Here is a 115,343-nt window from a genome sequence, read left to right on the forward strand (position 1 = left end):
TCTAGTTTTGAGAGATGTCTGGTGACGATGGCGAAGTGGACACACCTGTTCCCATCCCGAACACAGAAGTTAAGCACTTCAGCGCCGAAAATAGTACAATGTGCGAAGATAGGTCGTTGCCAGGCAATTCTCAACCCCATTAGGGGGATTAGCTCAGTTGGGAGAGCATCTGCCTTACAAGCAGAGGGTCGGCGGTTCGAGCCCGTCATCCCCCACCATTAACTTACTTACTTGAAGATCTGCAAGTGACTAAGCCGAAATAGCTCAACTGGTAGAGCACCTGACTTGTAATCAGGGGGTTGCGGGTTCAAGTCCTGTTTTCGGCACCATTTGCAAAGTTGTCCCGTTAGCTCAGTCGGTAGAGCACTTGACTTTTAATCAAGGGGTCAGAAGTTCGAGCCTTCTACGGGACACCATTCTTAAGTTTTAAACACAAATGCCTGGATGGTGAAATAGGTAGACACGTGGGACTTAAAATCCCATGGACGATGAGTCCGTGTCGGTTCAAGTCCGACTCTAGGTACCAACTCAATTTATATTAAAGTGGGGCTTTAGCTCAGCTGGGAGAGCGCCTGTTTTGCACGCAGGAGGTCGACGGTTCGATCCCGTTAAGCTCCACCATTTTAATTATTAAAGTGTAGAAATACACTTTTGCTATATAAACATCTGATATTTTGGTTTACCCAACACAGGACATGGCGGTGTAGCTCAGCTGGTTTAGAGCGTACGGCTCATACCCGTAAGGTCGAGGGTTCAAGTCCCCCCGCCGCTACCAATTTGGACCCGTAGCTCAGTTGGTTAGAGCCACCGGCTCATAACCGGTTGGTCGTAGGTTCGAGTCCTACCGGGTCCACCAAACCCTTGTTTTACAAATTTAATCTATAAATAATTGGCAAAAGGAGAAATACCCAAGTCCGGCTGAAGGGATCGGTCTTGAAAACCGACAGGCTGTAAAAGGCGCGGGGGTTCGAATCCCTCTTTCTCCGCCATTATTAAATATCGCGGGATAGAGCAGTCTGGTAGCTCGTCGGGCTCATAACCCGGAGGTCGTTGGTTCAAATCCTTCTCCCGCAACCAAAATGGTCCGGTGGTGTAGTGGTTAACATGCCAGTCTGTCACACTGGAGATCGCGGGTTCAATTCCCGTCCGGACCGCCATTATTTGGCTTGGCTCTGTAGCTCAGTAGGTAGAGCAACGGACTGAAAATCCGTGTGTCGGCGGTTCGACTCCGCCCGGAGCCACCACTTAACACACATCAGCATAGCTGTATTTATAAATGCCATTTTGAATGGTTTTTTTATTTTTATAGCAATAATTAACGTAAATATGCGATTTATGTTGAAAAAAGCGACAGTTTTGTTATAATCATCATGGTCCTTATGGTTATCGACATTATACTTATTTATAAGTGATATGTATTGACTTAACTTATGGTTATGATAGAATATTGACATAAGTAGTTTGAATATCAAAATAATAAGGAGAACATATGTCTAAAATTGGTATTATGGTATGCGGTAACTCGGGTGTAGATTACCTGAAATTGAATTATCCGGTGAAGGTAATTCATTCCACTTTGAGTTTAGGTGGTAAAGAATATGAAGACTTTGTTGACATCACTGCGGATGATTTTTATACAACAGTAGTAAATAATCCGGACATCGCGATCTCGACTTCACAGACGCCAACAGGGAAGATTGCTGAAGTTTATGAAGCTTTTGTTGAAGAGGGCTATACGGATGTGATCGCAATCACGATTTCATCTAAGTTGTCTGGTACGTATCAAGGTGCAGTACTTGCTGCATCGATGGTAGAAGGTATCAACGTTCACGTTGTGGACTCTAGAAGTGTGTCACAAGGTGAAGTTTATCTTGTATTAGAAGCGATTGAAATGATCCGAGCAGGAAAAACTGCAAAACAAATCGCTGAAAGACTTGAGAAATTAAGAGAAAATATCAAGATTTATGTATTAGTAGATACACTGAAGTATCTTGTAAAAAATGGTCGTTTATCTGCAACTTCTGGATTTTTAGGCACACTATTGAAAATAAAACCCCTTCTCCATGTGTTACCTGAAGGTACATTAGTCCCACTTGAGAAAATTCGTACCACTTCTAAAGCAAGAGAACGCTTATTAGAAATCCTATTAAGTGATATAGAAAACAAGCAAGTGGACATTTTCATCGCCTATACCAATAATAAAGAAGATGCAGAAGGCATTAAACAATTGATTTTACAAAAGCGTAACGATGTCAAAGTCGAACTTGTACCACTCACACCGGTTGTCGGTGCGCATGCAGGTCCTGGAACTTTAGGTGTCGGATATATAGTGAGGTAAGTAGATGAGTCGTGCAAAAGATGTCATAAATGAGTTGTTAGTTGAAGTTTTTAACCATATTTTATCCATTGAAGGTCAAACCCTTCGTGAACGTGGTGTTAAACTATCGATGAGTGAAGTTCACGTATTAGAAGCTATTAAAAATTCAGAAACCAAAACGATGGGGGATGTTGCGAAAAGACTTAGGATTACACTAGGTACCTTAACGACTTCTGTCGATGTGTTAGTACGCAAGAAATATGTGACCAGAAGCAGAGCCAAAGACGATAAACGTAAAGTGATTCTACAACTGACTGACAGTGCACTTGAAGTTCTCAATATTCACGATGGCTTCCATGACGAAATGATTGAATCCGTCATGTTAGACTTGGAGTTAGAAAAAGATGAGGCATTAGTCAAATCTTTAGAAAACATCAGCCACTATTTCAAATCCAAATACTAAGCACAAGGAATACCGGTAAAGCGGTATTCTTTTTTTCGAATAATGACATTATAACGCCTTCATGTTATAATGGATGTGACTAAAAATACATCAAAAAAGGTGATCATATGAAATATGTATTTGGTATCGATGTCGGCGGGACATCCATTAAAATTGGATTACTAGATCAACAAGGTTCCTTAGTGGACTCTTTTAGCATCCCTACAAATCTTAAAGATCAAGGTAGTCATATTTTAAAAGAAGTTGCACAAGCGATTCATGCATTTAATGACCAAAAAGGCTTAAAAGACTCAGATATTTTAGGGTATGGTTTTGGTTTACCAGGACCTGTCGTTGACAATACCGCGATTCAATGTGTCAATTTAGGTTGGAAAAATGTCAATGTGGAAAAAGAATTCCAATACGCATTGGGTAAAAAAGTCCTAGTCAAAGCAGGTAATGACGCTACAGTTGCTGCAGCAGGAGAATACTGGAAACAAAACATTGAAGGCGATATCATCTTCATCACGCTCGGTACTGGCGTTGGTGGTGGGATCATTGCGAATGGTAAAGTCATCGATGGCGCGCATGGCGCAGGTGGTGAAATTGGCCATATTCGTGCTGAATTTAATGAACCACAAGCATGTACTTGTGGACTTGAAGGCTGTTTAGAAACTGAAACTTCAATCCGTAGTATCAATGCGAGAGCACGTAAACTAATGAAATTAAACACTTATAAAACAACCATCGTCGATGATGAAAACTTATCTCCAAAGCGCATTTTTAACGCTGCCAAAATGGGTGATGAACTCGGTTTAGCTGTAGCTGACAAGGTTGGAGAATACCTCGGTTTAACTTGCTCAATGCTCGCTGCAACTGTAGATCCAAAGGCTATTTTAATAGGTGGAGGTATATCTAACGCGGGTCAAGTACTCATCGATGCGATAAAAAAACATTACCGTAAATATGCGTTTTCAGCCATCAAAGATATGCAATTTGAATTAGCCAAATTAGGCAACGATGCGGGTATGTATGGGGCCGGTTATTTGATTATTGCTGGTTTACAAGCATGAGTTTAACTGTTTTATCGGCAGGCACAGGCTATGGAAAAGCATTTCAAGTTCATAAAAATAACCTCCACTATACAGAGACTGTAGATGCCAAGTATGAAATCACCCATTTTCTATCGATTAAACAACGGGTGTATCAAAAGCTTGAAAACCTTAAAAATCAATCCGCTATGGATGAAATTATCACTTTCCAACAAGCGATTCTAAATGATCAAATGTTTGAAAATGAAGTTAAAACAAAAATCAAAACCAAAGATATCACAGCCAAACAAGCATTAAAAGAAGCCATGGCTCACTATATTAAAACCTTTGAAGCAATGGAAGATGCGTATTTAAAAGAACGTGTAGATGACATTATCGATTTAAAAGAAAGATTATCGAATGGGCTCGATGAAGTGATTCAACCGGTGATTTCAGAACCGATTATTCTTGTTTGTGATATCTTATACCCTTCGTATCTATTCGAATATGAAGCCCACATTCAAGGCATCATCGTCCAATCAGGTAGTGCTTTATCTCACGGTGTAATTCTCGCTAAAGAACGCAATATCCCATGTGTAGAAGTCGATCAATTCGAATTTCACGAATCAGATTACATCTTTTTAGATACAGAACACCAGCAATTGTTACTAAATCCAGACAAACACGCTGTAATCGGATGGTTATCGGCTAAACAACAATCGGATAGCTCACTAGATATTCCACACTTTCCAAAACGTCTTTACTTGAACGTATCCGGTGAGACACCACTAGACCCACGTTATATTGAAGCTTCCGATGGTATTGGTTTATACCGTTCAGAATTCCTATACTTCCAACACAATCGGTTCCCATCCATTGACAAACAAGTTGAGATTTATGGACAGTTTTTAAAACAATGTAATCCTAAACCTGTAGTGATTAGAACCTATGATTTCGGGGATGATAAAAACCCACTTAATTTAGGACCCGTACAAAGAGGTGTATCGGATTATTTCATCACTTATGAAAAACCCTTCATCGAACAGCTCTCGGCCATATTGGTACTCAATGAAACCTATAGTAATTTAAAGGTTATGATTCCGATGGTTAAAAGAAGAAGCGATATTGATGCAGTGATTCAATTGATGAAGACCCTTCAGCACAAGTTTGGTTTCAGCAAGAACTTACCACCAGTGGGTGTGATGATTGAAACCGAAGAAGCTTTTATGCATCTTGAAGAGTTTTCCACAGTCGATTTCATCTCGATTGGATCGAACGATTTAGGTAAGAGCCTATTTCATATCGACAGGCATACAACCATTGATGAAGTAACCTATGCCAATCAAATAATCAAAGCTATTGAAGAAATCGATCAGTTCGCGAAGCATCACCAGATTTCCTGTACCGTCTGTGGGGATATCGCAAGTAGACCCTACGCTTTAAAGAAGATGCTCGAAAGCCAAATTAATAGTTTTAGTATTCCGATGCCATTTTTAAAAGAAGCAAAACAAATTATCAAACAGTATAAAAACAAGAATATGAAATCCTAAGTACACTTTTTATCAAAAAAAAGTACAAAAAGGGTTGCATATTCTTTTTGTTTATCATATAATAGATACGCTTACGCACAAGCAAAAGGCTGTGAAATGGAAGGTTGTCGGCACACGGATAGCCGTTGTCTATGTGAAGGGTTTTTCCATGGAGCAAGTCTATGACAAGATTATAGGCGAAAGGAGACATTTATAAAATGGCAAAAGAAGTTATCAAAATTCGTTTAAAGGCATATGATCACAGACTAATTGATCAATCCGCGAAGAAGATTATCGAAAGCGTAACCAAGACTGGTGCAAAGGTACATGGTCCAATTCCACTACCAACTGAAAAAGAAATTTTCACCATTCTACGTTCCCCACACGTTAACAAAGATTCACGTGAACAATTCGAACGTCGTACTCACAAGAGATTAATCGAGATCTTAGATCCAAATGCACAAACAATTGAAGCTTTAATGCATATCGACTTACCTTCAGGTGTTGATATCGTGTTAAAGAAGTAGTAAAAACAAAGACTAAAAAGGAGATAGAAACATGGCCAAAGGAATCTTAGGTAGAAAATTAGGTATGACTCAAATCTGGAATGCAGATGGTCAACTAGTCCCTGTAACCGTAATCGATGTTGCTCAAAACGTAGTGCTTCAACAAAAAACTGTTGAAACTGACGGATACGTTGCGACCCAAATTGGTTTCGAAGACAAAAGGGAAAAATTAAGCAACAAGCCAGAATTAGGGCACGTCGCAAAAGCTAACACAGCACCTAAGCGCTTCATTAAAGAAATTCGCTTTAACGAAACGCTTAATGAATTAGCGGGGTTAGCGGTTGGGTCTGTCGTTTCTGGAGATATGTTCAAAGCAGGCGAACTCATCGACGTAACTGGAACTTCTAAAGGTAAAGGTTATGCAGGTGCGATCAAACGCCACAATCAAAGCAGAGGACCAATGGGTCACGGATCGATGTATCACCGTGCGCCAGGTTCGATGGGTGCCATCAAAGGCAACATGAAAGGTAAAAATCTACCAGGGCATATGGGTGCTGAACAAGTTACAGTTCAAAACTTAGCTGTCGTAGCATTTGACACCGAAAGAGAAGTACTACTTGTTAGCGGTAGCGTACCTGGACCAAACAATGGTTTAGTCGTCGTTAAAACTGCAATCAAGAGTATTAAGTAAGGAGGAACCAAGATGCCTAAATTACAAGTATTAAATCTAGAAGGTTCAAAAGTAACTGACCTTACATTAAATGAATACGTATTTGGTATTGCCCCACATAACCAAGCATTATATGACGTTGTCAATGCTCAAAGAGCTGCAATGCGTCAAGGGACACACGATACTAAAACACGCTCTGAAGTTTCCGGTGGCGGTAAAAAACCTTGGAAACAAAAAGGAACAGGTAGAGCTCGTCAAGGTTCTACAAGAAGCCCACAATGGAGACATGGTGGTATTGCATTCGGTCCTAAACCAAGAAGCTATGATGTTAAAGTTAACCGCAAAGTTGCACAACTTGCAATGCGTTCCGCGTTATCAAACCATCAAGCAAACAACTCCCTAGTTGTTGTTGAAAACTTAGCTGTTTCTCAACCGAAGACTAAAGAGTTCGCAGCGTTATTAAGCAAGTTAAACATTACAGAAAAAGTATTGATCGTCGACACAGTATTCGCTGATGAAGTGTTCTTAGCAGCACGTAATTTACCGAATGTTATGCTCGTTCAAGCTTCCCATGCGAGCGTTTATGACTTACTAAACTGCAAGCAATTATTATTAACTCAAAATGCAGTTAAATACTTCGAGGAGGTGCTTGCATAATGACTAAATATTACGACATTATCAAAGCTCCAATCATCACTGAACAATCTTCTAAGTTAATTGAATCTCAAAATGCTTATACTTTCGAAGTTGATCGTAAAGCAAACAAAGTAGAAATCAAAAAAGCTGTAGAAGCCATCTTCAATGTTACAGTTGTAAGAGTAAACACCGTAAACGTATCCCCTAAATTCAAGAGAATGGGTAAATACGAAGGATACAAACAAGCATACAAAAAAGCAATCGTAAAACTAGCGGATGGTCAAAAGATCGACCAATTCACAGTTTAAGATTAGTGAAATGTTAAAGGAGAATTAACTATGGCGGTTAAAGTTTATAAGCCGACGTCCGCTGGACGCCGCAACATGAGCGTTTTAACGTTCGAAGAAATCACAACATCCACTCCTGAAAAATCACTACTCGAGCCAATTCACAAAAATGGTGGACGTAATAACTCAGGTAAAATTACAGTTCGTCATCAAGGTGGCGGCGCTAAACGCAAATATCGTGTAATTGATTTCAAGAGAAATAAAGATGGTATCGTAGGTAAGGTTGCTACAATCGAATACGATCCAAATAGAAGTGCAAATATCGCGCTCATCAACTATGTAGATGGTGAAAAGCGTTATATCATCGCGCCTAAAGGTTTAGAAGTTGGCATGTCCATCGAATCCGGTGAACACGCAGATATCAAAACTGGTAACGCGCTTCCAATCTTCAACATCCCAGTAGGTACTGTCATTCACAATATTGAATTACATCCTGGTAAAGGTGGCCAATTGGTTCGCTCCGCTGGTACATCTGCACAAATCTTAGGTAGAGAAGAACGTTATGTTCTTGTTCGCTTAAGTTCTGGTGAAGTAAGAAAGATTTTAGGCACATGCCGTGCAACCGTTGGTGAAGTAGGTAATGAAACTTACGAACTCGTTAGAATTGGTAAAGCAGGACGTACTAGACACATGGGTATCCGCCCAACTGTCCGTGGTGCTGTTATGAACCCTAACGACCACCCACATGGTGGTGGTGAAGGTAAGAACCCAATCGGTAGAAAATCACCAATGACACCTTGGGGTAAACCTGGTCGCGGTATTAAGACAAGAGATTCTAAGAAGGCATCGAACGATTTAATCGTAAGACGTCGTACAAAGTAGGAGGGTAAACATGGCACGTTCAATTAAAAAGGGTCCTTTTTGTGACGATTACCTATTAAATAAGGTAAGAACCGCTAAGAAGGCAAAAGATAACAAAGTAATCCAAACTTGGTCAAGACGTTCAACCGTATTCCCTGACTTTGTAGGATTAACGATTGCAGTATATAACGGTAGAGAACATGTACCTGTATATATCACAGAAGACATGGTAGGGCACAAACTAGGTGAATTCTCACCTACACGTACTTTCCGTGGACACGGCGCTGACAAGAAAGCAGCTAAGAAATAATGACGGAGGTTAATATGGAATCTAGAGCTATGGCAAACACGGTGCGTATTGCACCAAGAAAAGCAAGACTAGTTATTGATCTCATTAAGGGTCTAGAAATCAAAGAAGCGCAAGCGATTTTGAAGTATACCCCTAAAGCTGCCGCTCCAATTATTTTAAAGGTGCTTAACAGTGCAGTCGCTAACGCGGATCATAACTACAACATGAATGTAAACAACTTATACATTAAAGAGGCGTTCGTCAATGAAGGCGTACGCATGAAGAGAATGATGCCAAATTCCAAAGGACAAGGCAACATTATCGTTAAAAAGACTAGCCACATCACAATTGTAGTGGCAGAAAGAGTTTAGGAGGAATACGATGGGTCAAAAAGTTAGTCCAGTCGGCTTACGCATGGGGATAACCCGTAATTGGGATGCGAAATGGTATGCAGAAAAAAATCAAGTTCCGGCTCTTTTAAAAGAAGATATTGAAATCAGAAAGTACCTAAAAGACACTTTCAAGAAGGCATCTGTTTCCCAAATCGAAATCGAACGTTTAAAAGGTAAAGCTAAAGATAGAGTTAAAGTAACTTTATACACCGCTAAACCTGGTGTCGTCATCGGTAGAGATGCTGAATCCAAAAATAAAGCAGTAAAAACACTTGAACACATGACTAAAAAGGAAATCATCCTTAACGTCGTTGAAGTGAAACGTTCAGAACTCAATGCAGAACTCGTTGCGCAAAGCATTGCTGAACAATTAGAAAACCGTGCATCTTTCCGCCGCGTGCAAAAGATGGCTATGCAAAGAGCATTAAAAGCAGGAGCTAAAGGGGTTAAGACACTTGTGTCTGGTCGTCTTGGCGGTGCTGAAATCGCTCGTAGCGAAGGCTATTCTGAAGGCCGCGTGCCACTACATACTCTACGTGCTGATATCGATTATGCAACTGCAGAAGCGACAACCACTTATGGTAAATTAGGCGTAAAAGTATGGATTTTCAAAGGCGAAGTTCTACCTGGACAAAAAGTTAGATCTGAAGCTGCACCAAGAAGAGACAAGCGCAGTAAAGGAGGCAAGTAATTATGTTAATGCCAAAAAGAACTAAATTCCGCCGTCCTCATCGCGTAAGTTATGAAGGTAAGGCAAAAGGTAATCTTGAATTACAAAACGGCAACTGGGGCTTACAAGCTACAGAAGGTGCTTGGGTAACCAACCGCCAAATCGAAGCTGCCCGTATTGCGATTACAAGACACATGAAACGTACAGGTAATGTATGGATCAACATTTTCCCACATTTAGCAAAAACAAAAAAACCACTAGAAGTACGTATGGGTTCCGGTAAAGGTGCACCAGATTCATGGGTTGCTGTTGTTAAGACTGGCAAAATCATGTTTGAAGTTGCAGGCGTCAGCGATGAAATCGCTCGTGAAGCTTTAAGACTTGCCTCCCATAAACTTCCAGTTTCAACAAAGATTATTCGTAAGGTAGGTGACCAATAATATGAAAGCGATCGAAATTCGTAAAATCAGCACCGCTGATTTAAACAAACGCATCAACGAATTAAAAATTGAATTATTCAACTTACGTTTTCAACTTGCTGTTGGTCAACTAGAAAATACCGCACGCATAAGACAAGTAAGAAAATTAATTGCACAAATGAAGACAATCATTAGTGAACGTAACGAATAAGGAGGATACTATGGAAAGAAACAATAGAAAAGTGTTCACAGGAACTGTGGTATCAACCAAAATGCAAAAAACGATCACAGTGGTAGTTGACACATACAAAAAACACAGCTTATACGGGAAACGTGTTAAAGTTTCCAAAAAATATCATGCACACGACGAAAACAATCTTGCGAAAGTTGGCGATGTAGTTACCATTATGGAAACTAGACCACTTTCCGCTACTAAACGTTTCAGATTAGTAGAAGTTGTTACGAAGGCAGAATAAGGAGGGACTATCATGATTCAACAAGAAACTAGATTAAACGTCGCTGACAATAGCGGCGCACGTGAAGTCTTAGTCATTAAAGTTTTAGGTGGTACCCGCCGTCGTTATGCTAACATCGGCGATGTTGTAGTAGTTGCAGTTAAAAAAGCAACTCCAGGCGGCATCGTTAAAAAAGGTGACGTAGCAAAAGCGGTTATCGTCAGAACCGTGTCTGGCTTAAGACGCGCAGACGGCTCATACATCAAATTTGATGACAATGCAGCAGTCATTATTAAAGAGGACTTAAACCCACGTGGAACCCGTATTTTCGGACCAGTGGCAAGAGAGCTTAGAGATAAGAACTTCATGAAGATCGTATCCCTTGCTCCGGAAGTATTATAAGGAGGACATCATGAACATTAAAGCTGGAGATACAGTTGTTGTTATTGCTGGTAAAGACAAATTCTCTACCGACAAAAAAGGCAATAAAGTAAAAACAACTGGTAAAGTATTAAAAGCATTTCCTGGTGAAGACCGCGTCATCGTTGAAGGCGTCAATAAAGTTAAAAAACATGAAAGACCAACTCAACAAAACGAAAAGGGTCAAATCGTGGAAGTCGAAGCACCAATCCATGTATCTAACGTGATGATTCTCGATCCAAAGAAGAACGTTCCAACTCGCGTTGGTTACAAAGTCGTAGACGGTAAGAAAGTCCGTATTGCGAAAAAATCAGGCGCAAGCCTTGATAAATAAGAAGGAGTTTGACTATGAGTAGATTAAGAGAAAAATACGATAACCTCACCAAACCCGAATTAATGAAAGCATTCAACTATACTTCCGTCATGCAAGTACCAAAGATCGAAAAGATCGTTATTAACATGGGTATCGGCGATGCTGTAGCTAACCCTAAAGCACTCGACGATGCAGTTGAAGAATTAAGCGTAATCACTGGTCAAAAACCAGTTGTTACTAAAGCAAGAAAATCAATTGCGAACTTCAAACTACGTGAAGGTATGCCAATTGGTTGCAAAGTAACATTACGTGGCGAAAGAATGTACTATTTCTTGGACAAATTAGTTTCAGTTTCCTTACCACGTGTAAGAGACTTCCGCGGTATTTCTAAAAATGCATTCGACGGTCGTGGTAACTACACATTAGGTATCAAAGAACAACTCATTTTCCCTGAAATTAATTTCGATAAAGTGAAAAAAGTACGTGGCATGGACATTGTCATCGTAACAACGGCACAATCTGACGAAGAAGGTAAAGCTTTACTAACTTCCCTTGGATTACCGTTCAAGAAATAAGGAGAATAAACATGGCTAAAAAATCTATGATTGCGAAGCAACAACGCGTGGCTAAGTTTTCAACACAAGCTTACACAAGATGCACACGTTGTGGCCGTCCGCACGCAGTATACCAAAAATTTGGAATTTGCCGTATTTGTTTTCGCGAATTAGCCTATAAAGGCGAACTACCTGGCGTTAAAAAAGCTAGCTGGTAAGAAGGAGGAAATAATATGGTTATGACTGATCCAATCGCGGATTTACTAACACGTATCCGCAACGCGAATTCAATGCGTCATGAAACGGTAGAAATCCCTGCATCCAGACTTAAAGCAGACATCTTAGGTGTCTTAAAACAAGAAGGTTTCATCGTAGATTTCGTATCTAAGAATGAAGCAGTGGGTTCTACATTAGTAGTTACATTGAAATATGCCGCAAATAACGAACGCGTTATTAAAGGTTTAAAGAGGATATCGAAACCGGGCTTACGTGTCTACGCGCAAGCTAGCCAATTACCTAAAGTTCTTAATGGACTTGGTATTGCGATTATTTCGACATCAAAAGGTATTCTTACCGACAGAGAAGCAAGAAAACAACAAATTGGTGGCGAAGTGCTCGCCTACGTTTGGTAATAGGGAGGAAAACATATGTCACGTATAGGTAATAAAGTGATTATTGTTCCTGCTGGCGTTACCGTCACTGTAGGAGAAGGGAACTTAGTCACAGTTAAAGGCCCTAAAGGCACTTTATCATTTCAGTTTTCGGATCGTGTAACAATCCATCAAGAAAACACACACATTAACATTACAAGAGCATCCGATATCAACGAAGACCGTAAATTACACGGTACTACCAGAGCAGTACTTGCTAACATGGTAACTGGTGTTTCTACAGGATTCACAAGATCCCTAGAAATCATCGGTGTTGGTTATAGAGCTTCATTAGAAGGTAAAAAGTTAGTCATCAACGCTGGTTATTCCCACTTAGTAGAAATGGAAATTCCAGAAGGTGTGACCGTAGCCGTACCTAAAAATATAGAAGTCATCTTATCAGGTGCAGACAAGCAAGTCATTGGTGAATTTGCAGCAAACATTCGCGCTATTCGTAAACCAGAACCTTACAAAGGCAAAGGTATTCGTTATAAAGGTGAAAATGTTCGTCGCAAAGAAGGCAAGACTGCTAAGAAGTAGGAGGGCATATATATGATCAGTAAACAATCAAGCAATGTAACACGCCAAAAGAGACATTTACGTATTCGTCAAACTCTTTCTGGTACGGCAGCAAGACCTCGTTTAAGTGTATATCGCTCTAATACAGCATTCTATGCACAACTTATTGACGACGAGAACCAAACAACCCTATTCGCAGCAAGAAGCCAAGAATTGAACTTAAAAGGTTCTAACATTGCAACTGCTTCTGCAGTAGGTAAATTGATCGCAGAACGCGCTATCGCAGGTGGCGTTACTGAGGTCGTATTCGACAGAAGTGGTTACTTATACCACGGGCGCGTCAAAGCGTTAGCCGAAGCAGCTAGAGCAGCTGGATTGAAATTCTAAGGAGGGTAATCATGCGTAAAGTTAGAGAAAAAGAAGTCGAATTATTCGAAGACCGCGTGGTTGCTATCAACCGCGTAACTAAAGTAGTAAAAGGTGGTAGACGTTTCAGATTCGCAGCACTAGTCGTTATTGGTGACCATAATGGAACTGTTGGGTTTGGCTTAGGCAAAGCTCAAGAAGTACCAGATGCAATCAAAAAAGCGGTAGAAAACGCGAAAAAGAATTTAATTAAAGTTGCAGTTGTTAACAATACAATTCCACATGCTATCACTGGAGAATTCGGTGCTGGTAAAGTATTCTTAAAGCCTGCTTCTGAAGGTACTGGAGTTATCGCCGGTGGTGCTATTCGTACCGTTTGCGAACTTGCAGGTATCAACAATATTCTTTCAAAATCTTTAGGATCAAAAGCTCCAATCAACATGGTTAGAGCAGCATTTGCTGGACTTGAAACATTAAAGACTAAAGAAGATGTTGCTGCGCTTAGAGGCGTTGCAGTAGAAAGCTTGGTGTAAGACTATGACATTAGAAATTACATTAAAGAAATCTTTAATTGGACGTAATCCAAATCAAGTTAGAACCGCTCATGCATTAGGTTTAAAGAAATTGAACCAAACTGTAGTTAAAGAATCCAACGACGCGATCGTGGGTATGGTTAAAACCATTGCTCACCTTGTGGTTGTTAAAGAAATCGCGTAAGGAGGGACACACACATGCTAAATGAATTAAGACCAAATGCAGGCGCACGTAAGAATCGTAAAAGACTCGGACGTGGAACAGCTACTGGACAAGGTAAAACGGCTGGTAGAGGACAAAAAGGTCAAGGCTCCAGATCTGGTGGCGGTACTCGCCTAGGGTTTGAAGGTGGACAAATTCCTTTCTTCCAACGTCTTCCTAAACGTGGATTTTCCAACGTTAACCGTAAAGACTTCGCTATCATCAACTTAACACAACTTAATGTGTTCGAAGATGGTACAGTCGTTACTCCAGAATTACTATTAGAAACTAAACTCATTGGTAAATTACAATCAGGCGTTAAAGTGTTAGCGAATGGAGCTTTAGAAAAGAAATTAACCATCAAAGCGAACCACTTCTCAAAACAAGCCCTTGTTTTAATCGAACAAGCAGGCGGAACGGCTGAGGTAATCTAACATGTACCGTATCAAAGCGATATTTTCAAACGTACAACTTTTAAAAAGAATTGGTATTACTCTATTATTGTTATTCATCTTCCGTATCACAACCTGGATTCCAATCCCGCTAATTGATACGTCAAGCATCACTGAGTTCATCAGTGGTAATGACTTCTTAGCCATTTTAAATAACTTTACTGGTAATGCATTAGGACGTTTTTCCATCATGGCTATGGGTATATCGCCTTACATTACGGCGTCCATCGTAGTACAAATGCTACAAATGGATATCGTGCCTGTTCTTAAAGAATGGAGCGAACAAGGCGAGACTGGTAAACAAAAACTTAACAAACTAACCCGTGTTCTCGGTTTAGTGTTAGCCTTTGTTCAGTCACTTGTATTATTACTTGGTCTTGGGATCGCGGGTAGTGAATTCTTACCTGATATCTTAACACCATCCCCTATTTTATACATTTATATGTCGTTAGTAGTTACTGCCGGTGCTGCATTCGCAATGTACCTTGCAGATTTAATCACACGTAAAGGTATCGGAAATGGTACCAGCCTATTGATCGTAGCCGGTATTGTTACCTCCCTACCTTCAATGGCAACCATCCTTTGGAGCAAATACATCACCAATGGTAATGGTGGATGGGACATCGTTCTATTCATCACGGTCATCTTGATTTATGTAGCTGTACTTCTAGGGGTTACTTTCCTTGAAATTGCGAAGAGAAGAATTCCAATTCAATACGCAAACCGTCAATCCGGTCAAGGCAAGACAACTTCTGATTTACCAATTAAGCTTAATACTTCAGGGGTAATTCCGGTTATCTTCGCATCGACTATTCTAAGTATTCCATTATCTGTATCCGGTATGTTTGGGTTAGATACGACAACATCCCTTGGTTCCTGGTTGGATCAAATCTTCAACTATCAACAACCAATCGGGTTCGTCTTATACATTGGACTCATCGTTGTGTTCTCATTCTTCTACGCTTTCTTGATGTTAAATCCAGAAAAAGTAGCAGACAACCTATCGAAATCCAATGCCTACATCCCAGGCGTTAGACCAGGTCTAGATACGCAAAACTATATTGCGAAATTAATGTTTAAGGTTACTCTTTTAGGTACTGTTTACCTCGTGATTCTTGCTGCTATGCCAATCGTTACAAGTATCGTATTTGGTTTTAATGCAAACGAATCTCAAGCAGTCGTTTTAGGGGGAACATCCTTACTTATTATCGTAGGGGTTGCGATGGAAACCACAAACCAAATTGAAACTGAAGCAAATAATCAAGAATACAAAGGCATATTTTAGGCCTAACAAGAAAGAGGTATGAACCATGAGACTGATTATTATGGGCCCACCGGGCGTTGGTAAAGGCTCACTTGCTAGTGACCTTACAAAGCATTATCATATACCTCATATTTCAACGGGAGAAATGTTTCGAGCAGAAATCAAGAAAGGTTCTCCCGTTGGGAAACTTGTTCAAAATCAGATCAATGCGGGCAAGTTTGTCAACGATTCGTTAACGAACGACATTGTCCGTATTCGCTTACAGGCGCGCGACGTGAAGGAAGGCTTCCTTATGGATGGCTATCCTCGCAACTTGCGTCAAGCGGAAGACTTCGATCATATTTTGATGCAATATGGTTGGACTGTGGATTATGTCATCTACCTCGATTCACCAGAAGACGTTATTCTAGACCGTATTACCGGTCGACGCGTATGTCCAACATGCGGTAGCACGTATCATGTTAGAAATAACAAACCGAAAGTCGAAGGTATTTGTGATAAAGACCAAACACCGCTCGTGCAAAGACCCGATGATACCGTCGCAATCACAAAAGAACGTTTAGTTATCTATCACGATCAAACGCAACCAATCATTGAATACTATCGCTCCAAGGGCAATATCATTACAATTGATGGACGTGGATCGATTGAAGAAGTATCTAGACGCGTTATAGAAGAACTTGATGGTAAAAAATGATTACATTAAAATCACAACGAGAAATCGACATCATGCGTGAAGCTGGCCGAATGGTCGCACTCACCCGTGAAGAAGTAAAGAAACACATTAGACCAGGCATATCAACAAAGGCACTGGACGAAATTGCGGAAAACTTTATTGTTTCTTTAGGGGGCGTTCCTTCCTTTAAAGGGTATAATGGCTTTCCTGGTTCAGTTTGTCTATCGGTCAATGAAGTCGTCGTTCATGGCATTCCTTCCCCTAAGATGATTCTTAAAGAAGGCGATATCGTGTCACTCGACATTGGCGTTTACTATAAAGGCTATCATGCAGACAGTGCATGGACATATCCAGTAGGCACCATATCCCAAGCCGATCAACAACTTTTAGATGTAACGCTGGCTTCTTTATACGAGGGGCTAAAACAAGCGATTCCTGGCAATCGAGTATCGGATATCTCCGCGGCGATTGAAGCCTATGTCAAACCTTACGGTTACGGCATTGTGGAAGAATTCACAGGTCATGGCATTGGTAAAAAGTTGCACGAAGATCCGTTCATCCCAAATTTCGGTAAACCTGGAATGGGGGCCTTGTTAAAACCGGGCATGACATTCTGTGTTGAACCCATGGTTAATATTGGGACAAAGCGCGTCAAAATCTTACAAGACAATTGGACTACGGTCACAATGGACAAAAAGAAAAGCGCACACTTTGAGCACATGATCGCCATCACAGAGACTGGTTATCAAATATTGACCGAACTTTAAAGGAGGCTATTTATGGCAAGAGAAGATTTAATTGAAGTACAAGCAAAAGTAGTCGAAGTACTACCAAATACCAAATTTAAAGTGGAACTTGAAAATGGGCATGTAGTACTCGCACACGTATCCGGTAAAATCCGCATGAACAACATTCGCATTTTACCTGGTGATAGCGTTACAGTTGAGTTATCACCATATGATTTAACACGCGGCAGAATCACGTATCGCCGAAAGTAGGAGGAAATCAAATGAAAGTTAGAGCATCAGTAAAACCTATTTGCGACAAATGCAAGGTTGTAAAGCGCAAGGGTAGAGTAATGGTTATTTGTGAAAATCCAAAACACAAACAACGTCAAGGATAATAGGAGAATAATATGGCACGTATAGCAGGTATTGACATTCCACGCGACAAACGCGTAGTTATTAGCTTAACTTACGTTTTCGGGATTGGAAGAAGTCTTTCAGAACAAATTTTAAAAGATGCTCACGTATCTGAAGATACAAGAGTTAAGGATTTAACAGAAGATGAACTAAACCGCATTCGTACTGAGGTTGCAAAATACCAAGTCGAAGGTGATTTAAGAAGAGAAGTCACATTAAACATCAAACGTTTAATGGAAATCGGTTCATATCGTGGAATTCGTCATAGAAAAGGTTTACCAGTAAGAGGACAAAACACAAGAACAAATGCGCGTACTCGTAAAGGTAAAGCTAAGACTATCGCGAATAAGAAGAAATAAGGAGGGTCATCATGGCAGGTAAAAAAACAACTAAACGTCGTGTAAAGAAGAATATTCCGCTTGGAATGGCTCACATTCATACCACGTTTAATAATACAATCGTCACCATCACAGACCAAGGCGGTAACGCTATCGCTTGGAGCAGTGCAGGTGCACTAGGTTTCAAAGGTTCTCGTAAATCTACACCATTCGCGGCTCAAATGTCCACTGAAGCTGCTGCTAAAGCTGCAATCGAACATGGTGTAATTAAAGTTGAAGTATCCGTAAAAGGCCCAGGCCCAGGTAGAGAAGCAGCGATTCGTTCCATTCAAGCTGCAGGTCTTGAAATCACAGCGATTAAAGACGTCACTCCAGTTCCTCACAACGGATGCCGCCCACCTAAACGTCCTCGTGGATAATATCTATAACAAATAAAGGAGGTAATCATTTTGCAAGATCTTAAGTTTTCGAAACCAGAAGTAAAGGTTGAGTCTGTATCAGGCGATAGTACCAAAGCAATTTGCACCATCAGCCCGCTCGAAAGAGGTTATGGGATTACCATTGGTAACTCACTTCGTCGTGTACTGTTATCTTCATTACCAGGCGCAGCGATTGTCAATGTAAAGATTGAAGGAGCTGAACACGAATTCTCAACACTTGAAGGTGTTATGGAAGACGTGATGAGTATTGTTTTGAATCTTAAAAAAGTGGTCTTATCCGTTGATTCAACGGATCCAAATTTCGAAAAAGAAATTGAAATCCACCAAAACGGTGCAGGTGTCGTTACCGCTTCAGATATTATTCATGACAGTGATATAAAGATTATTAACCCTGACCAAGTCATCGCGACTGTGGTTGAAGGTGGTAAATTATCGATGTATATGACCGTCAGACGTGGCATTGGGTATGTCGGTTCTGTGAAGAACAAAGCATTCTCCAATTCAGTCGGCGTGATTGCGATCGATTCGATCTATACACCGATCAATCGTGTTGCTTACGAAGTTGAAAAGACTCGTGTCAACAATGATGCTGATTATGACAAATTGATTATGGAAGTGGAAACCAATGGCGCGATTAAAGCTCATGAAGCCTTATCGTTAGCTGCGAAAATGATGATTGATTACCTATCTGTCATCGTGGACTTGGACGCAACCACCCACGACATCAGTTTCATGTCTGAAAAAGTAAGCGAAACCAACACCCATAAACTTGAAAAGCCAATTGAAGAATTAGACCTATCGGTTCGTTCATTCAACTGCCTGAAGAGAGCGGGTATCAATACGCTAGCTGAATTAACTAAGAAGACAGAAGAAGAAATGATGCGCGTCCGTAACTTAGGACGTAAGTCATTAAAAGAAGTAAAAGAGAAGTTAGAAGATTTAGGTTTAAGTTTTGCTGCTGGTTATGCTAACGGTAGAAAACTAGACGTTGCTTCTGACGATGACAACGAATAAGGAGAACTACTATGGCAGGATATAGCAGATTAAGACGTAACAGCGCTCAAAGAAGAGCCCTTCTTAGAGATTTGGTTACTGACTTAATTATTCATGGACAAATTGAAACCACAGAAGCTAAAGCTAAAGAACTCAGCAAATTGGCTGACAAGATGGTCACCCTTGGTAAGAAAGGCACATTAGCTGCAAGACGCCAAGCCCTAACAATCGTTAGAGACGAACTTGTCAAAGAAGGTCAAACTGCAGTTCAAAAACTGTTTGGAGAAATTGCCCCTAAGTTTAAAGATCGTAACGGTGGTTATACCCGCGTGATCAAAACATTGCCACGTCTTGGTGACTCAGCCCCTATGGCGATCATCCAATTTGTGGAATAATTAACACCAAAATAAATACACAGAAGTCATTTGATTTCTGTGTTTTTTTCGCATTTTTGATAATATCCTTATCTATTTTTAAATAGATGGTGTTATACTATTCATAACATTACTGGAGGTAACCTAATGAAATTTAAAGACTTTCAATATCAAAGACCTGATGTAGAAGCTATTAAGGCTAAATATGTTCAAGTTATGGCTGATTTTAAAGCTGCATCATCCGCTCATATGCAAGCAGATATCATCAAACAAGTATTCAGTTTAGTAGATGAAGTCGATACTATGGCTCAACTCGTATCGATCCGTTATTCATTAAACACACAAGATCCATTTTACGAAGCTGAGATGGAGTTCATCGATGAGGTTTCACCTGAACTTCAAAACTTAGTCAACGAGTTCAATAAACTTGTTTACGGATCGAAGTTTAAAAATGAATTGATTAAAGTATTTGGAGAACATTACTTCAATCAAATCGAAGTATCATTAAAATCTTTTGACGAAAAGATTATTCCACTACTTCAAGAAGAAAATAAACTCAATAGCAAGTACTCGAAAGTAGTCGCGTCTGCTCAAATCGAATTTGATGGGGGGGTATATAACCTTTCTCAAATGAGTCCATTTACACAAAGTAAGGATCGTGAAACGAGACACCGTGCCCAACTTAAAATTTCTGAATTCTTCGCTTCAAAAGAAGCTGAGCTGGATGAAATCTACGACAATTTAGTCAAAGTTAGAAACGACGCTGCGAAAGCACTCGGTTATGAAAACTTTGTCGAATTAGGGTATAAACGTTTAGGTAGAACCGATTATGGTTCGAAGGAAGTGAAAGCTTACCGGGAACAAATCAAACGCGATGTGGTTCCGTTTGTTGAAAAACTAATTCAAAGAAAGGCTAAGCGTTTAGGTATTAAAGACCTTAAGAGTTATGATACCATTTCATTCTTATCAGGTAACCCAACCCCTAAAGGCGATTTAACTTGGCAAGTTGAACAAGCAACTAAGATGTATCGTGAACTCTCAAAAGAAACCGATGAATTCTTTACATTTATGAAAGACAGCGAACTGCTTGAACTAGACTCCAAAAAGGGAAAAGCTGGTGGTGGTTATTGTACATTTATTCCAGGGTATAAAGCCCCATTTATCTTCGCAAACTTTAATGGGACATCGCATGACGTCGACGTTTTAACCCACGAGGCAGGGCATGCTTTCCAAGTCTATCAAGCTAGAGAATTCATCAATCCGATGCAACGATTCCCTGGTTATGAAGCCTGTGAAATTCACTCGATGAGTATGGAATTCTTTGCGTGGCCTTGGGTACCGCTATTCTTTAAAGAAGATGCTGAAAAGTACTATTTCTCACACTTATCCGGTGCGATTTCCTTCTTACCTTATGGTGCGCTAGTAGATGAATTCCAACATGCAATTTATGAAAATCCGAACATGTCTAAAGAAGAACGTAAAGCTACTTGGAGAAAACTTGAAAAAGTATATCAACCATCCAAAGATTATGATGATGACCACTTCATGGAAAAAGGTACTTACTGGTTCAGACAAAGTCACATTTTCCAATCCCCGTTCTATTATATTGATTATACGCTCGCCCAAGTATGTGCGTTCCAATATTGGATTCGTAACCATGAGAACCATCAAGAAGCGTGGGCATCCTATGTTGAGCTATGTAAGTTAGGTGGATCTAAAGGATTTGTCGTATTGATGAAAGATGCGAAACTCAATAGTCCATTTGAGGATGGCACAATTCTTAAGACCATTAAGCCATTAGAAGCATTTTTAAATACCATTGACGATACAAAATTATAGAAATAATGCAAAACCTAGGACAAAACCTAGGTTTTTTTGTTATACTATGTATAGTATTTCGAATTTGGAATAATTACGATAAAGAAGGTGCCCTATCTCCTACGATTTAAAAACCATCACGGTCTTGTTCCGTGCAAAAAACAGCCTTGAAACTCTAATCAAGCAAGACGTCCAAAGCTATGGCGTGAATGTAAGCGAATTTGGTACCCTCGAAGCCCTTTATCATAAAGGCGCATTAACCGTCCAACAAATTATTGATAAAGTATTAATCGCGAATTCATCGATGACCTATGTTCTCGATAACCTTACCAAGAGAGGTTTGATCACAAGAACTAAAGACCCACTCGATAAACGCATTTTTAAAGTAGAATTGACACCAGAAGGCAAAGCATTCATGGATCAAATTTACCCACAACACGAAGCCAATATGAAAACTGTTCTTAGCATACTATCCAAAGAAGAACAACAATCCTTACAATCCTTATTGAAGATTTTAGGATTAAGCGCGAAAAATTTCAAATGTACAAAAGAAAACATCTAAGGGCAATTCAATTCACCCTTAGATGTTATTTTTTTAATAATAGTTTGGCAGCTTCTTTATCTAAGAAGATGTCAACATTGCTATGTTTTTGTAAGAAAGAGGCAGGGAGTGATTCTGTGATTTCACCTGTAATCATTTTGTAAATTGCGTCCGCTTTCGAAGCACCTGTAGCGATTAGTACGATGCGTTTCGCATCCAGGATATTTTGAATTCCCATTGTAATTGCGTGGGTTGGAACTTCATCGATATGATTGAAGAAACGAGCATTGTCTAAGCGGGTTTTTTCCGCAAGTAAGACTGTGTGTGTTTTGGAATCTGCTTTTGTTCCAGGCTCGTTAAAACCAATATGGCCATTCGCGCCGATACCTAGTAATTGGATATCTGGAACAAACTGATTTAGTAAGTCATTATAAGCTTTACAGGATTCCTCATAAGTACCTTGAATCGATGGTATGTGTACACGATTGAAATCGACATTGATGTGGTTAAAGAGATTTCTTTTCATAAATTCTTTATAAGATTCAGGATGTCCATCAGGTAAACCAATATATTCATCTAGGTTTACAGTTGTAACGTTATGATAGTCAGTATGGTTTTCTTTGTGATCTTTGGCTAATAAAGCATACACACCAAGCGGAGTTGACCCGGTAGCTAACCCAAGTACACTGTTAGGGTTTGCTTTGACTTGCTCTATGAATAAGTCTGCCACAGCACGATCAATTTCTGCTTTACTTCTTAAAATATGGATATTCATTGTTTATAATACGACCTTTCCATTTATAATGGTATGAACAACGTCATAATCTTGATTGAGGATGACGAGATTCGCGAGTTTTCCAACTTCGATAGAACCCATTAGGTGGTCTAGTTTAAGTTGTTTAGCGGGATTTAGTGAAGCAAGTACGGATGCCATGGAAGGGCTAAGTTGAAGTGTTTTAATCAAGTTTTTGACCCCATCATTCATTTTTAAAATGGATCCGGCTAAGGTACCATCTGCTAAACGAGCTTCATTGTTTTGAATGTGAACGGATTGTCCACCCAAATCATAAATACCTGGTGTCATGTATTTTGCACGCATACTATCTGTAATAAGTGATACACCTTCTACCCCTTTTGCTTTGATCAGGATTTTCGCTGCAGGCATTGAGACATGGATTAAGTCGTAGATGAGTTCGGCATTGAGCTCATCGTGAAGTAATGCCGCACCAACCACTCCAACATCACGGTGGTGCAACGGTGTCATTGCGTTATAGGTATGTGTTAGTGAGGTTGCACCAGCTTTAATGGCTTTGACAACCGTATCGTAATTCGCTTTTGTATGCGCAATCGATGCCACCACACCTGTTTCTTTTAAGTGTTCGATGAGGGACATAGCCCCTTCAATATCCGGTGCGATCGATACTTTTCTTATCTGATTACCGGATACTTTTTGGAAGTGATCAAATAGTGTGGTATTTGCCTCTATGATGCAATTTAGAGGTTGTGCACCGGCCGCCCCTTTATGAATAAAAGGACCTTCTAAATGAACACCTAAAACCACGGCTGCATTTGGGTTTTGATTGAGTACATAGTCTGCAATATTACTTAATGCGCGGTCAATATTTTCTTTGGTTTGAGTCATCGTTGTTGGTAAGAAAGCTGTCGTACCTTCTTTAACTAACGAAAGCGCCATTTTTTCAACAGCATCTGTTTCAGGATCCATCGCATCGAAGCCATTTGAACCATGAATATGTAAATCGATGAATCCCGGCATAACATACTCTACTGGTAAATCCTGTCGAGGTTCCTTTTTGTGGAGTTCTTTAATTCTTCCATTTTCTAGAATTAAATCTCCAAACACAACCTTATCTTCTAATACGATCCATTTGTTTTCTAGTATCACGTGTAATACACCTTCGATTTCTCATTGTAATGTGTCTATTAATATCTTATCATCAAAAAAATAAATTGCAATCTAGATTGTATAGATAAGTTGATTAGAAAAAATAAAGACTGCCTAAAGGCAGCCTAATTTATATTAGAAAACTTCACTTGTAAAGTCAAGATGAGCACGATATAATAGTACTATGATTTACTTAAAATTTGGATAACGGTTTAGGAAATGGTAGAACGCTCCAACCATGCCTGCGTCATTCTTATATTGTGCCGCTTTCAATGTTGTGTACTTGATAAGGTGATCGCTAAGTCTTGGTAGAACGTGTGATTTCAATTCTTCGATAAAGGATGGTCTAGCTGTAATACCACCACCAATGACAATGATTTCAGGGTTAAAAGCATAGGCAATATTCGCAATTCCAATGCTTAAATTCTGATAGAAACGATTGACCACTTCAATCGCACCAGGGTGGCCTTCATCAAAGAGTTTAAACACAGCGACACCATTATCAATGTCCGAACTAATTTGCTTTTTAGCAGCCCTAACCAAACTTGAAGTAGAAGCGATTTGTTCATAGACTTCACCTTCAATTTGCATCAATCCAAATTCACCAGCACTGAATCCGTTACCTTCAATGAGGTGACCGTTCAATACGATTGCACCACCTATACCGGTACCCACAGTTAAAGCAATCATCGAAGACGCATTTCTACCAGCACCCATGTGGTATTCACACAGTGCCATTGAGTTGACATCATTCATAACCGAAACAGGTAGATGAAGAGCAGATTGTAATTCTTCAATAATATTAAGACCAATGAAATCAAGAATAGCGTTGGTTGCGCTTAGTAGTTCACCCGTTTGTGAACTGATTACACCAGCTGATGAAACTGCGATACCTTCACCCTTGAACGAATCCTTCATTTGATTTACAGCTTGAATGATATCTTCAATAATGAATTTTCCACCTAAAGCGCCTCTAGAAGGCATCATCGCTTTATGAATGAGTTCACCATATTGAGTAATTACCCCATATTTAATATCGGTTCCCCCGATATCAAAAACAAAAAATTGACGCATAGAACACACCTCTTTCAATTCTATTAGATATTATAAGGGGTCAATCCACAAAAAACAATTGAAATCAAAGACAAATCAAAATAAGTTTAACTTATAAAAAAAAGAGGTAACCACATGATCACACCTATTTACAAAGTCATCGAAAATGACATCAAACTCAAAATTAATCAAGGAGAACTTAAAAGTGGGGACCTTGTACCCTCAGAAAATGAGCTCAAGGATCAATACAACGTATCCCGTATGACCGTTAGACAAGCTCTAAACAATCTGGTCAATGATGGGTATCTATTCCGTCATAAGGGTAAGGGTACTTTCATTTCACAGCGAAAGATTGAAAAGAATATCCACGGTGTACGTTCATTCACTGAAGAAATGGCGGCGACTGGTCGTAAAGTTTCTAATAAGATTCTATCCTTCGAACGGGTTCAAGCTTCGCCTGACATCGCAGACAAACTCTTCTTAAACGAAGGCGATGAAGTGATTCATGTTGAACGTGTTCGCTACGGTAACGACATTCCAGTACTATTTGAACAACTCTACATCCCGGGGAATCTTTTTAAAACCATCGGTAAAGAAAACTTGCAAGGCTCGTTTTACCAATACCTTGAACATGAACTTGGTATGCAAATCTCGTACTGCATTCAACAGATTGAAGCCATTTCTGCGGATTCAAAAGTGAGTGTTGCGTTAGAAGTCAATAAGAATGTCCCAACATTACTCATTGTTCGTAACACCTTCTTATCGAATGGGCGTCCATTTGAGTATGTGAAATCATTTTACCGAGCTGACCAATACAAATTCGTTCAACACGCCATTAAAGGCTAAAATAATTCAAATTAGACCAGATAAAAACTGGTCTTTTTTTAACGGCTTTTTGTATAGACAAGTAAAAAGATTATTGATATAATGACCATGAAAGCGGTGAACCTATGGATAATATCGCAGTAAAACCATTAGAAATCAAAATAGCCTTACAAAAACAAGCGTGTTTTGGTGGGGCTTGGTATCATAAAGTGATGAGCATCGAATACCCTTTTTATGGTATCGAAGGGACCGTCACGCTTCCTATACCATTTATTAGAAGATACGATCAAAACTATAAAGCAAAACATGTGGTTGATTTAAATCATAAAAACTTGGACGTTTCCTCCATTTATATGGGTGGACATGCGAGTGATGAATCTGATGTTGGTTTAGCCCTATTTAGAGGGTATTTAGACGATCAAATCTCGACTGGGGCGTTTGTTTATCGTCCGTTTTGGCGGTATATTACCGATGAATTTGAAGATATCGGGACCTATGATTTAGAAAAAGGTCGTAACTACGCAGCGACATTATTATCTGAACGAAACGGGATTAAGAATATTTATGCACAATACCATCCCTCTTTTACTGAATACTACTATTTACCAGGCGATACACTCAAACTATCTTTATTCAGCCCTAAACCCAACTTTATGCAACTACAGATTACTGTAATTGATGTATCTAGACTACCCTATTCTGCTAATCTAAGAAGACGTTATCAGATGAAAGTTCCACAAACATTCTTAAGTCCGATGTTTTCTTCTAAAGGTCATGGAACAGATATGCCGAAAACATATAAACGTGTCAATGCCATTGATCAAGTTCGAAATGAAGGTAAAGAAGCGATTTTAACTAAAACTGAAATTCTCAATGCCCAGTGGAAAAATTGTTTCTTATATTACAAAGAAAACAACACATTATTTAAAACCCTTTAAATGATGACATTTCTGTTACCATACAGTGTCCAAATCCAAAAGCTTTTTATGCGACTCCAATCGATTCAATAACTGGGGGTCAAATGATATCTATTCGTCCGAGTGAGGTTAACCGATGAAAAAACTCAGTGTATTACTTTTACTTCTGTTTTTATTACCCCTTCAACTACAAGCTGCTGAACTCGGCTATCAAGTCGATAACCAAACGACTGAAACCGTATCGGGTGTTACACAAACCAATATCACCGCGACAGTGACGAACGATGCCGGAACGACTTCAAAACAAAATGTCACTATACTTAAACCAGACGATTCTCTACAAATGACCACCTGGAGTTATTTCAACGAGAGTGGAAAACTTGTCAACAAAGACGTCTTATCGCTCGCTCGTGATTTTAATCTGAAAAATCCGGATTATGAAGTTATCGCAGGGGTAAATGGGGATTACTTTACGACTGGTTCCACGATCAGTGCGAATATGATATTCGGATCTAAACTCATCAAAGCTGATAACCACAGTAAATACTTATCTATTGAACTGAATTCAAATGGACAATTTGTAAAATCTCAAAAGACGATTTCTTATGGGAATTATAAACTCTATTTATACGACCGAGTCTCGCATGCTTTGCTTAAAGTAGTTGCTATTGAAAACATCAATGACTCTACCATTGAAGCTGGTCAAACAGGTGTATTTTACAACTATGACTCTGTGACTAAACCAAGTGGACTTCATTATAGTTATACCCTTAACATGCAATCGTTTACGAACAGTCAATCCTTCTATTACGCTACCAACCCTATCGAAAAGAATAGTGTCATCGAGACAAGTACTACTAAAGTTTCAGTCCTATCTAAAGACGAAAGCGTCAATGCATTATTACCGAATAGTGTCATCAAAATTCAAAAAGAAGCGGGTGGTGTCGGTGAATCCAATACCTTGCTTGGTGTTGGTTCACAAATACTCGATAACGATACGATTAAACCGTTCTCTGAGATTGGTGATCAAAACGAGGGAATTAGAGAGGACCGTCACCCAAGAACTGGTATTGGATTCGATAGCCAAAATCGTCCGGTCTTGATTACAGTAGATGGTCGTCAAACAGGCTTTTCTCAAGGTGTGAACTTAAGAGAATTCGCGAAGATTATGCAAGCGAATGGTTTGAAAAATGGTTTTAACTTAGATGGTGGTGGTTCGACACAAGCCATTATCAAATCAGGGGAAGACTTCAAAATCATAAATAGTCCCTCTGAAGGTGGTCCAACAACATACCGAGCAGTCTCAAATGCCGTATTCTTCATTAAACCAAAAGCGAAAGCACTTGTTCAATCCGAACTAACCGATGAAACCTTAATGTTGACTCTGCCAAGTACCAACTATAAAGTCTTATTAAATGGTATTCAACAAAACATATCTCAAACCACAGTAACTTTTGAACTGGATTCGAAAATCGATAACGCAGTTTCTGTTGTGGACCTAACTACCAATCAAGTCGTCTTCAATCAAGTCATCTATGCATTCTATGTCAAAGAGACAGTCTATCCAACCATTACAAAAACAGAGGGGATTCTAAAATCAAACACTTTCGAAATTGAAATCAGTTTTGATGACCCAGAACGTCTCATCGACCGAATGTATGTGATTTATACAGAAAAGAGCACCCAAAAGATAGCTCTAGTACAATATGCAGGGTTACGTAAAGCCACCTTCGATCTAATTGAACCTGGTACACATAATTTTGAAGTACACTACGAACTCAAAACAGGTGAGGAATTCTCCTATGAGTTCACTTATGAGTATGAACTCCCTACTGATCCAGAAACACCTTTAGAACCTGAAACGGATGAACCCTTGGGTACGGCTGTTATACTAGCCATCACATTACCTATAGGAGCTCTTGGTGTCATTTTAGTAGCAGTATTCCTACTTAGAAAGAAGAAAATCTAATGAAAGACTTATTAGAACAACTCAAAATCCAGCACAAGATTAAACACTTCATAGTATCTGATGAAACAAAACAAGAAAGTGATACACTTTACTATAAAAGTATTCCAAGTGCATTACTCTATCTAAAACACTTAGAAACCACTGGTATTTCTTTACCGGATGATGGCTTCTCGGTTAAAGGTACGATGGTTGATCTATCCAGAAATGCTGTATTCAAAATAGATTATTTTAAATCGGTAATTCGTAGACAAGCCCTTATGGGATTTAATCAGATTTGGCTTTACATGGAAGATGTGTATGAACTCAAAGATTACCCAAAGTTTGGCTACTTAAGAGGCAAATACACACAAAAAGAACTCAAAGACTTAGATGATTATGCCTTTCATCTAGGTGTTGAGCTCGTTCCTTGTATTCAAACCTTAGGTCATATGGGTCAGTTTTTAAGATGGCCGAGTTCATCGCCATTTAAAGACCAAGCGGATGTGCTTCGAATCGATACTGCGAAACCACTCATCGAAGCGATGATTGATTTTTGTCAAGATACCTTTAGAACCAATCAAATCCACATTGGTATGGATGAAACCTTTGGCTTTAGTTTAGGGACTTACTATAAAAAACACGGTTACCATAACCCAGAAGACTTATTCTTAGAACATCTCAACTGGGTTTATAGTCTTTGTAAGCAAAAAGGGTATGCTCACATCTTAATGTGGTCGGATATGTTTTTTAGACACCGTTCTCAAACCGAATATTATTATGATACAACCATTACTTTTGAAGAGGCGTTTTTAAGCAAGATTCCAAAAGACATTACCATGGTTTATTGGGACTACTATAATTTAAAACCAGAAGTCTATGAGAAAATGATTCAAATCCACCAAAAAATGGGACTCGATGTAGTTATGGCCAGTGGGACTTGGATTTGGACAAAGTTAATATACGATCAAGAACAAACACAAAAGACGGCTAAGCTCGCAATCGAAGCCGCTCAAAAATGCAATCTTAAGAAAATCATCTTCACCCATTGGCAAGACGATGGTGCTTACGTAGATTATGAATCTGTATTTCTAGGTCTCTTTGATGTCACTAAATGGATGACAAAGGGATTATTAAGTCCTGTATTTTATAATAATCTAGAAGAGATAACGCACGAAAACTGGTTAGTTCAAACTAAAATCAATCAATTAGGGTATTATCCAGTTAAATTATTATGGGATGATCTCCTTTTAGGCATTTATCTAAACGACTTAACCGGTTATGAACCGAAAGCTTTAAAACCATATATTCAAAAAACAAAACAGTATCTTAAAGAACTTAAGACGATTGATGCACCTCATGCTAAAGCACTCGCTGATGTTTTACGCCTTAAATTAGAAATTAGACAGGCTTGCTTAGAGGACTACTTTACAACGAAGACGTTTAGTCGTACAATAAGACTGGTCAAGCAATTCAAACTAAAGATGAAATCTTTAATTGAATCGTTTGAAGGATTGTGGCACGATAGATACCGTCCGTTTGGGTTAGAAGTATTGCAGACTAGACTCTTTGGACAAATCCGTAGAGCCGACGAACTTCTATATTGGATCGATCAGATCATATTAGATCCTAACCAAACCCTACCGTTTTTTGAAGAAGTGCTATCTAAAGAACCGTACATGAATTTCAAGTATTTAGATTACGGGTTCAGCTCTAAACAATAAAGGGTCCCTCGGGTCCTTTTATTTTTCAATAATTTTTAAAACGCTTTCAAAAACACTTGACTATACATTTGAACGATATTATAATGTGGTTAGATGTATATACAATTAAAGTGGAGGAAAACAAATGAAACAATTTAGAATTGCGAAAAGCTTCTTTGCACTTGTTCTGATGGTTGTTGCAGTATTTGGTTTAGCTGCATGCGTTCAAAAATCAGATCAAGCGTTCGTTGATGAAGCTTTTGATTCACTAAATGTTACGTTCCAATCTGGCGACAGTGCGACATCCGTAACAAAGAATTTAACATTACCTGGAACTGTTGGTGATGTGAAAGTGACTTGGAAATCCAGTCAAGCAAACATAATTTCAATCACAGGTGTGGTTACTAGAGGCAACTCTGACCAAACCGTTACTCTAACAGCAACACTATCCTATGGCGAAGCTAAAAAGGATAAAACTTTTGAAGTTAAAGTAATCGCTGCTTTAGATACAGTTGCTCCAGCATTCATGAATACGATCAACGGTAAGTTAGCTGCTGCAGAGCACTTAGAAACAGTTGAAATCGATTTAATGGAAGGTATTGTCGCAAGAGATAACCGCGATGGCTATGATGTCGTTATTACTTATGATGATTCCGCATATGACAAAGACGCTGCAGGCGAATATGTAATCGTTTATACTGCAGAAGATAAGAGTGGTAACAAAACCAATACAGAACGTATCATTCGCGTTATCGATGCCTTAGACGTTACTGTAGATGCAGCAGTCATCGGTAACAAATGGGTACCTTATATTTATAATGACGACAATGCATTCAAAAATAATGGTACTTATGGTGCTGCATTCAGAACACAAGACATTTTACATGTTATGAGCAAAGAATTCTTTGTGGCTCAAGTTGCTGAACATGGTTCTGAATACCCAACTAACAACAATTTACCATTATTGCCTTATGGTTCCCTCATCGTAACAGATAAAGATTTCAACATCATTCATGCTAGATTCCAAACAGGTGTCTACCTACAAATGGACGTTGTGGATGGCGTTACAACTACCACGCATACGACATTAAACTGGAACCGTGAAGGCGTAGCTGGTGGCGATTTATTCTATGAAGTAGCAGACTTAATTCCAGCAGATGGTTATATCATGTTCTTAAGTGCAGTAGCCCCACAATCAGCTCGTATCTTCTTAGTATCTAACCTATTCTACACAGGTTATACAGGTGGCGCAGTCACTAAAGACTTCCAAGATATTTTTGAATTAACTGATATTGAACTTGATTTAGTTGAAGATTTCCGTGTATTGATTAAGATGCCAGATCCAATCAATACCCCAGAAATTGAATTAAACCGTCATACTCTATCTTGGGACGCTATTCCAGGTGCATTAAACTATCAATTATTCGTCGATGGCGTAGCATTTGGTGATCCGATTACAGCAACCTCAGTTGATTTATCTAAACTTGCGTTAGAACTGTCAACAAATGATGGCTATGAGATTACAGTGGTTGCGAATACACAAGACCAATTCAAGTACAGTTCGTCACAACCTTCTAATGTGATTACCTACAAGAAAGTTGAAATTCAAAACTTATCAGCACCAGTGATTGCAGCAGATACAGAAAATGTTGAATTGTTGAAGTGGGAAGCAGTAGAAGGCACTGACTTCTATGAAATCTATGTACAAGTTACAGCAACAGTTAACGTATTGGTTGGCACATCCAAAACCAATTCATTTGATACATCAGTTGTGAGAGAACGTTTCAACGGTTACAATGGCTATATCGTTAAAGGTATTGGCTTAGCGACACACACAGACTCTTCATTCTCTAACAAAGTATTTATCAACCAAGTAACTACGACTCAAATTACCATTGGCAATGTGAAGACAACTGCGATGGTAATGACAGCCGAAGCCTATTTCTTAAAACGTAATGGTGGTTTCAACAACACCTATGAATCCTATGTATTTGTGATCACAGGTACATACGAATACACAGGTGCTATGACAGAGGCAACTTCCGTCATCGCGTTACTAGATAGTCAAGGCAAAGTGAAGTTTGTTCGTAACATTTTAGCAACCGCAACCCACGCCGCAACCTATACACCTGAAAAGGGTTGGTTCCATGACCCTGGGTATGCAAGCCAAACCGCACAATTAGCCAATATTAGAGAATATCTAGCTGCGGGTGATGTGATGATTATTGGTAAACAACTAGGCTCTACACTTCAAGTACAAGTGGGCGAAAATGCACCAGTTGTCGGTAACGCTAGAGAAATCGCAGCGTATGCATTCATCGTCGAATGGGCTACATTCCCAACTGCAGCTTCAGGTACAGCTGGTTGGAGAGGCGATATGTCTACATTTAAAGATGCTAAGACAATCACAGTTACCATCGGAACACCTGCAATAAAATAATAAAATTAAATAAAACATTGAACAAGCAACAATGCGTTGCTTGTTCTTGTGTTTTATATGGAGGACTTAAAAATGAATTTTTTTGAACGTTATGTGAATTCAAAACTGTATCAATACACCGATCTTTTGTTTAAAATGATCTGGTTAAACTTGCTCATGATCCTAACCACAGTGGTCGGTTTAGGGGTTTTTGGTTTGCCAATCGCACTCTCAAGTGGGATCCTTACGATGAGAGGCATTTTAAAGAAACCATCGATGAACGTATTTCAAACCTACTTCCAAGTTATAAAAACCAAATGGAAAACTGCACTTAAAACAGGCTTGATTTATGAATTACTATTGTTCGTTTTAGGATTCAATATGACGTTTTTTTACACAAATTTAGACCCTTTTAACTGGTTCAATTTTATCGCTTTAATGATAACGACTTTCATGTGGTTGATTACGATTGTAGCTTTTTATCACGGTTTAATTTTAACGATGCTTTACCCGGTTCGATTTAAAGGCATTTTCAAACACAGTTACTTACTCACTGTAGGATTCGTTTTAAGAAGCTTCATAGCTATCCTGATTTTGTTCTTAGTACTTTATGTAATCTTATGGATTCCATTACTAGGTATTATTATCGGAATCAGTGGACTATTACTTATCATCGCGTATATTCTGCATAAACCTTATGTAGAAATCGATTCTTTACGTGAAGATTTCTACAAAACTCTAGAGTCTTACTTACAGTAAAGACACCAGATATAACTTGACTAGTCAAGCAAGCTCGTGCTATACTATATTTGAATTGACTATACAACTTTAAAAATAGAAGAGGCAACCCATGAAAAAAATCATTTTGGTCACCTTAGTCCTGGCATTACCCTTGGGCTTATGGTTATCCAATCCTAAAAAAGTAAGCGCTTTAAGCAGTGACTATAACGTTTCAGTATTCGATCTTCAATCTACAGAATCAGAATCGACTTACGCCACTTATAAAGCCAAATTCAATCCGGTCTATCCAACGACACCTGTTTCGGTGAATTTGGGTCTTTTTGACTATAAAAATGGCTTGGTTGAATCCGATGAACCCTATATAGCCAATTTTACGGATGATCAATCTGTGACAAAACAAGGACTTTACATTCCAGAATCTGGGGATATTACATTTGATGTGATGGTTCAAGAAGCTGGCTATTATCAAATAAAGACGACTTACTTGAACATCGTTGGTCGTAGTTCAAGTATTCAACGTGGCGTTAAAATTAACGGCGAATACCCATTCGTAGAAGCAGAAACCATCTCTTTACACCGATTTTTTAAAGACGCATTTAAAGTCTCAGAAGGTCGTGTGAAAGGGACATCAGATATACGTCCAAAACAAGTAGAGGTCCATTTGTGGTCAACCGATACATTTAAAGACCGTGTTGGTTACTACAACGAAGCATATTATTTCTACTTCAATTCCGGTGTCAATACCATTGAGTTGATAGGGAAACGTGAACCAGTAGTTTTAAATAGTATTGAATTATTTCAAACCGAAAAAACACCAAGTTACGCAACCTATTATCAAACCCATCAAGCTCAAGGTGCGGTCGTAAAAGAAGCAAACTACATCATCGAAGCCGAAGAATCTTTCTTAAAGAGTTCACCATCCTTAAACCCAATCGCTGAATATTCAACATTCAAGTTCTCGCCTTATGAATCATTCATTACACGTTACAACGCAATCGGTGGTAATAACTGGCGTATTGCAGGTGATGAAATCACTTGGGAAGTTGAAGTTCAAGAAGCAGGTTTTTACAAGCTGAATTTTAAAGCGATTCAAAATTTCTCAAATGGTCAAAGTTCAACGAGAACCCTAAAAGTAAACGGTGAAGTCCCATTTGAAGAAGCTTCTCAAGTTGAATTCAAATATAAAAATAGCCTTCAATATGTTACTTTAGGCACTAAAAAGAACCCTCAGTATGTGTACTTAGAGGCAGGTAAAAACACCTTATCCCTACAAGCAAACATTGGTACTTACGGTGAAATTGTTCAACGTGTCAATGTCTTAATTCAAGATTTTAGATCATTCTACCGTGAAGTTGTTATGCGTACAGGATTAAATCCAGACCCATATCAAGATTACTTGTTAGATCGTTACATTCCAAATTTCAACGAACGCTTAGATCGTTTTCAATCGGAACTTAAAGAAGTTAAAGCCGATATCATTGAAATCTCAGGTGGTAGAAGTTCCTTGATTTCTCCGTTCGACCGTGCTTTAAATCAATTAGACAAATTTATTACCGATGAAAAGAACGTTCAAAATGGGTTACGTGAATTTGAACAAAACATTTCCTCGTTAGGCTCTTGGGTTATCAATGTTTCTGAACAACCTTTAACCTTAGACCAAATCATCATTTCAGGAAATTCATATAAACTACCAAGTATCAAAGTCAATTTCTTCCAAAAGATGTGGCATGAACTTACCTTATTCTTTGGTTCCTTCATGGAAGATACGGACTTAGGTTCAGGGGTTAAAGCTGATGGCCCAACCATCGAAGTATGGATCGGTACAGGTAGAGATCAAACCACCTTACTCCGGCAATTAATTGATGAATCCTTTACCACACAAGAAGGCGTTAACGTCAACTTGAAGATGGTTAATATGGGTATTCTACTTCAAGCAACGCTATCAGGTAATGGTCCTGATGTCGCGATTGGTGTCGATCAAAAGATGCCGGTTAACTGGGGTATACGTAACGCCATTGTTGATTTATCGACATTTGAAGATTTCGAGGATGTCGCTTCCTGGTTTAGCCCATCCGCGTTAGAAGCACTCACGTTTAACGGTTCAACCTATGCACTACCTGACACAGAAGACTTCTTAGTCATGTTCTACCGTAAAGATATTTTACAAAGTATAGGTGTCAATCAAATTCCACAAACTTGGAATGAAGTCATTGATATTTCACCAATTTTACAAAAACGTTATTTGGAGTTTTATGTTCCGGTCTCACAAGGCTCACTTTCTACCGTTTTATACGCGATGATGCGTCAAAATGGTGGGGACCTCTATTTAAACAATGGAGAATCTTCAGGGATGTTACAAAAACCGAATATCGATGCATTCTTAGCCTTCACTAAACTCTATTCAGATTATGGATTCGCGCTAGAAGCGAACTTCGCCAACCGTTTTAGAAGTGGTGAAATGCCAATTGGTATCGCGAACTATTCGTTATACAACACCTTAAGCGTATTCGCACCTGAAATTGCAGGTCAATGGGATTATGCTTTAATTCCTGGGGTGAATCGTGATGGTGAATTACATCAAGAATCCACATCCACTGTATCGTCTTCTGTCATCTTGCACAACACGAAACATAAAGAAGCTTCATGGACCTTCTTAAAGTGGTGGTTAAGTAAAGATACCCAAACCGATTATGCAAGAGGTATGGAAGCCATCATTGGTTCGGCTGCACGTTATCCAACCGCGAACCTTGAAGCCTTTGAACAACTCCCTTGGCCAGTCAAAGATTACCTCACTTTAAAAGCACAACGTGAAAAAGCAGTCGGGATTCCGACAGTACCTGGCGATTACATCGTTGGTAGACACATTGATAACGCCTTTAGAAGTGTCTTAAATAGCAATGTTTCACCACAGGATGCCCTGTATCATTATCATTTAAAGATTAATGAAGAGATTACTAGAAAGCGAAATGAATTAGGCTTATGACACAAAATCTAAAATACAAACAATCGCTTTTCAAACAAATGAAATCTAAGAAAGTTTATTACGGCATGATGGCCCCATTCTTAATCATATTCTTCACATTTACCATCTTGCCCGTAATCATGAGCTTATTCTTGAGTTTCACGACGTTTGATATGCTAAATCCACCTAAATGGGTGTGGTTAGAAAATTACATCTACTTGCTTTTATACGATGATGTGTTCTTAATCGCCTTAAGAAATACATTTATCCTTGCGATCATCATTGGTCCAATCAGTTACGCAGCCTCATTCATTTTCGCTTGGCTTATTAATGAACTTCCACCAAAAATCCGTTGGGTCTTAACCGTGGTATTCTATGCACCTTCGATTAGTGGATCCGCATTCCTGTTATGGCAATTGATTTTTAATGGTGACATGTATGGTTACCTAAACGCATTCTTAATTTCAAGCAATCTCATTGATGCGCCAATTTTGTGGTTAAAAACCCCAGAATACGCGCTCATGATTATCATCATCGTTCAACTTTGGTTATCCTTAGGAATCAGTTTCCTATCCTTCGTTGCAGGGTTACAAACAGTCGATAAATCGCTTTATGAAGCGGCTGCCATCGATGGGATTCGTAACCGTTGGCAAGAGTTGTGGTACGTGACACTGCCTCAAATGATGCCACAATTGATGTTTGGTGCTTTAATGCAAATTACCTCGTCCTTTGGGATTGCATCGGTATCTACTCAACTCTTAGGGTTCCCATCCGTAGAGTATAGTGGACATACCATCATCACCCACTTGATCGACTTCGGTGCCGGATCACAACGTATGGAACTCGGCTACGCTAGCGCCATCGCAACCATTCTATTCTTAATTATGATGGTCGCGAACTTAGCTGTCCAAAAAGTTTTAAGAAGGGTAGGTAGCTAGGATGGAATCCAAAGACATCTCCCAGTTAAGAGATTTAAAATTATCCAATATTAAACGTAAGAAGGCCGTTAAAAAAGGCAAAAAACGTCTAAGCCGTTCGTGGCAAGGCGATTTCGCACTCAGTCTATTATTAATTGGATTTGGCTTATTCAGTGCCTATCCACTCGTATTTACGATTGCGAATGCTTTCAAACCGTTAGATGAAATCTTCCTATTCCCACCAAGACTATTTCCAAGAAATTTTACATTAGATAACTTCGTGGATCTTTTCAACTTAATTGGGAATACCCGTATTCCGATTTCAAGATATTTCTTCAATACTTTGGTCATTACGATTGTTGGGGTATCTGGACACGTGTTGTTCGCGGCCCTCGCAGCGTACCCACTGGCTAAACACAAATTCCCAGGAAAAGCACTCATCAACCAATTGATTGTCTATTCCTTAATGTTCTCATCACTCGTTACAGCAGTACCAAACTACTTAGTGATTTCATGGTTAGGGTTAATCGATACCCACTTAGCCATCATCATCCCATCTTGGGGTTTCACCCTGGGTCTATTCTTAATGAGACAGTTCATGGTAACCATTCCGACTGAACTCTTAGAAGCGGCGAAGATGGATGGCGCTGGGGAATACCGTGTATTCTTCAAAGTGGTAATGCCACTAGTCAAACCAGCTTGGTTAACGGTCATTATCTTGTTGTTCCAACAACTCTGGTCAACAGATGGTGGAGCTTACATCTTCACTGAAAACTTAAAACCTCTCTCGTTCGCCTTACAACAAATTGTTGCGGGTGGGATTGCGAGAACAGGAGCATCCGCTGCAGTTGCTTTATTGATGTTGGTCGTACCAATCTCAGTATTCATCATTAGCCAATCACGCATCATCGATACGATGGCGCATTCCGGTATTAAATAGGAGGTCCATGATGAAAAAACTATTATTATTCACACTCATCCTCCTTGGTATAGCATTCAGTAATGTCAATCTTGAAGCTGCTTATAATTATGCTTTTTGGGACACCATTGATTCCTCAGAAGCGATGCATGTCTTAAGAGTCATCGATAACTCCAATATTAAAAGTGATTTAGGCGTTGAAAAACCCATCACTTTAGGCGATTTACGTGATGTATTCTATTATGAGGATTCGATTTATGTATCGGACGCAACTTCTAATAAAATCCACGTATTCAACGAAAACTACGACTATGTTAGAAGTTTACCAGACCCAGCAGACGCCCTTGGACAGCTTAATAGCCCACAAGGCATTCATGTGTTAAACGATTTACTTTATGTTGCAGATTATAACAACAACCGTATCGCAATTTTCGATTTAACGAACGATCGTTTGGTTCAAGAAGTTAAAAATCCAAACGATGCCATCTTTGATAACCTAGTTTTCAAACCGTTACGTGTCTCAGTCGACCGTACCGGACGTATGAATGTCATTGCCTATGACGTATATGAAGGGATCATGGAGTTTGATATCGAAGGTAACTTCAACCGTTATTTTGGAACAAACACAATTAAGTTATCTGTTTTAGATGCTTTAATCTATCGTTTTTCAACCAAAGAACAACGTGAGAAGATGGCATTAAAACTACAAACTTCCTTCACATCGATGGATATTGATGATGATGGGTATATTTACACAGCGTCACGTCTAGAATACTGGGCACCGGTTAAGAAATTAAACTTTAAAGGTCGAAATATTTTAGAATCCAAAGGGTATGTCGGCGTCGTTGGGGATGCTAAATTCCAAGAGACCGACAATCGTACGACTACAGGACCTTCAGCCATCATCGATGTTGCTGTTCATGGCGATAACGAACGTTTCACGATTTTAGATAACACCCGTGGTCGCTTATTTACATACGACATTGAGGGGAATCTCTTATACATTTCAGGTGGTAAAGGTTCTGAACAAAATAAGTTATCCGGACCAACCGCTGTTACTTATCAAAATGAGCGCATCCTCGTGACCGATAATGTCTCAAATAGCCTAATGGTGTTTGAACCCATCGCATTCGGGGAATTAGTTAATCTAGCAACAACTCAGTACTATGATATGGAGTATGTGGCTGCGAAAACCACTTGGGAAAGTGTTCTAAAACTCAACTCAAACTATTTCTTAGCCTATGCAGGTATCGGTCGTGCACAACTTCGTGAAGGCAATCACAAGCAAGCTATGACCAATCTAAAATTAGGTTATGATTACTACAATTATTCCAAAGCATTTGAGCAAAACCGTAATGAACAACTAGCCAATACGTTACCGTATGTGCTAGTCGGTGGATTCGTAATTATGGGTATTCTATTAGCGAAGTCTATCAAGAACGCCATTAAACGAGAAGGAGACGATTGATAATGAATTTACAAAAAATCGGACAAGCAATCAAACAATTCAATTACAGTCAATTTTTCCGTCAACTTCTAGAGGATTACGTTAAGTTTCCTCTTTACATACTGACCCATCCGTTTAAAGGCTATGACGACTTCAAATTTGAAAACCGTGGCAAACTCTCGGTCGCAATCGTCTACCTAATACTACTGGTTATTACGAACGCCATCAGCGTCACCAGTTCTGGATTTTTAGTTTCTGCACCTTATGTTGAGAATTTCTCAATTATCCGTACTTTCTTCCTAGTGGTGGTACCAGTTGTCTTGATTACCATCGGCAACTGGTCAATCACCTCATTATTTGAAGGCAAAGGCAAGATGGTTGAAATCTTCAAAGTCATTTGTTACGCAATTATTCCACTCGTTTGGATAGGTTTACCAATGACTTTGATATCCAACTTCTTAATTGCAGAAGAACTTGCAATCTACTACGCAATGAATTCGATCAGTGCGTTCTTAGTCGGTTATATGGCACTATTCGGTCTTTTAGTCATTCATGAATATGGCTTATTAAAGACCATCGTCACCCTGTTATTCACAGCGGTGGCTGTAGCCCTCATCATTTTTATCGGGCTACTCATCTTAACTCTATTTCAACAGCTTTATGGGTTCATCGTTCAAGTTTATGAAGAATTCATACTGCGGGTATCTTAGGAGGGCGCCATGAAAAGAAAACTCATTAGATTGGCGGTCATTCTGTTGCTGTTAGCTAGCGGTGTTGGGTTTATTGCATCCCAAGTCTTAGGGTATCGTGCTGTATATGAACCAAGACCAGCGTACGATAAAACCGGGTTTGTCGAAAAGAAAGACTTTACCCAAACCAACATTAAACTATCAAACAGTCGATTTGAATTCAATTTAAATCCAGAAGATACCACCTTTACACTATTAGATAAAACCACACTTCAAACGTGGCGTTCGAATCCAACACACGAGTCCGCCCTCATCCCAGCGGATGCACGCGAACTCTTCGTGCTTTATTACGAACGTAAGATTGAAGCTTCAAAACTCGTCTCCATTAACGACGAATCGATTAAATACGACAATTATGAATTCAGAATTCAAGATGGCGTTGTAGAAGTCTTATACAAGATCGGTGGAAAACACAGTATCACCATGACAGACTTACCAAGACAAATCGAAAAAGCCAAATTCGATGAAAAAATCATTGAACCGTTAACCCTCAAAGGGGAAACGGACGGGACCATTCGTCGTAACTTAAACTTCTTGAAATCTCAATTTAACTATGTAGAAACAGAAGGTCGTTACTTCTTAAAAACCATCACATCTCAGGACGCTTTAGATATCCTCTATAACTTGATATTCGAAGAATCCTTGTACACGATGGAAGATTATGAAGAAGACGCAGCAAAATTTGGTTTTGAAACCAGTAAGCCATTACCTTATTTTGAATTCTCAATAAAATACCAGTTATCCGATTTGGGCTTCACAGTTGAACTTGTGAACGCATCCATCTTCGAAACCGATGATTTCCCAATCGCGTATATCGACATCCTCCCATTCTTTGGTGCAGGTAACGTAGGTGATGAAGGGTATACAGTTATTCCGGATGGTTCTGGGATTTATATTGATCACAACAACCAAAAGTACAACTCAACATTCTATGAAAAACGCATTTATGGTGCGGACTTATCGATTGGTACTGGCTACGCTGTAAAACCTGAACAAGGTGAAAAAATCGGGTTACCGATGTATGGTTATCAAAAGAATGGATACGCGTTCATCAACGCGCTTGAATCTGGTGACAGCATGTCAACCATACGAGCAGGATTCGTTACAGAAGCATCAACCCATAAGATTCCATTTGCACATTACCGTTTCGCGCTACGTGAACGTGACGCCTTTATATTCCGATCGTCTTCACAATCTCAACGTGTAACATCCTTTACAAAGGCATACAACACAGCAAATTTTAAAGCGAGCTATCAATTCATCACAAAAACAGACGCAACCTACTTCGATATGGCGAAAACCTATCAAACCTATTTAGTCAATCGCTATCAGCTATCTTTAGTTGGTCAAGCTGCACCACTTCATATTACCTTGTTAGGTGGGTTCCAAGAAAAACGCTATGTTCTTGGTTTCCCAACCAGCAATACCGCAGCACTGACCTCTAAAGCAGGTGTGCTCAAAGTTGTAGATGATATTAAGAACTTAGGAATCGACTCACTATCTGTAACCTACTCAGGCTTTTCAAATGGTGGCGTGAAACCGACTGCCTATGAAAAGATGGTGTATGATAAAGCCATCATTTCAGAAAAAGGACTAAAACAACTATCTAACACATTGAAATCCGAAGATATCCCATTCTACTTAGAGTATCTTGCTCAAGAGGGATATACCAAGGCTGGATTAAATTTAGATAAAGACGTTGTTCAAAACATATTCCATGACCCAATATATCGTTACGATTACGACGAAGCGACAGGGTTAGCGAATCGTGGAACCACCATTCGTTATATCCTCAACACCAAAGCCCAAGGACGTGTCATCAATACGGTTATGCGTACATCCGATAAGGTGAATAACTTAAATGTAAGTTTAACGGGTTTAGGAAGTTCATTAGCAAGTAACCTCGAAAAGAGTAACGTTTTATTCCGCTATGATGTAGTTGACGCTCAAATTGAACTACTTGAAAAACTATCCAACCAAAATATTCAACTTAGAAATCCAAATCTTTATGCATTAGTATATGCAGATAACATCCTCGACTTAGCGGTTGTGGGAACACTGCATAAGATTGTTGACTATGACATTCCATTCGTTCAACTGGTATTAAATGGATACTTCCAATATGCTGGTCCAGCTGTGAATACGTATGACAACAAAACTACGAATTGGCATTTACTCAAAGCGATTGAAACCGGTGCGAACTTGAACTTCACCTTAACCGAGGAAAATACAATTCAATTGGTTAAGACCGAATACAATTCGCTTTACGCAACCTACTATGCGTATTGGTTATCCGATATTGAACGTCTTTATGAGACATTAGAAAATCTCAATGTCGATAGGCGAAATATTACAAACCACCGCGTTCTAAACGCTCAAGGCTCACTCGTAGAAGTAACGTATAACAACTCGGTAACCATCGAAATCAATTATGAAACAGAAAGTTTTAGGGTGGTATCATGACAAATAAAACCATACGGTATTATGAACCTGCCCAATTGGAACAGCTCAGAACAAAGACCGAACTCAAACTCAAGAATCATCAAGCTCGAATTCTATTAAATGAGAAACGCATTCAAAATTTAATGAATGAGGATCTAAAAAAACACGTTCGTCAAATTGTGAAACTATCGGATGAGGTTCAAAAACTCAAAATCAAGAGTTCAAGATTGAATAATCTTCTTGAAGAGATTAAAACTGGAAAAGTAGAAGTCATCTCACCAATTAAAAAAGCGAAACAAGCGTTTTCGAATATTCCATACCGTAAACAAAAATATTTATGGGGTATTCTATTCAGTTTGCCTTGGATGATTGGGATGGCAGTATTCTTCTTACCATCCTTCCTCAAATCCGTTTGGTGGAGCTTCAACAATGTTGTACCGACATCTAATGGCTTACAAGTAACCTTTGTTGGAATTCAAAACTACATTGAACTCTTTAGAAGTTATGTTATTGACGGGAATACCGTATTCAGTGTCGAACTCTACTTATTCGTCCAAAACTTAGTCATTGACCTACCGATTATTCTGATCTTCTCGATTTTAATCGCGGTGTTCTTGAATAAACCATTCAAAGGTCATAAACTGGTTAAGGCTATATTCTTTATCCCGGTGATTTACAACATCACCCTCATTACGGATACACTTTCTAAAGGGTTCGGTCAATACATCGACGACTCGACGGGGACGAGTCAGATGTTCGTACAACAAATCACCAGTTTCTTTATGGAAATTGGTCTTGGACAAAGTTTGATGGGCATTGTTTTAAATGCCATTGATCGAATCTTTATGATCGTGAACTTATCGGGTATTCAAATCTTAATCTTCATCGCAGCCATTCAAGCGATTCCAAATCAACTGTATGAAGCCGCGAAGATGGAAGGTGCTACCAAGTACGAAATCTTCTGGAAGATTACGATGGCGATGATTACACCGCTCATTCTAACCGCAGCAGTATTCACTGTGGTCGATTCGTTCACCAGAGCCCCGATTTATAGATTCCTTGATTTCGCGATGACCCAAAACAGATACGGTTTAGCAGCGACAATATCGATTAGCTACTTCGCCATCAATGTCGCGATTATCGGGATTGTATTCCTCTTGATGAAAGGCAGGGTATTCTATTATGACGACAGAAAATAAATCCCGCTTTATGAATCAAGCGTTTGAAAAACTAAAAAACGAATCTCAAAAGGTCTATGACAAACGATTCTCTACATCTTACAAACGAAAGATGACGTTTGAAAGTGTCCTTGGTTGGTTCGCCTTAATGGTTAAGTATTTCCTACTCTATGGGTTATCCTTCATCATTTTATATCCACTGATTCAACAAATCTCGATCGCTTTAAGAGCGCCAGAAGATATTAACAACCCATTGGTTTTATGGATTCCTGAAACCTTCTCGATGATGAACTTCAAGATTTCGGTCATCGTATTAGATTATTGGACAGCCCTTAAGAACTCTATAATGATTTCAGGGATTGTTACCATTTTACAAATTCTATCTACCTCGTTGGTAGGCTATGCGTTCGCAAGACTGAAGTTTAAGGGTCAAGGCATTCTTTTCGGAATTGTTGTCGCATCTATCGTGGTCGCGCCAAGTACGATTGAATTGCCACTAAAACTGACGCTCATGAATTTCTTAGGCACAGGTACTTCCTTACTTGGTAGTCCCAATGTCTTATATATTCTAGCCGCAACCGGTATGGGGATTAAGTCGGGTATATTCATCTATTTATTTAGACAATTCTTCCGTGGTATCCCTGAAGAATTAGAAGAAGCTGCGCATGTTGACGGTGCGAATCCACTTCAAGTCTTCTTCAAAGTCATGTTACCAAACGCCCGTGGGGCGATGGTACTCGTTGGAATTCTTTCCTTCGTATGGCAATGGAACGATGCGTATTTCACAGCGAACTTCGTTTCGAAGATGAACTCTGATTTCGCAACCTTAACCACCAAAATGATGTCGATTCGTAACGCGATTCAAGGTGCTATTCAACAAGCTGGTGTTTGGCAATTATTCGACCAAGACGTTACACAAAACCCATTGTTTACATCCATGGTACTCAATACCTCAGCGATGCTAGCGATGATTCCATTATTGATTTTCTATTTATTGGTTCAAAAGATTTTATTCACTGAAGGTATTGAAAGAAGTGGCCTAGTAGGCTAAAAAATATAAAAAAAGGGAGAATAAACATGAAGAAAATTTTCACATTATTTACTTTTCTACTGGTAGCTGTGTTGATTGTTGGCTGTGGCACCAAGACACCAACACCGAAACCAAATCCAAATCCGAATCCAAACCCGGAACCTGATCCAGACGACAAGACGTATGATTTAGGTGGTATCGACTTTGTTGTTATGTGTGACTTAGCAGCGAAGTGTGACCCACGAAGCGAACAATACGAACGCTTATTCAGAGATGAAAAGGTTGCGAAGATTCAAGCAGTAGAAGCGAAATATAACATTAAAGTTGTATTCCAAAACTATCCAACCAACGCCTCATGGGGTGGTGCGAGAGAACGCTATATCATTGAAGAATCTGCTTTAAAGACTAAGGCAGTTCACGTCTATGAAATCATTTCAACTTCTATCCCTAACCTTGCACAACAAGGTTCGATTGTTGCGTTAGACGATTACATGGAAGCTTATGGATCATCCAAGTTTTGGCCTGAGAAGAAAGCTTATGGCGAAGTTAAAGGCAAATACTATGGCTATGATGATCAATATCCAATCGCAGACAAAGGTCTTTATTACAACGTTGATTTACTAGGTAGAGTCCTAGGGGAAAACCGTAAGAATGAACCTACTAAACTTTGGTCAGAAGGCAACTGGAACTGGACTACATTCGAAGCGTTAGCAAACGAATTAAAATCCAAACTAGACCATACCCGTACACCTGAAAATGGTGGTGCACAATATGTGTTTGGCGGCAGAACCTATAACTGGGCTTATGGCTTTATTGGTGGTAATGGTGGACAACTCGTCGATTCCGAGTTTAAAACTTATTTCACTAGCCAACCCGTATTAGACACCCTTGAATACCTATCTCGTTTATATGCAGTTACAGGTATGTGGATCGATGACGCAAGTTTATCGAATACTTCACAACCACAATTCACTGCAGGTAACGTTGCATTCCAAGATGGTGAATCCTGGCACATCAATGCTTCTAACAAATGGGGCAGTGCGACATTCGATATCGATTATGTACCATTCCCAGTAGGCCCTAATGTCGGATCTGATATGTCGAAATACAAACTTTTACAAGTCGGTGGTAAATCCACACACGTCATTTCATCCTCATTCTCTAAAGCAGATGTCCCTGCGGGTTATGAAGATTTAATGATTCACGATGAAATCATCTTCAAGATTTGGGCAGATATGCAATACTTCCCAGATTCGATTACAGATATTGAAGACGATTTCTATAACATTCGTTTATTACCAAACTACGCTACAGAATTAGCTAGAACTGTACACTTAAACTTAATCAGCAACACAAAACCGGATTATTTCTATAGCGTGATCGAAGCACAAGCTCAAACGGACCAATCGTTTATGATTAAAATTCAACAAGCGATTCGTCAAGCAGAAGTTCGTTCGATTATGACATCTGCAGAAGCTGAATTACGAGCACTTTATATCGAAAGATTCGCGCTCGGCGAAAACTACTACAATTAATAGAGAAAGCGTCAAAGCAGCCGCTTTGACGCCTATCTTCGTGTTTAAATAAAGGGGAAAAACTATGAAGAAAGTCGTATTTATGGGTGATTCTATCACCGCCGGATTTAAATCGTTATCACAATTCCCAAACGTAAAGAATATGGGGATTGGTGGGTATAAAAGTACTGAACTCATTCCATTGGTAAAAGAGCTTCGTCTCGAACAACCTGATGTCTTATTCCTAATGGTTGGGATCAATGACTTTTTATGTAACAAGCGTTACTGGCCACATGGTTACACCATTCCATTTGATAAAACTTATGACGTCTTACTAGACCTAATTACGACGAATTTACCAAGAACGAAAGTCTATCTGTCCTCGATTTTACCGATGAGTGGTAGACCAGAAGGCATGCTTGTGGAAGAAAATATCTTCGGTTTCAACCGTGAAATCGATGTAATTAATCAATTCATCCAACAAAAAGCGAAAGCCTACAAACATACATATTTAGACTTAAACACCATTTTCAAGAAAGATGGATTACTCAACAAGGATTACACCATCGATGGTATTCATTTAAGTGAACTCGGGTACGAAGTTTACCTCAATACACTTAAAGCCCTCGAACCCACCCTATTTATTTAAAGACCAAGGTATGGAGGTACTTTTATGAAAAAAATTATGAGCCTTTTCTTAGGCATCGCATTTCTAACGCTACTATGGGGTTGTGTGAATCAACCTACGCCTGAACCCACCCCCACCCCAAATCCAGATGAAGAAAAATTATTAAACGACAAAATCGCTCCGCTTTTATCGTTTGTTGACGCCACCAAGCGTACAGTATCTGTTCCACAAAACAGTGAATTTGACCTTTATGCAGGCCTAAAAGCCTTAGACAACTTAGAAGGCGATATCACAGAAAAAATCGAAGCGGATTTAGGTGATTTTGATATTTCAGTCCCTGGCACCTATGAAGTATTCTTCTATGTCGTCGATAAAGCAGGTAACGCATCCACCATGGTAACCAAAATCATTACCGTGACTCAAGTTTATGAAATTTTAGCCAAATATCCAATTTATACGGAAAAGATTATGGGTGAAGTTGGCGCGCCAACCCCACCATCCTGTTTCCAAGGGGCTTATTACCATAAAGTGTTCTCATCGAAAGATTACTGGACTGGTATTGAAGCAGAAGTGACTTTACCAATGCCAGATATCAACCGTTATCAAGCAAACTACGATACCTCATTGGATATCGATCCAAATGCTAGAAATTTAGATAACCCATCGGTTTACATGGGTGGACATTCCACGACAGAATCAGATGTTGGTTTATCTTTAAAAACCGTTTTAGTCAAAAACAACGCAGGTGTATCAAACGTTTCGATTGGTTCTTATGCATTCCGCCCGTTTTGGCGCTATATCACCAATCACAGTTACGATGCAGGCAGTTATGACCGCGCGAATGGTCGTTACTACAGCGTCTCCTGTTCAGGTGCTGTAACCAAAAACTGTATCGCGAACTGGGATTTCCAAGACACCGAATATTACTACTTACCAGGTGACCGTGTTAGAATGATCATTTACGCTGTTAAACCAGGTTGGTTACAACTTCAAATCGAACTCATTGAAGCATCCACGCTTCCTTATTCTGTAGGCGTAAGAACCTATAACGGTTGGGAAGCACCAAAATCTTTCATCAGCCCAATCTTCCCAAGTGGAGGCCATGGTAGTATGACCGCTGAGTTCAAACGCGTGAACGCGATTGACCAGGTTGCGAATGAAGGTAAACCCGCACAGGAAAGTACGACTTTAGTCCGTGAAGCGATTTGGCATAACACCTATTTATACCGTAAAATCGGTGATACAAACTACCGTGTACCGATGAATATGACCCGTGTTGGTGTCATGAGTTGCCCACAAGTCAACCAATTTACCACCACACCAATTGATCCTATAACCGGTGGACAAAGCGTGACGATTCACCCAGGGACCCCGCGTTTAACGAAGAAAGAAGGCCAATAATCTTATGAGAAAGATTGCAGTACTCCCTTTAGATGAAAGACCTTGTAACTACCATTTTAATCAATGGCTTGTCCGTGGTACAGACTACGAAGTCTTGACCCCAAGTCTCGATATTTTGGGGGATAAAAAACAAAAAGGTAACTTAGATGCGATTTCTGCTTGGTTGCTGGATGTCTCTAAAGACGTTGACGCGATTGTTTGTGCTGTTGATACCTTAGTCTATGGTGGGATTGTCCCTTCAAGACTCCATCATGATGAAGTCGACACGTTGTTAAACCGTTTAAACTTACTAAAAACCATTAAAGCTAAATACCCAAAATTAACCATTTACGCTTATAACCTCATTATGCGTAACCCGAAATACTCTTCAAGTGAAGAAGAACCGGATTACTATGAAACTTGGGGGCGTGAAATCCACCTCTATGGTGTGTATGAACACAAAAAGACTTTAGGCATTCTAACTGAAAATGAAGCTAAACAACTCGAAGATATCAACAAGCGTATCGATCAGGATGCGCTGAAGGATTATCTATGGAGACGTAACCAAAACGTTCAAGTTAACTTAGAATTTTTAAAACTTGTTAAAGATGGCACCATTGATTTCGGTATCGTCCCACAAGACGACTCCAGTCCGTATGGTTTAACCGCGACCGATCAAAAAATCATTCGTGAAGCGATCAAAAACTTGGATATTGAACTTTCTTGTTATATGTACCCAGGTGCGGATGAAGTGACCAATGTCTTATTGATGAGATATATCAATGTCGACCAACATAAACGTCCAAAGCTATACGTCGAATACGCTTCAATTACTGGTGGGCAACAAATCCCTTTATATGAAGATAGATTACTACACGAAACCATTAAGTATCAAATCCTCGCGGTAGGTGGTTTAATTGTTTCATCCATATCAGAATGTGATTTGATGTTACTCGTGAATACGCCTTCTTCAAACATGAAAGAAGCGCCAAACCAACACATCGCGAGTCTCGAGTATGACGCATTTAGAAACTTAATTGAATATGTTGAAAAAGCCAATTACGGCATTGAACTCGGTAAGAAAGTCATCATCGCGGACGTTGCATATGCAAACGGTGGCGATCTAAACCTCTTAAAACTACTCAAACAAAAAGGCATTCTTATGAAAGTATCTGCCTACGCAGGTTGGAATACATCAAGCAATACTCTAGGTACTTGTATCCCACAAGGGATGCTCGATTTCCTATTCCCCAATCGTCAAGAAAATCTAGATTTCTTAGGTCTTCGTTATGTTGAAGATATGGGCTATTGTGCAGTCGTTCGTAAAGAGATTGCGAGTAAATTAGTGAAACCGAACCACTACTTCTTATTAGACGGTAAACGTGGTGCGGTAGTACACGATATTAAAGTCGCTTTAGAACATTTTATCGATACCTATTTAAGCAATACCGGGTATCAATTTATCATCAAAGACATCTATTCTCCATGGAATCGTATGTTCGAAACAGGGCTCGACGTCTATATCATTAAAAATCAGTGAACATTTCTATGATGGCGTACCACTTACCATCTACGAACAAGACAATTTAAACACAAAACCACTTATTTATTTCTTCCATGGTTTCACAGGCAATAAAGATGCCAATATCATGGGTAGAGGTGAAATCCTCGCTAATCTAGGATTCTATGTAGTCGCGATAGACGCGTATCTACATGGGAAAAGAATGTCAGAATTAGAAAAGAAACGTTCTAATGTCGAAAAGTATGAAGACATCGTTGAAGTTGCGATTCATACAGCAGAAGATGCGAAGCGATTATTCCATAAATACTTTAAACACATTGATACCGTTCAAAAAGACGCGTATTATGCGTATGGGGTATCGATGGGGAGTCTCACAGGCTTTTATCTCGCTTCAATCGAAACCCTTCTTAAAGGGTTAGTTGGACTAGTATGTACTCCGTCCATGGTCGATTACTACCAAGATAAAGCTGCTTTATATCACTTCAACCAAGGGTTCTTTTATGAAAAGAAACTTGCGTATTATGAGATGCTAGATCCGTTAAGACACTTTGAAAGATTACGTAATAAGTCCATATTTATGGGTGTTGGGATTAAAGATGAAATTGTTAAACCAGTTTTCGCTGAAGCCCTTCACAAAGTATTACCTGAAACGATTCTAAAGCATTACGATACCGGACACATATCGACTAAAGAAATGCTAGATGACAGTTTCAAGTTTATCGAAGAGGTTGCTCATGCAAACAATCCTCGTTAAAAAGTTTACAGTAGACGGTATTCCACTCTCTATTTATGAACGTAATACTGATGAAGCGAAACCCGTCATATTCTCGTTTCATGGCTTTGACGGATACAAGGATGGCGACTTCTTCAAACGCGAAGACGCTTTAGCAAGACTTGGATTCATCGTCGTTGGATTGGATTCCATCCTCCACGGCGAAAGACGGATTGAACCCTTTGAAGCGATGCCATACTCTGAAAAGATGAAAGATATTCACGAAGTCATTATTCAATCCGCAATCGATGCGAAAAGGTTGTATGAAAAATACATTCAATACTTCGATCGCGTCATCTCAAATGAAGTTTATGCCATGGGTGTATCCATGGGTGGAGCCATCTCGATTTACCTATCTACCATTTTTAATTTAAAGAAAGCCGTATCCATAGTCGGTTCACCTTCGATGGTCGATTTCTATCAATATAAAAAGAATCAATATAACTGGGCAGATGATTTTTACTACCAAAGCAATCTCGCTTACTTAGAAGCCCATGACCCAGTCATTCATAAAGACCTAATTCGCTGTCCCTTATTTTTAACAGGGGGACGCCAAGATGATGTCATACCAGTTGAAATGGTACTAAAACTCAACTCACCTTTAGCAACTATCAAACTCTATGACACCCCACACATGCCGAATCAACAACAATTTGATGACGCATACGCATTTTTACTACAAAAGGACGTGTAATCATGAAAAAAACCTATCAAGCTGTCGTCGCTGGCGGCTCGCTTGGCGGCATTCTCGCAGCGTACGCCCTCGCGAACGAAGACATTCATACAGCGCTCATTGAAAGTACCGATTGGATTGGTGGACAACTCACCAGCCAAGGCGTACCTTCAGACGAACACGATTTCATCGAAAAAACCGGGGCGACCCAAACGTATCGCGCATTTAGAGAAAAAATTCGCGCTTACTACCGTAATCACCCGGATATTATTGACGCACTTAAAACCAAAACGATTTTTAACCCAGGTAATGGTTGGGTATCTAAAAACGCAGCAGACCCAAGGGTTTCTTTGGAAATCTTGAATGACTTAATTCGCCCTTTTGTGTTAAGTAAAACCTTAGATGTTTATTTAGAGGCTACCGTTACAGGTGCCTTTAAAGAAGCAAATACCGTTAAGCACTTACTCGTAAATCAATACGGTAAAGACATTTTATTTGAAGCCGATTATTTCTTAGACGCGACCGATACTGGTGAATTATTACCGATTACTGAAACTGCGTATGTCACAGGTGCTGAGTCTTTTGAAGAAACACAAGAACCACACGCACCTCTTGAAAAGAATCCATACGATATGCAACCCATCACTTGGATTGCAGCGATGGGATTCAATCCAAAAAACGAAGTTATTATAGAAAAACCAGCCTTATATGATTACTTTAAATCCTATATTATGCCATTTGGTGAATCTGTCCTAAGTTGGTATGCTGCAGGCCTCGAACAAGGCTCTAAACGAGGTTTCTCGCTGTTTGCGGAAGGTCCATATAAAAACACCCCAGCCATGTTTACCTACCGTCAAGTGATTGAAAAGAATCACTTTAAATCGACAGTGCCATTCTCAGTAACGCTCATCAACTGGCCACAAAATGACTATTTCTTTGGCAACATCTTTGATGATCCAAATCCAGAGTACCATAAGTACGCAGCCAAACAATTGACGCTATCTTTAATCTATTGGCTTCAAACCGAAGCGAGACGTGACGATGGTGGATTTGGGTACAAAGAAATCTGTTTAGTCCCTGAAGTATTAGGTACCGAAGATGGTCTTGCAAAAGCACCTTACATTCGTGAATCCCGTCGTATTAAGGCTTTATATACCATTAAAGAACAAGATATCAACAAACGCTATGCTAAGCGTGCGCCTCATTTCAGAGACCGTATTGGGATTGGTCACTACCATATTGATTTACATATGACCACCAAAACCAAAACCTATTTCTTTGACGAAACCTACCCATTCCAAATTCCGCTTGGAGCACTTATTCCAATTGAAACCAAGAACTTAATTGCGGCTTGTAAAAATATTGGAACGACCCATGTGACAAACGGATGCTATCGTTTACATCCAGTGGAATGGAATATTGGTGAATCCGCAGGCTACTTAGTCGCATTCTGTTTAAAAAACAACGTTACCCCAAAAATGGTTCATGAATCCGATATGCTACTAAATCAATATCAAGAAAGACTGATTCAAAAAGGCATTTTAATCGAATGGCCATCTGAAATCGTCGAGGTAAAGCTATGAAAAAAGATTTAAACAAGCGTGTTACACCCACATTAGATAGTCATTATGCAGCCTTAGATGCATTTCAAAACATCCCATTATATGAAGGTGAAATTCCAGAAGAGTTCTTACCACAAGCCGCTCCTAAGTGTTTCTTAGGCGCTTGGTACCGTAAAGTGTATTCATCAAAAGACGCTTGGCTTGGGATTGAAGGGATTATTAAACTAGGCGAATTCACACCCGATGAAGCCCGCTTCGGTAATGATAACCGTACATTTTGGTTACGTTACTTAGACAGTCCTTCGATTTATATGGGTGGTCAAGCTCTAAGTGAATCCGATGCTGGTTTAGGTTGGATGGTAGGCTATGAAACCACCGATACAAGTGAACCATTAAATTATGGTTCGAAGAAAGTGGCGTATCGTCCGTTTTACCGTTACATTTACGCTGAAGCCATCGATATCGAGGGTAATGTTCAACGTAACAACGTCAACTCGTGGAACGTATCTGATCCTAAACGATTTGAATATTACTATTTCCCAGGGGATGTCATTCGTATGAGCGTATATAGCCCAGTTGAAAACTATTTACAGTTGAAGATTGAACTCGTTGAACCGACTCAAATACCTAAGTATCAAGCACAAAGAGCGGCATTTAATCTTAAAGATAACAAACCTTCTACCTATTATAGCCCACTATTTTACAGTGAAGGTCATGGTGTGAATAACGCCGAATTCAAACGTGTGAACTCGATTGACCAATACGGTAATGAAGGTTCAAACGTGAAACCTACTAAAGCGACGGTTAGTGAAGCAGAATGGCGTGAAGTATATCTTTACCGCAAAGTCAACAACATACTTGTTAAAGTCCCATTCAACAAGCAAAGACAAACGAGCATGATTTGTCCAAATGCTGAATCATTTAGCATTACTGTATCCGAAGAACAAAAACAAAAAGGCGGAGAATCCATCACGATTCATCCGAAGCCGTTATAGAAAGAAGTGTTATGATGAACGTACTAGAACAAATTAAAGGTAAACTGATTGTCAGTTGTCAAGCCTTAGAACATGAACCTCTACATGGTTCTCACATCATGCGTAAAATGGCTAAAGCAGCCAAAGAAGGTGGCGCATCTGCCATTAGAGCGAATAGCGTATCGGATATCATTGAAATCAAAGCGGAAACCGGATTACCTGTGATTGGACTAATCAAAAGAGACTATCCAAAATGTGATGTCTATATTACCCCAACCGTCAAAGAAATCGATGAGTTGATTTCATCTGGTTGTGAGATCATCGCCATGGACGCGACGAACCGTTGTCATCCAGATTCAGTTAGTTTAAAAGAAAAAGTAGACCGAATTCATCAAGCTAACCTCTTAGCGATGGCTGACATCTCCACTTATGAAGAAGCGATGCACGCTCAAGCATTAGGGTTTGACATGGTTTCTACAACACTTTCTGGGTATACCCCTTATTCACCACAACAAGAAGCACCAGACTTCGATTTGGTCGGTAAACTTGTTAAAGATTTAAGTATCCCAGTGATTGCTGAAGGCAGAATCTTCTCAGTTGAAGATATCAAAACAGTTAAAGCGCACAATCCATTCGCTATTGTTGTCGGTAGTGCGATTACCCGGCCTCAAGTCATTACTAAAAGATTTGTGGATGCATATCTAGAATAATTATTCAAACACAAAACGAACCTGTTTTGTGTTTTTTACCGTTACCATAAAATTTAGAAATATTATCGAAAATGTATTTTATAAAAAATATGATCTTTGATATAATGAATTCATCATTATAATATGGAAGGAGTCTTAATCAAATTATGAAAAAAAGTATGATTTTCGTATTCAGTTTATTTGTCGTATTAACCACTGTAGCGTGTAGTTCAAATAAACCAGTTGAGTTCAAAACACTAAGAGATGCAGCATCTTATTATCAAGAATCTTTAACAGAGGTCATTCAAAATGGCCAAGCAAAGCCAGAAGATTCAAATATGCCGATTACGGACGCAAATAGGTTAGTTTCTAGAGCTGAATTCTTAGCTATCTATGAAACGATGAAAGATACCAGTCAGGTTCTCTATTTGTCTGAACATTTGAAAAACTATAGTATGTTATTAGAAGATTTGAATAAACAACTCGTAACCGCTACAGATCAAACAGAACTTACAACCAAACTATCAAACCTTGAAGATATTAGCACTGATTTTGAAATCTTTTTAGCAGAAGATTCTAGTCTTATTTTTGAATATACCAAAACCCGTTTAGGTCGTGAAGGTGAATTCAATCTTCAAACAAGAATCGAAATTGGTGAGAAAAATAAGAAACTATTTATAAAGGAATTAGCACAAAGACCTACAAATACTCAATATGAATACTATGAATTTATCGAAGCTTCTTCTATTTTTGAAATCGAATATTCTAGTCAAACAGAGTTTAGTTTTAGATCGACCAATCTAAAAACCAATGAATATGTGTGGTTAATGGAAAATGTAGATGCACGCATGAATCCACGAACATTTCATTTATGGTACAATCCGAAAACAAACATCCAAACAATATTTGAAAAAACCACTCATATGAGACGCGAATTACATCTTATGAATGAACAAGGCACCTTCTTTACGTATAAGGACATCGAGAATGGTCCGATTAGTCTTTGGTTTCAGTTGTTAGAAGCGACAAATTGGGATCAAGCGTATGCGGGGTACACCGATGTATATTTGGTCGGGGTATATCGAAAAAATGCTTCCGTATTTAGTGATGCAAATTACCAATTTAACACGCTGTATGACCCAGTTAACAAAATCGCCAATGTCGGTGTATTTATGGATGCGACATCGGAAACATTTACCAATGAGCTCTTGTCTTTAGAAAAGTATGGATTAAGTTTTTATGAAAACAAACTTACAACAGACTATATCACAAACACACTTAATAGTGCACAAAATGATAGTAAGCATCTGTTTTTCTATCAAGGCATTGATTTTCAAAGTGGTAATGTATTAGACGAATTCATCGACAAAATCGATATCGACTTATTTGTATAATGAATCATTCGAAACGACCTATTCATCTAGAGATTAGGTCGTTTTTTCTTATACTTCGAAGTCTAGGACAACCTGAATGATTCTTATGTTATACTACATCTAAAGGCTAGGTGAAATTATGAACCGCTTAAACGCTGCAATCCAAATGGTAGAACAAACACTGAATTTAGATTTGAGTAGTACATCAACCATAAAATTTATCCACAGAATAGACATCAAAGGGTACGAAATCCTTCAAGATGAAACCAGTAGTACAATCTATTTCCAAAATTTGAATGACGCCATGAGTGCTTTAGGCATTTGGATATCCAATCCAAAAACCGAATATCACTATCAAAAAGATAGACCCATCGAAAAGGTCAGTTTGATGCTCGATACCGCTCGGATAGCTGTACCAAAAATCGAAACTCTAAAAACCTATGTAGTCATTCTTTCTTTATTAGGCTATAATGCTTTAGGCTTATATTTAGAGGATGTTTTTGAGATTAAATCAGAACCAAAGTTTGGTTACATGCGTGGTAGATACACAATGGAAGAACTCAAGGAGTTAGACGATTTCGCAGCCAAATTCGATTTTGAGATTATCCCATACATTCAGACACTTGCTCATTTAGGATCCATTTTTAAGCACTGGGATTACCATTCGATCAAAGATATCGATGATATTCTATTAGTCAATGAACCGAAGACTTATGAACTCATTGAACACATGTTAAAAACAACCCAAAAAGCCTTTAGAACGAAAGAAATCAACATCGGTATGGATGAAGCATGGATGTTGGGTTTAGGCCGTTATTTAGATAAGTATGGGTATCAAGACCGACTTACAATTATGTTTGAACACCTCCATAAAGTCAATGCTCTATGCGTAAAATACGACTATCAACCCTCGATGTGGGCAGATATGTTTTTCCATTTGGTTGCAGGAAACTACTTCGAATCGAACATTTCATTTAATGAAGACATAAAAAAGAAAATCCCATCCAATCTCAAACTGATTTACTGGGATTATTATCAAACTGAGCGAGAACGATACGATCAAAAATTCACTGCGTTAAAACAACTAACTTCAAATTATGGGTATGCCGGTGGAGCTTGGAAGTGGATTGGTTTCGCACCTATTAATGATGTTACTAGGCGAACGATGAGTTTAGCAATTGAATCAGCGAAAGCCCATCAAGTTAAAGATTTTATCGTTACTGGTTGGGGCGATAATGGTGGGGAAGCGTCACAATTTTCAATCCTACCTAGTTTAGTCTATTTGATTCAAACCATCCAAGGGGATGATCGAATCCATATCGATAATTTCCTAACCCTACTCACAGGGCACGACGAAGCAAATTGGCTTGCTTTAGACAAACCCAATCAGCTCTATGAAAACCTCCCGGCCATCCCTGTGAATCCTTCAAAGTACTTACTTTATGAAGACCCCTTCTTAGGGGCTGCGAATATGCCACTAAGTCCAATTTATCGTAGTTTTTATCAAAAGCATGTCAAAGTTTTAAGGCAGATTTCAAAGGAATATAGTCCATATCAGTATGTCTTTGATACACTCTATAAACTCTGTGAAGTCTTAAAGGATAAATCAACACTAAGCATTCGACTCAAGGTAGCTTATGATGAAAAGAATATCGCTTCATTAAGCGATTTGGCGTATAAAGAAATTCCTAATACCATTCGTAAAATCGAAGCCTTTTACCAAGCCTTTATGTTACAGTGGCACAAAGAAAATAAACCGTTCGGATTTGAACACCACAGTCATCGTATTGGCGGGCTAAAACAGCGCTTAACTGATATCGCAAACCGTTTAGATGACTATATCCAGGGTAGAGTAAATGAAATCCCGGAACTCAAAGAACGAATCATTGAACTAGCCAATGATTCTTATAACGGCCTACGCTATTTAAATACTTATAGCGATTTGATTTCATTTGGAAAATTATAAAATTGGATAAAAAAAACGGTAGATTGAAATTAATCTATCGTTTATTTCTTTAGTAATTTTTTGATTGCGATGGCTGCATGCATACCATCAGCCGCTGCTTTAGCAACCTGTAAAACACCACCAACGGTGTCACCAGCTGCGTAGAGTCCTTCAATATTGGTCATGAAGTTATCATCGACAACAATATTTGTGTTTTCTACAATTGCGCCAATACGGGTAGCGAATTCAACTGCACCAGGTGAACCCAGTGCGATGAAAATCCCATCCACATCGTATGAACCATTTTCGGTTACGATGGTGGTTGCTCTGGTTTCATCCCCTGTGATTTCAGTGATTTTTTCAGAGATGACAGGATAGTCTACATCCACAGTTAATGGGTTACCATTGGTAAAGATTTGGATATCTTCAGTTAAGAATTCCATATCTTTTAATTCGTGTAACATGTATTCGTTATAGCCAACTAGTGCAAGTTTTTTCTTTCTAAAGAAGAAGCCATCACAAGTGACACAAAAACTAATACCCTTACCACGATATTTTTGAAACCCTTTGATCTTAAGTGTTGTTCTTGGTTTACCCGTAGCAAGCAAGACAGTTTTACCTTCAAACTCGCCATTTTTAGTGGTTACAGTGAAGTGTTCCATTTTATCGATGGCAATGACTTCATCTTGTAATACTTCAATGCCCAGTTCATTGGCTTGTTTAACGCCGCGTTCAATGAGTTCAGTACCTGTAATTCCGCCAGGGAAACCGTAGTAATTGTCAATGATGACACCATCATAAAGCGAACCATTGTCTTTACCAATAACTAAAACGTTCTTGTTAGAACGCTTCAAGTAGATTGCGGCTGAGATCCCAGAAGGACCCTTACCGATGATGATTGTATCAAACATACTAAACGCCTAGTGCTTTTCTAAGTTCGTCTTTAGAACGGACACCAATGATGCTGTTTACAACTTTACCGTCTTTGAAGATTAATACAGTTGGAATAGACATAATTCTAAATTGGTTTGCAAGTTCAGATTGTTCATCCACGTTTACTTTCGCAACGACTGCTAAGCCTTGAACTTCTTCAGCTAAGGATTCAACGATTGGCCCCAACATTTGGCAAGGACGGCACCAAGCTGCCCAGAAATCTACCAATACAGGTTGTTTGGATTCTAATACTGCACTCTTAAAGTTATCTTTTGTAATTGCTAATGTCATGATTTAGTACCTCCTAAAATAATTTGACTGAGGTTATTATACTCATTCGGCTAATAGAAATCTAGTAGTTTGCAACAATTATTATGTTATAATAGATAAGTACATTAGTAGGTGATTAAATGACTAAAATTAAGGTGGAAAACCTCAAATTTTCATATAACAACAAAGACGAAGCCATCCAAAATCTCTCCTTTGATATCGAAGAAGGGGCTTGGGTTTGTATCGTTGGCCACAACGGTTCAGGAAAAAGCACACTCGCTAAGCTTCTAATCGGGCTCTTAAAAGCCGATGCGGGCAGTATTATAATCGATGGCCTTGAAATGAATGAAAAAACCGTTCAAGACATTCGTAAGAAGGTCGGGATTGTATTTCAAAACCCAGATAATCAGTTTGTCGGTGTGACCGTCAAACACGATATTGCATTTGGGTTAGAAAACCAATGTGTACCTCAACCGAAAATGGTTGAACTCATCGATGAATATGTCAATATTGTTGGGATGAAAGAATACTTAAACAAGGAACCGCATCAACTATCTGGTGGTCAAAAACAAAGGGTTGCGATTGCTGGCGCGCTTGCGATGAATCAAGACATCATGATTTTTGATGAAGCGACTTCGATGTTAGACCCAGAAGGTGTTAGAGATATTACGGAATTTATTGTTAGATTGAATAAAGAATACAAAAAAACAATCATCACGATCACCCACGATCTCGAATTTGCGAAACGTGCAGACCATATGATTGTACTCAAAAAAGGAAAAGTCATATTGTCCGGTACCCCAGACGAAGTCTTTAGCCACAAAGACATTTCGGAGGATACCGATTTAAATATTCCATTTGGTATGCGTGTGTTTGACCAAGTGAAGAACGACGAATTATTGAAGAAAGATGAAGCATTGGTAAAGGCACTATGGGCATACAGTTTAACCAAGTAAGTTATTTTTACCGTGGCGTAAAAAATGAAACCTATGAAGCCATCAATCAAATTACTTTAAATATTAATGATGGCGAATTTGTGGCGATTTGTGGACAAACAGGTAGTGGGAAAACCACGCTAGTTCAACACATGAATGCGTTATTAAAACCAACCAAAGGGACCATTCAAATCTATGAACACACCCTCCCTTTAAAAGATAAGAAAACCAAGATTGGTCCAATCCGTAAAAAAGTTGGGCTTGTTTTTCAATTTCCGGAGTACCAACTGTTTGAAGAAACCATCCTCAAAGACATTATGTTTGGGCCACTCAACTTTGGATTATCCTTAAAAGAAGCCGAAGAAAAAGCACGTGAAGCTGCCAAATTGGTTGGACTTGATGATGAAATATTACAAAAATCACCATTCCGTATCAGTGGGGGTCAAATGCGTCGCGTCGCGATCGCAGGTATCCTCGCGATGGAACCTGAAATGCTTGTTTTAGATGAACCTACTCGTGGGCTAGACCCCAAAGGCTCAGATGAAATGATGGCGTTATTTAATGAACTTCATGAAAAACATGGAAAAACCATCGTACTCATAACCCATGATATGGACATTGTTGCGCGCTATGCGAAACGTATCTTAGTCATGGATAAAGGTAAAATCAAGTTTGATGGAACAAGAGAACTCTTATTTATTTCCGATGAATTTGAACACCTCCACTTAGCAAAACCTCAAGCATACCGAATGATGGAATACCTTTCAAATACTTTAGGTTATCCTTTTAAACAAGTCTTCACTGAAGAAGACCTCCTCGCTTATTTAAAGGAGGTGCGCCATGAATAATATCACCATAGGTCAATATGTTCATGGGGACTCTTGGATATATAAAATGGATCCAAGGGTTAAAATCATCAGCTTAGTTCTAGCGATGGTCATCACCTTCATCATCCCTTCTTTCATCATGATGGCGATTTTACTTGGTTTAACCATACTCATGGTATTTACAACCGGTATCCCTGTAATGAAAATGATTCGTGGGATGAAAGCTTTGTTATTCTTACTCACATTTACCTTTATTATTCAAATTTTTAATATCCGAACAGGGGATAAGCTTTTAGATGTAAACATGACACTTGGTTGGGCATCCATCGGTGCGATGGTGTTGATCATTGTGCTTTATAACCTCTACAAGAAACAGTTTAAATACCGTTCAACACTGTTCTTAGTGATGGCGTTCTCGCTCTTCTTTGTTCAATATTTATTACCATTTGGTGAAATTTGGACCTATGATTTTATGATCTATTCGGATGGATTATACCGTACAGGTTTCCTACTATTTAGAATCATGATTGTCATCATTTTATCTTCAATGTTGACTTTTACAACCATGACAACCGATCTTAACAACGGTTTAGAAGCGGTCATGAAACCTTTAGAATGGGTGAAGTTCCCAGTTGCTGAGTTGTCGATGATGTTATCACTTACCTTGAGATTCATTCCAACACTATTAGAAGAAACTCAAAAAATCATGAAAGCTCAAGCCTCAAGAGGGGTAGAGTTCAGCGAATCGTCTTTCAAGAAGAAGATTTCTCAGATGATTTCGTTATTAATCCCTATTTTCATCATTTCATTTAAACGCGCGGAAGACCTCGCTAATGCGATGGAATCTCGTGGGTATGTGATCGGTGAAAAACGCACCAAGATTGATGTTATGTCCATCAAATACTTAGATATCCTCACTTTAATTACGCTACTTGGATTGCTCGTAGTGGTGATTTTAATGAATACAGGAGTCATCCATGCGCTATAAACTGACGATTGCTTACGATGGGTCAAACTATCAAGGCTTTCAAAGTCAAAAGAATGGGTTAGGGATTCAAGCAGTTTTAGAAGACACTTTGTCGAAAATTGTGAAAGCACCAATCTCAATCGTCGGTTCTGGCAGAACCGATAAAGGTGTTCACGCCTTAGGACAAGTTTGTCACTTCGATTCAAACACCCTGATGCCTACTGATGCGTGGTTAAGAGCACTCAACACCTATTTACCCAAAGATATTGTTGCATTAGACATCACCGAAGTCGATGAGACATTCCACGCACGCTTTAGTGCAACCAAAAAATGCTATGTCTATTTGATTGCGAAAGATTATAATCTATTTAGACGACACCATGAAACATATATCCCTTACCCTTTAGATGCAGCCTTAATGCAAGAGGCCACAGCTAAGTTTGAAGGGACACACGATTTCATTGGATTTGGTGTATTTGTCGATAAAAAACCAACGGTTAAAACCATGTATCAATCGACTTTTCTCGAAACAGACACCCACTATGTGTTTACGTTCATTGCGGATGGTTTCTTGAAGTATATGGTTAGAAGTATCGTTGGGACCATCGTGGATATTGGACGTGGGAAACGTCCTATCACAGTGATTGATACCATATTTGAAACAAAAGACCGTACCAAAGTGGGGAAAACCATCTCACCAGAAGGGCTTTATCTCAAACAAGTTTGGTACGAATAGGAGGCTATCATGTTTATTACGTTTGAAGGTGGCGAAGGGTCTGGAAAGACTACATTAATCAAAGCCTTAATCGAATGGCTCAAAGGGTGTAATTTAGATGTCATCGCGACCCGTGAACCGGGTGGATCTGACATCGCTGAAAAAATACGAGCCATCATTTTAGATGAACAAAATACGCACATGAAAGCCCGCACTGAAGCGCTGCTTTTTGCTGCTGCACGTGTTCAACACTTAGAAGAAACCGTCATACCTGCTTTAGAACAAAACAAAGTTGTGCTTTGTGACCGCTATATCGATTCCTCACTAGCCTATCAAGGCTATGCGAGAGGTTTAGGTTTTGAAGCCATCTTAAAAATCAATACCTTTGCGTTAGAACACATGCCAGATCTAACAGTCTACATCAATTCAGACCCAGAAATCGGACTTTCAAGAATCAAATCTAGAGACAATAACCGCCTCGATTTAGAAAAGATCGAATTCCATCAAAAGGTACGAGAAGGCTATTTAAACTTAGCTAAAATGTATCCAAATCGCTATTTAGTCATTGATGGTGACCGTACGATGGCAGCTGTGATTGACGATGTGAAAGCCCATTTAAAGGATGTGCTTTTATGCCAGAAATAAAACAACAGGTTGCTTTTATACCAAATATAAAACAACACGTCATTTTAGAACAGTTTAAGAAAGCGATCCATAAGGACCGTTTAAGTCATTTATACTTATTTACAGGTCCTAAAGGATCTGGTAAAAAAGAACTTGCCTTTGAGATTGCGAATGCATTACTCATCAAAAAACCGGAAGGTGCACAAATTCTCAAAGATAATGGACATGTGAATTTGATGTTCATAGAACCTGCGGGTCAAAACATCAAAAAAGAACAAATTGCCGATTTACAGAGTGAGTTTTCAAAAACCTCTCTCACGAGCGGCGCGCGCGTTTATATCATCGATGAAGTCGATAAACTGTCCACAGCTGCGGCTAATGGACTATTAAAATTTCTTGAAGAACCGCTATCCAAACAAACGATTGGATTTTTGCTTTCGGATAACCCCGAACAGGTCTTACCTACCATTCAATCCCGTAGTCAAATCATTTATTTGAAACCACGTAGTGAACGAGAACTCACGGATGAACTCAAACAAGAAGGGATTGACCCTTATTTAGCGGAGTTCTTACCGTATCTAAATAAGGATAAAGCACTCGTCTTAGCGATGGCCAAATCTGATCAAATGATTGAACTATCCAACGCGCTTAAAAACTATCATAAGGCCATGTTAAAAGAAGAACCTTTATGGGTACTCTTTGAAACTAAAATGGGTATAATCCGTTCTGATAAAGCTATTTTGATGCAGTTTTTAGAACTCTTAATGATCTATTATTTAGACTTACTCAAAACCAAGAATCAGGAAATCATTGCGTTTGAAGTCTTCTCAAGTGAATATGAAGAAATCGCGAATCGTCTACCGATGGCCGATATCTTGAGTCACTTGAAACAAATTCAAACGATTTTGTATAGATTAAACTATAATATTAATATAGAGATGGCATTAACACAACTCGTGTTAGATCTCCAAAGATAGAAGGTGAATACATGCTTGTTGCACAAGTTCAATTTAGACAGGCTGGGAAACGCTACTACTTTAACCCAAATCAGCTCTCCGTTTCGGACCAATCACTCGTGGTGGTTGAAACCGTTAGAGGCATCGAATTAGGCAAAGTCGTTGGCAAACTGGTTGAAGTCAAGGAAGAAGAATTACAAAACGAATTAAAGCCGATTTTACGATTGGCTACAGATAACGATATCGAAGAAAATGACTACAACAAGAGTCTTGAAATACAAGTTATTCATGTTACCAAAGAATTGGTTCGTCGTAATCAGTTAGACATGAAATTACTAGCAGCGGAATACACGTTAGACCGCGACCGTTTAGTGGTTTATTTCGAATCCGAGAATCGTGTAGATTTCAGACAACTCGTCAAAGATTTATCTGAGAGTTTCAAAACCCGTATTGAATTGCGTCAAGTCGGCTCACGAGATGGTGCGAAGTTCATTGGGGGGATTGGTCTGTGTGGATTAATTACGTGCTGTACAACATTTATCGGTGAGTTTGATAACGTCTCGATTAAAATGGCGAAAAATCAAAACTTATCTTTAAACCCACAAAAAATCAGTGGAAATTGTGGAAAACTCTTATGCTGCATCAAATTTGAAAATAGCGTCTACGAAGAACTCCGTCAAAACATGCCGGATGTCGGCGATAAGATTGTTACCAAAGAAGGTAAAGCCAGCGTCATTTCCATCAATATCTTAAAACAACAACTGAAGGTCATTTATGAAGACGGTTCCTTTGGTTATGTATTCTTAAAGGATATCGAAAAGAAACATGCAAATTGAAAATGAATTACTGGGGTACCCAAGACTAAAAATCATACAAGACCCCAACATGTTCGCGTTCTCCATCGATTCGATGTTATTGGGTGATTTTGTTAAAATCAAGAAACACACCAAACGCATTATGGATCTATGTACAGGAAACGCAGCGATTCCGCTTTATTTAACTGTTAAAACAACCGCGGAAATCCATGGTGTAGAAATTCAAGATAAAGTGTTTGAAATGGCTCAAAAAGGGGTAAAGATCAACAACTTATCTCATCAAATCCACCTGCATCACCGCGACTTAAAGGGCATCTCTAAAGAAGTTGGGAAGCTATCCTTTGACATCGTCACTGCGAACCCGCCCTTCTTCAAAGTTCCTGCTAACCCGCATTTGAACAAAAACGAATATTTAACGATTGCACGCCATGAAGTGATGTTGACTCTAGAGGAACTCATCATCGAAGCCGCGCAATTACTTAATAACGGTGGGTCATTCTATTTAGTCCATCGACCAGACCGCTTAACCGACATTCTAAGTCTTTTAAGAAAACACGACTTAGAACCTAAACGCATGAAATTGGTTCAACCAAGACGCCATGCACAACCAAATCACGTCTTAATTGAAGCCGTGAAAAACCGCCTAGAAGGGGGCTTAATTGTCGAAACACCTTTGGTAGTTTACCACAAGGATCATTGGACAAAGCCCATATTAGACATATATAACATTGGGAGGGAATCATATGTTACTCAGTCTACTCAACCGTAAAGAAAAATTAAAATTTCTGGATTTAGCCATCCATATGGTCGCTATAGACGGTGAACCAAATGCTTTTGAAAAGCGCATTTTAAACATGATGCTTGCTGAAGTTGGTGACGATATCTACAAAGAGTATACATTCTCACTGGCCTCAGATAAAGAAGCTACAGTGGCTTACTTTGTAACTCAACCAAAAGCGACCAGACACATCGTCCTTCTCAACTTACTCAAATTATCGATGTTTGATGATTTGTACAATACCTCTGAACACTTCTTCATTGATAACGTGAGAAGACAGTTCAAAATAGGGGTTGCGAAACGAAAAGAATTGATGCGTGTAATTTACGCGGAACGTGATTGGCATGAACAAGCTAAACGCGTTTGTATCGAGTAATGATTAGGCAAAGTTTTACTGAAACCAAACCCACCCTCTATTTGATTTCAACACCCATTGGAAATTTAAAGGACATTACGCTTAGAGCACTTGAAACGCTAAAAACGGTTCAAGTGATTTTTGCTGAAGATACACGTAATACATTAAAATTGTTATCACATTATGAAATATCTAAACCGATCAAAAGTTACCATGAACACAATAAGCAAAGTGCGACCTTAGAAGTCTTAAAACACCTAGAACAAGGCGATTCGGTTGGACTTGTCACCGATGCTGGTACCCCTGCGATTAGCGACCCAGGGTTTGACTTAGTGCTTGTTGTAAAGGATCATTATCCGGTTGTGCCGATTCCAGGTGCGAGTGCTGTATTAACGGCGCTAGTTGCCTCAGGTTTGACCCCACAACCCTTCACATTTTTTGGTTTTTTAGACCGCACATTATCCAAACGAAAAGATGCTTTAAATAAGCTATCAGGTTTACCACATACCATCGTATTTTACGAACGTGGTGACCGTGTAAAAGATACCCTAAAGGACATGCTTGATGTCTTAGGTAATCGAGATGTCGTTCTCGCAAAAGAACTTACAAAACAGTTTGAAACATTTTATGAAGGCAAAATCGAAAGTCTTATCACAACAGATATCCATGAAAAAGGCGAATTCGTGATGTTGGTTTCTGGTAAATCTGAAACTACCTCAAGTAGTGGAGACATTGTTACGGATGTCAAAGAATATATCCAATTAGGATACAGCGAAAAAGAAGCTATCAAGAAAGTAGCGAGTGAACTCGGTGTCCATAAGAATGTGGTTTATCAAAAAGTAATTGAATTTGGTGGCATCAAAAAATAGAATATACATCATTACAAATGACCCTGAAATTGGGTCATTTTCATTTATAAAAAGTTACACCGATTTAAGTTGTTTTTACATAGATTATTATATATAATAAGTGTACAGGCTATGAAAAAGAGAGTAATAAATGGATTTTAAGCTAGAGAGTTTGTGTCAGGTGAAAACAAACAGAACCATTTTTGAAGATGACTTTGGAGCCGTTCAATCGATAGGTAGATTGAACCGTTCGCACGCGTTAAGTGTTAGAGTGCTATGGTTATCCATAGAACTAAGGTGGTACCGCGATCATTCGTCCTTAGCGTTTTTAGGGGCGATTTTTTTACGAAAAAATGGAGGTAAATAAGATGAAAAAACCATTCTATATTTCAACTGCCATCGCATACGCTTCAGCCATTCCTCACGTCGGGAATGTCTATGAAGCCATCCTTGCGGATGCCATTGCGAGATTTAAACATCTCGATGGGTACGATGTGTATTTTCAAACAGGGACCGATGAACATGGTCAAAAAATTGAATCCAGAGCTGCTTTAAAAGGGATTGATCCACAAGCTTATACCGACTATATTTCCGGTGAAATCAAACGCATTTATGCGAGTGTTGGTGTAGAGTACGACCACTTTATCCGTACTACCGATAAAAATCACCATAAAGTCGTCCAAGCCATTTTCAAGAAACTTTACGATCAAGGTGATATTTATCTAGGTAAATATGCTGGATGGTATAGTGTTGCTGAAGAATCATTCATTTCTGAGAAAGATATTGTGGATGGAAAAGGTCCGAATGGTGATACCCTAGTATGGACAGAGGAAGAAACGTTCTTCTTTGACTTGAAGAAATATCAAACACGCTTAGTCGAATATATTCAAACACACCCTGAATTCATTTCACCAGAATCCCGTAAGAATGAAATGCTCAATAACTTCTTAAGTGAACCACTTCAAGACTTATCGGTTTCTAGAACCTCATTTAAATGGGGGATACCAACTTTTGATCCTAAACACGTGATTTACGTTTGGATTGACGCGTTAACAAACTACATCAGTGGTTTAGACTTAGATGAAACCTTAACACCATCAGAAAAGTTCAAGAAATACTGGCCAGCTGATATCCACTTAATTGGTAAAGATATCTTAAGATTCCATACGATTTATTGGCCAATAATGTTGATGGCTTTAGGCTTAGAATTACCTAAAACTGTTTTCGGACACCCATGGGTGCTCATTGATAAATCGAAGATGAGTAAGTCATTAGGGAATACCCTTTATGTTGACGATATCTTGAAACACTTCAAGAAAGATACCCTTCGTTATTATGTCTTACACGAAATTCCATTCGCTGCCGATGGTAATTTGACCTATGAATTGTTGATTGAAAGAAACAACACCGATTTGGCCAATACCTTAGGCAACCTTGTGAATCGTACGATTGGTATGGCAAACAAATACCGTGGTGGTTTAGTCGTTAAAGCGAACACGCAAAAAAACTATGAAATTTCTTTAGTCGAAGCGACTAAATCGCTTTTAGCAAACGTTCGTGCGAAGATGGATGAATACCGTGTCGCTGACGCAATTGAAGAAATTATGAAGGTTTTACGTTTAGCGAATAAGTTCATTGATGTGACAGAACCTTGGAAACTCTTCAAAGACGAAAGTGCTCAAGCAGAACTCAATGGTGTTTTGTACGAACTCATTGAAACAATTCGTATTACAGCTGTATTACTCAAGGCTTTCATTCCGGATACTGCAAATGAAATCCTCAGACAAATCCATACGAATCAAACGACATTCGATTCGATTCAAGACTTTGGTGGTTTTGAAGATCATACCCAATTGAATGCACCAGTGGTTCTATTTGAACGATATAACCCAGAAGAAAAACTTGAAGAAATCTTAAAAGGATAACCATGCGCAACCTATTTAAAGACAACGAAAAAATGTGGCTTGAAGTACGTGCACTGCTCTCAGTGACGCTATTTACCATCATTTATGGAATCGGCGTTAGCTGGTTCTTAGAGGCTTCCCTTGAGCCCCTTTATACAGGGGGCATCCCAGGTATTGGACAGCTGGTCAGAAATATCTTAAACAGCCGTTTTGATATGAATCTAGGCAACAGTTTCTTGGGGATTTTCATCATGGTTGGAAATATCCCAATCCTTATTTTAGGGTGGTTTGGTGTATCCAAACGATTCACTATTTACTCCATCATTTCCGTTGTCATTCAGTCTACCATTTTAGGGTTTATTCCTGTGGTAGATATGGGTATAGACGATACCTTCGTTCTAGCCGTTATGGGTGGATTATTGGTCGGTGTTGGGGTTGGTGGTGCTCTTAAATATGGGACATCAACTGGTGGGTTGGATATCGTTGCACAGTATTATTCTTTAAGACACGGAACCTCAGTTGGTTTTGTATCCTTAGTATTAAATGTCGGGATTGCATTAATAGGTGCGGTCGTATTTGGTAGTGCAAGCGTCGCCGCTTACACCATCATTCGTATCATCGTTTCAACGATGGTCACAGATAAACTGCACACCGCTTATAATTTCATGAAAGTGGAAATCATAACCGACAACCCAGCTAAACTCATTCAATTGATTTTAGAAAAAGTCTATCGTGGCGTCACACTTGCCAAAGTAGAAGGGGCGTACTCACACAAAGAAAAAACGATGGTCATCGTGGTCATCTCTTCTTATGAGCTCACCCAGATTCGTAAATTAGTGAAAGATTTTGATCCGAAAGCCTTTATGATCACACAACCTGTGAAGACCATTCAAGGCAATTTCGCAAGAAAAACCATCGTATAAGTAGTGTTATTTGGATTGAAAAGGTACGTTGAAAAAAACTCAAATGTTATGGTTGACAATTAACCATACTTATAGTAAGATTTATACGGTACGTTTTAAAAAGCCCACAATAGCCCTTATTACAACCAATAAGGAGGAGAATTACAATGATGAGAACTACAACAATGCCAAATCCGGCGAACATCCAAAGAAAATGGTATGTCGTTGACGCAGATGGCGCAACACTTGGTCGTTTAGCGACTCAAGTAGCAGCAATTTTAAAGGGTAAAAATAACCCATACTACGCTCCACACGTAGATACAGGGGACAATGTTATCATTATTAATGCTGACAAAATTCAATTAACAGGGAAGAAATGGACTGGTAAAGTCTATTATTCACACAGTGATTATGCTGGTAGCTTGAAGACAACCATGGCTAAAGATGTTATGGCTAAATTCCCAACCAGAATGGTAGAAAAAGCAGTAGAAGGTATGTTGCCACACAACCGTTTAGGAAGACAAATGTTTAAAAAATTGTACGTTTACGCTGGCAGCGAACACCCACACATTGCACAACAACCAGTTAAGTTGGAGGTATTATAATCATGGCAAAAGCGGTTCAATATTTAGGCACAGGACGTCGTAAGAGTTCAGTAGCAAGAGTTATTCTTACAAGCGGTACTGGAAAGTTTGTTGTAAACGACAGACCATTCGAAGAATACATCCCATCAGCAGCAACCCGTCTTGACGTTTTACAACCATTAGCAATCACCGAATCAGAAGGTCGTTTCGACGTTTCTGTTAACGTGTATGGCGGTGGATTAACCGGTCAAGCAGGTGCAATCCGTTTAGGTATCACAAGAGCCTTAATGGAAATTAATCCAGATTTAAGATCAACCTTAAAACCTGCTGGATTAGTCACTAGAGATCCTCGTGCTAAAGAACGTAAAAAATACGGTCTTAAAAAAGCGCGTAGAGCATCCCAATTCTCAAAACGTTAATTTTTGGAAAGCAGTCTTCGGATTGCTTTTTTTCTTGTAAGAACGCCCCATATATCGTATAATGATATATGCGAAAGAAGGTTTTTGTATGAAAAGAGTACGTGTTAGATACGCACCGAGCCCAACAGGACTATTACACATAGGTAATGCTAGAACAGCCATTTTTAATTTCTTATTTGCGAGAAGTCATGGTGGTGACTTCATTATTAGAATCGAAGATACCGACGTTAAACGTAACGTTATTGGAGGAGAAGCCTCTCAATTAGACAACCTTAAATGGTTAGGTCTAGAATGGGATGAATCCCCAGATAAAGGTGGCCCATTTGGTCCTTATCGCCAACTCGAACGTTTAGATTTATATAAAGAATATGCAGAAAAATTACTTGATATGGGCATGGCTTATAAAGAGTATAAAGAAGGTTCGACTAAGTACGCTATTCGTTTTAAAGTTCCAGAAAATAAAGAATATGTATTTAATGATATGGTTAGAGGCACACTTAGATTCCAATCTAAAGAAGTCGAAGACTGGATCATGATTAAAGATAACGGGATTCCTACTTATAACTTCGCAGTCGTCATCGATGACCACTTCATGGAAATCACCCACATTTTAAGAGGGGAAGAACATATCACCAACACCCCAAAACAAATGATGGTTTACGAAGCGTTCGGTTGGGAAATTCCAACATTTGGACACATGACCATTATTGTCAATGAGAAAAAGAAAAAGTTATCCAAACGCGATCAATCGATTGTTCAGTTTATCTCTCAATACCGCGAATTAGGGTATTTACCAGAAGCCATTTTAAACTTCATTTCATTACTTGGCTGGAGCCCAGCAGTGAATCAAGAAATTTTATCTAAGGACGAAATCATCACGCACTTTGATGAATCGCGTCTATCCAAAGCACCAGCCATGTTTGACGTTGTGAAACTTGCCTATATCAACAAAGAGTATGTGAAGAAATTATCCTTAGAAGCCTTTGTAGAACTGTGCAAACCGCACCTCGAAAAAGCGGGTATTGATGTGTCGAATTCGGTTTGGGTTTCTGATCTTTGTAGTTTACTACATGAAAGAACAGCTTATGGTGCACAAATAGTTGAACTACACCATGAATTCTTCCATGGAGAATTTGAATTAGAACCAGAGGCACTTGAGTTCTTAAGAAGCGAAAATACCCTACCAGTCATCAAAGCATTCCGAAAGAAATTAGCCATCAGCTCATTCACTGCTGAAGATATTAAAGAATCGATTAAAGACATTGGTAAACACTTAAACGTCAAAGGCAAATCCTTATTTATGCCTTGCCGTATCGCAACGACAGGTGCGATGCACGGACCAGATTTACCAAAATCACTTTCTTTATTAGGTAAAGAAGTTGCCTTAAATAGAATCGACAAAACTATAGAAACTTTGGAGAATAACGCATGAGAAAACTTTTCACATTATTCGCATTTGTCCTAACCCTTGTTGTCCTTGCTGGATGTAATGATCAGTCCAATGTTAAGATTACACTTAAAAATGTGGCTGCTGCAAGAACAACAATTTATATGGAGTTAGACGTCACAGACCCGGATAAAGAGATCCCTGCTGACGGTATTGTAATCGTATTATACAAAAATGGCGAGGAGGTTTCTCGTAAAGCTCCAACCATTACAACTGAGCTTACATCCGTGATGTTTGATGGCTTAGCTGTAAACACGAAGTATAGCTATTCCGTATTTGCTACATATGGCGGAAAATCGCACAAAATGGCCACAGGTGAGTCTACTACTACAACAAGTGGTTCAAGCGTAGATGAACCTAAATTGATTACTACCATTGAAGAATTCTTGAATATTCCAAACGACTTAACAGCGTATTACCGTCTTGAAAATGACCTTGATTTCTTAGAAGCTAAATTCCAAAACCAATTTGGATCGAAACAATTCGCAGGTACATTTGATGGTAATGGAAAAACAATTAAAAATCTTACCATGGATACCACAACCACCTTCATTGGGCTATTTGGTTATAACCGTGGTACCATTAAAAACCTAACGATTGAAAACGTCATTACAGACTTTAAGACCAGCACCCAAAATATTGGCATTGTTGCAGGTAAGAGTTCCGGAACGATTGAAAATGTTACGATTAAAAATTCAACTGTAAAAGCAGCTTATTCTAGAACAGGCCAAATCTATATTGGTGCGGTAGTAGGACTTGCTGAAACAGGTTCTAAGTTAACAAATATCCAAATTGAAAATAGCCATTTAGAACTGACGATTTCAGGACGTACTGAACCATTTGCAGGACTTTTAGTCGGACGCGCTCAGGCAACTAAGATTGATAACAGTAGTGCTCAAGGTACAATCAGTGTGACTGCATTAGACACCATCAACGTTGGTGGTTTAGTCGGTGGTATTGAAAACGTCGGATTATCTTCCTCATCCATCACCGAATCCAGCGCAGATGTCAACATCTTAGCGGATGTTAATGTTACAAACACAACAACAAATGATAAAGCTCAACTCGTCTTTATTGGTGGATTAGTCGGATCATCTGTAGGTACTAACATTTCAAGCGTATATGCATTAGGTGATATAGAGTTATCAAGAGCATCAAACACCTCTGCTAATGACCGTTCAGACGATGAAATTGGTGTGGGTGGTTTGGTTGGTATTACCAGTTCACCAATCGTAAATGCGTTTGCGAAAGGTAGCATTCTTATTGGTAATGCAGAAGTTGTATCCATCATTTCTTTTGAAAAGATGTCTGTTGGTGGTTTAGCTGGTATTCAACTCGGTGGTGAACGTTTAGACAAGTCAGTCTATATGGGCGCATCTATCCAAGTTTATCCTGGAGCAAAAGGCCAAGTTCAGCTTTCAAGTACTGTTGGCAACATGGTCACCACAAAAGCAGTAGATTTAGCTGGTGGTACTGTCAAACTCATCAATGATTTAATTGCAGGTAGAGTGGTCGTTACTTATGGTGAAGAAATAGTTACTACACCATCTGATACAACAACAATTGAATCTGCAGCACTAGTGACATTCTTTGATAGTGATTTTATTAAAGACGCATTAGCTGAATAATAAGTAAAAAGTTGCGGGTTGTACCCACAACTTTTTTTGTAACGATTGTGTAGCATAAAAATATATAAATAGTTTTATATATTTCATGACTTGCATGGTTTTTTAAAAGGCATATAATGATGCTAAGAGGTGATTTGAATGAAAATATCCAAAACAGGATTTACCAACATTGTTCGCTGTAGCCGTTATGGCGCATTAGAAGAAATTTATCGTAAGAAAAACCAAGCTATCGTTACATTCTCAGAAGACATGGATGACCTCATGACTGCTGAGAATTTCATGAAGCGCGATGAACTTTTAAACGACATGTATGATGAAGAAGAGGATCTGATTGTCAAAGATGACCCTCAACTCAGGGTCATGATGCCTTTTTATAACGCGATGGAAGGTTTAACAGCGAAAGCGGTTAGTAAACACTTCAGTGGGGACTTTCAATTCAACATGTTAGATACCTACAAACAAAAACGATTTGAGATGGAACGAGATGGCTATCATTTTTACTGTTTCCTAGATGGATACTTAGCACAAGAAAATGGGTATAAAGTTTTTGAAACCAAAGCCACCACTTCAAGAAAATACCTAGATATGACCCATGAAAAGGAATCGATGTTTGCGTTCTCACCAGAAGGCATCTTGATGCTCACCAAAGATTTGGGTTTTCCAACCGATGAAAAATACGATAAAAAGCTTCAAAAATTATATGATCGCTATTCGGATGAAGGTCGCTATGTTTATGACTTAGCCTTTCAAAGATACATCATTGAACATAGTGAAAATCCACCACAAGGGAAAAAAGGGTTCTACCTAGCGGTTTTAAACAAAGATTATGTGTTCGATGGTACTTATGATCAAAACAATAAACCAGTTTATGGCGACGACATCATTGTTTTAGTGGATTTCACTTCGATTACGGAGCGTTACATGCCCATCATCGAAGCTGATATGAAAACCGTTATTGATTACTTAAACCATATGAATGCGAACCCAGTTGATATTGGTAAACACTGTCAACGTAAGGACCGTAAACAATGTCAATTTTACTCGATTTGTTGGAGCCATGTTCCTGAGAAGAACTCTGTTTTAACGTATCTCAATAACCATAACGGTTTTACCGATGAATACGGTGAAAAACGCGACCGTTACGATTTAATCAATGAAGGTATCGTCAATGCACTAGATATCCCTGAATCGTGGTTAAAACGTGAGAATAATATCATTCAAAGACGTGTGATTGAATCTCAAACACCCTATTATCATTACCGTAAGATTAGAGAAGGTATCCTAGAACTTAGATATCCGATTTATCACTTAGACTTCGAATCATTCCCGTGTCCGTTACCACGTTTCAAAGGGGAAACCCCCTATATGCAATCCTTATTTCAGTATTCTATTCACATAGAACATGAACCCAATGTATGTGACAAGAATGAAGATAATTATTCTTTCTTAGCAACCGATCATTTCGATCAAAGGGAAGCTCTAATAAAGGGGATGATTGACGTAATCAAACCGGATGGCGGATCCGTTTTGGTGTATAATATCGCATTTGAGAAAACACGCATTCATGAGTTAGCTAGGCTATTTCCTGCATATAAAGATCGTTTGATTGATATCGCAGATCGCTTATTCGACCTCATGGATATCGTGAAAGGCAATACGAAACTCTATAAAAATTTAGGCTATGATGAAGAAGAAGCCAAAAAGATTAACTATTACCACAATGACTTAAATGGATCTTACTCAATTAAGAAGGTATTACCCTTATTTTCGAACCTAACCTATAAAGGGATGCCGGTTGCGAATGGGAATGATGCGATTGTTCAATACGCAACGATGCCAACATATGATCCAAAAACAAAAGAGCGTGTCAAACGTGATATGCTCGAATATTGTAAGCAAGACACTTGGGCAATGGTCGAAATTTTGAAACAATTACGAACGATTGCAGGCGTTAGATAATCCCTATACAAAGGGATTGTCAATTATTCACTCAAGGGAATTGCTTGTATTTATATGCTTTTTTAACTATAATATATCTAATGAGGTGAAACCTTGAAATTATTTAACTCACTTACAGGTAAAGAGGAAATCTTTACACCTGTAAAACCCAATGAAATTTCTATGTATGTATGCGGTCCAACCGTATACAATTACATTCATATCGGCAACGCTAGACCCGTTGTCTTTTTCGATGTTGTCAAACGTTACTTTAAGTATTTAGGTTGTAAGGTAACTTACGTGTCTAACATCACAGATGTCGACGATAAAATCATCGATGAAGCCCAAAAACTCAACATTGATGAAAAACTCTTAACGCAAACATTTACAGAAGCATTCATCAAAGATACGCTTGCTTTAGGCAGTGATTTACCAGATTTAATGCCAAAAGCAACCAACTATATCACAGATATGATTTTTTACATCAATGATTTGATTGAAAAAGGTTATGCTTATCAAAGTGGTGATTCTGTGTATTTCAGAGTTCAAAAAATTGGTCACTATGGTGCCCTATCCAAGCAAGTGTTAGAAAACTTGAATGTCGGTGCCCGTATCGATGTGGATTCCCAAAAAGAAACACCATTTGATTTTACACTTTGGAAACAAACTCAAACTGGTTTAGCCTTTGAATCGCCATGGGGAAAAGGTCGCCCAGGTTGGCATACAGAGTGTGCAGTCATGAATCACTCTATTTTTAACCATCTAATCGATATTCATGGGGGTGGATCGGATTTAAAATTCCCACACCATGAAAATGAAATGGCACAAAGCTGTGCCCATGATAATCACGAACTAGCGAACACCTGGATGCATGTCGGTAGACTCGATTTTGGAAACGAAAAAATGAGTAAATCGATTGGCAATATCATCCTCGTGAAGGATCTTTTAGAAAACTACGAATACCAATCGTTTAGATTGTTATTGTTATCTCACCACTACCGTCAACCGATCAATTACTCAGACGATTTAATGAAACAGTTTGATAACGAATGGCAACGTATTAAACGCGCCATGAAACAAGCCTTTGTCGATATCTCAATCGCGAGATACAAAACCGTAGATATCAATCTTGACGCCTTAGAACGTTTTAGAGAAGCGATGGACGATGACTTTAATATTTCAAACGTCATGACAGTGGTATACGATCAAATTAAGTCGATGAATCGTTCTAAAGAAGTGGAAGAAATCGCGAGATATTATCATACCATTACCCTCATATTATCCATTTTAGGCATTCGTCTGGATTTGATGCCACTATCGGATGAACAAATTGAGCGCTATCAAGCATGGCAACAAGCACGTGCTGAAAAACGTTATAGTGACGCCGACCGAATTCGTATGGAATTGGTCGATTTAGGATTACTCTAATGGAGGCTCATTTAATTAATGGTGTAGCCTTAGCCTACATTGGGGACGTATATTATGAATTACGTATTCGTCGTTATTTACTTTCACTTGGATTGACGAAAGTGAACGACTTACACAAAAAAGCCATCCAATTTACTGCAGGATCAGTCCAAGCGGGTTTAATGGATGTCTTCATTGAACGCAATCTTTTAACCGAAACCGAATTAAACTATTTTAAAAAGGGTCGTAATGCTTCAGGACCTGGTCGTAAGAACATCGATATGGCTACTTATCACAAATCTACTGGATTTGAATCGATGGTGGGCTATCTATATTTGACCGACATTAATCGATGTGACGAACTCATCGATCTCGCAATTCAAATTCTAACAGAAAAGGCGTGATTACATTGGAAGACATTAAGCCAAGAAAAAAATCAAAAAAAGAATTAAGCCATACCGTTGAGGTTGAGAGACCTAACCCTGAAATTCAACAAGGGTTGACCTATCAACAAGTCGAAGAACGTCTCATTGCAGGACTATCTAATAAGATTTCATCCGGTTCAACAAAAACAATTACATCCATTGTGTTGTCGAACATCATGACGTTTTTTAACTTGCTTAATATTGGGATTGCAACCTGGCTAATTACAGTAGGTGCTTTTAAGGACCTCTTTTTCATCGTGATTGTTTCCATGAACGTCGGAATTGGAATCTTCCAAGAAATCAAAGCTAAGAAAACCATCGATAAATTATCACTCTTATCTGCGCCAACCGGATTGGTTATCCGTGATGGTGAAGAACAAGAAATCATGATTTCAGACTTAGTCATCGACGATTTGATGAAACTAACTACTGGGAAGCAAATCAGTGCCGATGCGGTCGTTAGAGATGGGCAAATCGAAGTGAATGAAAGTTTACTAACCGGTGAATCTGACCCAATTGTAAAAAAAGTTGGAGATGAACTCTACTCCGGGTCCTTCGTAGTTTCTGGTCACTGTATTGCACAAATTAATAAAATTGGTAAGGATTCATATATTGAAAACCTTGCGAAACAAGCTAAAAAATACCGTAAGCCAAAATCAGACTTACTTAAATCATTAAGAAATATCATTACCACTGTCGGGTTCTTAATCGTCCCGATTGGGGCGACCTTGTTCTATATGCAAATGAACAACGTAGCAGGTATTACCTATCCTGAAGCTGTTAGAGGCGTCAGTGGAGCAGTTATCGGAATGATTCCATCGGGATTATTCTTATTAACCTCTGTCACCCTTGCGGTTGGGGTTTTGAGACTGGCTCAAAATAACACCCTCGTACAAGAACTCTACTGTATCGAAATGCTTGCGCGTGTAGATACCCTCTGTTTGGATAAAACAGGTACCATCACCGATGGCACCATGCAAGTCAAAAACGTGATTGAGTATGTTAACCCTTCTGGATTACCAATCAAAAAAGCCATTCCAACAATTATGGCGTCCTTAGAGGAAAAGAACCTAACCTCAGAAGCGCTTGAACAAAAATTTGGTACCACCAAACGCATTAAAACCAAATCTGTTATTCAATTCTCAAGTGCGCGAAAACTTTCCGCTGTCGAATTTGACAAATACGGTACATTCGCGATGGGAGCACCGGAATTTGTCTTGAAGAAAGATGCTTATGCCGAAGTCTCTGAAGATGTTGAAAAGTATGCTAAAGATGGCTATCGTGTATTGGCGATTGCCCATTCAACGGGTTCGATTGATGGCGATAAACTCCCACAAGATATTAAAGCGATTGGTCTTATTGTCATTGAAGATACCATTCGTCCGGATGCGATTTTAACCATTGAATACTTTAAGACACATAACGTCGATGTTAAAGTTATTTCTGGGGACAACCCGATGACAGTCGCGCACATATCCAAGCGCGCAGGCATTGCGGACGCAGACAAATACATCAGTTTAGAAGGCGTTTCGGACAAAGATGTCATTCGCTTCGCGGACAAATATACTGTATTTGGACGCGTATCACCGACACAAAAGAAATTATTGATTGAATCCTTGAAGCGTAGCGGTAGAACCGTTGCGATGACTGGTGATGGTGTTAATGATATCCTTGCTTTAAAAGAAGCCGATACGTCGATTGCGATGGCTTCAGGTAGTGAAGCAGCACGTAACGTATCCCACTTAGTTTTAATGGATTCTAACTTCTCATCGATGCCAAAAGTCGTTAATGAAGGTCGTCGTGTCATCAACAACGTCCAACGTGTTGCGATTCTTTTCTTGACTAAGACAATCTTCTCATTCATGTTATCAATTGTTGCGATATTGTCCAAAGGGATTTACCCAATTACCCCATCTCAATTATCCATGATTGACTTCTTAGTTATTGGGTTACCTTCATTCATATTAGCGCTTGAACCAAATACGAACCAAGTACGCGGACGCTTCTTATTGAACGTCTTAAAACGTGCCTTACCGGGGGCGATTGTAGTCGTCATGAACGTTTTGATCATATTCGCGTTAACACCGATTTTAAATATCGATAAAACCCAATCTTCTACCCTTATTGTCATCACTGCAACCTTCACATCTATGATGGTTTTGTTACGAGTGTTGAGACCGATGAATACAGTGAGACGAATTCTATTCCTTGTGATGTTCTCATCCTTTATAGGGTTAGTCATATTCATGCCAGACTTCTTTGAATTTAACTCATTCTGGCGTGATTACCACTCCTCATCTACAGGAGAATTGGTGCCTAGACTTCCAGTGGATCAGTTGTTGTTGTTAATTGTTTTGATTCAAGCAGCGTTCCCTGCGATGGGTATCGTTTCAAATATTCCGAATTACATATCTAAGGGCATTCGTTATGTGCTCATGAAGTTATCCAATATTTAAAGTAAAAAGAAATGGTCGAGAGGTATATATTATATGATCATCTATGGAAAAAACACGGTGAAAGAAGCTATTCTTGCCAAACGACCAGTTTATCAAGTTTGGTTGGATGAAAAGAAAACCGATTTTAAATGGGTCCCATTTTTAAAGGAACACAACATTCCTTACAAATTGGTCTCTAAACATCAACTAAACGATAAAACCGATAATCAAAACCATCAAGGGATTGTTGCGGACGTTAAGCCTTACACCTATGCGGATTTATCGATTCTCTTTGATGGGAATAAAAAGAAAGTCTTAATTTTAGATCAAATTGAAGACCCTCATAATCTCGGTGCGATTCTAAGAAGCGTTGAAGCAACCAAAATTGACGCTGTTATCCTACCGAAGAACCGCAGTGTGGAAATTACGGGTACTGTAGCGAAAACCGCAGTAGGGGCTTTAGAGTATACTCAAATTATTCAAGTAACCAACTTAACTCAAACCATTGAAAAGTTGAAAGAACACGGATTTTGGGTGGTTGGTACAGATATGGTCGCTGATAAAACCTACAAAGACATTGATACGTCGACTTCGGTTGCGGTTGTCATTGGCAACGAAGGTGAAGGTATCTCACGTTTGGTTAAACAATCCTGCGACTATTTGGTCATGATACCCATGATTGGAAAAGTCAATTCATTAAATGCCAGTGTTGCCGCGGCACTGATATTATATAAGCTTGCAGATCTTTAGGAGGATACATGTCATATAAAGCCTATAACGATTACGAACTGATTTACATGGTTCAAGATCAACAGGACATGGTGGCTTTAGACATTTTATTTACGAAGTACGACAAGTTCATACATAAAAAAATCAGCCAATTCTATATCTTTGATAGTGAACGGGATGATTTTTATCAAGAAGGCCTCATCAGTTTACACAAAGCTGTGATATCTTTTAAAGAAGCGTACAACAAAACATTCATGCGCTACTTTGAAACGGTCTTAGAGCGAAAATTTATCAATTTGAATCAAAAACGAAAAAGGTATCATCAAGAAATGGATCATTTGGTGAATGAAGCCAGATACATGCCCATTTGTGTCGAGGAAGAACCTCTACCAAGTTATCAAAAGCAGTCCTTTAAATCTGCTTTAGAAGATGCGATATATGATGCCTATTTCAAAGAAAATTTAAAAATTCAAACGATTGCGCGAACCTATCAACTAGATCCAAAACAAGTGTACAACGCAATTTATCGGATTAAGAAAAAGCTAACACAAACACCCTAAATGGTGTATAATATATTGACTAAGGTTTTGCGTCATGTTAAAATACATGTGCAATAACCACAGAGGTGGTTTTTTTATGCGAGAAAAAGTGATTTTAATTTGTGAGGAATGTTTAAGCCGTAATTACCAAACAACGAAGAATAAAGCCGTTCAAAAAGAACGTCTTGAAACCAAGAAGTTTTGTGTGAAGTGTAACAAACATACCCTACATAAAGAAAGTAAATAGGAGGCTATTCAAATGGCAGTCAAACAAAAAGCTACAGAACAAAAAAGCAAGTTGGTTGAAGTTCTAACCACTGAGTACAGATGGGAGAATTTGTTACTAGGTGTTCTAGCGTCTTTATCCCTAGCTTTATCCATCATGATTTTAAGTGGAATTTTAACCACTGAAGATGGTCCAATTCCACTCATTTCAGACTTCCCTAACTTATTTGCGGGCATTTTGTTGGGTATTTCCATCATTGGTTTGTTATTGGTTATCTATCCATTCTTCGTCCCAGCTATTCCAGAATTAAAGAAAATGTCTTGGGCATCTTGGCCAGTATTTTTAGATGCGAGCATCCGTGTCCTCATTTTCGTTATCTTCTTCGCAATGTTATTCTTCGCATTCGACTTACTCATTTCTAATATCACAGGGAATCTATTCTAATGATTGATCCGCGTCGCTGGTATATCGTGCAAACCTATTCCGGTTACGAATCGTCTGTCAAGGAAGACCTTGAACGTCGTATCGAATCGATGGGGATGCAAAATTTGATTTTTAGAGTGGTATTACCAGAAGAAACTTATATTGAAAAAGATAAGAATGGTAATCCAAAAGAAAAAGTAAGAAAAATGTTCCCAGGGTATGTATTTGTAGAAATGATCATTACAGACGACTCTTGGCACGTGATTCGTAATACCCCTAAAGTAACTGGGTTTTTAGGTTCATCAGGCGGTAGAACAAAACCAGTTCCACTCCCACAAGATGAAATCAACGCCATCTTATTGAAGGTCGGTATCATCGAAAAACCAACATTCAAACACCCAATTGGTTCACAAGTCAATATCATTGCAGGTCCGTTTGCTGGTCAATCCGGTAAAGTTGTATCCTTTGATAACGATAAAGAAACCGCGATCATTTCAATTGAAATTTTCGGCCGTGGTACACCAACTGAAGTATCGTTTGATCAAGTAGAAAATCAAAAGTGAGCCCTCGCGGACTCACTTTTTTAATATTAATTTTACGCCATCGGGGTCTACCGTATGAAGGGAATTACCATCCAATTCATAAGGTACATTTAAAGCGTTTAGCTGTTCAATAATCTTAATGAATCTTTCATCACTACCGACTTGATACGTGACATCTATTAAACCTACGGCATCCGCTTTAGGTTTTAATGTACCTGCCCACGTATTGAGTGCTAAGTGGTGGTGGTATTCAACAGAAGATAAGAAGTGTGCACTACCTACATTGATGATCATTTGATAGTCTAAGACTGTTTGATAAAATGAAGAAGCCTTAGCTAAATTAGCTGAATGTAGGTGCATGTGACCTAAGATGGTTTTTGAATCTATCTTGATCAGAGGTTTAACTTTAAGTTGTAAGTAGAAGTTGTAGTTAAAAGGCTTATTCTCGATTTTAGATGGGTTTTGATCGATATCAGACCAATACGTAGGGTCGGTATCGTAATATAGCTCAATGCCGTTACCGTCTGGATCATCTAAATAAAGCGCATCCGATACACCGTGGTCAGCCGCTCCTGTGATGGGGTATTTGTGCTTCGCAATATTCTGAATGACTTGTGCGAGCGCTTCTTGGGTATTAAATAAGTAAGCGACATGGTATAAGCCTTGGCTAGGTCGTCTTAATGAAGCGTTTGAATCTACTATAGTTTTCAAAATAATATCGTGTCCATTAATGGTATAATAGATGTGGTTTTCGTGCTCTTCGAATATTGAAAAGCCTAAAATTTCATTATAAAAAAACTTTGATTCTTTAACATTTTTAATTTTTAAGGATAGCGCTACTGGATAAGTGGCGTCACCTTGATGGTATTTACTCATCTTAATGACCTCGATGATGTAAGTATAACATTTCGAATTCGAAATATGAAGTAACTTGCTTGGAGGCTTGAATGAAAACATTAGATATGATCGATTTACTTAAGAAAACAGAACCCAATTTATCTACCACTGTACTGCGCGTTGGTGTATTACCGAACGATGGCAACATTATACCTGGATTCCCTGAAGCGCTACTGGTATTTGATGAAGAAAGTTTCACAATTTACACCTTTGAAGGTTTACTCAAATTAACCTATGAAGACCAAAAGTATAACTTCCGTTTTGATGAAATTAAAGAGATTGAATTAGGAAAATATAACTTCAAGGACAGATACCTTAAGATAACCTTCAAAGACGACCGCTATATCGCTTTCTCGTACCATCTTAAAGACAAGAAGTACCCATATCAAAGCCGTCTTGTTGAAGCTTTTATGCGCAAATTAGAATCCCTCGCAAATTAGTTTTCAATTTAGGTTGACATTATTACTATGTAATGATAAAATATCAAGGCGTGTATGGATACACCGTAGTGGAAGGACTGCACAAGCAGATCCGCTGACCACATACTCATAGGATAAAGGAGGTTGTGTCACATGGCTAAAAAAGTAGTCAAAGTTGTCAAATTGCAAATTGCAGCAGGTAAGGCGAACCCAGCGCCACCAGTAGGACCAGCACTTGGTCAAGCAGGCGTTAATATCCCTCAATTCTGCACCCAATTCAACGAAGCAACAAAAGACAAAGTCGGTTATGTTATTCCGGTAGTGATTTCTGTATTTGATGATCGTTCATTTACATTCGTAACAAAAACACCACCAGCAAGCGACTTAATCAAGAAAGCAGCAAATATTCAAAGCGGCTCTAAGAATGCATTAAAACAAAAAGTTGGTTCAATCAAACGCGATAAGTTGAAAGAATTAGCAGCATTGAAGATGCCAGATTTGAATGCCTACACAGTTGAAGCAGCAATGAAGATTCTTGAAGGAACTGCAAGACAAATGGGCGTTACCATCGAAGACTAATTCGATGGCAGTACCAAAATAATTTAGATATCATCATCTAAATTGTGGGAGGATATCCCGCTAGACCACATTTTAGGAGGAAACCATATGAAGAGAGGAAAAAAATACGTCGAAGCTGCTAAGTTAGTTGACAAAACTAAGAAATATGCAACAGCTGAGGCGTTCGATTTAGTTGGTAAAACATCAACTACTAAGTTTGATGCAACTGTCGAAATTGCTTTTCGCTTAAACATTGACCCACGTAAGGCTGAACAAAATCTTCGTGGCGCAATCGTTTTACCTCATGGAACCGGAAAAACCCAACGCGTTGCAGTAATTGCACGTGGTGAAAAAGCTAAAGAAGCTCTTGCAGCTGGCGCAGATTTTGCAGGCGACACTGAATTGATTCAAAAAATAGCTGGCGGCTGGTTCGATTTCGATGTCATGGTAGCAACACCAGATATGATGGCTGAACTTGGTAAATTAGGTAGAGTATTAGGTCCAAAAGGCCTTATGCCAAACCCAAAGACCGGTACAGTTACTGTTGACGTTACTAAGGCTGTTAAAGAAATCAAGAATGGTAAAATTGAGTATCGTGTAGACAAGGTTGGTAACATTCAAGCACCAATCGGTAAAGTCTCATTCGGTTCTGAAAAATTAGCTGAAAACGCAAAGGCAATCTACCAAGTATTAAATCGTTTAAAACCAACTACCGTTAAAGGTGTATACATGAAGAACATCACTGTATCATCCACAATGGGACCTGGCATCCGTCTTGATGAAGAATCATTAAGAGGATAATTAATTTAAAATCTAATATCGCCAAAGACAGTAGGTGCCAAAGAGCTTAATTTCCTACCGAGGATATAAAGTTACATCTCTAACCCTCTTTTGTCTTGGCAAAGAGGGTTTATTTTTAAATAAAACAAGGAGGAAACCAGATGAACAGTTCTATTTTAGAACGCAAGAAGAGTCAAGTCGATTTACTGGTTGGCAGAATCCAAGAAGCAAAAACGATCGTTGCGTTTGATTATGCCGGACTATCTGTAAAAGACTTTACTGACCTACGTATCCAATTACGTAAAGCCGGTTGCGACGCACAAGTTTACAAAAACAATATCGCGCGTCGTGCGGTTGAAGTAACTGGTCACGCTGAGTTAGCTGAACACTTCGTTGGAGCAAAAGCAATTGCATTCTCTACTGAAGATGTTATTGCACCAGCACGCGTCATTTTTGAATTCGCAAAGAAAAATGAACATGTTTCCATGAAAGCTGGTATCATTGAAGGCAAATCTGCTACACTTGCAGACCTAAATGCACTTGCAACATTACCATCTTACGAAACATTATTAACACAACTCGCAGCAGGCCTATTAATGCCATTACGCGAACTTGCAATCGGTTTGAACATGATTGCAAACCCAGAAGAAGCCAACGCATAACACTAAACTAAAAAGGAGAATATTATCATGGCAAAATTAACAAAAGCAGCTTTTATTGAAGCATTAAAAGAAATGTCTATTCTTGAAATCAAAGAACTAGTAGACGGATTAAAAGAAGAATTCGGTATCGATCCATCAGCAGTATCCGCAGCAGCACCAGCAGCAGCTGCAGCAGTCGTTGAAGAACAAACAGAATTCAACGTTGTACTTAAATCTTTCGGCGCTAAGAAACTTGAAGTTATCAAAGTTGTTCGTGAATTAACTGGTCTTGGATTAGTTGAAGCGAAGACTTTAACAGAAACTCCAAACAGCATTGTTAAAGAAAAAGTGAAAAAAGAAGACGCTCAAGCAGCTAAAGAAAAATTAGTCGCTGCAGGCGCTGAAGTTGAAATTAAGTAATTAACCCAACTTTTTGAACCAGAGGATAACTCTGGTTTTTCGCTTTACAAATGAGGTTATTGAATGAGTGGACAATACTTTGAAAACAATCCTGGTTTAAAACATGAGATCCACGAGTACAGTTTGTCAATAAACGGAATAAGCTTCCGTTTTTTGACTGACAGTGGTGTGTTTTCACGTCATAATTTCGATTTTGGATCCAAAACCATGGTGGAGTTATTTAAACCCCATGAAGGAGCGAAATCATTTTTAGACTTGGGCTGCGGCTATGGTCCGATTGGAACCATCGTCAAAAAAACCTTTCCATTTTTAGAAGTTACTTTATCGGATGTGAACCCTAGAGCGGTTCAATTAGCTAAACAAAACCTATTAAAAAATGACGTTTCCGCAACGGTTATTGAAAGCGATGGTTTTAATCAAATTCAATCGTTGTTTGACGTGATTTTATTAAATCCACCGATTCGAGCTGGAAAGCAAACGGTGTTCACCTTATACTTAGAGAGTGAAAAACACCTTCTAAATGATGGTGAGCTTTGGATTGTAATCCAGAAAAAGCAAGGTGCGGAATCGAGCATTAAATATCTAAAAACGCTCTTCAAAAAAGTTGACATCATAGATAAAAATAAAGGTTATTTCGTAATTCGCAACAAAAAATAGTTTTAATTGTTATTGACATACGGTCCCGTATGTGATAATATTGTAAAATGCATAAAGACGTGCTTTATATATAAATATATAACCGTTTTACCCCAAAAAAGATAGGAGAGTGGCTATATGGGATATCGTACAGTGCAGTACGGTAAGAAAGCAGTTAGACGCAACTACTCTAAAATGCGTCATGAGATTGAATTGCCAGATTTGATCGAATTACAAACCAAATCATTCGACTGGTTTGTGAATGAAGGGTTAGCAAAATTATTTGAGGACATCTCACCGATTGAATCCTATAATGGCGATTTCAAACTGTACTTTACTAACCACCGTTTTGAAGAACCAAAATTCGACATCGTACAATCAAAGATTCGTGACACCAGTTATTCAAGACCATTATTTGTTACAGTTAGACTTGAAAATGTAATCCAAGGTACTGTTATTGAGAAACAACTATTTATGGGTGATTTCCAATACATGACACCAGTGGGTACTTTTATCATTAATGGTGCTGAACGTGTCGTCGTTTCACAAATCGTTAGATCTGCAGGTGTTTACTTCACCAGCGATTTTGACAAAAAAACCAACACTCACCGTTATCTCTCCCAAGTGATCCCGACCAGAGGTGCTTGGCTTGAATATGAAATGGGTGCCAAGAATATATTCTATGGTAAACTCGACAGAAGCAAAAAGGTATCCTTGACTGCCCTCTTACAAGCATTTGGATTTGATGGCATTGAAGAAATTAAAAAACTATTCCCAACCTACAAGAAAATGTTAGATGAAACTTTCAAGAAGGATGAAAAGGAAGGTATTTTAAGTTCGGATACTGCGATTGAAGACTTATACTCCAAACTCAGACAAGGCGAAAAAATCCCTGTTTCTGCAGCGAAAGAGTTTGTTCGTACCCGTTTATTCGATTCGAGACGTTACGATTTAGAAGAAGTTGGACGTTACAAATTTAAACAAAAGCTGGATATCACTCACCGCTTAATGACCATTGCACAAGGTATTACAGCGCCAAACCAACCAGCTGTTTACAAATATGCAGCAGACGTTATTGATCCAGTGACTAAAGAAATCTTAGTTGCGAAAGATCAAGTCGTGGATGTCGCTTCCGTTGAACTCTTAAGTGAGCACAGAGACGCTTTACGTAAAGTTGTCTTAACCAAAGAAGCGAGCCTTCAAAACGAATCTGAGAATGAAGTATTTGGTATCAAGACTTCAGACTTATTCGAACAATATGCGAAGGACGATATTTTATACATCCCTGCAGATGCGAAAGAAGCCGGTCTACTTGTTCCAGCCAGAACAAAAATTACCACTGAAGTTCGTAACTTAATCTATAAAAACAGAAATAACCTCGTTTTCCAAAAGAAGGATCTTAACGGCAATACCGTTGTTGAAAAAGACGCTTCTAAAGCGAAACTTATCTTAGACCTTTATGGCAAAATTGATGGTGTTACACCACTTGAATACGCGAAAGAAATCAAGGTTGAACAAAACATTGTTAACCTCTTAACTGGTGAAGTCATCGTTGAAGCGGGCAGTGTCTTGACCCCTGAGGTGAGACAAACCTTACTCGCTAACCGTGAAGGTTTAAACTACGCTTCCTTAAGATACTTACGTACATTCATTGACCACGACATCTTACTTGCTGATGACTCCGTACTCTTCTACGAAGGTACTGAAGTAACAGACGAAGTCTATTTCCAAATCTATGAAAACAAATTAAACTTAAAACACCTTGAAGACCTCAAATACGCGACAGTGTATGCGAAACAAGACATCGATATTCTTGAAGATTACAGAAAGTATGAATCCGCTGAAAGTCAAAAAGACCATAAGCCAATCATCTACTGTGGCTATGAAATTACCGATGAAAACTTACTTGAACTTCAAATCAACCGTAACAAGTTAGATGAAAATGTCATCAAGTACTTCTTAGTTTCTGGTAAAAAAGGTGAATTCTATCGTAAAGAATCACAACGTCGTGCAACCTTCGTTGAAGTCATCCAAGTTAAGGATGCTAAAGACGATAAAGAAGTCATCGAACTCATCGGTCACGACTCTCGTGAAACCCGTCTTCACATCACAGTATCTGATATCATTGCTTCCGTTTCATACTACTTAAACTTGTATGATGGCGTTGGTAAGACAGACGATATTGACCACTTATCCAACCGTCGTTTAAGACTCATTGGTGAACTATTAAAGAACCAATTCCGTATTGGATTGGCTAAACTTGAAAAGAACATCAAAGATAAGATGTCTACTGCAGATGCGAAAGAAGCGTCTTTACAATCCCTAATCAACATTAAACCATTGACAGCCTCCTTAAAAGAATTCTTCGGAAGCTCTCAATTATCCCAATTCATGGACCAAATCAACCCTCTTGCAGAACTTACTCAAAAACGTAGAGTTTCCGCGTTAGGTACTGGTGGTCTTGCGAGAGACAGAGCGGGCGTTGAAGTCCGTGACGTTCACGAATCCCACTATGGTCGTATTTGTCCGATTGAAACCCCAGAAGGGCCATCAATCGGGTTGATCTCCTCTTTAGCAAGCTATGCGAAAGTGGACCAATATGGCTTTATCCAAACACCATACTTAAAAGTTGACAAATCTAATCCTGACAAACCATTTGTCACGAGTGAATATGTCTACTTCACAGCAGGTGAAGAAGAACATCATATCATTGCGTCTGCGGACTCGCAAACCGATGAAAATGGTTACTTCAAAACCGAAACTGTAATCGGACGTTTCATGGGTGAAACCAAGACTTACTCCTCTAAAAAAGTTGATTTCATGGACGTATCCCCTAAACAAATCGTATCGGTTGCGACCTCATCGATTCCGTTCCTAGAACACGATGACGCCTCCCGTGCGTTGATGGGTGCGAACATGCAACGTCAAGCTGTACCACTATTAGTACCAGATTCTCCAATCGTCGGAACCGGTATCGAATACCGTTCTGCGAAAGACTCCGGTAGTGCGATTGTTGCACACGTTGATGGTGTTGTTACTTATGCGGATGCGAGAAAGATTGTCATCGCAGTGAAACCAGAAGCCTCCATTAAGACCACAAGAGGTAAACTTGTTTATGACAAGGATACCGAATTTAACTGGGAAGCTTATGATCAAATTCGCCAAGCGAAAATGACCGATTTACTTCGTTTTGAAACTTATGAATTGACACAATTCTTACGTTCTAACCAAGATACTTCGATTCTTCAAAAACCAATCGTTCAAATTGGTGAAAAGATTGACCGTGGCGATGTAATCGCTGATGGTCCATCGATCAACAAAGGTGAACTTGCTTTAGGTAGAAACGTCGTCGTTGCGTTCATGACCTGGGAAGGTTATAACTATGAAGACGCCGTCATCATGAGCGAAGATCTAGTTAAGAATGACGTTTATACATCCATTCATATCGATGAACACCAAGTGGAATCTCGCGATACCAAACTTGGTAAAGAAGAAATCACAAGAGAAATTCCAAACGTATCTCCAGATGCGCTCAAATTCCTTGACGACCGTGGGGTTGTTATCCCAGGTACTGAAGTAAAAGAAGGCGACATCTTGGTTGGTAAGATTACACCAAAAGGACAAACCGAACCTACACCTGAAGAAAAACTATTACAAGCCATCTTCAATGAAAAGGCAAGAGAAGTCCGCGATACATCCTTAAAAGTACCTCATGGCGGTGGCGGTATTGTCCACTCCATCCAATATTTCAGCAAATCCAATGGCGATGAACTCGGGCCAGGCGTCAATGAAGTTATCCGTGTATACATCGTGAAGAAACGTAAAATCTCCGAAGGGGATAAGATGGCGGGTCGTCATGGTAATAAAGGGGTTATTTCGAAGATTCTACCTAGAGAAGATATGCCATACATGGCAGATGGTACACCAATTGACATCATGTTAAACCCACTTGGGGTTCCATCTCGTATGAACATCGGACAAGTCTTAGAAATCCATTTAGGTATGGCTGCTAAGAAACTTGGTATTAAGATCGCAACTCCAGTCTTCGATGGTTTAACCCAAGAAGACTTGAAAGAAATCATGAGTGAAGCTGGCATGTCAAATGACGGTAAACAAGTCCTTTATGACGGACGTACTGGTGAACCGTATGAAAACAGAGTTTCAGTCGGTGTCATGTACATGATTAAACTTTCCCACATGGTTGACGATAAACTCCATGCGCGTTCTGTCGGACCTTACACTTTAGTTACCCAACAACCAATGGGTGGTAAAGCTCAAAACGGGGGACAACGTTTCGGGGAAATGGAAGTTTGGGCACTCTATGCTTATGGTGCTGCTCATACCCTTAAAGAAATTCTTACTGTTAAGTCAGATGATATCATCGGACGTAACAAAGTATACCGTGCGATTACCGATGGTAAACCAATTCCAGATTCACACATCCCAGAATCCTTCCGCGTATTAACCAGAGAACTTCAGTCCTTAGGTCTATATGTTGAATTGATCGATGCGGAAACCGGTGAAAATGAAGTTAACAAATCATTAGTAGATCAATCGAATCCATTTGAACGTAAAGGGGGATTCTAATTTATGGCAAAAGATAACAAAAAAGTATCCGTTGTCGATTTAAAACTTTCTGCGGAAACCACAGAATACCTAACCCTTTCAGGGATCGATACCTTAGAAGATTTTAATACATTTACATTAAAAGAATTACGTTTACTCTTAAAGACAGAGGCTGCTTTTAACGAAGTAGTCCCTGTCCTAAAGAAGTACGTTTTACCAAGTGCTGTAGAAAATCTTGCATTATCTAAAGAACTAGAAAATGCCTTGAATGAAGCAGGTATTGTTGAACTAAAATCTTTATTAGCGCTATCCCAAGAAGCCTTACATGACATCATTAACCACGATGGTTTATTGTATGACGAATTAGAAAAACTATTCGACATGTATGGCGTCATGATGCCAGAAAAAGACGTTTTAGTCCATGACCATCATCACGCTGAATCTTTAATCCAAGATGAAGCAGCGGAAACAGACATCAACACCCCAATTAGTGTCGATGCTTATGTTAAAGCGGCTCAAGCGAAACCAAAGAATAAAGCGTATGGTTCCACAGACTATTCACACTTAAAGATTCGTTTGGCATCCCCAGATGAAATCCGTTCTTGGAGCTATGGTGAAGTCTTAAAACACGAAACCATCAACTATAGAACACTAAAACCAGAAGAGGGCGGTCTATTCTGCGAACGCATCTTCGGTCCTACCAAAGACTACCAATGCTTATGTGGCAAAAAACGTAACCTTGACAAAGGCCAAATTTGCGACAAGTGCGGCGTTGAAATCACTGAATCCAAAGTCAGAAGAGAACGTATGGGTCACATCGAACTTGAAGCCCCTGTAGTTCATACTTGGTACTTAAAGAACTCCCCTTCAAGACTTGCTTTATTATTAGATATTAAAGCGAAAGACCTAGAAGAAGTTGTTTATTTAGCAAGTTATATCGTCACTGACCCAGGTGATACCCCATTATCGAAGAAACAAATTCTTTCGGAAATGGAATACAACCAATACTACGAACAATATGGTAATAAGTTTAAAGCGATGACTGGTGCTGAAGCTGTTAAAAAGCTTTTACAAGACATCGACTTAGACAAAGAAGTGAAGTCCTTAAGACGTAAACTTAAATCCCCATCAAAACAAAAACGTGACCGTGTCATCAAGAGACTCGAAGTCGTTGAAGCCTTCAATAATTCCGACAACAAACCGGAATGGATGGTTTTAGACGTCTTACCAGTCATCCCACCAGACATTCGTCCGATGGTTGCCTTAGATGGTGGTCGTTTCGCAACAACAGACTTAAACGACTTATATCGCCGTATTTTAAACCGTAACAACCGTCTTAAACGTCAAAAAGAACAAAATGCACCACGCCTCATCATGAAGAATGAAAAGCGTATGTTACAAGAAGCGGTCGACGCTTTAATTGATAACGCGAAACGTGGTAAAAAAGCCGTAGTTGAAAGAAATAGACACTTGAAATCCTTATCCGATATGCTTCGTGGTAAACAAGGTCGTTTCCGTCAAAACTTACTTGGTAAACGCGTTGACTTCTCAGGTCGTTCCGTTATTATTGTCGGACCAGACCTTGAAATGTACCAATGTGGTATTCCAAGAGAAATGGCCATCATTTTATTCAAACCATTCGTTTTAAGAGAACTCACTAAACGAAAAGAAACCATCCAAGCCGCAAAACGTTCTTATGAAGCGCTTGATGACGACGCATGGAGTGCATTAGAAGCTGTAGTTGTTGAACATCCAGTCTTACTAAACCGCGCCCCAACCCTCCACAGACTTGGGATTCAAGCCTTCGAACCTAAACTGATTGAAGGTAAAGCAATTCGTCTACACCCACTCGTAACCACAGCGTTTAACGCTGACTTCGACGGTGACCAAATGGCGGTCCACGTACCACTTTCTCACGAAGCTCAAGCAGAAGCGAGATTGTTGATGTTGGCATCCAATAACATTTTGAACCCTAAGGATGGTAAACCAGTCGTTACCCCATCTCAAGATATGGTCTTAGGTAACTACTACCTAACGATGTCCAAACGCAATGAAGCAAATGAAGGTCACTTCTTCACTGGCTATAACGAAGCTTATATGGCTTACAAAAACGGTGAAATCACCCTTCATACCTTAATCGTGTTTGATCCGAAAACCATCCAACATGCCTTTACTGAAGAACAACTTAATTCTTACCTCGTTACTACATTAGGTAAAGTCATTTTCAATGAAATCTTACCACCAAGTTTCCCATTCCTAAACGAACCTACCTCTTCAAACTTAGTCGATAAGACACCGGATAAATACTTCGTTAAGAAGGGCTTAAATGTGAGAGAAATGATCAAAGACATGCCTCTTCCAAAAGCATTCGATAAGAAGTACCTATCCTTAATCATTGCTGAAGTCTTTAAACAATTCCAAATCAATGAAACCTCGAAGATGCTAGACCGCTTGAAAGACCTTGGATTCAAATACTCTACCGTTGCAGGTATTACCGTATCTGCATCTGACATGGTCGTTTACACGAAGAAACAAGAACGTCTAAAACAAGCAGAAGCGAAGATTGCGGAAATCGACGAATACTTCGATGACGGCGTACTTACCGAATCTGAACGTAAGAAACTCGTTGTTAACGAATGGAAAGTCGCTGGGGAAGATATCCAAGCAGGCGTTATGAACGAATTTGACACCACAGGTCAATTATTTATCATTTTTGACTCCGGTGCCCGCGGTAACAAATCGCACTTCTCCCAATTATTAGGTATGCGTGGTCTAATGACCAACCCAACCGGGGAAACCATTGAAATTCCAGTTAAGGCTAACTTTAGAGAAGGCCTATCCGTATCCGAATTCTTTATTTCCACCCACGGTGCGCGTAAAGGTTCTACCGATACCGCGTTAAAGACCGCGGAATCAGGATACTTAACCAGACGTTTAGTTGACGTTTCACAAGACGTGATCGTTGACTTAGAAGATTGCCAAACCGAAAGAGGCGTGGTGATGGAAGCCGTTCGTGATAACGATGGTAAAGAAACTGTATCGCTATTTGACCGTGTCATTGGCCGTTACGCATCTTCACCAGTCATCCATCCTACGACCAAAGAAGTCATTGTCGATCGTAACCAACTCATCACCAATGAACTTGGTGAATTGATTGCAAAAGCAGGTGTCAAGTCTGTTGAAATCCGTAGCGTCCTAACTTGTAACTCTGTCAATGGTGTATGTAAATTATGCTATGGTAGAAACCTTGCAACCAACAAATCTGTTGAAGTTGGGGAAGCTGTTGGGGTCATCGCTGCACAATCGATTGGTGAACCAGGTACACAGTTAACCATGCGTACATTCCATACCGGTGGGGTTGCGTCCGCATCCGATATTACAGCCGGTCTGCCACGTATTCAAGAATTATTTGAAGCCCGTAAACCTAAAGGTCAATCTGTGATCACTGAAGTGAACGGTAAAGTCAAGATGATTGAAACCAGCAAAGCAGGCTCCGTTGTAACCATTGTTTCTGACCAAACTCAAAATGGAGAACCAAAAGAATACAAATATACCTTGGATTCGAGTGCTCAATTATTAGTCAAGAAGAACCAAGTCGTCAAGGCTGGGGACAGATTGAATAAGGGTTCCATCCATCCGAAAGAATTACTACGTGTTTCATCCGCTGAAGCTGTAGAAAAATACATCGTTGAAGAAGCTCAAAAAGTATACCGTGCTCAAGGGGTAGAAATCAGCGATAAGCACTTTGAAGTCATTGTGCACCAAATGCTTAGAAAGATTTCCGTCATATTTGAAGGTGACACCGAATTATTACCAGGTTCTAAAGTCTCAATTGCTGAATTTAAAGCAGCAAACAAGAAGGCAATTGCAGCTAGACTTCGTCCAGCTGTAGGTCAACCAGAACTCTTGGGTATTACACGTGCGTCTCTACAAAGTGACTCCTTCCTATCAGCTGCATCCTTCCAAGAAACGACACGTATCTTGACAGACGCTGCAATTCACGGTAAGACCGATGAATTACACGGCTTAAAAGAAAACGTCATCATTGGGGGCTTGATCCCAGCGGGTACAGGTATCCTCAAGGACAAGTTCTTCCATTATGAAGAACCAATCCTAGACGATGAAGAGTTTGAACAAGCATAATTAATTCAATAATGGCGCGCGCTTAGGCACGCGCCTTATTATTTTATAAAAAAACGATAAAAATAGTTGACAATAAAAACCATTAAAGGTATAATAAAAACGCTGTTAAAAATAGACTCATGCTAATTCATTTTGGCCCTTCAATAAGCCAAAATAAATTTTTTGAGAAAAAAAAGAAACACACGGTCATGTGTTAATCTAGAAAGGAGAAAAAAATGCCTACAATTGCACAACTCGTTAAAGCCGGTAGACAAGACAAGGTAACTAAATCTAAATCACCTTACCTAGGGATTGGATTGAACACGCTTAAGAAAAAAGAAACAAGTGTTGATTCACCACAAAAACGCGGGGTATGTGTTCGTGTCACTACTATGACACCTAGGAAACCAAACTCTGCATTACGTAAGTATGCACGTGTTAGATTATCTAACGGTATCGAAGTCAACGCGTACATTCCAGGTGAAGGTCACTCATTACAAGAACATAGCGTCGTCCTTATCCGTGGTGGTCGTGTTAAAGACTTACCAGGGGTTAGATACCACATCGTTCGTGGCACATTAGATACTTCTGGTGTTGCTAACCGCAAACAAGCTCGTTCTAAATACGGTGCTAAACGTCCTAAAGCTATTCCAGCAGGAAAAGCAGTAGCCGGAAAAGCCGCTACACCAGCAAAGAAAAAATAACATCTAATTAAAAAATATTCAGTATATCTGAAAGGAGGATATAAATATGCCTAGAAAAGGACATATCGCAAAACGTGATGTTTTACCTGACCCAATTTATAGTTCGAAACTTGTAACACGTATTATCAATACAATTATGCTAGATGGTAAAAAAGGCACGGCGCAAGGTATTTTATACGGGGCTTTTGACCGTATTAAAGCTGAAACCGGTCGTGAACCAATCGAAGTTTTCAATGAAGCATTAAAAAATATCATGCCAGTACTTGAAGTACGTTCAAGACGTATTGGCGGACAAAACTATCAAGTTCCAGTTGAGGTGCGTGCTGAGCGTAAAACAACTTTAGGACTTAGATGGTTGATCAACTACTCTCGCTTAAGACATGAAAAAACCATGGAAGAAAAATTAGCGAAAGAAATTATGGACGCTGCAAACGGACAAGGCGCAGCTGTCAAGAAACGTGAAGATACCCACAGAATGGCTGAAGCTAACAGAGCTTTCGCACATTACCGTTGGTAATCAGAAGGAGCAATTAGTATGCCTCGTGAATTTCCTTTAAATAAGACTCGTAATATCGGTATTATGGCCCATATTGACGCGGGTAAAACAACAACAACAGAACGCATTTTGTTCCACACCGGTAAAATCCATAAGATTGGTGAAACCCACGATGGTGCAGCCCAAATGGACTGGATGGAACAAGAACAAGAACGTGGTATTACGATCACATCAGCAGCTACCACTGCTTATTGGAGAGGACACCGCATCAACGTCATCGATACCCCAGGACACGTTGACTTCACAGTTGAAGTTCAACGCAGCCTTCGTGTACTAGATGGCGCCGTTACCGTGCTAGATGCCCAAGCGGGCGTTGAACCACAAACCGAAACAGTTTGGAGACAAGCTACAGAGTATAAAGTTCCACGTATCATTTTTGTCAACAAAATGGACAAAACTGGTGCTGACTTCATGTACGCTATCCAAACAATCCATAATCGTTTAGGTGTTAAAGCAGCTCCAATTCAATTACCGATCGGCGCTGAAACATTCTTTGAAGGTATTATCGATTTAGTATCTATGAAAGCTTTCCATTATGATGGTAATGCTGAAGAAGTAAATACTGAAATCGCAATTCCTGAAAAGTATCTAGATTTAGCTAAACAAAAACGTGTTGAACTCATTGAAGCCGTTGCGGAATTCGATGAAGAAATGATGGTCGCTTACCTAGAAGGCGAAGAGATTTCTGCAGATGTATTAAAAGTTGCTATTCGTAAAGCGACTCTGTCTGTTGAATTCTTCCCAGTAATCTGTGGATCCGCATTCAAAAACAAAGGCGTTAAATTGATGTTAGATGCGGTTGTAGATTATCTACCTGCACCTACTGATGTCGCTGACGTAGTTGGACACGATGAACACGGTACTGAAATTCACCGTCCTACTGACGATGATCATCCATTCACAGCAATAGCATTCAAAGTTATGACAGACCCATTCGTTGGACGTCTTACATTCTTTAGAATATATGCAGGTACTGTTCAACAAGGTTCTTATATCTTAAATACCACTAAAGGTAAGAGAGAACGTCTTGGCCGCTTGCTACAAATGCATGCGAACCACAGAGAAGAAATCAAAGAAGCTTATGCGGGTGATATCGCAGCAGCTATCGGTTTAAAAGATACCACTACAGGGGATACACTCGCTGGTGAAAAAGATACCATTATCCTTGAATCCATGAAGTTCCCTGAACCAGTTATCAATATCGCAATCGAACCAAAAACCAAGAATGACCAAGATAAGATGTCTAATGCTCTAACTAAGTTAGCAGAAGAAGATCCAACATTCCGTGTATCTACTGATAAAGAAACAGGTCAAACCATCATCGCTGGTATGGGTGAACTTCACCTTGATATCATCGTTGACCGTATGAGAAGAGAATTTAAAGTAGAAGCAAACATTGGTGCACCTCAAGTTTCATATCGCGAAACCATTACAAGTTCCGCTGAAATTGAAGGTAAATTTATCCGTCAATCCGGAGGTAGAGGTCAATATGGTCACGTATGGATCAAATTTGAACCAAACCCAGGTAAAGGCTTCGAATTCGTGGATGCTGTCGTTGGTGGTACCGTTCCTAGAGAATACATTGGCGTTGTCCAAAAAGGTCTCGAAGAAGCGTTACCTAACGGTATCTTAGCTGGCTACCCAGTTATGGACTTAAAAGCAACACTATTTGATGGATCTTACCATGATGTCGACTCCTCAGAAATGGCTTATAAGATTGCAGCTGCAATCGCGCTTAAGGGTGCGAAAGACAAGTGTAATGCAACCATTCTTGAACCAATCATGAAAGTTGAAATCGTAGTACCTGAAGAATATCTTGGTAACGTTATTGGTGACGTTACATCCCGTAGAGGTCGCCTTGAAGCCCAAGAAGCTAGAGGTAATGCAATCGGTATTAAAGCGAACGTTCCACTATCTGAAATGTTCGGTTATGCTACCGCATTACGTTCGAACTCCCAAGGCCGTGCAACATTCGTGATGCAATTCGACCACTATGAAAGAGCACCTAAGAGCATCGCTGAAGAAATCATCAAGAAGCGTAACGCCTAGGTACTTGCAAAAAACCAGTAATTGATATAAAATAATACTTGGTACAAACTAAGAAAAACACACACACTATAAGGAGAATAAAAAAAATGGCAAAACAAAAATTTGAACGTACTAAGCCGCACGTTAACGTTGGAACCATTGGCCACGTTGACCATGGTAAAACAACATTGACAGCAGCTATTTCCACAGTTCTTGCAAAAAAAGGTTTAGCTGAAGTCAGAGACTATGCTTCTATCGACAGCGCACCAGAAGAAAAAGAACGCGGTATTACCATCAACACTTCACACGTTGAATATCAAACAGAAAAACGTCACTATGCACACGTTGACTGCCCAGGACATGCTGACTATGTCAAGAACATGATTACTGGTGCTGCTCAAATGGACGGTGGTATCCTAGTTGTTTCTGCAGCAGACGGCCCTATGCCACAAACTCGCGAACACATCTTACTATCTCGTCAAGTGGGCGTGCCTAAACTTGTCGTATTCTTAAACAAATGCGACATGGTTGAAGACGATGAATTAATCGACTTAGTCGAAATGGAAGTACGCGAATTACTTTCTGAATACGACTTCCCAGGAGATGAAATTCCTGTTATCCGTGGATCTGCTTTAAAAGCGCTTGAAGGCGATGAAAAGTGGACTGCACGTATTGAAGAATTAATGAACGCAGTTGACACATACATTGACAACCCAGTTCGTGAAACTGACAAACCATTCTTAATGCCAGTAGAAGACGTATTCACAATCACAGGTCGTGGTACTGTTGCTACAGGTAGAGTAGAACGTGGAACAATCAACGTCAACACTGAAGTCGAAATCGTTGGTATCCATGACACTCAAAAGACTGTTGTAACCGGTGTTGAAATGTTCCGTAAATTATTAGACAGAGCAGAAGCTGGTGACAACATTGGTGCCTTATTACGTGGTATTACCCGTGATAAAATCCAAAGAGGTCAAGTTTTAGCAAAACCAGGCTCCGTTAAGCCACATGCTAAGTTCGAAGCACAAGTATACGTTCTTTCTAAAGAAGAAGGTGGACGTCATACAGCGTTCTTCTCCAACTATAGACCACAATTCTATTTCCGTACAACTGACATCACTGGTGTCATCTCTTTACAAGAAGGTACAGAAATGGTTATGCCAGGGGACAACACAGTCATGATCGTTGAACTTATCCACCCAATCGCTATCGAAGAAGGTACAAAGTTCTCCATCCGTGAAGGTGGCCGTACTGTAGGCGCTGGTTCTGTTATTAAGATTCTTGAATAATTAACCACAAAAGTAAGACCACACACACAATTGTGTGGTTTTTTCTTTTTGCCCTAAAAGGGCACTTGAATGTGATAAAATAGAACTAGTCAGTCATGGTTAAACATATAATATAAACCATTTCTTTAGGATAATACCAGGTGAACTTATGATTATCGATACGCATGCACATTTAAATACAGAAACATTTGATTCTGAGCTAGATGCTGTCATTGAACGCGCTTCTTTGGCGGATGTAAAAAAGATTATTGTGATTGGCATGAACAATAAAGCCAATTCACGAGCATTAGAACTGTCTGATAGAGCAAATCTTTATGCAACCGTTGGATTGCATCCATCTGATGTCTTAGAAGGCTTAGATATCGAATTACTCAAACAACAATCCAAACACCCAAAAGTTGTGGCAATCGGTGAAATTGGCATTGATCTATATTGGGTAAAAGATAATCTAGAGTTACAAATTCAAGTTTTTAAACGACAACTCGAATTAGCGATTGAACTTGACTTACCCGTGGTCATTCACATGCGAGATAGTGCCAATGAAATATACGAAGTAGTAAAACATTACCCTCAACTAAAAGGTGTGATGCACTGTTTTAGTGCTTCGCTGGATTGGGCAATGAAGTTCATTGAACTGGGGTTTTATATTGGTATTGGTGGGCCTGTCACTTTTAAGAACAACCTAGAAGCTAAGCAAGTAGCCACCCAAATACCATTGGATCGATTACTCTTAGAAACCGATAGTCCTTACCTCGCACCAGTGCCGTATCGCGGTAAGCAAAATGAACCTGCATACACGAAATTGGTTGTTTTAGAAATCGCGAAACTACGCGATATTTCAGTTGAAGAAGTATCTACCATGACGACAAGAAACGCTATGCGTTTATTTAGAATAGAGGAGGATTAAACATGAAAAAATGGATAATGTTAACCCTATTAACACTATTTTCGTTCACACTCACAGGGTGTTTTGAACGACAAACAACAGTCTACACTTTAGAGGATGTTCAGTCACAAGTCACTGAACTCTATGAAAAACTTTCTCCGATGACAGTAGCTGTGGTCTCATACGATACGACTGAATATACGATTAAAGCAGGTCACGGCTCAGGTCTCATTTATGACAGAACTGAATCCGGGATAATGTATACGTATTATGTTATTACCAATTACCACGTTATTGAATCGCAAGCTTATATGCGTATTTTTACAGGTAACAAGTATTATATCGCTACCGCATATGCAGCCAACGAAGTAGAAGATTTAGCAATCGTTACGTTTTCAACGATGGATGACCTTGCTTATTACGGTGTTGAGCAGTTTAATGGAACAAAAGTTGTAGAACCAATTGTCGGATCCTTTGTGATTGCGATTGGTACACCATTAGACTTGGAGTTTTTTAATACAGCCACCATTGGGATTGTAGGGCGAACACGAAACTCAAAAATTATTCAACACGACGCAGCCATCAACCCAGGAAATAGTGGCGGTCCGCTCTTTGACTTATCTGGCAACTTACTCGGGTTCAATACATGGAAAAGAACGACTACAAATACATCTGATGGTGAGATTGCTGTCGATGGTATCGGATTTGCAATCTCCATGGATATCGCAAAAGATATCGTTACTAACCTTAGAAATACACAAGAATCGGTATTCATTAGCCCAAAAATTGGTGTCACTGTAATGAATATTTCGGATGCAATCACCAACCTATATGGGGGTGTAAGACCAACACATATTGAAGAAACTCAGACTACAGGTGTCTACGTAAATACCATCATCCCACTTAGACCTGCCGTTGGAAAATTGAAAGCTCAAGATATCATCACTCAAGTGAATGGAGAGGCTGTTGAAAATCTTATCGATTTATCCACTAAACTCTCAAACATGCAATTTGGACAAACCCTTACTTTAACAGTTAGACGTTATCAGAGTGGTGCATTCACAACACAAACCATTATACTTGTACTATAGGAGACTTCTTTATGACATTTAACAGCATGCTATTCAAAATTGAAACCGGTCAACCTTTATCCGATAAAGCCGTGGATAAATTGGCTAAAAAGTTGTATTTGGCCCCATCCTCCTTTCGCAGTTTTCTATACACACTGTGGATTTTATCTATAGTTGTTTTGTTAGCTCTAGCAGCTGTAGATGGTATTGAAGGCTTCGCACCAGGGTTTACTTATGTGATTGCGATTGCGCTTTTTATTGGATTTATTTACTATGCGTTTGTACCTAAATACACCCGTATTAACCAATATCTTAAGGCAGTGAATACTTTCTATGAAACGAAGTTTAGCGGTTTAGATAACTACGATTTATACTATATTGGACAACATCGTTCACCCCATGTTAGGACCTTGAGATCGAATAAGATTTATCTATTAACAGATGGTCATCACCTCTTATTTATCGACGATTATTTCAAAGATACTAAATATGTTTTACCACGTATGATGGGGACTGATAAGCCGGTATATTTAAGGGTGATTGATGCAGATAAAAACGACCAATCAAGAGTCTTGATTGACATTTCTGAGGTAGAACATTATGTCGCATCAAAGCGTGAATTTCCTTTGAAAAAGAAACCGCTCAATGCGAAATATCATAAAATATTTGATACATTTTTAGATCAAGATCCGCACATGGATGAACAGTTCTTTTTAACCTTAAAACTCTTTAACGGAGCCATATTCCGTTTAGGGATAGATGCATATAAACCCCTCAAATTTGCAATCCCTTTAAAGGATAAAACACGATGAGTGACGCTTCTAAAGTTGCACAAGTTTTGATGGATTATGAATACAAAATTGCTTTTGCTGAATCGATGACTGGAGGGGCATTGGTCAGTGAATTAGTTAAAGTCCCTAACGTATCTAGAATCTTAGATTACAGTGTTGTTACGTATTCTCAAGAGACAAAAGAAAAGGTACTAAACATACCAAAAGCATTATTTGATGTACACGGAATTGTGTCTAAAGTCATCGCCATTGAAATGGCTAAAAGCATCGCATCTCTCGCATCCGCAGATGTCGGAATTGGGATAACCGGCAATGCAGGACCAACAGCTCAAGAGAATTCGCAAGTTGGTGAAGTTTGGTTTTCAATCTATTATCAAGGTGAATCCTATAGTTATCATTTACAACTTAAAAATGAATGTAGAGAAACCATCATTGAACATGCAAAAAAAGCAGTCTACCAAATGTTACTAAAAGTGCTTACAAAATAGCGAAAATCGTTTGTCATTTAGATTTACCTATGATATAATATCAAAGCATGGTTTTTATGAACCATCCTTGCTTATAGTTCATCTATAGGCCAATAGACCAGAAGGAGGAAATTAGAATGAAGAAATACGAACTTATGTACATCATTCGTCCTGACCTTGAAAGCGAACAAATCAAGACCCTTGTTGCTAACTTAAGCAACATCTTTACTGAAAGAGGTTCTGAAGTTTTAGAGCTTAAAGAGATTGGATTGAAAGAACTTGCGTATGAAATCGGCCACATGAAAAAAGGTTATTATGTGTGGAGTCTAGTGAATGCGTCCAATGAAGCAATCGCTGAATTCGATCGTGTCATCCGTATTACTGAATCAGTTATTCGTTACATCGTTGTTAAAGACGGCGAATAAGGGAGGCGCAATTCATGATTAACAGAGTTGTTTTAGTTGGTCGTATAACCAAGGACCCAGAACAAAAGAGAACACAAAATAACACACCTGTTGTATCGTTCAGTTTGGCTGTAGACAGCCGTTATACGAATGATCAAGGTGAAAAGAAAGCAGATTTTATCCAATGCGTGGCTTGGAATAAGTCGGCTGAATTCATGGCTAACTACGTCTGTAAAGGAAACATGTTAGGTGTGGAAGGCCGTATCCAAACGAGAACTTATGAAACCAACAATGGTGAAACTCGTTATGTCACAGAAGTGGTATGTGATTCTGTTCAACTTCTTGAAAGCAAACGCGAACAAGCGCCAGCTCAACCAAGTTATGAACCAGATGAAAACCCATTTACATCCAGCGGAAAAAGTCTAGCTACTGAAGAAGATTTACCATTCTAATAGGAGGCTTAGTATGCAACAAAAAGGCGGATTCAAAAGACGTCGCAAAGTGTGCTATTTTACACAAAATAAAGTTGATCATATCGACTTTAAAGATGTTGAACTATTAAAGCGTTTCACTTCCGACAGAGGCAAAATTTTACCTCGTCGTGTAACTGGAACATCAGCTAAATGGCAACGTCCACTTGCAGTCGCAATCAAGCGTGCAAGACATATGGCACTACTTCCATACGTAAAAGAATAATAATATACTTAAAGACTTTGATCACAAAGTCTTTTTTTATTGATAAAATTGCGATTTTTCGATATAATTAAGGAAAGTAGGTGAGGCCATGAGAAGGATTATTGCACTGCTATTATCCATCATCGGATTGATTGTTGCAGGCATCATTGCTTATCAACACGGCGCATTCAATGATATGGACTTTGTCATATATTATGCCATTATAATGGCTTTTTTTGGCGCTATCGTAGTATCGATTGAGTTCATATTGAATCACAACCGTAAACAAAAAATCAAATCACTTAATGCCAGATTGACTGCGTGGTCCAGTTTGTCATACCACGTCAAGCAAATAGGGGATGAAGCGTTTAACGAATTACCCATAGGAATTTTTCTATATGATTTGGATAATCTCAATGTAAAATGGAGTAACCCATTTGCAAACAAGGTCTTTGGATTTGATATTGAAAATGCTTTAGTCGGTCAACTCCACGAAAGCCTTGAGCAGCTGATTACCAAACAAGGGTCAGTGACTACATTCGCGATTGGTGACAAACGCTATGACGCGATAAGTAGCAAGAATAACCAAGCAGTTTACTTGTTTGATGTGACCTCTCGTGAGGAAATTAAAGACAAGTATCTTAAACGATCCACAGCGTTTGGGGTAATTTATCTTGATAACGTCGAAGAAGCGTTATCTGGCTTCGATATTTATGAACGTTCGAACATTCGTGGTGAATATTTAGGGATCATTACAGACTGGATTCAAGAGCACCATGGTTATATCAAACTCTATACAGAAGACCGTATGACCATTGCGATGCATTATGAAGAACTCCAAAAAGTGATGGCGAACAAATTCGAAATCTTAAACCGTATTCGTGAAGTTTCAGCCAAACACAGGATCCGTATTTCAGCATCCATCGGGATTGCTTGTTGGGAAGTATCTTTTGATGAACTTGGTACACTTGCACAAAACGCCATTGAACTTGCTGAAAAACGCGGTGGTGACCAAGCGGTTGTCAATATTCAAAACGAGAAGATTGCATACTTTGGTGGTAAATCGAATGCCTCTGAAAAGAGTTCAAGAGTCCATGTACGGATTCAGTCTCAAAATTTCCGCGAATTGATTGAAGCTGCCTCCAATATTGTCATCATGGGCCACAAGTTTGCTGACATAGATGCTTTAGGTGCGATGATCGGGGTTTACCGTATGGCAACTGCATCTAAAAAGGATGTTAAGATAGTTTTCGATATTCCGGAAGTTGATAATACCGTTAAGAAGATTGTACCGTTCTTAAAAGAAGAATCGCCACATTTATACGCTCAACTAGATGAATCTAAAAACATCTTAAAATTCATGAACAATGATACGTTACTGGTCATCGTGGATACCCAATCACCAAATATTGTTGCGAATCAAGATGTCTATAAACAAGCTAAGAAAATTGCCTGTATCGACCACCACAGACATGGTGAAAATACATTTGAAGCCATTTTTATGTATGTTGAACCGTATGCATCATCATCCGTAGAATTGGTTGCGGAAATGATGGAGTTTTATCAAAAAGATATTGACTTATCTCCAATCGAAGCCACTGTAATGTATGGTGGCATCATTGTCGATACCAACGAGTTTTCATATCGTACAGGAACCCGTACTTTCGGAGCGGCGGCTTATCTAAAAGAACATGAAGCGTCCTCTGTTAGGGTAAAAGAATGGTTACGTTTAGACTTAGATAGAACCTTAGCAATCAATGAGCTATTAAATAATGTCCAAATGGTAACACCTGGATTTGCTGTTGTAATCGATGAGTCAGGGATTGTACGAGACCGCGTCCTTTTAGCACAAACCTCACAAAAAATTCTTGAAATTGAAGGGGTCAAAGCAGGTTTTACACTTGCTAAAGTAGATGATTCATCTATTGGAATATCCGCCCGTAGTTACGATGAAATCAACGTCCAAATTATCATGGAAGAATTGGGCGGAGGCGGTCACTTAAATAGTGCTGCCACACAAATTAAAGATCAGTCGATTCAAGAGGTATTTGAATCGCTTAAGACGCTCTTACTTAGAGAACATGACGAAGGAGACGAAAGAATGAAAGTCATATTAACTGAAGATGTCAAAGGTAGAGGTAAAAAGGATGATGTTATCGAAGTAGCCAATGGTTACGGAACATTCCTATTATCTTCTAACAAAGCCATCGTTGCTTCCGATGAAAACATCAAGGCCATTGAGAAAGAAAAACAATTACTCAAAGAACGCGAAGCTGAACACCTAGCGTTAATGAACAAACTTAAACAAGAAATTGAATCCAAATCGGTGAATATCTTCATCAATATTGGTAATGATGGAAAGTTGTTTGGAAGTGTCACAACCAAACAAATCGTCGAATCCTTTGAAGAACAAACCGGTATTCGTTTAGACAAAAAGAAAGTCGAATTGACTTCTGAAATTAACTCAGTCGGTATCTATACCGCAACCGTGTCATTGCACAAGGATGTCAAAGCCCAATTTGAAATTAATGTCTTAGAGAAATAAGGTGAATTCATGAGCCGTATCATGCCTTTTAGCCTTGAAGCCGAGCAATCGGTTTTAGGGTCTGTATTCCTAAGTCCATCTGTAATGGTTGGGTTAATGGATAAACTCAATGATGAAGATTTTTATGATCGTAGAAATCAGAAAATCTTTTTCGCCCTTAGAAATTTATATAATCGTGGGGATAAATTAGACTATACGACAGTATCGACCGAACTCGCTCAAATGGGGGCGATGAAAGAGGTTGGCGTGGGCTATCTATCTGAAATCACGGATTTAGTACCAACAACAGCCAACTTAGATGCGTATGTCGATATCGTTAAAGACTACTCATTAAAAAGAGCAGTCATCGATACCGCTTCTAAAATTATGGAAGATGGTTATAACGATAACATCAAAGCCACAGAGTTTATTGATGATGCTGAAAAGAAAATCTTTGATTTAGTGCGAAGACGTAAAGCGAGCGAATTCATTCGTATCGACCAAGTCGCTCACGAGGTTAAAGAAAAAGCTGAAAGCAGACGCAATAAAGGGGCCTTAACTGGACTATCCACAGGGTTTTCAATATTTGACCAAATAACCTCCGGTTTACAACCCGAAGAATTGATTATTCTCGCTGCACGTCCCTCAATGGGGAAGAGTGCTTTCGCGATGAACATCGCTTTAAACGTCGCGAAACATAACGCCAATGGCGGGGCTTCGGTCGCTGTATTCTCACTTGAAATGAGTAATGAACAATTAGTAGGCCGTATGTTAGCCTCTGAATCTAGAGTAGAAAATCGCCGAATTAAAACAGGTGAATTGACACCTAAAGAGTGGCAATTCGTGGATACCGCAGTTGAATCTTTAGGGCGCTTGAATGTTTATTTTGATGACTCCTCAGCAATCTCAGTTCAAGATATCCGTTCTAAGTGTCGTAAACTTCGTCAAGAAGGCAAGCTCGACTTCGTTGTTATTGACTATCTGCAATTGATTAAAGGTGATGAGTCTAAAAACGCTGCAGGCGTCAACCGACAAGAAGAAGTTGCTAAGATTTCAAGACAACTAAAGACCATGGCTAGAGAATTACATATTCCTGTTATGGCACTTTCTCAGTTATCCCGTGGGGTTGAAAAACGCGATGACAAACGTCCCGTTCTTGCTGACCTAAGAGAATCTGGTTCTATTGAACAGGATGCCGACATCGTCTTATTCTTATACCGTGATGAATACTATTCTCATGGTCAAGTGGATAATGGTGAAACAGAACTCCAATTCGCGAAAAACCGTCAAGGTTCTGTTGGAAACGTCTTACTCTATAAATTCGAAAAAGAATATTCACGCTTCTTACAAATTACACAACGTGATGATGAACCGCGTAACTAAAAAAATATCGCATGGCGCTGGCCATGCGATTTTTACTTATTTTCGATCTTTATCTTCAATATCAGCGTCTACGACATCACCAAATCGAAATGATTGGGTTTTTATCGTAACATAGGCATTCTTTTGAGGGAAAAACAGTGTGTTGATAATTGGAATTAATAAGAACATAATCCAAGTTGGATGCCAAGTATCATAAACTAATCCTAGTGTAATGTATGCGGCTGTGACCACAATCCCCACAAACTTTCTCGCATCAATTTTACGTTCTACGATGATATTAGTAAGTGGAATCAAGAAGAAAACGAGCCAACCCGGGTGCCAATAGCCTAAACCAAAGCCTAACCATAAGAACAGTAGTAAAGATACAAAAGGCACAATTTCAGATAATCGCTTAAAGAAATTACCTGTAAGTAAAATCCATGATAGAGGGATTAATAGAAAGAAAGTCATTCCTAATTCTAGTTTTTCATAATACAACCAAGCACCTAAAAATAACATCAAACTGATGAGAGGCATCGCTGCCAATAAACGTTTTTTCATTTAAATCACTCCTTTTATGGATAATTATATCATTTTCTATAAAGTAAAACCGCGAAATCGCGGTTTATTTAAGCAATTCTGATAACATCCAAATGTGCTTTTGTAAAGAGGCACGAGTTGTTGTCATTAAATCTACTGTAACATCATCTTCAAGGTCTTCAGCAAGTTTAATACCTTCTTTAAGTTCAAGGTCGATATGTTTGAAATCGTGGATGACACTCTTAATCATGTCTTCTTTGGTTTCAAGACCTGTTGCTTCTGCGATAGAAGCAAGTTCAAGATTACCTTTTAAAGTAGCAACTGACTTACCACCAATCATAAGGATTCGTTCTGCAAATGCATCATAAACCTCAGTTACTTCATCATAAAGCTCTTCAAATTTAGCGTGGAGTTGAAAGAATAGAGGCCCCTTAACATACCAGTGAAAATTGTGTAATTTGGTGTAAAGTACAGCAAAGTTCGCAACTTCTTTGTTCAAAAATTGTTCTAATTTATTCATTTGTTATCCTCCCTTTTAATCTAATCATAGTATACCATAAATTAGGTGATTTTTGAAATTAACGACTTTTAGCGGTTTTCATAGAAAAATATATCATTATATGATAGAATTATTAAGGCTTAGGAGTGAATAACATGTTCGAAAGACTAGAACTAATACTAAAACGATTTCAAGAGATTACACAATTACTGATGGACCCTGAAGTGTCCTCAGATATCAAAAAAATGACCACCCTAATGAAAGAACAAAGAGGGATGGAAAAAACGGTAGAAACTTACCAAAAATACCTGTCGATGCAAGAACAAATCAAAGGCTTAACGCTCATGGCTGAAGATAGTGACCCAGATATTTCACAGATGGCTTCGCTTGAACTGAGTGAAATTGAGACTAAGATGGCTGAACTAGAAGAAGCATTAAAGATTCTTTTATTACCGAAAGACCCTAATGATGACAAAAACGTTATCGTAGAAATCAAAGGGGCTGCTGGTGGTGATGAAGGTAACATTTTTGCAGGCGATCTTTACCGTATGTATGCTCGATTCGCAGAAGCGAATAGATGGAAGATTGAAATGCTCAACGCCGATGAAGGTGCGATGGGTGGTTTTACTTCGATTGAATTTATGATTTCAGGGGATAACGTTTATTCCTCATTAAAATATGAATCTGGCGTACACCGTGTACAACGTGTCCCAGAAACAGAATCTCAAGGTCGTATCCATACCTCGACCGCTACTGTGCTAGTCATGCCAGAAGCCGAAGAAGTTGAAATTGATATTTCATGGAACGATATCCGAGTAGATACTTATAACTCATCAGGACCTGGTGGACAATCGGTTAATACCACAAAATCTGCAGTAAGACTGACTCACGTGCCAACTGGTACGATGGTAGCCTGCCAAGAAGGTAAGTCACAACACGAAAATAAAGATAAAGCGTTTAGATTGCTAAAAACCCGTATCTACGACTCCATTCTTCAAGAACAAAACGAAAAAGAAACCATGCAACGCCGTTCTTTAGTAGGGCGTGGCGACCGCTCTGAAAAAATCAGAACGTATAATTACCCTCAAAACCGTGTGACCGATCACCGTATCAATCTAACCCTACAAAGATTAGATGCAATTATGGAAGGCCGTTTAGAGTTGGTTTTAGAACCATTACTCAATGAATTCCAAAGAAGACAATTGGCGGGCGATCACGAATGACCTATAAGGATCTGTTAAAAAAAGCGGAAAAGAGAATCGCTCAAACTGAGTTAGAAATTGAAGCGGCAAAATGGCTTTTAATGCACGTTTCTAATCTTACCCCATCGCAATTCTATCTAGCTTTTGACCAATCTGTCAAACCTGAAGTTGAATCAGCTTTTATGGAAGGCATCGAACGTTATCTCAACTATACACCAATTCAACACATCATCGGTTATCAAACTTTTTATGGTTATGATTTCATCGTGAACGAACACGTCTTAATTCCTCGACGTGAAACCGAAGAACTAGTAGAACAAGTACTCTATTATTACGATGACCATTTTCAAGGTCAAAAAGTGGATGTCTGTGATATTGGTACAGGTTCTGGGTGTATCGCGATTACGCTTGCTAAAGAGGAATCGAATATGAAAGTTGTAGCTTCAGATATATCGGCTACTGCACTTGAAGTTGCAAAAGCAAATAACCAAAAACTTGATGCGAATGTTACTTTTTACGAGGGTGACTTACTCTCCCCATTAAAAGGGATGCGTTTTGATATCATCGTATCGAATCCACCTTATATTCCAAATCAAGAAGATGTCGCAAAAATCGTGAGAACCCACGAACCAAACATCGCGCTTTTTGGTGGAGATACTGGGATGATTTTCTACGAAAGAATCTTGAAGGATGCTAAAAAATATCTAAAACCAAAAGGTTTGATTGCATTTGAGCATGCTTACGATAAACGTACTGAAATGTATGATTTAGCAAAACACTATTATCCAAACGCGAACATTATTCAACTTAAAGACTTATCTGGTAAAGACCGAATGACCTTGATTGAGGTGATTTCCCATGATGCCTGATGACTATACTTTTGAAGACGGTTTTATGCCAGATGGTTCCATTGTTATATTTCCTACCGATACTGTATTTGGTATCGCATGTAGATTATATGACAACGATGCATTAAATCGAATTTCAAAACTTAAGAATAACCACCCCTTTAATTACGCAGTGTTATGCGATACGTTGGTTTCAATCAATGACCTCGCAATCATTGATGAACGTGCAAAGAAACTAATGATGGCATTTTGGCCAGGTAAACTCACTATTATCTTGAAAAGTTCAAAACCTCATTTTGAAAAAACGGGGGATAAGAAAATCGCGGTTAGAATCCCTAATCATAACAGCGCCCTTCGTTTAATAAAGAAAAATGGACCACTTGTTACAACTTCATTATCTAGTGAAGATCAAGACCTTCTTATGGACTTATCAAAAATTAAGGCTACATTTACAGATAAAGTGGATTATATTTACGAAGAATACAACAATTTCTATTTAAACCTAGGTTCAACGACCATTGATTTGTCAGAGGATACAATCCAATACATTCGTATCGGATCGATTACGGAGGACCAAATCAAAGCCGTTGTTGAAAACAATAATTTTGATATCTAGTGAGAACTCCATGAGTTCTCACTTTTTCTATAGAATAATGCTATAATATGCTTAATATTACTTTGGGGGATTATATGAGAAAAGTGAATCGTACGCCATTTAATATGGATAAAAGGCCTGTTAAAGAACGTCGTGTTTTAATGCCAATAGCTTGGTCATTATCCTTTCCAACAGCTTGGAAAAGAAATCTAAAGATAAATAAAGTTAATATGGAGGGCTTAAAGCCACCCTATTTATTATTGTGTACCCATCACGCATTCATTGATTTTAAAGTGACTACAGTTGCGACATTTCCAAAACGTCTCAATTGGGTCGTTGCGATAGACGGGTTTTTGTTTGGGGAATGGTTACTGAGAAGTGTTGGTGCTATCTGTAAGCGTAAATTTGTCAATGACATCAAACTGGTTAAGCACATCCGCTATGTACTTAACGATTTAAAAGGGATCGTCGCATTATACCCTGAAGCGCGCTATACATTGATTGGTACGAATGCCATTTTACCCGCCTCTTTAGGTAAAATGTGCAAGATGCTTGGTGTCCCAGTCGTGGTCTTGAATATGCATGGCAATTATCTAAGCCAACCACAATGGAATCTCACCCAACGCAAAGTGCCTTTGATGGCAGACATGACCCAAATTATTCAGCAAGAAGAACTTGAAAACCTATCGGTTGATGAAATCAATGAACGCATTCAAAAAGCTTTTGTTTACGATGAATATAAGTGGCAAAAAGACAATCAAATTAAAATTGATTTTAAAGATCGAATGAAAAATATCCACAAGGTTTTATACCAATGCCCTAGCTGTTTTACTGAACATCAAATGAACAGTGATCAAAATCGAATTTGGTGTGAAGCGTGTGGAAAAACGTATGAACAAGACGAATATGGTGTTCTCAAAGCGACTTCTGGTGAAACCGAGTTTACACACATACCAGACTGGTATGAATTCGAACGTGAACAAGTCAAAAAACAAATCCTAGAAGGCACTTATCACATCGAAGATGATGTGCGGATTGAATCCTTACCGAACGCAAAAGGTTTTCATGTTTTAGGCGATGGACACCTGATTCACGATGTAAATGGCTTTAGAATTACTGGGGATTTCGATCCAAACTTTAACTTAATTCGGGAACCATTATCTTTATATGGTTTACACATTGAGTATAACTATAAAAACCATGGGGATGCAATTGATATCTCGTCATTAGATAATTCCTTTTGGATTTTTCCAAAGACCAAAAAAGACATCATCACGAAGATGCACTTTGGAGTTGAAGAACTCTATAAACTTGCAAAGAAAAAGGGCTAGACGGCCCTTTTGTTTGTTTTTAAATGGGGAATATATAAAAGCATAATTAGCAATACACCAACCAATCCCATCACGCCTAAATAAGCAACATAGTTATAGGATTTTAAAACGAACTGGAAGGGACTACCGTTACCTTCTCTCAGTAACATATAATCTTCATCGAGGATGAAATTCAGTGTATTTGAAAATGTAGCTACAATGAGTAAAACCAGCAGAGCTTTTTGAAAATCTTTAAACTTTGGTTCATATAGTTTCGATTTTACTAGGAATATCGAAAAGAACACCATATTCCCATGATAGATAAAACTATGGAACGGTAAGACTTCAGTGATTGGAAACCAAGTCTCCGTACTACCTAACACATTGGATGGATACAAGAGTACTAAACTACCCGCTAATAACCCAACTGCATAGGTAAATGGTGTAATGAATTTAGCAAATTTTCCTTTACCAAACGCAACAATCGGTGTGACGTATAAGGAGAAGCTGCAAAGATTAAACGGATACATATACTCACCGATCGACCCATCGGTTGCGAGGGTGTAGGCATACTTAAATAACTCCAAAACAATTAATAATAATGCACTGCTTCGTAAGATGACTTTTCGATTGACATTAGGCCGTAAAGATAGAGATAAGAATAGAATAATGAATAGTATGGTTACCGAAGAACCGATTAAATGTTTTGAGCCAAAAACGGTTGGTGTTAAGAACATGTGTTTATACCTCTACAAAATCCATAATACGAAATAATGCAGACATTATCAATTAAAATAAATAAAAGCGTTTTTTTTTCGAGATTGTGTAAAAAAATAACGTATATTATGTGTTTGTGATATAATTAAAAAGGCTTTAAGAAAGAAGTGAAAATATGGAAATTAGAAACGTCGCAATCATCGCTCACGTAGACCACGGTAAGACTACTCTCGTCGATGAATTGTTAAAACAATCTGAGAGAAAAAACACCCACGAAATGATACAAGAGCGCGCAATGGACTCTAATGATATCGAAAGAGAACGCGGTATTACGATTTTAGCGAAAAATACAGCGATTGAATATAAGGGTTACCGAATCAATATTCTAGACACCCCAGGTCACGCCGACTTTGGTGGTGAAGTAGAACGTATTATGAAAATGGTTGACGCAGTTGTTCTTGTGGTCGATGCCTATGAAGGTGCGATGCCACAAACACGTTTCGTACTTAAAAAAGCACTCGAAGCGAAGTTAAAACCAATTGTCGTTATCAATAAAATTGACCGTGCGTTTGCACGTCCATTAGAAGCAGTCAATGAAGTTCTTGATTTATTTATCGAGCTTAACGCCGATGAGTCCCAATTAGACTTCCCGATTGTCTACGCTTCAGGGATTCGTGGTTTAGCCTCTTTCGATCACGAATTTAAGGATGCTAAAAATATGGCACCATTATTGGATACCATCATTCGTTATGTACCAGCTCCGGCTCAAGAACGTGATTTACCACTACAGTTCCAACCGGCTTTACTAGACTATAATGACTATGTGGGAAGAATTGGGATTGGTAAAATTTATCAAGGTACCATTAAATTAAACCAAAACGTGAGTTGTATCCGTTTGGATGGCACCATTAAAACCTTCCGCATTCAAAAATTATTCTCCTTCCTAGGATTGAACCGTATTGAAGTCGAAGAAGCCTATGCG

121 protein-coding genes, 11 tRNA genes, 1 rRNA gene and 2 other annotated features (1 of these 135 running past the window's edge) are annotated in these 115,343 nt (G+C 39.0%); of the genes, 124 read left to right on the forward strand and 9 right to left on the reverse strand.

The features are described 5' to 3' along the window. Window positions 1–17 precede the first annotated feature (17 nt). The 48 genes from rrf (at window position 18) to N7603_RS01170 (ending at window position 22,120) form a co-directional block, all read left to right on the forward strand. A 5S ribosomal RNA gene (gene rrf / locus N7603_RS00935) occupies window positions 18–125 on the forward strand. Between the two features lie 17 nt (window positions 126–142). After that, window positions 143–218, forward strand: a tRNA-Val gene (locus N7603_RS00940). Window positions 219–253: 35 nt separating this feature from the next. After that, window positions 254–329: transfer RNA gene (locus N7603_RS00945), tRNA-Thr, on the forward strand. Window positions 330–340: 11 nt separating this feature from the next. Further along, window positions 341–416: transfer RNA gene (locus N7603_RS00950), tRNA-Lys, on the forward strand. Window positions 417–438: 22 nt separating this feature from the next. Further along, window positions 439–526: transfer RNA gene (locus tag N7603_RS00955), tRNA-Leu, on the forward strand. 19 nt (window positions 527–545) lie between these two features. Continuing rightward, window positions 546–621: transfer RNA gene (locus tag N7603_RS00960), tRNA-Ala, on the forward strand. A 76-nt stretch (window positions 622–697) separates the two neighbouring features. After that, window positions 698–775: transfer RNA gene (locus N7603_RS00965), tRNA-Met, on the forward strand. Between the two features lie 4 nt (window positions 776–779). Further along, window positions 780–856, forward strand: a tRNA-Ile gene (locus tag N7603_RS00970). Between the two features lie 42 nt (window positions 857–898). Beyond that, window positions 899–989 (forward strand) — tRNA-Ser (locus N7603_RS00975). Window positions 990–1,000: 11 nt separating this feature from the next. Beyond that, window positions 1,001–1,077 (forward strand) — tRNA-Met (locus tag N7603_RS00980). Between the two features lie 4 nt (window positions 1,078–1,081). Further along, window positions 1,082–1,157 (forward strand) — tRNA-Asp (locus tag N7603_RS00985). A gap of 11 nt (window positions 1,158–1,168) precedes the next feature. After that, window positions 1,169–1,244 (forward strand) — tRNA-Phe (locus tag N7603_RS00990). Between the two features lie 245 nt (window positions 1,245–1,489). Further along, on the forward strand, window positions 1,490–2,338 hold the full coding sequence (locus tag N7603_RS00995) for a DegV family protein (protein ID WP_262095446.1): 849 nt from the start codon (window positions 1,490–1,492) through the stop codon (window positions 2,336–2,338). Between the two features lie 4 nt (window positions 2,339–2,342). Next, window positions 2,343–2,780: a MarR family winged helix-turn-helix transcriptional regulator gene (locus tag N7603_RS01000; protein WP_262095448.1), complete on the forward strand. Its 438-nt coding sequence runs from the start codon at window positions 2,343–2,345 to the stop codon at window positions 2,778–2,780. Window positions 2,781–2,887: 107 nt separating this feature from the next. Then, window positions 2,888–3,832, forward strand: coding sequence for an ROK family protein (locus tag N7603_RS01005; RefSeq protein WP_262095449.1), 945 nt, complete (start codon window positions 2,888–2,890; stop codon window positions 3,830–3,832). Further along, window positions 3,829–5,340, forward strand: a complete 1,512-nt coding sequence (locus N7603_RS01010) for an aldolase/citrate lyase family protein (RefSeq protein ID WP_262095450.1) — start codon at window positions 3,829–3,831, stop codon at window positions 5,338–5,340. Before N7603_RS01005 ends, N7603_RS01010 begins: the two co-directional genes overlap by 4 nt. A 197-nt stretch (window positions 5,341–5,537) precedes the next feature. Further along, window positions 5,538–5,846, forward strand: a complete 309-nt coding sequence (gene rpsJ / locus N7603_RS01015) for a 30S ribosomal protein S10 (RefSeq protein ID WP_262095451.1) — start codon at window positions 5,538–5,540, stop codon at window positions 5,844–5,846. Window positions 5,847–5,877: 31 nt separating this feature from the next. Then, on the forward strand, window positions 5,878–6,516 hold the full coding sequence (gene rplC / locus N7603_RS01020; protein ID WP_262095452.1) for a 50S ribosomal protein L3: 639 nt from the start codon (window positions 5,878–5,880) through the stop codon (window positions 6,514–6,516). 12 nt (window positions 6,517–6,528) lie between these two features. Then, window positions 6,529–7,152 (forward strand): 50S ribosomal protein L4, encoded by a 624-nt coding sequence (rplD, locus tag N7603_RS01025; RefSeq protein ID WP_262095453.1) that lies wholly within the window; start codon window positions 6,529–6,531, stop codon window positions 7,150–7,152. Beyond that, window positions 7,152–7,439 carry a 50S ribosomal protein L23 gene (rplW, locus tag N7603_RS01030; RefSeq protein ID WP_262095455.1) on the forward strand — a complete coding sequence of 96 codons (288 nt, stop codon included), beginning with the start codon at window positions 7,152–7,154 and terminating at the stop codon, window positions 7,437–7,439. Before rplD ends, rplW begins: the two co-directional genes overlap by 1 nt. A 30-nt stretch (window positions 7,440–7,469) precedes the next feature. After that, entirely contained in the window at window positions 7,470–8,300 is an 831-nt protein-coding gene (rplB, locus tag N7603_RS01035; RefSeq protein WP_262095456.1) for a 50S ribosomal protein L2, read from the forward strand. Between the two features lie 10 nt (window positions 8,301–8,310). Beyond that, on the forward strand, window positions 8,311–8,589 hold the full coding sequence (rpsS, locus tag N7603_RS01040) for a 30S ribosomal protein S19 (RefSeq protein ID WP_262095457.1): 279 nt from the start codon (window positions 8,311–8,313) through the stop codon (window positions 8,587–8,589). 14 nt (window positions 8,590–8,603) lie between these two features. After that, window positions 8,604–8,939 (forward strand): 50S ribosomal protein L22, encoded by a 336-nt coding sequence (gene rplV / locus N7603_RS01045; protein ID WP_262095458.1) that lies wholly within the window; start codon window positions 8,604–8,606, stop codon window positions 8,937–8,939. 10 nt (window positions 8,940–8,949) lie between these two features. Next, window positions 8,950–9,651, forward strand: coding sequence for a 30S ribosomal protein S3 (gene rpsC, locus N7603_RS01050; RefSeq protein WP_263607755.1), 702 nt, complete (start codon window positions 8,950–8,952; stop codon window positions 9,649–9,651). Window positions 9,652–9,653: 2 nt separating this feature from the next. Further along, complete coding sequence (gene rplP, locus N7603_RS01055; protein ID WP_262095459.1) at window positions 9,654–10,070, forward strand: 50S ribosomal protein L16; 417 nt, start codon at window positions 9,654–9,656, stop codon at window positions 10,068–10,070. Between the two features lies 1 nt (window position 10,071). Beyond that, entirely contained in the window at window positions 10,072–10,260 is a 189-nt protein-coding gene (gene rpmC, locus N7603_RS01060) for a 50S ribosomal protein L29 (protein ID WP_262095460.1), read from the forward strand. Window positions 10,261–10,270: 10 nt separating this feature from the next. Beyond that, the gene (gene rpsQ / locus N7603_RS01065) at window positions 10,271–10,525 is read left to right on the forward strand and encodes a 30S ribosomal protein S17 (RefSeq protein WP_262095461.1); all 255 of its coding nucleotides are present in this window, start codon (window positions 10,271–10,273) and stop codon (window positions 10,523–10,525) included. Window positions 10,526–10,537: 12 nt separating this feature from the next. Next, on the forward strand, window positions 10,538–10,906 hold the full coding sequence (rplN, locus tag N7603_RS01070; RefSeq protein WP_262095463.1) for a 50S ribosomal protein L14: 369 nt from the start codon (window positions 10,538–10,540) through the stop codon (window positions 10,904–10,906). 10 nt (window positions 10,907–10,916) lie between these two features. Next, complete coding sequence (gene rplX / locus N7603_RS01075; protein ID WP_262095464.1) at window positions 10,917–11,258, forward strand: 50S ribosomal protein L24; 342 nt, start codon at window positions 10,917–10,919, stop codon at window positions 11,256–11,258. A gap of 14 nt (window positions 11,259–11,272) precedes the next feature. Further along, window positions 11,273–11,812 (forward strand): 50S ribosomal protein L5, encoded by a 540-nt coding sequence (rplE, locus tag N7603_RS01080; RefSeq protein ID WP_262095465.1) that lies wholly within the window; start codon window positions 11,273–11,275, stop codon window positions 11,810–11,812. Window positions 11,813–11,823: 11 nt separating this feature from the next. Beyond that, on the forward strand, window positions 11,824–12,009 hold the full coding sequence (locus N7603_RS01085) for a type Z 30S ribosomal protein S14 (RefSeq protein ID WP_262095466.1): 186 nt from the start codon (window positions 11,824–11,826) through the stop codon (window positions 12,007–12,009). A 15-nt stretch (window positions 12,010–12,024) separates the two neighbouring features. After that, window positions 12,025–12,423 (forward strand): 30S ribosomal protein S8, encoded by a 399-nt coding sequence (gene rpsH, locus N7603_RS01090; protein WP_262095467.1) that lies wholly within the window; start codon window positions 12,025–12,027, stop codon window positions 12,421–12,423. Between the two features lie 15 nt (window positions 12,424–12,438). Beyond that, window positions 12,439–12,981 carry a 50S ribosomal protein L6 gene (rplF, locus tag N7603_RS01095; protein WP_262095468.1) on the forward strand — a complete coding sequence of 181 codons (543 nt, stop codon included), beginning with the start codon at window positions 12,439–12,441 and terminating at the stop codon, window positions 12,979–12,981. Window positions 12,982–12,993: 12 nt separating this feature from the next. Then, window positions 12,994–13,347, forward strand: a complete 354-nt coding sequence (gene rplR / locus N7603_RS01100; RefSeq protein WP_262095469.1) for a 50S ribosomal protein L18 — start codon at window positions 12,994–12,996, stop codon at window positions 13,345–13,347. Between the two features lie 11 nt (window positions 13,348–13,358). Continuing rightward, window positions 13,359–13,859 carry a 30S ribosomal protein S5 gene (gene rpsE / locus N7603_RS01105; protein ID WP_262095470.1) on the forward strand — a complete coding sequence of 167 codons (501 nt, stop codon included), beginning with the start codon at window positions 13,359–13,361 and terminating at the stop codon, window positions 13,857–13,859. Between the two features lie 4 nt (window positions 13,860–13,863). Then, on the forward strand, window positions 13,864–14,043 hold the full coding sequence (rpmD, locus tag N7603_RS01110; protein ID WP_262095471.1) for a 50S ribosomal protein L30: 180 nt from the start codon (window positions 13,864–13,866) through the stop codon (window positions 14,041–14,043). A gap of 14 nt (window positions 14,044–14,057) precedes the next feature. Further along, entirely contained in the window at window positions 14,058–14,495 is a 438-nt protein-coding gene (gene rplO / locus N7603_RS01115; RefSeq protein ID WP_262095472.1) for a 50S ribosomal protein L15, read from the forward strand. A gap of 1 nt (window position 14,496) precedes the next feature. Continuing rightward, entirely contained in the window at window positions 14,497–15,798 is a 1,302-nt protein-coding gene (secY, locus tag N7603_RS01120) for a preprotein translocase subunit SecY (protein WP_262095473.1), read from the forward strand. A 25-nt stretch (window positions 15,799–15,823) separates the two neighbouring features. Further along, window positions 15,824–16,474 (forward strand): adenylate kinase, encoded by a 651-nt coding sequence (locus tag N7603_RS01125; protein ID WP_262095474.1) that lies wholly within the window; start codon window positions 15,824–15,826, stop codon window positions 16,472–16,474. Further along, complete coding sequence (gene map / locus N7603_RS01130; protein WP_262095475.1) at window positions 16,471–17,220, forward strand: type I methionyl aminopeptidase; 750 nt, start codon at window positions 16,471–16,473, stop codon at window positions 17,218–17,220. The genes N7603_RS01125 and map overlap by 4 nt, the downstream gene beginning before the upstream one ends. A gap of 12 nt (window positions 17,221–17,232) precedes the next feature. Further along, complete coding sequence (gene infA, locus N7603_RS01135) at window positions 17,233–17,451, forward strand: translation initiation factor IF-1 (RefSeq protein ID WP_262095476.1); 219 nt, start codon at window positions 17,233–17,235, stop codon at window positions 17,449–17,451. 11 nt (window positions 17,452–17,462) lie between these two features. Continuing rightward, window positions 17,463–17,576 (forward strand): 50S ribosomal protein L36, encoded by a 114-nt coding sequence (rpmJ, locus tag N7603_RS01140; RefSeq protein WP_052591112.1) that lies wholly within the window; start codon window positions 17,463–17,465, stop codon window positions 17,574–17,576. 12 nt (window positions 17,577–17,588) lie between these two features. Beyond that, a complete protein-coding gene (gene rpsM, locus N7603_RS01145) occupies window positions 17,589–17,954 on the forward strand; it encodes a 30S ribosomal protein S13 (RefSeq protein ID WP_262095477.1) in 366 nt (121 codons plus the stop codon). 11 nt (window positions 17,955–17,965) lie between these two features. After that, complete coding sequence (gene rpsK / locus N7603_RS01150; protein ID WP_262095478.1) at window positions 17,966–18,352, forward strand: 30S ribosomal protein S11; 387 nt, start codon at window positions 17,966–17,968, stop codon at window positions 18,350–18,352. 30 nt (window positions 18,353–18,382) lie between these two features. Next, window positions 18,383–19,387: a DNA-directed RNA polymerase subunit alpha gene (locus N7603_RS01155; protein ID WP_262095480.1), complete on the forward strand. Its 1,005-nt coding sequence runs from the start codon at window positions 18,383–18,385 to the stop codon at window positions 19,385–19,387. 11 nt (window positions 19,388–19,398) lie between these two features. Next, window positions 19,399–19,761 carry a 50S ribosomal protein L17 gene (rplQ, locus tag N7603_RS01160; protein WP_262095481.1) on the forward strand — a complete coding sequence of 121 codons (363 nt, stop codon included), beginning with the start codon at window positions 19,399–19,401 and terminating at the stop codon, window positions 19,759–19,761. A gap of 126 nt (window positions 19,762–19,887) precedes the next feature. Further along, window positions 19,888–21,579, forward strand: coding sequence for a M3 family oligoendopeptidase (locus N7603_RS01165; RefSeq protein ID WP_262095482.1), 1,692 nt, complete (start codon window positions 19,888–19,890; stop codon window positions 21,577–21,579). A 124-nt stretch (window positions 21,580–21,703) separates the two neighbouring features. Further along, window positions 21,704–22,120, forward strand: a complete 417-nt coding sequence (locus N7603_RS01170; protein WP_262095483.1) for a MarR family winged helix-turn-helix transcriptional regulator — start codon at window positions 21,704–21,706, stop codon at window positions 22,118–22,120. A 25-nt stretch (window positions 22,121–22,145) separates the two neighbouring features. Here the strand turns inward: N7603_RS01170 and nagB are convergent, their stop codons facing one another. The 3 genes from nagB to N7603_RS01185 all read right to left on the reverse strand — a co-directional run bounded on the left by nagB (window position 22,146) and on the right by N7603_RS01185 (window position 25,076). Next, complete coding sequence (gene nagB, locus N7603_RS01175) at window positions 22,146–22,874, reverse strand: glucosamine-6-phosphate deaminase (protein ID WP_262095484.1); 729 nt, start codon at window positions 22,872–22,874, stop codon at window positions 22,146–22,148. 3 nt (window positions 22,875–22,877) lie between these two features. Beyond that, the gene (gene nagA, locus N7603_RS01180) at window positions 22,878–24,002 is read right to left on the reverse strand and encodes an N-acetylglucosamine-6-phosphate deacetylase (protein WP_262095485.1); all 1,125 of its coding nucleotides are present in this window, start codon (window positions 24,000–24,002) and stop codon (window positions 22,878–22,880) included. 189 nt (window positions 24,003–24,191) lie between these two features. Continuing rightward, window positions 24,192–25,076 carry an ROK family protein gene (locus N7603_RS01185; RefSeq protein ID WP_262095486.1) on the reverse strand — a complete coding sequence of 295 codons (885 nt, stop codon included), beginning with the start codon at window positions 25,074–25,076 and terminating at the stop codon, window positions 24,192–24,194. 114 nt (window positions 25,077–25,190) lie between these two features. Here N7603_RS01185 and N7603_RS01190 point away from each other — a divergent pair, with 114 nt between their 5' ends. From N7603_RS01190 to N7603_RS01310, 25 genes are all read left to right on the forward strand, one after another. Continuing rightward, window positions 25,191–25,901 carry a GntR family transcriptional regulator gene (locus N7603_RS01190; protein ID WP_262095487.1) on the forward strand — a complete coding sequence of 237 codons (711 nt, stop codon included), beginning with the start codon at window positions 25,191–25,193 and terminating at the stop codon, window positions 25,899–25,901. Window positions 25,902–26,005: 104 nt separating this feature from the next. Continuing rightward, complete coding sequence (locus tag N7603_RS01195) at window positions 26,006–26,818, forward strand: hypothetical protein (protein ID WP_262095488.1); 813 nt, start codon at window positions 26,006–26,008, stop codon at window positions 26,816–26,818. Window positions 26,819–26,933: 115 nt separating this feature from the next. Next, complete coding sequence (locus N7603_RS01200) at window positions 26,934–28,766, forward strand: phosphodiester glycosidase family protein (RefSeq protein ID WP_262095489.1); 1,833 nt, start codon at window positions 26,934–26,936, stop codon at window positions 28,764–28,766. Continuing rightward, the gene (locus tag N7603_RS01205) at window positions 28,766–30,466 is read left to right on the forward strand and encodes a beta-N-acetylhexosaminidase (RefSeq protein WP_262095490.1); all 1,701 of its coding nucleotides are present in this window, start codon (window positions 28,766–28,768) and stop codon (window positions 30,464–30,466) included. The genes N7603_RS01200 and N7603_RS01205 overlap by 1 nt, the downstream gene beginning before the upstream one ends. A 124-nt stretch (window positions 30,467–30,590) precedes the next feature. Then, window positions 30,591–32,885, forward strand: a complete 2,295-nt coding sequence (locus N7603_RS01210) for an immunoglobulin-like domain-containing protein (RefSeq protein ID WP_262095491.1) — start codon at window positions 30,591–30,593, stop codon at window positions 32,883–32,885. Between the two features lie 72 nt (window positions 32,886–32,957). Further along, window positions 32,958–33,623, forward strand: coding sequence for a DUF624 domain-containing protein (locus tag N7603_RS01215; protein ID WP_262095492.1), 666 nt, complete (start codon window positions 32,958–32,960; stop codon window positions 33,621–33,623). 91 nt (window positions 33,624–33,714) lie between these two features. Next, window positions 33,715–36,588, forward strand: coding sequence for an extracellular solute-binding protein (locus N7603_RS01220; protein WP_262095493.1), 2,874 nt, complete (start codon window positions 33,715–33,717; stop codon window positions 36,586–36,588). Continuing rightward, entirely contained in the window at window positions 36,585–37,505 is a 921-nt protein-coding gene (locus N7603_RS01225) for a carbohydrate ABC transporter permease (protein WP_262095494.1), read from the forward strand. Before N7603_RS01220 ends, N7603_RS01225 begins: the two co-directional genes overlap by 4 nt. A gap of 1 nt (window position 37,506) precedes the next feature. Continuing rightward, window positions 37,507–38,424, forward strand: coding sequence for a carbohydrate ABC transporter permease (locus N7603_RS01230; RefSeq protein ID WP_262095495.1), 918 nt, complete (start codon window positions 37,507–37,509; stop codon window positions 38,422–38,424). A gap of 10 nt (window positions 38,425–38,434) precedes the next feature. Beyond that, window positions 38,435–39,871, forward strand: a complete 1,437-nt coding sequence (locus tag N7603_RS01235) for an NHL repeat-containing protein (protein WP_262095496.1) — start codon at window positions 38,435–38,437, stop codon at window positions 39,869–39,871. A 2-nt stretch (window positions 39,872–39,873) separates the two neighbouring features. Further along, on the forward strand, window positions 39,874–40,560 hold the full coding sequence (locus N7603_RS01240) for a YIP1 family protein (RefSeq protein WP_262095497.1): 687 nt from the start codon (window positions 39,874–39,876) through the stop codon (window positions 40,558–40,560). Between the two features lie 9 nt (window positions 40,561–40,569). Further along, complete coding sequence (locus N7603_RS01245; protein WP_262095498.1) at window positions 40,570–43,062, forward strand: DUF5696 domain-containing protein; 2,493 nt, start codon at window positions 40,570–40,572, stop codon at window positions 43,060–43,062. Further along, window positions 43,059–44,240, forward strand: a complete 1,182-nt coding sequence (locus tag N7603_RS01250; protein ID WP_262095499.1) for a sugar ABC transporter permease — start codon at window positions 43,059–43,061, stop codon at window positions 44,238–44,240. The genes N7603_RS01245 and N7603_RS01250 overlap by 4 nt, the downstream gene beginning before the upstream one ends. Next, a complete protein-coding gene (locus N7603_RS01255; protein ID WP_262095500.1) occupies window positions 44,224–45,270 on the forward strand; it encodes a carbohydrate ABC transporter permease in 1,047 nt (348 codons plus the stop codon). The genes N7603_RS01250 and N7603_RS01255 overlap by 17 nt, the downstream gene beginning before the upstream one ends. 26 nt (window positions 45,271–45,296) lie before the next feature. Continuing rightward, complete coding sequence (locus tag N7603_RS01260; protein WP_262095501.1) at window positions 45,297–46,784, forward strand: ABC transporter substrate-binding protein; 1,488 nt, start codon at window positions 45,297–45,299, stop codon at window positions 46,782–46,784. A gap of 64 nt (window positions 46,785–46,848) precedes the next feature. Further along, complete coding sequence (locus tag N7603_RS01265; protein ID WP_262095502.1) at window positions 46,849–47,412, forward strand: SGNH/GDSL hydrolase family protein; 564 nt, start codon at window positions 46,849–46,851, stop codon at window positions 47,410–47,412. A 24-nt stretch (window positions 47,413–47,436) separates the two neighbouring features. Further along, window positions 47,437–48,792 carry an immunoglobulin-like domain-containing protein gene (locus N7603_RS01270; RefSeq protein ID WP_262095503.1) on the forward strand — a complete coding sequence of 452 codons (1,356 nt, stop codon included), beginning with the start codon at window positions 47,437–47,439 and terminating at the stop codon, window positions 48,790–48,792. 4 nt (window positions 48,793–48,796) lie between these two features. Then, window positions 48,797–50,311 (forward strand): DUF4127 family protein, encoded by a 1,515-nt coding sequence (locus N7603_RS01275; protein WP_262095504.1) that lies wholly within the window; start codon window positions 48,797–48,799, stop codon window positions 50,309–50,311. A 109-nt stretch (window positions 50,312–50,420) separates the two neighbouring features. Next, the gene (locus tag N7603_RS01280; protein WP_262095505.1) at window positions 50,421–51,047 is read left to right on the forward strand and encodes an alpha/beta hydrolase family protein; all 627 of its coding nucleotides are present in this window, start codon (window positions 50,421–50,423) and stop codon (window positions 51,045–51,047) included. Next, window positions 51,028–51,759, forward strand: a complete 732-nt coding sequence (locus N7603_RS01285; RefSeq protein WP_262095506.1) for an alpha/beta hydrolase family protein — start codon at window positions 51,028–51,030, stop codon at window positions 51,757–51,759. The genes N7603_RS01280 and N7603_RS01285 overlap by 20 nt, the downstream gene beginning before the upstream one ends. A 2-nt stretch (window positions 51,760–51,761) precedes the next feature. After that, on the forward strand, window positions 51,762–53,321 hold the full coding sequence (locus N7603_RS01290) for an FAD-dependent oxidoreductase (protein ID WP_262095507.1): 1,560 nt from the start codon (window positions 51,762–51,764) through the stop codon (window positions 53,319–53,321). Continuing rightward, window positions 53,318–54,295 carry a hypothetical protein gene (locus tag N7603_RS01295; protein WP_262095508.1) on the forward strand — a complete coding sequence of 326 codons (978 nt, stop codon included), beginning with the start codon at window positions 53,318–53,320 and terminating at the stop codon, window positions 54,293–54,295. Before N7603_RS01290 ends, N7603_RS01295 begins: the two co-directional genes overlap by 4 nt. A gap of 14 nt (window positions 54,296–54,309) precedes the next feature. Next, window positions 54,310–54,984 (forward strand): N-acetylmannosamine-6-phosphate 2-epimerase, encoded by a 675-nt coding sequence (locus N7603_RS01300; RefSeq protein ID WP_262095509.1) that lies wholly within the window; start codon window positions 54,310–54,312, stop codon window positions 54,982–54,984. A gap of 146 nt (window positions 54,985–55,130) precedes the next feature. Continuing rightward, window positions 55,131–56,357 carry a hypothetical protein gene (locus tag N7603_RS01305; protein WP_262095510.1) on the forward strand — a complete coding sequence of 409 codons (1,227 nt, stop codon included), beginning with the start codon at window positions 55,131–55,133 and terminating at the stop codon, window positions 56,355–56,357. Window positions 56,358–56,475: 118 nt separating this feature from the next. Beyond that, window positions 56,476–58,302, forward strand: coding sequence for a beta-N-acetylhexosaminidase (locus N7603_RS01310; protein ID WP_262095511.1), 1,827 nt, complete (start codon window positions 56,476–56,478; stop codon window positions 58,300–58,302). Window positions 58,303–58,343: 41 nt separating this feature from the next. Here the strand turns inward: N7603_RS01310 and N7603_RS01315 are convergent, their stop codons facing one another. Both N7603_RS01315 and trxA read right to left on the reverse strand, forming a co-directional pair. Continuing rightward, on the reverse strand, window positions 58,344–59,192 hold the full coding sequence (locus N7603_RS01315; protein ID WP_262095512.1) for an NAD(P)/FAD-dependent oxidoreductase: 849 nt from the start codon (window positions 59,190–59,192) through the stop codon (window positions 58,344–58,346). A 1-nt stretch (window position 59,193) separates the two neighbouring features. Beyond that, window positions 59,194–59,505 carry a thioredoxin gene (trxA, locus tag N7603_RS01320; RefSeq protein ID WP_262095513.1) on the reverse strand — a complete coding sequence of 104 codons (312 nt, stop codon included), beginning with the start codon at window positions 59,503–59,505 and terminating at the stop codon, window positions 59,194–59,196. Window positions 59,506–59,624: 119 nt separating this feature from the next. Here trxA and N7603_RS01325 point away from each other — a divergent pair, with 119 nt between their 5' ends. The 25 genes from N7603_RS01325 (at window position 59,625) to nusG (ending at window position 82,873) form a co-directional block, all read left to right on the forward strand. Beyond that, window positions 59,625–60,440: an energy-coupling factor transporter ATPase gene (locus N7603_RS01325; protein WP_262095515.1), complete on the forward strand. Its 816-nt coding sequence runs from the start codon at window positions 59,625–59,627 to the stop codon at window positions 60,438–60,440. After that, window positions 60,416–61,267 (forward strand): energy-coupling factor transporter ATPase, encoded by an 852-nt coding sequence (locus tag N7603_RS01330; RefSeq protein ID WP_262095516.1) that lies wholly within the window; start codon window positions 60,416–60,418, stop codon window positions 61,265–61,267. The genes N7603_RS01325 and N7603_RS01330 overlap by 25 nt, the downstream gene beginning before the upstream one ends. Next, window positions 61,260–62,234: an energy-coupling factor transporter transmembrane component T family protein gene (locus N7603_RS01335; protein ID WP_262095517.1), complete on the forward strand. Its 975-nt coding sequence runs from the start codon at window positions 61,260–61,262 to the stop codon at window positions 62,232–62,234. Before N7603_RS01330 ends, N7603_RS01335 begins: the two co-directional genes overlap by 8 nt. Continuing rightward, a complete protein-coding gene (truA, locus tag N7603_RS01340; protein ID WP_262095518.1) occupies window positions 62,224–62,949 on the forward strand; it encodes a tRNA pseudouridine(38-40) synthase TruA in 726 nt (241 codons plus the stop codon). The genes N7603_RS01335 and truA overlap by 11 nt, the downstream gene beginning before the upstream one ends. 9 nt (window positions 62,950–62,958) lie before the next feature. Further along, the gene (gene tmk, locus N7603_RS01345) at window positions 62,959–63,573 is read left to right on the forward strand and encodes a dTMP kinase (protein WP_262095519.1); all 615 of its coding nucleotides are present in this window, start codon (window positions 62,959–62,961) and stop codon (window positions 63,571–63,573) included. Next, window positions 63,561–64,529, forward strand: a complete 969-nt coding sequence (locus tag N7603_RS01350; protein ID WP_262095520.1) for a DNA polymerase III delta subunit-related protein — start codon at window positions 63,561–63,563, stop codon at window positions 64,527–64,529. The genes tmk and N7603_RS01350 overlap by 13 nt, the downstream gene beginning before the upstream one ends. Window positions 64,530–64,540: 11 nt before the next feature. Next, window positions 64,541–65,344, forward strand: coding sequence for a PSP1 domain-containing protein (locus tag N7603_RS01355; RefSeq protein WP_262095521.1), 804 nt, complete (start codon window positions 64,541–64,543; stop codon window positions 65,342–65,344). Next, a complete protein-coding gene (locus N7603_RS01360) occupies window positions 65,334–66,092 on the forward strand; it encodes a tRNA1(Val) (adenine(37)-N6)-methyltransferase (protein ID WP_262095522.1) in 759 nt (252 codons plus the stop codon). The genes N7603_RS01355 and N7603_RS01360 overlap by 11 nt, the downstream gene beginning before the upstream one ends. After that, complete coding sequence (locus N7603_RS01365; protein ID WP_262095523.1) at window positions 66,067–66,477, forward strand: hypothetical protein; 411 nt, start codon at window positions 66,067–66,069, stop codon at window positions 66,475–66,477. The genes N7603_RS01360 and N7603_RS01365 overlap by 26 nt, the downstream gene beginning before the upstream one ends. Continuing rightward, window positions 66,477–67,325 carry a 16S rRNA (cytidine(1402)-2'-O)-methyltransferase gene (rsmI, locus tag N7603_RS01370; RefSeq protein WP_262095524.1) on the forward strand — a complete coding sequence of 283 codons (849 nt, stop codon included), beginning with the start codon at window positions 66,477–66,479 and terminating at the stop codon, window positions 67,323–67,325. Before N7603_RS01365 ends, rsmI begins: the two co-directional genes overlap by 1 nt. 102 nt (window positions 67,326–67,427) lie before the next feature. Next, window positions 67,428–67,628 (forward strand) — a binding site (T-box leader). 29 nt (window positions 67,629–67,657) lie between these two features. Next, on the forward strand, window positions 67,658–69,229 hold the full coding sequence (metG, locus tag N7603_RS01375; protein ID WP_262095525.1) for a methionine--tRNA ligase: 1,572 nt from the start codon (window positions 67,658–67,660) through the stop codon (window positions 69,227–69,229). A 2-nt stretch (window positions 69,230–69,231) separates the two neighbouring features. Continuing rightward, window positions 69,232–70,131 (forward strand): YitT family protein, encoded by a 900-nt coding sequence (locus tag N7603_RS01380; RefSeq protein WP_262095526.1) that lies wholly within the window; start codon window positions 69,232–69,234, stop codon window positions 70,129–70,131. Between the two features lie 149 nt (window positions 70,132–70,280). After that, entirely contained in the window at window positions 70,281–70,715 is a 435-nt protein-coding gene (gene rplM, locus N7603_RS01385) for a 50S ribosomal protein L13 (protein WP_262095637.1), read from the forward strand. Between the two features lie 2 nt (window positions 70,716–70,717). Next, on the forward strand, window positions 70,718–71,113 hold the full coding sequence (gene rpsI, locus N7603_RS01390; protein WP_262095527.1) for a 30S ribosomal protein S9: 396 nt from the start codon (window positions 70,718–70,720) through the stop codon (window positions 71,111–71,113). 88 nt (window positions 71,114–71,201) lie between these two features. After that, window positions 71,202–72,545 carry a glutamate--tRNA ligase gene (gltX, locus tag N7603_RS01395; RefSeq protein WP_262095528.1) on the forward strand — a complete coding sequence of 448 codons (1,344 nt, stop codon included), beginning with the start codon at window positions 71,202–71,204 and terminating at the stop codon, window positions 72,543–72,545. Then, window positions 72,542–74,188: a M26 family metallopeptidase gene (locus tag N7603_RS01400; protein WP_262095529.1), complete on the forward strand. Its 1,647-nt coding sequence runs from the start codon at window positions 72,542–72,544 to the stop codon at window positions 74,186–74,188. Before gltX ends, N7603_RS01400 begins: the two co-directional genes overlap by 4 nt. Window positions 74,189–74,326: 138 nt before the next feature. Beyond that, entirely contained in the window at window positions 74,327–76,147 is a 1,821-nt protein-coding gene (locus N7603_RS01405; RefSeq protein WP_262095530.1) for a DUF2779 domain-containing protein, read from the forward strand. Window positions 76,148–76,240: 93 nt separating this feature from the next. Further along, window positions 76,241–77,554, forward strand: a complete 1,314-nt coding sequence (cysS, locus tag N7603_RS01410) for a cysteine--tRNA ligase (RefSeq protein ID WP_262095531.1) — start codon at window positions 76,241–76,243, stop codon at window positions 77,552–77,554. Continuing rightward, window positions 77,554–77,937, forward strand: a complete 384-nt coding sequence (locus N7603_RS01415) for a Mini-ribonuclease 3 (RefSeq protein ID WP_262095532.1) — start codon at window positions 77,554–77,556, stop codon at window positions 77,935–77,937. The genes cysS and N7603_RS01415 overlap by 1 nt, the downstream gene beginning before the upstream one ends. A 5-nt stretch (window positions 77,938–77,942) precedes the next feature. Further along, a complete protein-coding gene (locus N7603_RS01420; RefSeq protein WP_262095533.1) occupies window positions 77,943–80,414 on the forward strand; it encodes an HAD-IC family P-type ATPase in 2,472 nt (823 codons plus the stop codon). A 33-nt stretch (window positions 80,415–80,447) separates the two neighbouring features. Next, window positions 80,448–81,143 (forward strand): 23S rRNA (guanosine(2251)-2'-O)-methyltransferase RlmB, encoded by a 696-nt coding sequence (gene rlmB, locus N7603_RS01425; protein WP_262095534.1) that lies wholly within the window; start codon window positions 80,448–80,450, stop codon window positions 81,141–81,143. Between the two features lie 8 nt (window positions 81,144–81,151). Continuing rightward, on the forward strand, window positions 81,152–81,682 hold the full coding sequence (locus tag N7603_RS01430; protein ID WP_262095535.1) for a sigma-70 family RNA polymerase sigma factor: 531 nt from the start codon (window positions 81,152–81,154) through the stop codon (window positions 81,680–81,682). Window positions 81,683–81,758: 76 nt separating this feature from the next. Next, window positions 81,759–81,908 carry a 50S ribosomal protein L33 gene (gene rpmG / locus N7603_RS01435; protein ID WP_262095536.1) on the forward strand — a complete coding sequence of 50 codons (150 nt, stop codon included), beginning with the start codon at window positions 81,759–81,761 and terminating at the stop codon, window positions 81,906–81,908. 12 nt (window positions 81,909–81,920) lie between these two features. Next, window positions 81,921–82,331, forward strand: a complete 411-nt coding sequence (secE, locus tag N7603_RS01440) for a preprotein translocase subunit SecE (protein WP_262095537.1) — start codon at window positions 81,921–81,923, stop codon at window positions 82,329–82,331. Beyond that, window positions 82,331–82,873 (forward strand): transcription termination/antitermination protein NusG, encoded by a 543-nt coding sequence (gene nusG, locus N7603_RS01445; RefSeq protein WP_262095538.1) that lies wholly within the window; start codon window positions 82,331–82,333, stop codon window positions 82,871–82,873. Before secE ends, nusG begins: the two co-directional genes overlap by 1 nt. Before the next feature lie 12 nt (window positions 82,874–82,885). Here nusG and N7603_RS01450 read toward each other — a convergent pair whose 3' ends face one another. Next, window positions 82,886–83,728 (reverse strand): VOC family protein, encoded by an 843-nt coding sequence (locus N7603_RS01450; RefSeq protein ID WP_262095539.1) that lies wholly within the window; start codon window positions 83,726–83,728, stop codon window positions 82,886–82,888. 71 nt (window positions 83,729–83,799) lie between these two features. Here N7603_RS01450 and N7603_RS01455 point away from each other — a divergent pair, with 71 nt between their 5' ends. From N7603_RS01455 to dnaB, 21 genes are all read left to right on the forward strand, one after another. Then, the gene (locus N7603_RS01455; protein ID WP_262095540.1) at window positions 83,800–84,189 is read left to right on the forward strand and encodes a hypothetical protein; all 390 of its coding nucleotides are present in this window, start codon (window positions 83,800–83,802) and stop codon (window positions 84,187–84,189) included. Window positions 84,190–84,321: 132 nt separating this feature from the next. Next, entirely contained in the window at window positions 84,322–84,747 is a 426-nt protein-coding gene (gene rplK / locus N7603_RS01460; RefSeq protein WP_262095541.1) for a 50S ribosomal protein L11, read from the forward strand. Between the two features lie 87 nt (window positions 84,748–84,834). After that, window positions 84,835–85,527: a 50S ribosomal protein L1 gene (gene rplA, locus N7603_RS01465; RefSeq protein WP_262095542.1), complete on the forward strand. Its 693-nt coding sequence runs from the start codon at window positions 84,835–84,837 to the stop codon at window positions 85,525–85,527. Between the two features lie 3 nt (window positions 85,528–85,530). Beyond that, window positions 85,531–85,650, forward strand: a sequence feature (ribosomal protein L10 leader region). 17 nt (window positions 85,651–85,667) lie between these two features. After that, window positions 85,668–86,168, forward strand: a complete 501-nt coding sequence (gene rplJ, locus N7603_RS01470; RefSeq protein ID WP_262095543.1) for a 50S ribosomal protein L10 — start codon at window positions 85,668–85,670, stop codon at window positions 86,166–86,168. 27 nt (window positions 86,169–86,195) lie between these two features. Next, on the forward strand, window positions 86,196–86,567 hold the full coding sequence (gene rplL / locus N7603_RS01475) for a 50S ribosomal protein L7/L12 (RefSeq protein WP_262095544.1): 372 nt from the start codon (window positions 86,196–86,198) through the stop codon (window positions 86,565–86,567). Between the two features lie 153 nt (window positions 86,568–86,720). Then, window positions 86,721–87,224, forward strand: coding sequence for a class I SAM-dependent methyltransferase (locus tag N7603_RS01480; RefSeq protein ID WP_373425332.1), 504 nt, complete (start codon window positions 86,721–86,723; stop codon window positions 87,222–87,224). Window positions 87,225–87,341: 117 nt separating this feature from the next. Further along, a complete protein-coding gene (rpoB, locus tag N7603_RS01485; protein WP_262095547.1) occupies window positions 87,342–91,790 on the forward strand; it encodes a DNA-directed RNA polymerase subunit beta in 4,449 nt (1,482 codons plus the stop codon). A gap of 3 nt (window positions 91,791–91,793) precedes the next feature. Next, a complete protein-coding gene (rpoC, locus tag N7603_RS01490; protein ID WP_262095548.1) occupies window positions 91,794–95,912 on the forward strand; it encodes a DNA-directed RNA polymerase subunit beta' in 4,119 nt (1,372 codons plus the stop codon). 215 nt (window positions 95,913–96,127) lie between these two features. Further along, complete coding sequence (rpsL, locus tag N7603_RS01495) at window positions 96,128–96,595, forward strand: 30S ribosomal protein S12 (protein ID WP_262095549.1); 468 nt, start codon at window positions 96,128–96,130, stop codon at window positions 96,593–96,595. Window positions 96,596–96,641: 46 nt separating this feature from the next. After that, window positions 96,642–97,112, forward strand: a complete 471-nt coding sequence (gene rpsG, locus N7603_RS01500; RefSeq protein ID WP_262095550.1) for a 30S ribosomal protein S7 — start codon at window positions 96,642–96,644, stop codon at window positions 97,110–97,112. 18 nt (window positions 97,113–97,130) lie between these two features. After that, window positions 97,131–99,200: an elongation factor G gene (fusA, locus tag N7603_RS01505; RefSeq protein ID WP_262095551.1), complete on the forward strand. Its 2,070-nt coding sequence runs from the start codon at window positions 97,131–97,133 to the stop codon at window positions 99,198–99,200. Between the two features lie 86 nt (window positions 99,201–99,286). Further along, window positions 99,287–100,471, forward strand: coding sequence for an elongation factor Tu (gene tuf / locus N7603_RS01510; protein ID WP_262095552.1), 1,185 nt, complete (start codon window positions 99,287–99,289; stop codon window positions 100,469–100,471). Between the two features lie 148 nt (window positions 100,472–100,619). After that, window positions 100,620–101,378, forward strand: coding sequence for a TatD family hydrolase (locus N7603_RS01515; RefSeq protein ID WP_262095553.1), 759 nt, complete (start codon window positions 100,620–100,622; stop codon window positions 101,376–101,378). Between the two features lie 2 nt (window positions 101,379–101,380). Beyond that, window positions 101,381–102,448 carry a S1C family serine protease gene (locus tag N7603_RS01520; protein WP_262095554.1) on the forward strand — a complete coding sequence of 356 codons (1,068 nt, stop codon included), beginning with the start codon at window positions 101,381–101,383 and terminating at the stop codon, window positions 102,446–102,448. 11 nt (window positions 102,449–102,459) lie between these two features. Next, window positions 102,460–103,239 (forward strand): hypothetical protein, encoded by a 780-nt coding sequence (locus tag N7603_RS01525; RefSeq protein WP_262095555.1) that lies wholly within the window; start codon window positions 102,460–102,462, stop codon window positions 103,237–103,239. Then, window positions 103,236–103,706, forward strand: coding sequence for a CinA family protein (locus tag N7603_RS01530; protein WP_262095556.1), 471 nt, complete (start codon window positions 103,236–103,238; stop codon window positions 103,704–103,706). The genes N7603_RS01525 and N7603_RS01530 overlap by 4 nt, the downstream gene beginning before the upstream one ends. A gap of 116 nt (window positions 103,707–103,822) precedes the next feature. Continuing rightward, window positions 103,823–104,110: a 30S ribosomal protein S6 gene (gene rpsF, locus N7603_RS01535; protein ID WP_262095557.1), complete on the forward strand. Its 288-nt coding sequence runs from the start codon at window positions 103,823–103,825 to the stop codon at window positions 104,108–104,110. A gap of 14 nt (window positions 104,111–104,124) precedes the next feature. After that, window positions 104,125–104,541 carry a single-stranded DNA-binding protein gene (locus N7603_RS01540; protein WP_262095558.1) on the forward strand — a complete coding sequence of 139 codons (417 nt, stop codon included), beginning with the start codon at window positions 104,125–104,127 and terminating at the stop codon, window positions 104,539–104,541. 13 nt (window positions 104,542–104,554) lie between these two features. Continuing rightward, window positions 104,555–104,785, forward strand: coding sequence for a 30S ribosomal protein S18 (gene rpsR / locus N7603_RS01545; RefSeq protein WP_262095559.1), 231 nt, complete (start codon window positions 104,555–104,557; stop codon window positions 104,783–104,785). An 88-nt stretch (window positions 104,786–104,873) separates the two neighbouring features. Continuing rightward, a complete protein-coding gene (rplI, locus tag N7603_RS01550) occupies window positions 104,874–107,309 on the forward strand; it encodes a 50S ribosomal protein L9 (protein ID WP_262095560.1) in 2,436 nt (811 codons plus the stop codon). A 9-nt stretch (window positions 107,310–107,318) separates the two neighbouring features. After that, a complete protein-coding gene (gene dnaB / locus N7603_RS01555) occupies window positions 107,319–108,671 on the forward strand; it encodes a replicative DNA helicase (RefSeq protein WP_262095561.1) in 1,353 nt (450 codons plus the stop codon). Window positions 108,672–108,707: 36 nt separating this feature from the next. Here dnaB and N7603_RS01560 read toward each other — a convergent pair whose 3' ends face one another. After that, the gene (locus tag N7603_RS01560) at window positions 108,708–109,211 is read right to left on the reverse strand and encodes a hypothetical protein (protein ID WP_262095562.1); all 504 of its coding nucleotides are present in this window, start codon (window positions 109,209–109,211) and stop codon (window positions 108,708–108,710) included. Window positions 109,212–109,275: 64 nt separating this feature from the next. Continuing rightward, on the reverse strand, window positions 109,276–109,710 hold the full coding sequence (locus N7603_RS01565; RefSeq protein WP_262095563.1) for a Dps family protein: 435 nt from the start codon (window positions 109,708–109,710) through the stop codon (window positions 109,276–109,278). A gap of 134 nt (window positions 109,711–109,844) precedes the next feature. Here N7603_RS01565 and prfA point away from each other — a divergent pair, with 134 nt between their 5' ends. The 4 genes from prfA (at window position 109,845) to N7603_RS01585 (ending at window position 113,665) form a co-directional block, all read left to right on the forward strand. Continuing rightward, window positions 109,845–110,912 carry a peptide chain release factor 1 gene (prfA, locus tag N7603_RS01570; protein WP_262095564.1) on the forward strand — a complete coding sequence of 356 codons (1,068 nt, stop codon included), beginning with the start codon at window positions 109,845–109,847 and terminating at the stop codon, window positions 110,910–110,912. Then, a complete protein-coding gene (prmC, locus tag N7603_RS01575; protein ID WP_262095565.1) occupies window positions 110,909–111,760 on the forward strand; it encodes a peptide chain release factor N(5)-glutamine methyltransferase in 852 nt (283 codons plus the stop codon). The genes prfA and prmC overlap by 4 nt, the downstream gene beginning before the upstream one ends. Next, window positions 111,750–112,355: an L-threonylcarbamoyladenylate synthase gene (locus N7603_RS01580; RefSeq protein ID WP_262095566.1), complete on the forward strand. Its 606-nt coding sequence runs from the start codon at window positions 111,750–111,752 to the stop codon at window positions 112,353–112,355. Before prmC ends, N7603_RS01580 begins: the two co-directional genes overlap by 11 nt. Before the next feature lie 74 nt (window positions 112,356–112,429). After that, window positions 112,430–113,665, forward strand: a complete 1,236-nt coding sequence (locus N7603_RS01585; RefSeq protein WP_262095567.1) for a lysophospholipid acyltransferase family protein — start codon at window positions 112,430–112,432, stop codon at window positions 113,663–113,665. Here N7603_RS01585 and N7603_RS01590 read toward each other — a convergent pair. Then, window positions 113,662–114,381, reverse strand: a complete 720-nt coding sequence (locus N7603_RS01590) for a TMEM164 family acyltransferase (protein WP_262095568.1) — start codon at window positions 114,379–114,381, stop codon at window positions 113,662–113,664. The genes N7603_RS01585 and N7603_RS01590 overlap by 4 nt on opposite strands. A gap of 155 nt (window positions 114,382–114,536) precedes the next feature. Between N7603_RS01590 and typA the strand changes: the two genes are divergently transcribed. Beyond that, window positions 114,537–115,343 carry the 5' portion of a translational GTPase TypA gene (gene typA, locus N7603_RS01595; protein WP_262095570.1) on the forward strand. Its footprint extends 1,002 nt past the window's final position, so 807 of the gene's 1,809 nt are visible here — the first part of the coding sequence; the start codon lies at window positions 114,537–114,539; the stop codon falls past the right edge of the window.

The sequence above is a fragment of the Paracholeplasma vituli genome (assembly GCF_025446935.1).
In the GTDB taxonomy this organism is placed as follows: Bacteria; Bacillota_I; Bacilli_A; order Acholeplasmatales; family UBA5453; genus Paracholeplasma; species Paracholeplasma vituli.

Bases quoted from the DNA above. Each gene is read 5' to 3' on its own strand.
- N7603_RS00995 (WP_262095446.1), top strand. From the start codon at position 1,490: ATGTCTAAAATTGGTATTATGGTATGCGGTAACTCGGGTGTAGATTAC.
- N7603_RS01000 (WP_262095448.1), top strand. From the start codon at position 2,343: ATGAGTCGTGCAAAAGATGTCATAAATGAGTTGTTAGTTGAAGTTTTT.
- N7603_RS01005 (WP_262095449.1), top strand. From the start codon at position 2,888: ATGAAATATGTATTTGGTATCGATGTCGGCGGGACATCCATTAAAATT.
- N7603_RS01010 (WP_262095450.1), top strand. From the start codon at position 3,829: ATGAGTTTAACTGTTTTATCGGCAGGCACAGGCTATGGAAAAGCATTT.
- rpsJ (WP_262095451.1), top strand. From the start codon at position 5,538: ATGGCAAAAGAAGTTATCAAAATTCGTTTAAAGGCATATGATCACAGA.
- rplC (WP_262095452.1), top strand. From the start codon at position 5,878: ATGGCCAAAGGAATCTTAGGTAGAAAATTAGGTATGACTCAAATCTGG.
- rplD (WP_262095453.1), top strand. From the start codon at position 6,529: ATGCCTAAATTACAAGTATTAAATCTAGAAGGTTCAAAAGTAACTGAC.
- rplW (WP_262095455.1), top strand. From the start codon at position 7,152: ATGACTAAATATTACGACATTATCAAAGCTCCAATCATCACTGAACAA.
- rplB (WP_262095456.1), top strand. From the start codon at position 7,470: ATGGCGGTTAAAGTTTATAAGCCGACGTCCGCTGGACGCCGCAACATG.
- rpsS (WP_262095457.1), top strand. From the start codon at position 8,311: ATGGCACGTTCAATTAAAAAGGGTCCTTTTTGTGACGATTACCTATTA.
- rplV (WP_262095458.1), top strand. From the start codon at position 8,604: ATGGAATCTAGAGCTATGGCAAACACGGTGCGTATTGCACCAAGAAAA.
- rpsC (WP_263607755.1), top strand. From the start codon at position 8,950: ATGGGTCAAAAAGTTAGTCCAGTCGGCTTACGCATGGGGATAACCCGT.
- rplP (WP_262095459.1), top strand. From the start codon at position 9,654: ATGTTAATGCCAAAAAGAACTAAATTCCGCCGTCCTCATCGCGTAAGT.
- rpmC (WP_262095460.1), top strand. From the start codon at position 10,072: ATGAAAGCGATCGAAATTCGTAAAATCAGCACCGCTGATTTAAACAAA.
- rpsQ (WP_262095461.1), top strand. From the start codon at position 10,271: ATGGAAAGAAACAATAGAAAAGTGTTCACAGGAACTGTGGTATCAACC.
- rplN (WP_262095463.1), top strand. From the start codon at position 10,538: ATGATTCAACAAGAAACTAGATTAAACGTCGCTGACAATAGCGGCGCA.
- rplX (WP_262095464.1), top strand. From the start codon at position 10,917: ATGAACATTAAAGCTGGAGATACAGTTGTTGTTATTGCTGGTAAAGAC.
- rplE (WP_262095465.1), top strand. From the start codon at position 11,273: ATGAGTAGATTAAGAGAAAAATACGATAACCTCACCAAACCCGAATTA.
- N7603_RS01085 (WP_262095466.1), top strand. From the start codon at position 11,824: ATGGCTAAAAAATCTATGATTGCGAAGCAACAACGCGTGGCTAAGTTT.
- rpsH (WP_262095467.1), top strand. From the start codon at position 12,025: ATGGTTATGACTGATCCAATCGCGGATTTACTAACACGTATCCGCAAC.
- rplF (WP_262095468.1), top strand. From the start codon at position 12,439: ATGTCACGTATAGGTAATAAAGTGATTATTGTTCCTGCTGGCGTTACC.
- rplR (WP_262095469.1), top strand. From the start codon at position 12,994: ATGATCAGTAAACAATCAAGCAATGTAACACGCCAAAAGAGACATTTA.
- rpsE (WP_262095470.1), top strand. From the start codon at position 13,359: ATGCGTAAAGTTAGAGAAAAAGAAGTCGAATTATTCGAAGACCGCGTG.
- rpmD (WP_262095471.1), top strand. From the start codon at position 13,864: ATGACATTAGAAATTACATTAAAGAAATCTTTAATTGGACGTAATCCA.
- rplO (WP_262095472.1), top strand. From the start codon at position 14,058: ATGCTAAATGAATTAAGACCAAATGCAGGCGCACGTAAGAATCGTAAA.
- secY (WP_262095473.1), top strand. From the start codon at position 14,497: ATGTACCGTATCAAAGCGATATTTTCAAACGTACAACTTTTAAAAAGA.
- N7603_RS01125 (WP_262095474.1), top strand. From the start codon at position 15,824: ATGAGACTGATTATTATGGGCCCACCGGGCGTTGGTAAAGGCTCACTT.
- map (WP_262095475.1), top strand. From the start codon at position 16,471: ATGATTACATTAAAATCACAACGAGAAATCGACATCATGCGTGAAGCT.
- infA (WP_262095476.1), top strand. From the start codon at position 17,233: ATGGCAAGAGAAGATTTAATTGAAGTACAAGCAAAAGTAGTCGAAGTA.
- rpmJ (WP_052591112.1), top strand. From the start codon at position 17,463: ATGAAAGTTAGAGCATCAGTAAAACCTATTTGCGACAAATGCAAGGTT.
- rpsM (WP_262095477.1), top strand. From the start codon at position 17,589: ATGGCACGTATAGCAGGTATTGACATTCCACGCGACAAACGCGTAGTT.
- rpsK (WP_262095478.1), top strand. From the start codon at position 17,966: ATGGCAGGTAAAAAAACAACTAAACGTCGTGTAAAGAAGAATATTCCG.
- rplQ (WP_262095481.1), top strand. From the start codon at position 19,399: ATGGCAGGATATAGCAGATTAAGACGTAACAGCGCTCAAAGAAGAGCC.
- N7603_RS01165 (WP_262095482.1), top strand. From the start codon at position 19,888: ATGAAATTTAAAGACTTTCAATATCAAAGACCTGATGTAGAAGCTATT.
- nagB (WP_262095484.1), bottom strand. From the start codon at position 22,874: ATGAATATCCATATTTTAAGAAGTAAAGCAGAAATTGATCGTGCTGTG.
- N7603_RS01185 (WP_262095486.1), bottom strand. From the start codon at position 25,076: ATGCGTCAATTTTTTGTTTTTGATATCGGGGGAACCGATATTAAATAT.
- N7603_RS01190 (WP_262095487.1), top strand. From the start codon at position 25,191: ATGATCACACCTATTTACAAAGTCATCGAAAATGACATCAAACTCAAA.
- N7603_RS01195 (WP_262095488.1), top strand. From the start codon at position 26,006: ATGGATAATATCGCAGTAAAACCATTAGAAATCAAAATAGCCTTACAA.
- N7603_RS01200 (WP_262095489.1), top strand. From the start codon at position 26,934: ATGAAAAAACTCAGTGTATTACTTTTACTTCTGTTTTTATTACCCCTT.
- N7603_RS01205 (WP_262095490.1), top strand. From the start codon at position 28,766: ATGAAAGACTTATTAGAACAACTCAAAATCCAGCACAAGATTAAACAC.
- N7603_RS01210 (WP_262095491.1), top strand. From the start codon at position 30,591: ATGAAACAATTTAGAATTGCGAAAAGCTTCTTTGCACTTGTTCTGATG.
- N7603_RS01215 (WP_262095492.1), top strand. From the start codon at position 32,958: ATGAATTTTTTTGAACGTTATGTGAATTCAAAACTGTATCAATACACC.
- N7603_RS01220 (WP_262095493.1), top strand. From the start codon at position 33,715: ATGAAAAAAATCATTTTGGTCACCTTAGTCCTGGCATTACCCTTGGGC.
- N7603_RS01225 (WP_262095494.1), top strand. From the start codon at position 36,585: ATGACACAAAATCTAAAATACAAACAATCGCTTTTCAAACAAATGAAA.
- N7603_RS01230 (WP_262095495.1), top strand. From the start codon at position 37,507: ATGGAATCCAAAGACATCTCCCAGTTAAGAGATTTAAAATTATCCAAT.
- N7603_RS01235 (WP_262095496.1), top strand. From the start codon at position 38,435: ATGAAAAAACTATTATTATTCACACTCATCCTCCTTGGTATAGCATTC.
- N7603_RS01240 (WP_262095497.1), top strand. From the start codon at position 39,874: ATGAATTTACAAAAAATCGGACAAGCAATCAAACAATTCAATTACAGT.
- N7603_RS01245 (WP_262095498.1), top strand. From the start codon at position 40,570: ATGAAAAGAAAACTCATTAGATTGGCGGTCATTCTGTTGCTGTTAGCT.
- N7603_RS01250 (WP_262095499.1), top strand. From the start codon at position 43,059: ATGACAAATAAAACCATACGGTATTATGAACCTGCCCAATTGGAACAG.
- N7603_RS01255 (WP_262095500.1), top strand. From the start codon at position 44,224: ATGACGACAGAAAATAAATCCCGCTTTATGAATCAAGCGTTTGAAAAA.
- N7603_RS01260 (WP_262095501.1), top strand. From the start codon at position 45,297: ATGAAGAAAATTTTCACATTATTTACTTTTCTACTGGTAGCTGTGTTG.
- N7603_RS01265 (WP_262095502.1), top strand. From the start codon at position 46,849: ATGAAGAAAGTCGTATTTATGGGTGATTCTATCACCGCCGGATTTAAA.
- N7603_RS01270 (WP_262095503.1), top strand. From the start codon at position 47,437: ATGAAAAAAATTATGAGCCTTTTCTTAGGCATCGCATTTCTAACGCTA.
- N7603_RS01275 (WP_262095504.1), top strand. From the start codon at position 48,797: ATGAGAAAGATTGCAGTACTCCCTTTAGATGAAAGACCTTGTAACTAC.
- N7603_RS01280 (WP_262095505.1), top strand. From the start codon at position 50,421: ATGGGTAGAGGTGAAATCCTCGCTAATCTAGGATTCTATGTAGTCGCG.
- N7603_RS01285 (WP_262095506.1), top strand. From the start codon at position 51,028: ATGCAAACAATCCTCGTTAAAAAGTTTACAGTAGACGGTATTCCACTC.
- N7603_RS01290 (WP_262095507.1), top strand. From the start codon at position 51,762: ATGAAAAAAACCTATCAAGCTGTCGTCGCTGGCGGCTCGCTTGGCGGC.
- N7603_RS01295 (WP_262095508.1), top strand. From the start codon at position 53,318: ATGAAAAAAGATTTAAACAAGCGTGTTACACCCACATTAGATAGTCAT.
- N7603_RS01300 (WP_262095509.1), top strand. From the start codon at position 54,310: ATGAACGTACTAGAACAAATTAAAGGTAAACTGATTGTCAGTTGTCAA.
- N7603_RS01305 (WP_262095510.1), top strand. From the start codon at position 55,131: ATGAAAAAAAGTATGATTTTCGTATTCAGTTTATTTGTCGTATTAACC.
- N7603_RS01310 (WP_262095511.1), top strand. From the start codon at position 56,476: ATGAACCGCTTAAACGCTGCAATCCAAATGGTAGAACAAACACTGAAT.
- N7603_RS01315 (WP_262095512.1), bottom strand. From the start codon at position 59,192: ATGTTTGATACAATCATCATCGGTAAGGGTCCTTCTGGGATCTCAGCC.
- trxA (WP_262095513.1), bottom strand. From the start codon at position 59,505: ATGACATTAGCAATTACAAAAGATAACTTTAAGAGTGCAGTATTAGAA.
- N7603_RS01325 (WP_262095515.1), top strand. From the start codon at position 59,625: ATGACTAAAATTAAGGTGGAAAACCTCAAATTTTCATATAACAACAAA.
- N7603_RS01330 (WP_262095516.1), top strand. From the start codon at position 60,416: ATGGGCATACAGTTTAACCAAGTAAGTTATTTTTACCGTGGCGTAAAA.
- N7603_RS01335 (WP_262095517.1), top strand. From the start codon at position 61,260: ATGAATAATATCACCATAGGTCAATATGTTCATGGGGACTCTTGGATA.
- truA (WP_262095518.1), top strand. From the start codon at position 62,224: ATGCGCTATAAACTGACGATTGCTTACGATGGGTCAAACTATCAAGGC.
- tmk (WP_262095519.1), top strand. From the start codon at position 62,959: ATGTTTATTACGTTTGAAGGTGGCGAAGGGTCTGGAAAGACTACATTA.
- N7603_RS01350 (WP_262095520.1), top strand. From the start codon at position 63,561: ATGCCAGAAATAAAACAACAGGTTGCTTTTATACCAAATATAAAACAA.
- N7603_RS01355 (WP_262095521.1), top strand. From the start codon at position 64,541: ATGCTTGTTGCACAAGTTCAATTTAGACAGGCTGGGAAACGCTACTAC.
- N7603_RS01360 (WP_262095522.1), top strand. From the start codon at position 65,334: ATGCAAATTGAAAATGAATTACTGGGGTACCCAAGACTAAAAATCATA.
- N7603_RS01365 (WP_262095523.1), top strand. From the start codon at position 66,067: ATGTTACTCAGTCTACTCAACCGTAAAGAAAAATTAAAATTTCTGGAT.
- rsmI (WP_262095524.1), top strand. From the start codon at position 66,477: ATGATTAGGCAAAGTTTTACTGAAACCAAACCCACCCTCTATTTGATT.
- metG (WP_262095525.1), top strand. From the start codon at position 67,658: ATGGAGGTAAATAAGATGAAAAAACCATTCTATATTTCAACTGCCATC.
- N7603_RS01380 (WP_262095526.1), top strand. From the start codon at position 69,232: ATGCGCAACCTATTTAAAGACAACGAAAAAATGTGGCTTGAAGTACGT.
- rplM (WP_262095637.1), top strand. From the start codon at position 70,281: ATGAGAACTACAACAATGCCAAATCCGGCGAACATCCAAAGAAAATGG.
- rpsI (WP_262095527.1), top strand. From the start codon at position 70,718: ATGGCAAAAGCGGTTCAATATTTAGGCACAGGACGTCGTAAGAGTTCA.
- gltX (WP_262095528.1), top strand. From the start codon at position 71,202: ATGAAAAGAGTACGTGTTAGATACGCACCGAGCCCAACAGGACTATTA.
- N7603_RS01400 (WP_262095529.1), top strand. From the start codon at position 72,542: ATGAGAAAACTTTTCACATTATTCGCATTTGTCCTAACCCTTGTTGTC.
- N7603_RS01405 (WP_262095530.1), top strand. From the start codon at position 74,327: ATGAAAATATCCAAAACAGGATTTACCAACATTGTTCGCTGTAGCCGT.
- N7603_RS01415 (WP_262095532.1), top strand. From the start codon at position 77,554: ATGGAGGCTCATTTAATTAATGGTGTAGCCTTAGCCTACATTGGGGAC.
- rlmB (WP_262095534.1), top strand. From the start codon at position 80,448: ATGATCATCTATGGAAAAAACACGGTGAAAGAAGCTATTCTTGCCAAA.
- N7603_RS01430 (WP_262095535.1), top strand. From the start codon at position 81,152: ATGTCATATAAAGCCTATAACGATTACGAACTGATTTACATGGTTCAA.
- rpmG (WP_262095536.1), top strand. From the start codon at position 81,759: ATGCGAGAAAAAGTGATTTTAATTTGTGAGGAATGTTTAAGCCGTAAT.
- secE (WP_262095537.1), top strand. From the start codon at position 81,921: ATGGCAGTCAAACAAAAAGCTACAGAACAAAAAAGCAAGTTGGTTGAA.
- nusG (WP_262095538.1), top strand. From the start codon at position 82,331: ATGATTGATCCGCGTCGCTGGTATATCGTGCAAACCTATTCCGGTTAC.
- N7603_RS01450 (WP_262095539.1), bottom strand. From the start codon at position 83,728: ATGAGTAAATACCATCAAGGTGACGCCACTTATCCAGTAGCGCTATCC.
- N7603_RS01455 (WP_262095540.1), top strand. From the start codon at position 83,800: ATGAAAACATTAGATATGATCGATTTACTTAAGAAAACAGAACCCAAT.
- rplK (WP_262095541.1), top strand. From the start codon at position 84,322: ATGGCTAAAAAAGTAGTCAAAGTTGTCAAATTGCAAATTGCAGCAGGT.
- rplA (WP_262095542.1), top strand. From the start codon at position 84,835: ATGAAGAGAGGAAAAAAATACGTCGAAGCTGCTAAGTTAGTTGACAAA.
- rplJ (WP_262095543.1), top strand. From the start codon at position 85,668: ATGAACAGTTCTATTTTAGAACGCAAGAAGAGTCAAGTCGATTTACTG.
- rplL (WP_262095544.1), top strand. From the start codon at position 86,196: ATGGCAAAATTAACAAAAGCAGCTTTTATTGAAGCATTAAAAGAAATG.
- rpoB (WP_262095547.1), top strand. From the start codon at position 87,342: ATGGGATATCGTACAGTGCAGTACGGTAAGAAAGCAGTTAGACGCAAC.
- rpoC (WP_262095548.1), top strand. From the start codon at position 91,794: ATGGCAAAAGATAACAAAAAAGTATCCGTTGTCGATTTAAAACTTTCT.
- rpsL (WP_262095549.1), top strand. From the start codon at position 96,128: ATGCCTACAATTGCACAACTCGTTAAAGCCGGTAGACAAGACAAGGTA.
- rpsG (WP_262095550.1), top strand. From the start codon at position 96,642: ATGCCTAGAAAAGGACATATCGCAAAACGTGATGTTTTACCTGACCCA.
- fusA (WP_262095551.1), top strand. From the start codon at position 97,131: ATGCCTCGTGAATTTCCTTTAAATAAGACTCGTAATATCGGTATTATG.
- tuf (WP_262095552.1), top strand. From the start codon at position 99,287: ATGGCAAAACAAAAATTTGAACGTACTAAGCCGCACGTTAACGTTGGA.
- N7603_RS01515 (WP_262095553.1), top strand. From the start codon at position 100,620: ATGATTATCGATACGCATGCACATTTAAATACAGAAACATTTGATTCT.
- N7603_RS01520 (WP_262095554.1), top strand. From the start codon at position 101,381: ATGAAAAAATGGATAATGTTAACCCTATTAACACTATTTTCGTTCACA.
- N7603_RS01525 (WP_262095555.1), top strand. From the start codon at position 102,460: ATGACATTTAACAGCATGCTATTCAAAATTGAAACCGGTCAACCTTTA.
- N7603_RS01530 (WP_262095556.1), top strand. From the start codon at position 103,236: ATGAGTGACGCTTCTAAAGTTGCACAAGTTTTGATGGATTATGAATAC.
- rpsF (WP_262095557.1), top strand. From the start codon at position 103,823: ATGAAGAAATACGAACTTATGTACATCATTCGTCCTGACCTTGAAAGC.
- N7603_RS01540 (WP_262095558.1), top strand. From the start codon at position 104,125: ATGATTAACAGAGTTGTTTTAGTTGGTCGTATAACCAAGGACCCAGAA.
- rpsR (WP_262095559.1), top strand. From the start codon at position 104,555: ATGCAACAAAAAGGCGGATTCAAAAGACGTCGCAAAGTGTGCTATTTT.
- rplI (WP_262095560.1), top strand. From the start codon at position 104,874: ATGAGAAGGATTATTGCACTGCTATTATCCATCATCGGATTGATTGTT.
- dnaB (WP_262095561.1), top strand. From the start codon at position 107,319: ATGAGCCGTATCATGCCTTTTAGCCTTGAAGCCGAGCAATCGGTTTTA.
- N7603_RS01560 (WP_262095562.1), bottom strand. From the start codon at position 109,211: ATGAAAAAACGTTTATTGGCAGCGATGCCTCTCATCAGTTTGATGTTA.
- N7603_RS01565 (WP_262095563.1), bottom strand. From the start codon at position 109,710: ATGAATAAATTAGAACAATTTTTGAACAAAGAAGTTGCGAACTTTGCT.
- prfA (WP_262095564.1), top strand. From the start codon at position 109,845: ATGTTCGAAAGACTAGAACTAATACTAAAACGATTTCAAGAGATTACA.
- prmC (WP_262095565.1), top strand. From the start codon at position 110,909: ATGACCTATAAGGATCTGTTAAAAAAAGCGGAAAAGAGAATCGCTCAA.
- N7603_RS01580 (WP_262095566.1), top strand. From the start codon at position 111,750: ATGATGCCTGATGACTATACTTTTGAAGACGGTTTTATGCCAGATGGT.
- N7603_RS01585 (WP_262095567.1), top strand. From the start codon at position 112,430: ATGAGAAAAGTGAATCGTACGCCATTTAATATGGATAAAAGGCCTGTT.
- N7603_RS01590 (WP_262095568.1), bottom strand. From the start codon at position 114,381: ATGTTCTTAACACCAACCGTTTTTGGCTCAAAACATTTAATCGGTTCT.